This is a genomic window from Verrucomicrobiota bacterium, assembly GCA_027622555.1.
Taxonomy (GTDB): Bacteria; Verrucomicrobiota; Verrucomicrobiia; order Opitutales; family UBA2995; genus UBA2995.
The window spans coordinates 1-96,229 of the sequence record JAQBYJ010000008.1; the positions used below are offsets into that span (position 1 = coordinate 1).

General features: G+C 47.1%; 86 protein-coding genes, 2 tRNA genes and 1 pseudogene. 34 read left to right on the top strand and 55 right to left on the bottom strand.

Translation table 11 applies throughout. The annotated features are described in order from the left end of the window. The first annotated feature begins 138 nt into the window (after nucleotides 1–138). A complete protein-coding gene (locus O3C43_03560; protein ID MDA1065560.1) occupies nucleotides 139–1,260 on the top strand; it encodes a mannonate dehydratase in 1,122 nt (373 codons plus the stop codon). Nucleotides 1,261–1,433: 173 nt separating this feature from the next. Here O3C43_03560 and O3C43_03565 read toward each other — a convergent pair whose 3' ends face one another. Together O3C43_03565 and O3C43_03570 are read right to left on the bottom strand one after the other, a co-directional pair. Continuing rightward, a complete protein-coding gene (locus tag O3C43_03565) occupies nucleotides 1,434–1,997 on the bottom strand; it encodes a thiamine pyrophosphate-dependent enzyme (GenBank protein ID MDA1065561.1) in 564 nt (187 codons plus the stop codon). A gap of 2 nt (nucleotides 1,998–1,999) precedes the next feature. Continuing rightward, a complete protein-coding gene (locus O3C43_03570; GenBank protein MDA1065562.1) occupies nucleotides 2,000–2,494 on the bottom strand; it encodes a thiamine pyrophosphate-binding protein in 495 nt (164 codons plus the stop codon). 135 nt (nucleotides 2,495–2,629) lie between these two features. On the opposite strand from O3C43_03570, the gene O3C43_03575 reads away from it, so the two are divergent. Next, on the top strand, nucleotides 2,630–3,565 hold the full coding sequence (locus tag O3C43_03575; GenBank protein ID MDA1065563.1) for a hypothetical protein: 936 nt from the start codon (nucleotides 2,630–2,632) through the stop codon (nucleotides 3,563–3,565). A gap of 87 nt (nucleotides 3,566–3,652) precedes the next feature. Here O3C43_03575 and O3C43_03580 read toward each other — a convergent pair whose 3' ends face one another. The 4 genes from O3C43_03580 to O3C43_03595 form a co-directional block, all read right to left on the bottom strand. Continuing rightward, on the bottom strand, nucleotides 3,653–4,543 hold the full coding sequence (locus O3C43_03580; GenBank protein MDA1065564.1) for a sulfatase-like hydrolase/transferase: 891 nt from the start codon (nucleotides 4,541–4,543) through the stop codon (nucleotides 3,653–3,655). Then, entirely contained in the window at nucleotides 4,530–4,910 is a 381-nt protein-coding gene (locus tag O3C43_03585) for a sulfatase-like hydrolase/transferase (GenBank protein MDA1065565.1), read from the bottom strand. Before O3C43_03585 ends, O3C43_03580 begins: the two co-directional genes overlap by 14 nt. 134 nt (nucleotides 4,911–5,044) lie before the next feature. Then, nucleotides 5,045–5,779, bottom strand: a complete 735-nt coding sequence (araD, locus tag O3C43_03590; GenBank protein MDA1065566.1) for an L-ribulose-5-phosphate 4-epimerase AraD — start codon at nucleotides 5,777–5,779, stop codon at nucleotides 5,045–5,047. 558 nt (nucleotides 5,780–6,337) lie between these two features. Next, entirely contained in the window at nucleotides 6,338–8,017 is a 1,680-nt protein-coding gene (locus tag O3C43_03595; GenBank protein ID MDA1065567.1) for a ribulokinase, read from the bottom strand. Between the two features lie 200 nt (nucleotides 8,018–8,217). On the opposite strand from O3C43_03595, the gene O3C43_03600 reads away from it, so the two are divergent. Both O3C43_03600 and O3C43_03605 read left to right on the top strand, forming a co-directional pair. Beyond that, nucleotides 8,218–9,570 carry a sulfatase-like hydrolase/transferase gene (locus tag O3C43_03600; GenBank protein ID MDA1065568.1) on the top strand — a complete coding sequence of 451 codons (1,353 nt, stop codon included), beginning with the start codon at nucleotides 8,218–8,220 and terminating at the stop codon, nucleotides 9,568–9,570. A gap of 60 nt (nucleotides 9,571–9,630) precedes the next feature. Next, nucleotides 9,631–10,551, top strand: coding sequence for a GRP family sugar transporter (locus O3C43_03605; GenBank protein MDA1065569.1), 921 nt, complete (start codon nucleotides 9,631–9,633; stop codon nucleotides 10,549–10,551). A 305-nt stretch (nucleotides 10,552–10,856) separates the two neighbouring features. Here the strand turns inward: O3C43_03605 and O3C43_03610 are convergent, their stop codons facing one another. The 5 genes and pseudogenes from O3C43_03610 to O3C43_03630 form a co-directional block, all read right to left on the bottom strand. Next, nucleotides 10,857–12,230 (bottom strand): sulfatase-like hydrolase/transferase, encoded by a 1,374-nt coding sequence (locus tag O3C43_03610; GenBank protein MDA1065570.1) that lies wholly within the window; start codon nucleotides 12,228–12,230, stop codon nucleotides 10,857–10,859. A gap of 7 nt (nucleotides 12,231–12,237) precedes the next feature. Further along, nucleotides 12,238–13,803 (bottom strand): sulfatase, encoded by a 1,566-nt coding sequence (locus tag O3C43_03615; GenBank protein ID MDA1065571.1) that lies wholly within the window; start codon nucleotides 13,801–13,803, stop codon nucleotides 12,238–12,240. 32 nt (nucleotides 13,804–13,835) lie between these two features. Further along, complete coding sequence (locus O3C43_03620; GenBank protein MDA1065572.1) at nucleotides 13,836–15,290, bottom strand: sulfatase; 1,455 nt, start codon at nucleotides 15,288–15,290, stop codon at nucleotides 13,836–13,838. 99 nt (nucleotides 15,291–15,389) lie between these two features. Then, nucleotides 15,390–15,548: pseudogene (locus tag O3C43_03625) on the bottom strand (GxxExxY protein). An 86-nt stretch (nucleotides 15,549–15,634) separates the two neighbouring features. Continuing rightward, nucleotides 15,635–16,837, bottom strand: coding sequence for a redoxin domain-containing protein (locus tag O3C43_03630; protein ID MDA1065573.1), 1,203 nt, complete (start codon nucleotides 16,835–16,837; stop codon nucleotides 15,635–15,637). Between the two features lie 323 nt (nucleotides 16,838–17,160). Here O3C43_03630 and O3C43_03635 point away from each other — a divergent pair, with 323 nt between their 5' ends. From O3C43_03635 to O3C43_03655, 5 genes are all read left to right on the top strand, one after another. Continuing rightward, nucleotides 17,161–17,814 carry an energy transducer TonB gene (locus O3C43_03635; GenBank protein ID MDA1065574.1) on the top strand — a complete coding sequence of 218 codons (654 nt, stop codon included), beginning with the start codon at nucleotides 17,161–17,163 and terminating at the stop codon, nucleotides 17,812–17,814. A gap of 197 nt (nucleotides 17,815–18,011) precedes the next feature. Beyond that, nucleotides 18,012–18,935, top strand: a complete 924-nt coding sequence (locus O3C43_03640; protein ID MDA1065575.1) for an alpha/beta hydrolase-fold protein — start codon at nucleotides 18,012–18,014, stop codon at nucleotides 18,933–18,935. A gap of 268 nt (nucleotides 18,936–19,203) precedes the next feature. After that, nucleotides 19,204–20,112, top strand: coding sequence for an aldo/keto reductase (locus tag O3C43_03645; protein MDA1065576.1), 909 nt, complete (start codon nucleotides 19,204–19,206; stop codon nucleotides 20,110–20,112). A 47-nt stretch (nucleotides 20,113–20,159) separates the two neighbouring features. Continuing rightward, the gene (locus tag O3C43_03650; GenBank protein MDA1065577.1) at nucleotides 20,160–21,704 is read left to right on the top strand and encodes a sodium/solute symporter; all 1,545 of its coding nucleotides are present in this window, start codon (nucleotides 20,160–20,162) and stop codon (nucleotides 21,702–21,704) included. Nucleotides 21,705–21,728: 24 nt separating this feature from the next. Continuing rightward, nucleotides 21,729–22,946: a Gfo/Idh/MocA family oxidoreductase gene (locus O3C43_03655; GenBank protein ID MDA1065578.1), complete on the top strand. Its 1,218-nt coding sequence runs from the start codon at nucleotides 21,729–21,731 to the stop codon at nucleotides 22,944–22,946. A 151-nt stretch (nucleotides 22,947–23,097) separates the two neighbouring features. Here the strand turns inward: O3C43_03655 and O3C43_03660 are convergent, their stop codons facing one another. From O3C43_03660 to O3C43_03670, 3 genes are all read right to left on the bottom strand, one after another. Further along, nucleotides 23,098–24,183, bottom strand: coding sequence for an amidohydrolase family protein (locus O3C43_03660; GenBank protein ID MDA1065579.1), 1,086 nt, complete (start codon nucleotides 24,181–24,183; stop codon nucleotides 23,098–23,100). 312 nt (nucleotides 24,184–24,495) lie between these two features. Next, nucleotides 24,496–24,882, bottom strand: a complete 387-nt coding sequence (locus O3C43_03665; protein MDA1065580.1) for a Dabb family protein — start codon at nucleotides 24,880–24,882, stop codon at nucleotides 24,496–24,498. Between the two features lie 422 nt (nucleotides 24,883–25,304). Then, nucleotides 25,305–26,789 carry a PQQ-dependent sugar dehydrogenase gene (locus O3C43_03670; protein MDA1065581.1) on the bottom strand — a complete coding sequence of 495 codons (1,485 nt, stop codon included), beginning with the start codon at nucleotides 26,787–26,789 and terminating at the stop codon, nucleotides 25,305–25,307. Nucleotides 26,790–27,051: 262 nt separating this feature from the next. Between O3C43_03670 and O3C43_03675 the strand changes: the two genes are divergently transcribed. Continuing rightward, a complete protein-coding gene (locus O3C43_03675; GenBank protein MDA1065582.1) occupies nucleotides 27,052–28,119 on the top strand; it encodes an MBL fold metallo-hydrolase in 1,068 nt (355 codons plus the stop codon). A gap of 101 nt (nucleotides 28,120–28,220) precedes the next feature. Here the strand turns inward: O3C43_03675 and O3C43_03680 are convergent, their stop codons facing one another. The 3 genes from O3C43_03680 to O3C43_03690 form a co-directional block, all read right to left on the bottom strand. Beyond that, a complete protein-coding gene (locus tag O3C43_03680; GenBank protein ID MDA1065583.1) occupies nucleotides 28,221–28,823 on the bottom strand; it encodes a YceI family protein in 603 nt (200 codons plus the stop codon). 149 nt (nucleotides 28,824–28,972) lie between these two features. Beyond that, nucleotides 28,973–29,206: a hypothetical protein gene (locus O3C43_03685; GenBank protein MDA1065584.1), complete on the bottom strand. Its 234-nt coding sequence runs from the start codon at nucleotides 29,204–29,206 to the stop codon at nucleotides 28,973–28,975. A gap of 15 nt (nucleotides 29,207–29,221) precedes the next feature. Further along, nucleotides 29,222–30,202 (bottom strand): transposase, encoded by a 981-nt coding sequence (locus O3C43_03690; GenBank protein MDA1065585.1) that lies wholly within the window; start codon nucleotides 30,200–30,202, stop codon nucleotides 29,222–29,224. A 218-nt stretch (nucleotides 30,203–30,420) separates the two neighbouring features. Between O3C43_03690 and O3C43_03695 the strand changes: the two genes are divergently transcribed. Continuing rightward, nucleotides 30,421–31,992 carry an alkaline phosphatase D family protein gene (locus O3C43_03695; GenBank protein ID MDA1065586.1) on the top strand — a complete coding sequence of 524 codons (1,572 nt, stop codon included), beginning with the start codon at nucleotides 30,421–30,423 and terminating at the stop codon, nucleotides 31,990–31,992. Nucleotides 31,993–32,364: 372 nt separating this feature from the next. On the opposite strand, the gene O3C43_03700 is transcribed toward O3C43_03695, so the two are convergent. From O3C43_03700 to O3C43_03740, 9 genes are all read right to left on the bottom strand, one after another. Beyond that, the gene (locus O3C43_03700) at nucleotides 32,365–33,237 is read right to left on the bottom strand and encodes an SMP-30/gluconolactonase/LRE family protein (GenBank protein MDA1065587.1); all 873 of its coding nucleotides are present in this window, start codon (nucleotides 33,235–33,237) and stop codon (nucleotides 32,365–32,367) included. 6 nt (nucleotides 33,238–33,243) lie between these two features. Next, nucleotides 33,244–34,398, bottom strand: coding sequence for a hybrid sensor histidine kinase/response regulator (locus O3C43_03705; protein ID MDA1065588.1), 1,155 nt, complete (start codon nucleotides 34,396–34,398; stop codon nucleotides 33,244–33,246). Between the two features lie 161 nt (nucleotides 34,399–34,559). Further along, nucleotides 34,560–35,321 (bottom strand): succinate dehydrogenase/fumarate reductase iron-sulfur subunit, encoded by a 762-nt coding sequence (locus tag O3C43_03710; GenBank protein ID MDA1065589.1) that lies wholly within the window; start codon nucleotides 35,319–35,321, stop codon nucleotides 34,560–34,562. Nucleotides 35,322–35,336: 15 nt separating this feature from the next. Beyond that, entirely contained in the window at nucleotides 35,337–37,271 is a 1,935-nt protein-coding gene (locus O3C43_03715) for a fumarate reductase/succinate dehydrogenase flavoprotein subunit (protein MDA1065590.1), read from the bottom strand. Between the two features lie 25 nt (nucleotides 37,272–37,296). Continuing rightward, complete coding sequence (locus O3C43_03720) at nucleotides 37,297–38,055, bottom strand: succinate dehydrogenase cytochrome b subunit (protein ID MDA1065591.1); 759 nt, start codon at nucleotides 38,053–38,055, stop codon at nucleotides 37,297–37,299. 139 nt (nucleotides 38,056–38,194) lie between these two features. Next, entirely contained in the window at nucleotides 38,195–39,232 is a 1,038-nt protein-coding gene (locus O3C43_03725) for a hypothetical protein (protein ID MDA1065592.1), read from the bottom strand. A 279-nt stretch (nucleotides 39,233–39,511) separates the two neighbouring features. Continuing rightward, entirely contained in the window at nucleotides 39,512–40,078 is a 567-nt protein-coding gene (locus tag O3C43_03730; protein MDA1065593.1) for a LysM peptidoglycan-binding domain-containing protein, read from the bottom strand. A gap of 184 nt (nucleotides 40,079–40,262) precedes the next feature. After that, nucleotides 40,263–40,340, bottom strand: a tRNA-Pro gene (locus tag O3C43_03735). Between the two features lie 87 nt (nucleotides 40,341–40,427). After that, entirely contained in the window at nucleotides 40,428–40,979 is a 552-nt protein-coding gene (locus O3C43_03740) for a pyridoxamine 5'-phosphate oxidase family protein (protein MDA1065594.1), read from the bottom strand. Nucleotides 40,980–41,073: 94 nt separating this feature from the next. Between O3C43_03740 and O3C43_03745 the strand changes: the two genes are divergently transcribed. From O3C43_03745 to O3C43_03755, 3 genes are read left to right on the top strand one after another with little or no spacing between them, the layout of a single operon-like run. Beyond that, on the top strand, nucleotides 41,074–43,947 hold the full coding sequence (locus tag O3C43_03745; protein MDA1065595.1) for a tetratricopeptide repeat protein: 2,874 nt from the start codon (nucleotides 41,074–41,076) through the stop codon (nucleotides 43,945–43,947). After that, nucleotides 43,940–44,929 carry a hypothetical protein gene (locus O3C43_03750; protein ID MDA1065596.1) on the top strand — a complete coding sequence of 330 codons (990 nt, stop codon included), beginning with the start codon at nucleotides 43,940–43,942 and terminating at the stop codon, nucleotides 44,927–44,929. Before O3C43_03745 ends, O3C43_03750 begins: the two co-directional genes overlap by 8 nt. Then, nucleotides 44,926–45,669, top strand: a complete 744-nt coding sequence (locus O3C43_03755) for a MotA/TolQ/ExbB proton channel family protein (GenBank protein ID MDA1065597.1) — start codon at nucleotides 44,926–44,928, stop codon at nucleotides 45,667–45,669. The genes O3C43_03750 and O3C43_03755 overlap by 4 nt, the downstream gene beginning before the upstream one ends. A gap of 7 nt (nucleotides 45,670–45,676) precedes the next feature. Here O3C43_03755 and O3C43_03760 read toward each other — a convergent pair whose 3' ends face one another. From O3C43_03760 to O3C43_03780, 5 genes are all read right to left on the bottom strand, one after another. Then, a complete protein-coding gene (locus tag O3C43_03760) occupies nucleotides 45,677–46,339 on the bottom strand; it encodes a hypothetical protein (protein MDA1065598.1) in 663 nt (220 codons plus the stop codon). 140 nt (nucleotides 46,340–46,479) lie between these two features. Beyond that, nucleotides 46,480–47,343 carry a formyltetrahydrofolate deformylase gene (purU, locus tag O3C43_03765; protein ID MDA1065599.1) on the bottom strand — a complete coding sequence of 288 codons (864 nt, stop codon included), beginning with the start codon at nucleotides 47,341–47,343 and terminating at the stop codon, nucleotides 46,480–46,482. 9 nt (nucleotides 47,344–47,352) lie between these two features. After that, nucleotides 47,353–50,586, bottom strand: coding sequence for a carbamoyl-phosphate synthase large subunit (gene carB, locus O3C43_03770; GenBank protein MDA1065600.1), 3,234 nt, complete (start codon nucleotides 50,584–50,586; stop codon nucleotides 47,353–47,355). Nucleotides 50,587–50,704: 118 nt separating this feature from the next. After that, nucleotides 50,705–51,829 carry a response regulator gene (locus tag O3C43_03775; GenBank protein MDA1065601.1) on the bottom strand — a complete coding sequence of 375 codons (1,125 nt, stop codon included), beginning with the start codon at nucleotides 51,827–51,829 and terminating at the stop codon, nucleotides 50,705–50,707. A 71-nt stretch (nucleotides 51,830–51,900) separates the two neighbouring features. Further along, nucleotides 51,901–53,070: a type II secretion system F family protein gene (locus O3C43_03780; protein MDA1065602.1), complete on the bottom strand. Its 1,170-nt coding sequence runs from the start codon at nucleotides 53,068–53,070 to the stop codon at nucleotides 51,901–51,903. Between the two features lie 147 nt (nucleotides 53,071–53,217). Between O3C43_03780 and O3C43_03785 the strand changes: the two genes are divergently transcribed. The 4 genes from O3C43_03785 to O3C43_03800 all read left to right on the top strand — a co-directional run bounded on the left by O3C43_03785 (nucleotide 53,218) and on the right by O3C43_03800 (nucleotide 55,179). Beyond that, nucleotides 53,218–53,291 (top strand) — tRNA-Gly (locus tag O3C43_03785). 157 nt (nucleotides 53,292–53,448) lie between these two features. Continuing rightward, nucleotides 53,449–53,718 carry a metal-sensitive transcriptional regulator gene (locus tag O3C43_03790; GenBank protein MDA1065603.1) on the top strand — a complete coding sequence of 90 codons (270 nt, stop codon included), beginning with the start codon at nucleotides 53,449–53,451 and terminating at the stop codon, nucleotides 53,716–53,718. 15 nt (nucleotides 53,719–53,733) lie between these two features. After that, nucleotides 53,734–54,453, top strand: coding sequence for a permease (locus tag O3C43_03795; protein MDA1065604.1), 720 nt, complete (start codon nucleotides 53,734–53,736; stop codon nucleotides 54,451–54,453). Nucleotides 54,454–54,465: 12 nt separating this feature from the next. After that, nucleotides 54,466–55,179 (top strand): RsmE family RNA methyltransferase, encoded by a 714-nt coding sequence (locus tag O3C43_03800; GenBank protein ID MDA1065605.1) that lies wholly within the window; start codon nucleotides 54,466–54,468, stop codon nucleotides 55,177–55,179. Here the strand turns inward: O3C43_03800 and O3C43_03805 are convergent. Then, complete coding sequence (locus O3C43_03805; GenBank protein MDA1065606.1) at nucleotides 55,150–55,737, bottom strand: RsmD family RNA methyltransferase; 588 nt, start codon at nucleotides 55,735–55,737, stop codon at nucleotides 55,150–55,152. The genes O3C43_03800 and O3C43_03805 overlap by 30 nt on opposite strands. A gap of 348 nt (nucleotides 55,738–56,085) precedes the next feature. Between O3C43_03805 and O3C43_03810 the strand changes: the two genes are divergently transcribed. Beyond that, complete coding sequence (locus tag O3C43_03810; GenBank protein MDA1065607.1) at nucleotides 56,086–56,796, top strand: RsmE family RNA methyltransferase; 711 nt, start codon at nucleotides 56,086–56,088, stop codon at nucleotides 56,794–56,796. A gap of 15 nt (nucleotides 56,797–56,811) precedes the next feature. Here O3C43_03810 and O3C43_03815 read toward each other — a convergent pair whose 3' ends face one another. The 4 genes from O3C43_03815 to O3C43_03830 all read right to left on the bottom strand — a co-directional run bounded on the left by O3C43_03815 (nucleotide 56,812) and on the right by O3C43_03830 (nucleotide 61,993). After that, nucleotides 56,812–57,870 (bottom strand): hypothetical protein, encoded by a 1,059-nt coding sequence (locus tag O3C43_03815; GenBank protein ID MDA1065608.1) that lies wholly within the window; start codon nucleotides 57,868–57,870, stop codon nucleotides 56,812–56,814. Between the two features lie 114 nt (nucleotides 57,871–57,984). Continuing rightward, on the bottom strand, nucleotides 57,985–59,562 hold the full coding sequence (locus tag O3C43_03820) for a beta-ketoacyl-ACP synthase 3 (protein MDA1065609.1): 1,578 nt from the start codon (nucleotides 59,560–59,562) through the stop codon (nucleotides 57,985–57,987). Between the two features lie 22 nt (nucleotides 59,563–59,584). Further along, the gene (gene kdsA / locus O3C43_03825; GenBank protein MDA1065610.1) at nucleotides 59,585–60,391 is read right to left on the bottom strand and encodes a 3-deoxy-8-phosphooctulonate synthase; all 807 of its coding nucleotides are present in this window, start codon (nucleotides 60,389–60,391) and stop codon (nucleotides 59,585–59,587) included. After that, on the bottom strand, nucleotides 60,392–61,993 hold the full coding sequence (locus tag O3C43_03830; protein ID MDA1065611.1) for a CTP synthase: 1,602 nt from the start codon (nucleotides 61,991–61,993) through the stop codon (nucleotides 60,392–60,394). 349 nt (nucleotides 61,994–62,342) lie between these two features. On the opposite strand from O3C43_03830, the gene O3C43_03835 reads away from it, so the two are divergent. Then, a complete protein-coding gene (locus O3C43_03835; GenBank protein ID MDA1065612.1) occupies nucleotides 62,343–63,350 on the top strand; it encodes an adenosine kinase in 1,008 nt (335 codons plus the stop codon). A 41-nt stretch (nucleotides 63,351–63,391) separates the two neighbouring features. Here O3C43_03835 and O3C43_03840 read toward each other — a convergent pair whose 3' ends face one another. The 4 genes from O3C43_03840 to O3C43_03855 all read right to left on the bottom strand — a co-directional run bounded on the left by O3C43_03840 (nucleotide 63,392) and on the right by O3C43_03855 (nucleotide 66,713). Continuing rightward, a complete protein-coding gene (locus tag O3C43_03840) occupies nucleotides 63,392–64,030 on the bottom strand; it encodes a hypothetical protein (protein ID MDA1065613.1) in 639 nt (212 codons plus the stop codon). Continuing rightward, nucleotides 64,023–65,531: a glycosyltransferase family 39 protein gene (locus tag O3C43_03845; protein ID MDA1065614.1), complete on the bottom strand. Its 1,509-nt coding sequence runs from the start codon at nucleotides 65,529–65,531 to the stop codon at nucleotides 64,023–64,025. The genes O3C43_03840 and O3C43_03845 overlap by 8 nt, the downstream gene beginning before the upstream one ends. A 120-nt stretch (nucleotides 65,532–65,651) precedes the next feature. Continuing rightward, on the bottom strand, nucleotides 65,652–66,131 hold the full coding sequence (locus tag O3C43_03850) for a prepilin-type N-terminal cleavage/methylation domain-containing protein (GenBank protein MDA1065615.1): 480 nt from the start codon (nucleotides 66,129–66,131) through the stop codon (nucleotides 65,652–65,654). 126 nt (nucleotides 66,132–66,257) lie between these two features. Continuing rightward, nucleotides 66,258–66,713, bottom strand: coding sequence for a prepilin-type N-terminal cleavage/methylation domain-containing protein (locus O3C43_03855; protein MDA1065616.1), 456 nt, complete (start codon nucleotides 66,711–66,713; stop codon nucleotides 66,258–66,260). Between the two features lie 127 nt (nucleotides 66,714–66,840). Here O3C43_03855 and O3C43_03860 point away from each other — a divergent pair, with 127 nt between their 5' ends. The 5 genes from O3C43_03860 to O3C43_03880 all read left to right on the top strand — a co-directional run bounded on the left by O3C43_03860 (nucleotide 66,841) and on the right by O3C43_03880 (nucleotide 71,406). Continuing rightward, nucleotides 66,841–67,308 carry a YhcH/YjgK/YiaL family protein gene (locus tag O3C43_03860; protein MDA1065617.1) on the top strand — a complete coding sequence of 156 codons (468 nt, stop codon included), beginning with the start codon at nucleotides 66,841–66,843 and terminating at the stop codon, nucleotides 67,306–67,308. 306 nt (nucleotides 67,309–67,614) lie between these two features. Further along, complete coding sequence (locus O3C43_03865; GenBank protein ID MDA1065618.1) at nucleotides 67,615–68,859, top strand: glycosyltransferase; 1,245 nt, start codon at nucleotides 67,615–67,617, stop codon at nucleotides 68,857–68,859. Then, the gene (locus tag O3C43_03870) at nucleotides 68,825–69,505 is read left to right on the top strand and encodes a GNAT family acetyltransferase (GenBank protein MDA1065619.1); all 681 of its coding nucleotides are present in this window, start codon (nucleotides 68,825–68,827) and stop codon (nucleotides 69,503–69,505) included. Before O3C43_03865 ends, O3C43_03870 begins: the two co-directional genes overlap by 35 nt. After that, entirely contained in the window at nucleotides 69,502–70,275 is a 774-nt protein-coding gene (locus tag O3C43_03875; protein MDA1065620.1) for a polysaccharide deacetylase family protein, read from the top strand. Before O3C43_03870 ends, O3C43_03875 begins: the two co-directional genes overlap by 4 nt. A gap of 6 nt (nucleotides 70,276–70,281) precedes the next feature. After that, nucleotides 70,282–71,406, top strand: coding sequence for a lysylphosphatidylglycerol synthase transmembrane domain-containing protein (locus O3C43_03880; GenBank protein MDA1065621.1), 1,125 nt, complete (start codon nucleotides 70,282–70,284; stop codon nucleotides 71,404–71,406). On the opposite strand, the gene O3C43_03885 is transcribed toward O3C43_03880, so the two are convergent. After that, complete coding sequence (locus tag O3C43_03885; GenBank protein MDA1065622.1) at nucleotides 71,403–72,962, bottom strand: SulP family inorganic anion transporter; 1,560 nt, start codon at nucleotides 72,960–72,962, stop codon at nucleotides 71,403–71,405. The genes O3C43_03880 and O3C43_03885 overlap by 4 nt on opposite strands. Nucleotides 72,963–73,684: 722 nt before the next feature. On the opposite strand from O3C43_03885, the gene O3C43_03890 reads away from it, so the two are divergent. The 9 genes from O3C43_03890 to O3C43_03930 all read left to right on the top strand — a co-directional run bounded on the left by O3C43_03890 (nucleotide 73,685) and on the right by O3C43_03930 (nucleotide 82,855). Beyond that, nucleotides 73,685–75,367: a fasciclin domain-containing protein gene (locus O3C43_03890; GenBank protein ID MDA1065623.1), complete on the top strand. Its 1,683-nt coding sequence runs from the start codon at nucleotides 73,685–73,687 to the stop codon at nucleotides 75,365–75,367. A gap of 72 nt (nucleotides 75,368–75,439) precedes the next feature. Continuing rightward, a complete protein-coding gene (locus O3C43_03895) occupies nucleotides 75,440–76,855 on the top strand; it encodes an SDR family oxidoreductase (GenBank protein MDA1065624.1) in 1,416 nt (471 codons plus the stop codon). A gap of 12 nt (nucleotides 76,856–76,867) precedes the next feature. After that, entirely contained in the window at nucleotides 76,868–77,326 is a 459-nt protein-coding gene (locus O3C43_03900) for a tryptophan-rich sensory protein (protein ID MDA1065625.1), read from the top strand. Between the two features lie 4 nt (nucleotides 77,327–77,330). Continuing rightward, entirely contained in the window at nucleotides 77,331–78,626 is a 1,296-nt protein-coding gene (locus tag O3C43_03905; protein ID MDA1065626.1) for a deoxyribodipyrimidine photo-lyase, read from the top strand. 366 nt (nucleotides 78,627–78,992) lie between these two features. After that, nucleotides 78,993–79,301, top strand: a complete 309-nt coding sequence (locus O3C43_03910) for a hypothetical protein (GenBank protein MDA1065627.1) — start codon at nucleotides 78,993–78,995, stop codon at nucleotides 79,299–79,301. Nucleotides 79,302–79,471: 170 nt separating this feature from the next. Further along, nucleotides 79,472–80,470: an FAD-dependent oxidoreductase gene (locus O3C43_03915; GenBank protein MDA1065628.1), complete on the top strand. Its 999-nt coding sequence runs from the start codon at nucleotides 79,472–79,474 to the stop codon at nucleotides 80,468–80,470. 37 nt (nucleotides 80,471–80,507) lie between these two features. Beyond that, nucleotides 80,508–81,065, top strand: a complete 558-nt coding sequence (locus O3C43_03920; GenBank protein ID MDA1065629.1) for a heme-binding protein — start codon at nucleotides 80,508–80,510, stop codon at nucleotides 81,063–81,065. A 20-nt stretch (nucleotides 81,066–81,085) separates the two neighbouring features. Continuing rightward, a complete protein-coding gene (locus O3C43_03925) occupies nucleotides 81,086–82,090 on the top strand; it encodes an ADP-ribosylglycohydrolase family protein (protein ID MDA1065630.1) in 1,005 nt (334 codons plus the stop codon). A 45-nt stretch (nucleotides 82,091–82,135) separates the two neighbouring features. Continuing rightward, entirely contained in the window at nucleotides 82,136–82,855 is a 720-nt protein-coding gene (locus O3C43_03930) for a DUF2071 domain-containing protein (GenBank protein ID MDA1065631.1), read from the top strand. 18 nt (nucleotides 82,856–82,873) lie between these two features. Here O3C43_03930 and O3C43_03935 read toward each other — a convergent pair whose 3' ends face one another. From O3C43_03935 to O3C43_04000, 14 genes are all read right to left on the bottom strand, one after another. Further along, nucleotides 82,874–83,422 (bottom strand): lipocalin family protein, encoded by a 549-nt coding sequence (locus tag O3C43_03935; protein MDA1065632.1) that lies wholly within the window; start codon nucleotides 83,420–83,422, stop codon nucleotides 82,874–82,876. Beyond that, on the bottom strand, nucleotides 83,419–84,777 hold the full coding sequence (locus tag O3C43_03940) for an MFS transporter (protein MDA1065633.1): 1,359 nt from the start codon (nucleotides 84,775–84,777) through the stop codon (nucleotides 83,419–83,421). The genes O3C43_03935 and O3C43_03940 overlap by 4 nt, the downstream gene beginning before the upstream one ends. Nucleotides 84,778–84,900: 123 nt before the next feature. Next, nucleotides 84,901–85,452 carry a chalcone isomerase family protein gene (locus O3C43_03945; protein ID MDA1065634.1) on the bottom strand — a complete coding sequence of 184 codons (552 nt, stop codon included), beginning with the start codon at nucleotides 85,450–85,452 and terminating at the stop codon, nucleotides 84,901–84,903. A gap of 4 nt (nucleotides 85,453–85,456) precedes the next feature. Beyond that, the gene (locus tag O3C43_03950) at nucleotides 85,457–86,194 is read right to left on the bottom strand and encodes a fatty acid desaturase (protein MDA1065635.1); all 738 of its coding nucleotides are present in this window, start codon (nucleotides 86,192–86,194) and stop codon (nucleotides 85,457–85,459) included. 19 nt (nucleotides 86,195–86,213) lie between these two features. After that, a complete protein-coding gene (locus O3C43_03955) occupies nucleotides 86,214–87,242 on the bottom strand; it encodes a cyclopropane-fatty-acyl-phospholipid synthase (GenBank protein MDA1065636.1) in 1,029 nt (342 codons plus the stop codon). Between the two features lies 1 nt (nucleotide 87,243). Continuing rightward, nucleotides 87,244–88,044: a DUF1295 domain-containing protein gene (locus O3C43_03960; protein MDA1065637.1), complete on the bottom strand. Its 801-nt coding sequence runs from the start codon at nucleotides 88,042–88,044 to the stop codon at nucleotides 87,244–87,246. Then, nucleotides 88,044–89,318, bottom strand: coding sequence for a cyclopropane-fatty-acyl-phospholipid synthase (locus tag O3C43_03965; GenBank protein MDA1065638.1), 1,275 nt, complete (start codon nucleotides 89,316–89,318; stop codon nucleotides 88,044–88,046). Before O3C43_03965 ends, O3C43_03960 begins: the two co-directional genes overlap by 1 nt. 22 nt (nucleotides 89,319–89,340) lie before the next feature. Then, nucleotides 89,341–90,117, bottom strand: a complete 777-nt coding sequence (locus O3C43_03970) for a DUF1365 domain-containing protein (GenBank protein MDA1065639.1) — start codon at nucleotides 90,115–90,117, stop codon at nucleotides 89,341–89,343. After that, on the bottom strand, nucleotides 90,098–91,384 hold the full coding sequence (locus O3C43_03975; GenBank protein MDA1065640.1) for an FAD-dependent oxidoreductase: 1,287 nt from the start codon (nucleotides 91,382–91,384) through the stop codon (nucleotides 90,098–90,100). Before O3C43_03975 ends, O3C43_03970 begins: the two co-directional genes overlap by 20 nt. A gap of 3 nt (nucleotides 91,385–91,387) precedes the next feature. Then, entirely contained in the window at nucleotides 91,388–92,368 is a 981-nt protein-coding gene (locus O3C43_03980; GenBank protein MDA1065641.1) for a MerR family transcriptional regulator, read from the bottom strand. A 468-nt stretch (nucleotides 92,369–92,836) separates the two neighbouring features. Then, nucleotides 92,837–94,060, bottom strand: coding sequence for an ISAzo13 family transposase (locus O3C43_03985; protein MDA1065642.1), 1,224 nt, complete (start codon nucleotides 94,058–94,060; stop codon nucleotides 92,837–92,839). A 29-nt stretch (nucleotides 94,061–94,089) separates the two neighbouring features. After that, complete coding sequence (locus tag O3C43_03990) at nucleotides 94,090–94,704, bottom strand: hypothetical protein (GenBank protein ID MDA1065643.1); 615 nt, start codon at nucleotides 94,702–94,704, stop codon at nucleotides 94,090–94,092. A gap of 17 nt (nucleotides 94,705–94,721) precedes the next feature. Next, nucleotides 94,722–95,147 (bottom strand): hypothetical protein, encoded by a 426-nt coding sequence (locus tag O3C43_03995; protein ID MDA1065644.1) that lies wholly within the window; start codon nucleotides 95,145–95,147, stop codon nucleotides 94,722–94,724. A 731-nt stretch (nucleotides 95,148–95,878) separates the two neighbouring features. Next, on the bottom strand, nucleotides 95,879–96,229 hold a 351-nt coding region (locus O3C43_04000; protein MDA1065645.1), incomplete at its 5' end, for a hypothetical protein.

Consider the following 96,229-nt stretch of genomic DNA (forward strand, 5'->3'; position numbering starts at 1 on the left):
TGCACTCGGGGGGTAGACTACTTTACAGTCAATGGTAGCGCCACGGTGGAGCTACCTGAGTAGTTACGATTCATTTAGAGAGGGATTGCACTTCCGAATAACTCTGATTACATCGAATCAAAACCCTTAATACCCCATATGAAACGAAGAACATTCGCTAAACTATTATCAGCAGGCGCAGCAGCGGCCATCTCGGGTTCATCCGTAGCCTGTTCGAAGAAATCCGAAACCAAGGCCATAAAACCGGCTCTTATGCATGTCGGTTGCCAGAGAGGATCGGTGACAAAAAAGGAGCTGGAGTTTAAAGCCCGGCATGGAGTGTTTCACATTGACGGAAATTCACCTGCGCTGATCGAAGGCGTAGGCTGGGATCTACAAGACGCCCTGAGACAAAAACAGATGGCCGCCGACTACGGTATTTCGATCGAAGCCTACCACCTGCCACTCAGCTCAGCAGGAATCGACAGGGTCACTGTCCCTAATATCATGTTGGGGAACAGTCCCGAACGGGATCGGGAGATTGAAATGATTCAACAAATGATTTCGGTAACAGGTCAGGCGGGTGTTCGAGCGGTCCTTTATAACACAACTATTCTACCTGTGGTTCGTACCGAACGCACACCCGGTCGCGGAGGCGTCACCTACTCGAGCTGGGACGCTTCAGTGGGAATGAAGGAAAGCAAAATCCTGACGCGGGCAGGGCTGGTCGATTCCGACACGATTTTCGAACGCATTGAATACTTCCTGAGTAAAGTGCTTCCCGTGGCAGAGGAGTATCACGTGCAGCTGGGCAATCACATTGCCGATCCACCACTCCCGGTCGGGTTCAAGGGCATCACACGCTGGAACAGCCCCAACATCCTGGAAGGCATCAAGCGGTTTGCCAACTTGTCGAAAAGCCCCTCGCATGGATTTAACTTATGCCTGGGATCCTGCGCGGAAGGGATGGAGAATCCTGACAAGGAAATCCATGAACTCATTCGCTACGCAGGAGATCGCAACCAGATCTTTAACATCCACATGCGAAACATCAAGGGAGGATGGGGCAACTTCCAGGAAGTGTACCCAGATAATGGCGACATGGATTTCTTAAAAGTCATGCGCTCATTAAGAGACGTTCAATACAAATACATGATTATGCCCGATCACGTCCCGAATCACCCGGATGATCCGGACGGCAGCCAAGGCTTTGCATTTTGCTATGGTTACCTCGGGGCGCTTATCAAGGCAGTAAACGCAGAAGCCGAAGCGAGCAGCTAGTGTAGCCCGCCATAAAAAGCAAAACATTCGACGTCGGGGTCATTCCTTGGAATCTTGACGTAGCTTGCGGAGTCAACTGATGGCTTCGCGTGTCGACTTCGTCTCGAAACAAGGTTTGACCCCCTCCTTGATGGTCGGCGAAATATAAGTTACAAGACGTTTGGCGACCCACACTAGGAATTAAGCGCTTTTCGCAGACGGTCCGTCCGCTCAGCCAAGGTTTTGTCAAACTTGGGAACACCTTCTTCCGCAGGTTCTACCTTAAGGACGCAAACCAATGGACCGGGCTCTTCAAACAGCTTCGGTAAGATTTCTTCGAAAGCTTCCTCGTTATCGATCGTGTATACCTTTTCCAATCCGGCTCCACGAGCCATCGCTTCAAAATCCATGATACCAACACCGGGCACTTTCTGATTCCCCGTCACCTCATAAGTGCCATTTTCAACAATGATCATGGCATAATTTTCACAAGGCCGCTGCGCCAAAGTGATAAAGGTTCCAAGACACATTACCATACTCCCATCACCATTCAGAGTGATTACCCGTAGCTCTGGTTTTGCAATGGCGATACCAAGGGCAAAGTCCGCGGCATGACTCATGGCACTATCGACAGAAGCAAAGTCGAGATCGGTATCGGACAATTTTTCCCACGGCTTTGCTGTTCCCATGCAGGTGATAAAAAGCTCTTTCTTCCGACGAGCCGCCAACTTTTCCAGACAAGTATATTTGTTCAGCATATTCAGACGGTGGTTTCAGCAATTAAAATGGCGGTGGGCATCGAGGTTGATTCGGCGATCTTGAACGCACGACCAATCATCGTCACGTCTTCATCATCCAACATAATCTTATACGGAATTCGCCAGGCATTCAAAGTAGGTTCGGTGAACTCCGCCACCGAATCCCTATTCTCAACACCTGGAGCCAAGGTCTTAAATCCACGATATCCTATTAGCATCACCTGAGGAATCCGCATGTTCCAGGAGCACCCACGAAATGCATCCCCTGCTTCCAATAGACCGGTGTTTTGAATAAGCACCAACGGCTTCTTTCCTCCAAGCTGAAGACCTGCGGCAATCGCAAAAGCCTCCCCTTCCCGACTTACATGGACTATCTCAATCTCATCGTCGGCTTGTATCTTTTGAAAAAGCACGCGACAAAGGTTGTCGGACAATCCAACCACGTGAGTGACACCCTGATCCTTCAATGCTCGATGAATTTTGGAAGAACTTATCATTAAATCTTAGCTATGCATAAAACAAGATACAGGTCCAGATAAGTGATCACATAAGAATCACTGAGATGAGTTGACGGTATTATTTTGCGCAATCATACATTCAACAACAACCTGTTATAACCCTAAAGAATTACCATGGCCCTTAAGAACCGTCCCCGAACTTTCGTATTTTTCATCTCGATTCTGGCTACCATCCTTCTGGGAGGTTTGACCGGCTGCGATCAAAGCCAACCACAGATAAAGGAAACTCCAACCGGCGCTCCGGATCTGACCTTTGCCGTAATGGGTGATGTGCCCTACGGACTCACACCGGATGAAATTCGCGCAGAAGAAATCATCCTGAAACAACAAATTGCTGATTTGAACCAGAACGATTCGTTGTCCTTTGTGATGCACGTGGGAGACATTAAAAAAGGAATTCCACCTTGTGAACCAGGCGTCTACAAAACGGTAGCCGGCATTCTACGCACGAACAAACATCCTACTTTCATCATTCCAGGAGACAACGAATGGAACGATTGCCAGAATCCAGAGGAGGCCTGGAAACTTTGGGAGGCTAACTTCACTCGCTTCGACGAACATTGGCCAAACGAACTGGGCGTGGTTCGACAATCGAATCGGCAAGAAAATTTTTCGTTCGTTATCCAAGGAACACTATTTATCGGCATCAATATGGTAGGCGGAAAAGTGCACGATTGGAAGGAATGGGAAAGCAGAATAGAAGACGACCGACAATGGATTGAGACCCAGTTTAAACGTCATTCACGAGATTGCAATGCTGCCGTCATATTTACCCACGCTAATCCGGGGGCAAAAGTCGGAGGAACGTTTGAACTAAAGATTCACGCCTTCGGACCTGTGATTGAGTATCTCGACAAAGAGACAGACTTTGCCAAGCCGATACTTTTGATTCACGGTGACGGTCACAAGTGGATCGAGGATCACCCGTTCCCGACGGCGGGTGATAGAATCACACGAGTTCAAGTAACCGCCGGTGGATTGGAAGCACCACTTCAAGTAGAAGTCAGAAAGGACGCTTCAAACCCTTTTCACCTCATAAGGAGTTTCTAGTGAACAGAAAATAGCCGCGGAAATATCCTCTATTCAGAGTTATCCAACTATTTCAGCTTTCTACCCTTAGCTTTCAGCCTTCCCTCTTCAGGTTCCCTGAACCTCTATTGGATCTTCGATACTTTCCTGCCAGGATTCCAACTCGCGGGTCATGCTTGAAACCCGGGAAGCATAATCGCGCTGCGAATACACATTCTGAGTTTCACCGGGATCTTTATTTAGATCATAAAGCTGGGATTTATCCTTGTCGCTTAAGCACAACTTGTAGCCTTCCGGGCTAACGACGGCCCGGGTATTTACGTTGACAGCTTTTTCCGCTTCCTCAGCCGTTATGATTCCTTCTTTCATCAAAGTGTTATAGCGTCCCGAAGGATGAGCATGCCATTGGAGAAATACGGGTTCGGGTTTCGAGCTACCTTCCAAGTAACGTGTGTAGCTTTTTCCCGGCAACGGTTCAGCATGATCCGCCTTGCCAGCCAAATCCAAAACAGTCGGAGTCAGGTCGATGTGGCTTACCGGATTCGAAATCCTTCGCTTGGAGAAACCTCGATTTGGGTACCGGATGAGACAGGGCACCCTGGCAGCTTCCTCATACATGACACTTTTATAGTATAATCCATGACTGCCCATCATCTCACCATGATCGCTCGTGTAAACGACGATGGTATTTTCATCCAATCCGTTTCTTTCCAGCTCCGACAAGATTCCACCCACCGCGACATCAACCATGGTTACCAATCCCCAATAACGGGACGTTTCCCGACGAATGTCGGCTTGGGTGATACCACGATCCAAGGAGGCGAACAATCGAAGAAAGTGATAACGGAGCGGTTCACTGGCGTCTGGATAGTCATTCCAGTTTTTTGGTAGATTTACTTCATCTTCCGGATAATATCCGTTCAAAGGCCCGAAGTTCGGATCGTGCGGCTCCAGAAAATTTACATGGAGCATGAAGGGCTCATCTTTAATCTGAATCATCCAACAGCTTCGGCTGGGTAGCGATCGATTCGGATAACGGGATATTATTATCAATACAGCCGGTTTGGGTGGGCCACAATCCCGTCAAAACTGAGCTGCGCGACGGCGTGCATATTGGTTGAGTTACATAGGATCTTTCAAACACCGTACTCTCACTCGCCAGGCGATTCAGATGGGGTGCATGGATCCGATGATTTCCATAGGCCGCCAAGGTATCGAAACGCTGTTGGTCCGTCCAAATAAAGAGGATGTTGGGCTTATCGGTTCGTCCACCACGCTTTGCGATTTGAGGAAAAGCCTTTTGCGTCAAAGCCAAAGCACCGAGCGAAGCGGTTGAAGTAATAAAATGTCGACGCGATACGGACATGAACAACGCATACCTTTACAAACCGGTACGGAGTCTGTCAATTCACCTGGAAAGTGAACCTGATAAAGTTCTCACAAAAAGCTGACCCGGAGAGCCAGCTTTTTGTGAATGATCAGAGCGTATCTACTCCAAAATTACTTCTGCCCATAGTAAGCACCTTTGCCGTGCTTGCGGAGGTAGTGCTTGTCGAGCTGGTGTTCGGACAGGGAATTGGACTCCGGATTAAGCAAGAGATTTTTGAAGGTCATCTCTGCAATAACTTCCAGGGCAAAGGCGGTTTCCACTGCTTTGGCACCTGAGGTTCCCCAGACAAACGGTGCATGGCCGTTGAGGAGCACCGCGTTGATCTGCTCGGGATTGAGGTCCTCGAAAGTTTCGACAATTAGGTTTCCCGTTTCCCACTCATAGTGACGACTGACTTCATCTGGAGTCATGCGACGCGTTACCGGAACATCACCGTAAAAATAGTCAGCATGAGTGGTACCCATACATGGGATACTTCTGCCCGCCTGGGCAAAGGCCGTTGCGTTTCGCGAATGCGTGTGCACGACCGCGCGAACATGAGGAAAGGCCTGGAACAGCCTGAGGTGAGTCGGCGTGTCCGAGCTGGGCCTAAGTGAACCGTAAAGCTTTGCCACTTCCAGATCTAATACAAAATGGTCATCGGGCTTGGCGTTGAAATCCATCACACAGATATCATCGGGCGTCAGCGATTCATAAGGAACACCACTCGGCTTAATTGCCACAGCACCCTGCTCAGGATCCCCGACGCTTACATTGCCGAAGGTAAGATCTACAATGCCCAGTTTGGGAAGTTGTTTATTGGCTTCGCAGCATTCTTCACGAAGCGCTAAAAAATTATCGTTCATAAATAAAGATAGTAAAAATGAGTTTGTTGGAACCACAGAAAGCGCAAAAGGCGCAAAACCCACCGAGATTTTGCCTCAGTACCCTTCCGATATTAGATCTATCCTCTTCCTTTTGTGTATCCTGTGCTTTTTGTGGTTACTTTAATTAGTATAAAATCTGAGTAATCTATCATCAACCTGTGCGAATCCGTGAGAAGCATGGTGATAAACCTCATTGAAGCGAATCTCTTTTTTAAAGGCTCGAATCGAGGTTGAGTCATCAATAAGGAAAAACTCGATACCAGCAATCTCGGCAAGATCTTCGAGTTTGAACCCACCTTAGCCAGAGCATCCGGGCCGTAGAGGTGCTGACTTCCAGTTACGAAGCAGATATTCTGATGACTAAAGTCGAGTAAACTCATGGATGCCCTAAAGTTTAAATATTCGCTGTTTAATAGTCTAGGTGTAATATTTTCGAAAATATGATTCTGTAATCATGATTTTGTTAACAATGATTTTCGAAAAGGTCATAAAATAAAGAAATCAATTGCTTTTTAGAAATCGATCCACACATCAAAATTATCCCTTTCGGGCTGTTTCCTTTATCTCGAGCAAACGCTTCATCACACCACCAAGATCAACGCCACTCACACCACCAAAGGCGTCATGCAATTTTTTATACTCCGCATACAACTCATTGTACACAACTTGCGACGCGGAATTCGGTTTGTAAGATACGTCCTTGAGACGGGTCATGGCCGCCTGGGCAGATTGAAAATCGTCGTATCCGCCCTTGGCAGAACCGGCGACGACCGCTGCACTCACGGCTGATCCCAAGGCACAGGTCTGAGAAGAACCGGAGATCAACATCTCACGCCCGGTAATGTCCGCATAGATTTGCATGAGCATCGGATTCTTTTCCGCAATTCCCCCAGCGCAAACTACGCGGTTCACGGGCACGCCATATTCATCCAGACGCTCAAGAATCGAACGGGCTCCAAAGGCAGTCGCCTCAATCAAAGCGCGATAAATCTCCGCCTGCGACGTGTGCAAGGTTTGACCGAGTAACAATCCGGAAAGTAGAGGATCGACGAGAATAGTGCGATTGCCATTATTCCAATCAAGTGCAAGCAGACCACTCTCACCTGGCTTTAAATGAGAAGCTTCTTCGGTTAGCCGTGTGTGGGTTTCGACTCCTCCCTTCAAAACGCGCTCCACGTACCAGGCAAAAATATCACCTACCGCGGACTGCCCTGCTTCTACTCCAAAATACCCAGGAAGGATCGCTCCCTTCACAATACCGCAGATGCCAGGGACGTCCGCAATTTCCTTGTCGGCTTTTACAACCCCACAATCACAGGTGGAAGTGCCGATGACTTTAACCAAAGTTCCTTCGTCCACACCTGCGCCGATCGCTCCGTAATGAACGTCAAATTCTCCAATGGCGATGGGTATACCGACAGTCAAACCCAGTTTGTCAGACCACTCTTCGCAAAGGTGACCAGCTACCTCGGAAGCATCGTATGCCTTTTCATAGAGTCGGTCTTTCAAGTCGGCCAACTTCGGATCGAGCATGTTCAAGAATTCTTTGTCCGGCAGTCCTCCCCAATCATCTGCATAAAAGGCTTTATGGCCAGCCGCGCAGACACCTCGCTTTACGGCGATTGGATCAGTCACTCCGGCCAAAATCGCAGGAATCCAATCGCACAATTCCACCCAACTGTAGGCGGCATCGAACAATTCCGGATCCACGTTCAGGCAATGCCAGATCTTCGACCAAAACCACTCGGACGAGTAAGTATTACCACACTTGGCGACATATTGAGGACGATGCTCGCGAGCCAGCCCTGTAATCGTCGCCGCCTCTTTTACACTCGTGTGATCTTTCCACAACCAGCACTGAGCATTCAGGTTTCCTTTCCAGGTGTCCTGCATCGCCAGGGCTCCGTTATATTCATCCACCGGAATCGGACTCGAACCCGTGGAATCAACGCCGAGGCCAATAACCTTGTCGGAAGAAAAATCCGGATCGGCCTGTTTAGCTAATGCAATGGCTTCAACAATACTGGACTCAATGCCGACCACATAATCTCCCGGATGTTGCCGTGCGAGGTTGTGGTCAGAGGGATCCAAAAGGATACCCAGCTCACCGCTTGGATAGTTAAATACTGAAGTACCAATTTCGGCACCATCAGCACAGCGAACAACGATACTACGAACCGAGTTGGTTCCATAATCAATTCCGATAGTATAGGCCATGGAGAATTTCTTGTGTTTTAAATAGGGTCAGGAAAATAAAAACCGGAGATTACTTAAGGGCAGTTGCCGATGGCAGCAAAAAAAGACGATTCCATGAAACGCGTAAAAAAATATGGTTTTAATCTTTGTAGGAAGTATTTTGAGTGATTGAATCTCTCCAGTCCGATAAACTTACATTCTGACTCTTTCTCTATAAATTTATGTCCAAACAACCGAACGTTATTGTATTTTTCACCGACCAGCAGCGCTGGGATACTACCGGTGCGCACGGGAATCCACTTAACCTGACTCCCAACTTTGACCGCATGGCAGACAACGGCACCCATATTGATGCCAGTATTACCTGCCAACCTGTGTGCGGCCCGGCCAGGTCTTGTTTACAAACCGGTCTCTACGCGACGCAAACCGGAAGCTGGCGAAATGGCATTCCTCTAAATCCTGAGTTAAAGACCCTCGCCGAATATTATAAGGAAGCCGGATACACCACTGGCTACATCGGAAAGTGGCACCTGGGGACCACTGAAGGCGCCGTGCCGAAGCACGAGCGCGGCGGTTATGAATACTGGCTGGCCGCGAACGTTCTTGAATTTGTTTCCGATGCCTACGACTGCGTTCTGTTTGACGAGGAGGATCAAAAGGTAAAATTACCCGGATACAGGGTGGATGCTCAAACCGATGCAGTTATACGCTACATCGACAAGAATAAGGACAACAAAAAACCCTTCTTTCTTTTTGTATCCTACCTGGAACCACACCACCAGAATCATGTGGATGACTACCCACCCCCGGATGGATACCGCGAACCCTACACAGGAAAATGGACGCCACCCGACCTTCAACAGCTGGGAGGAAGCACGGGGCAACACCTGGGTGGTTACCTTGGGATGATCAAGCGTCTGGATGAAGCGCTAGGACGCATGAACGATGCTCTAAAGAGCCTGGATCTCACCGATGACACTATCATCCTCTATACCTCGGATCACGGATGTCATTTTAAAACCCGGAATTCTGAATACAAACGTTCCGGTCATGAATCCTCGGTTCGCGTGCCCACCGCATTTTCCGGACCGGGTTTTGAGATGGGCGGACGTCGCCAGGAAGTAGTGAGTTTGATCGATCTGGTCCCCACCCTATTGGACGCCTCCGGAATAGAGCCTCCGGACCTAATGCCGGGTCGTTCCTTGATGCCGCGCTTAAGAGGATCTTCGGAAGATTGGGAGAATTGTGCTTTTATTCAAATCAGTGAATCGCAAATCGGTCGTGCCATCCGGACCAAACGATGGAAATACGGAATTGTCGCTTTGGATAAAAATGGCGAAACCGAATCCTGTGCCGATACTTACACGGAAAATTATTTATACGATTTAAAATCCGACCCATACGAACTACAGAACCTGATAGCCTTTCAATCTCACGGCCCCCTCTGCGATCACCTCAGAAAAAAGCTACTCGCTGAAATGCAGAAAGCCGGAGAAGAGGAACCAACCATTATCGAAAATGATCGAACCCTCACCGGCCAACGAAAACTGTTCGAAAAAGAGATAGAAGAGTAACTCAGGCACTGGTATCAGATTGATTTGTAACCTTCCACCCTCCTATCAACATTCCCCCAAATGACCTCCTTGGGCCTTCTCTATGCAATCATCACCGTTATAACCTGGGGACTTTGGATAACGCCTTCTGAAAAGGTAGAACTTCCAAACCCTCAGACCCGGTCTTTTTATGTGGCGGTTGGAAATTTGTTTCTCGCAACTATTGCATTGCTATTGGTCGGACCGAACAAACTCACTTTCGACTTATTTATTTTACCTTTCTTAGGCGGAGTTATCTGGGCGGTGGCTGGCATGTGCGCGTTCGTTGCCTTGGCCAATATCGGAATGGCCAAGGCGATTGGCACCTGGGCTCCTCTAAACATACTGGTCGGAATCGCCTGGGGAATGATCCTGTTCGGTGAATTTTTAAAATCCGGACCTCTGGAGATTCTACTTTCTGTCACATCCATCCTAATGATTATTGCCGGGATCTTGCTCATCGTTTTTTCCGGCAAATCCAATGAGAACTCAAAACCCTCCAGGAAGATAAAGTCGGGATTTGCAGGAGCTGTCGCAGCAGGTGTACTTTGGGGCACCTATTTCATACCAACGACTTACCTTGCCCGGCAAAACGCAGAAGCAAATGACTGGGTAACCGCATTTCCCATGGCAGTTGGCATGTTTGTCGGTAGTACGGTTTTAGTTCTCTGGGGGCGCAAACGTCCACGTTGCAAAAGCCGTACAGACTATGGACTCGTTCTACTTACAGGTATCCTCTGGTCCATCGGAAATTTCTCCATGCTGCTCATGGTACAGGAAATTGGTTTGGGTAAAGGATTCACCATTGCTCAGCTCTGCGTAGCCGTCGCCGTCCTCATCGGCATTTTCTATTTTCGAGAGCCCGCTCCCGGAACCAAAGCGGCGAAATGGACACTCATAGGAGTTGCCGTGGCCACAACCGGCGGGGTGATTCTTGGGAATCTCAAGAAAGGGATAGGTTAAACACAGTGCTTTTTTTTGAATAGCTTTTATTTTGTAGGAGCAATTTTAATCGCGACTCGAAGATACTATCGGTATTTGCTTCCAGTAATGCCGTCAAAAAGTAATACAATCATCGGTGCAGCGAGTCTTTCTCCGTCGCGCCGTTGTTGACAATCCGATTTCGGCATCGCGAGGACGCGATAGCCCTACCTCACTCACCTCGGCCCCTGCCAGGGCACACTTCCCCGTTGTTGGAAATTTAGAGCCAATATCGTCCGTCGGGGTCATACCTTGCAATCTTGACGCAGCTTGCCGAGTCAATCGATTCAAGGTTTGACCCCTTCCCGAGGTCCCTGCCACGGCACACGTCCGCGCTGCTGGAAATGTAAGGCCAATCTGGATCGCAATTCAGTGAAGTGCGGAACTTTCGAATACTCATTCTGAGACTTTCCTTCGAGAAGGTTGTTCTTTTCGTAAGGATCTTTGGCGATATTGTACATCTCGTAGGGTTCGTAGGGAGAATTGTGGACAAGTTTGAAGTCACCAATGCGAATCGCCTCGATGGTTTTCCCGTTGTAAGCTAGTCCACCTTCTCTTCGCGAAAAAATCATGGCACGTTCAGAAACGTCGACCGCACCGCCAGTCAGAACAGGGGCAAAGCTGACTCCATCGAGGGGGCCATCCCATTCAATTCCGCACACGTCCATGATGGTTGGAAAAATATCCATCGTCATCGCGGTGTGATTACTTACCGATCCTGACTGTATCGTTTTATTCCAAACCACGGCCGCCGGGACTCGCAGACCCCCTTCGTAAACCGTTCCCTTCTGATCGCGTAACGGACCGTTATCCGATCCGAAGCGAAGAGATCCTCCATTGTCACTGGTGAAGAAAATGATCGTATCGTCATAGACGCCATTGTCTTTAAGCGACTGAACAACCAGCCCAATTCCATAATCCATGTGCTCCGTCAGTGCGACAAACCTGGCACGCAGGTCCGCAATACCTGGTTCACGTTTTTTGACTTTCTCAACCCACTCTTCCGGAGGCTGAATCGGACTGTGTGGCGCGTTGTAAGCAAGGTAGAGAAAAAACGGATCCTCGTTTTTGGAGGCTTCGTCGATGTAATCCACCGCCCACTGAGAAAACAGATCTGTAGCATGACCCTCCGGATCGATCTCAACAAAGTTTCTCCGCATGAAATTATGGTCGTTACGACGGTGGTGATAATAATCATCCATCATGTCTCCAATAAAACCTTTGAAGAATTTGAATCCTCGATCGTTCGGAAGATTCGGCGATTCCAATCCCAGGTGCCATTTTCCAACCAAAGCTGTGTCGTATCCATTTTTTGAAAGAACGGTAGCGATCGAAGTCGAATTCGGATCCCAATACCCCCAAGAGTTTTCAACTCTATCCCGAATCACGCCTGGCACCCCCACCAAATCCTGCTGACGTCCCGTCAACAACGCCGCCCGTGAAGGCGAACACACCGGGCAGTTCGCATAGAAATTATCAAACCGCATACCCGCCTCCGCCAACGCATCGATCGCCGGAGTCTCGATATCCTTCTTTTCGTTGTAATAGGACACATCGTAAAACCCCTGATCGTCGGTGAAGATGATCAGGATGTTAGGCCTCTCAGCCCGTAAAAACGAACCAAAGAGGCAGGCAACAATCAGGACAGTTAGAATCCGCATCCTGGGATTAATTTCTACGACGTTCAACAACCGGGTCCTCATCCGTGACTTGATATTGCTTCCGCAGTTGGTTCAGCTGGGTTAATTTCTGCCCTTGAATCTGGGCGTACTCAGGAGTTCCATACACGGAGTTCATTTCCTCGGGATCTTTTTCCAGGTCGAAGAGTTCCCAGTCGTCGATATCCTCTCCTTCAAGCTGATAATAGTGAATGAGTTTGTAACGGCCATCGGTCACGCCATAGTGACGAGCCACGTTGTGACCGCCGGGATTTTCATAGTAGTGGTAGTAAAATGCATCTCGCCAGTCTTTGACTTTATCTCCGCGGAAGAGCGGCTCAAGGCTGCTGCCCTGCATATCTTTCGGAATCTTTACGCCTGCAATGGAGAGGAATGTTTCAGCATAGTCCAAATTGGAAACGATCTCATCGCGAACCGTGCCCGCTTTAACCACACCTGGCCAGCGAACCAGAAGTGGCGTTTTAAGAGATTCTTCGTACATCCATCGTTTGTCGAACCATCCGTGCTCACCCAGGAACCAGCCTTGATCGGATGAATAAATAACCACGGTGTTTTCGGTTAGGCCGTTTTCATCGAGGTAGTCTAAAACACGACCAATTCCATCATCCACGGATTTTACGCAGCGCAGGTAATCTTTCACATAGCGCTGATACTTCCACTGAATGATTTCCTTTTCCGTCATATTGGGAAGCGCTGCCAGGTAGGCGTCGTTCTTTTTCTTGTACGCGGCATTCCAAACCTTCCATTGCTCATCATTCAGATTACCCCGGGCTTCCAGTTTGAGGTCGCGCTCATTCATATGCGTTTTGATTTCCATCGCCTGACGGGCAGCCGATTGGGTGCGACCGGAATAATCGTCAAAGAGCGTTTCCGGCTCAGGGATCGTGACATCATCCAACCAGTTCAGATATTTGGGTCCTGGCTTCCAATCGCGGTGTGGTGCTTTGTGCTGATACATCAGCATGAAAGGCTTGTCACGCTTGCGATCCTTCTCCAGCCAGTCCAATGTTTTGTCAGTGATGACGTCCGTCGTGTAACCGGTATTTTCCCTGGTTACGGGTTCGCCATTTACATCCTTGGTGATCATGGGCGGATTGTAGTAAGGCCCCTGCCCGACCAACACGTCGTAGTGATCGTAACCCTGAGGTGTGGAACCCAAGTGCCACTTGCCCACCACCGCAGTCTGATAGCCTGCCTTCTGCAGGAGCTTGGGGAAGGTCTGCTGGTCTCCGTTAAAGGTAATACCATTGCGGAAAAATCCGTTTAGGTGATTATACTTTCCGGTTTGAATAACTGCCCGGCTGGGGCCGCAAATAGCATTGGTCACATAGCAACGTGTAAAGCGCATGCCTTCGTTGGCCAAACGGTCCATGTGGGGAGTTGAAATGCGGGTAGGATCGTAGGCGCTGAGAGCCTGCTCACAGTGATCGTCGGTAAAAATAAATACGATGTTTGGGTTCGACGGGCTCACCACAGGTGGTTGATCCTGGGCTTGAAGGCCGAGGTGGAGGCTCACCAAGGCAACCATTCCAAGTAATAATTTCTGTAGTCTCATAGTTTTTAGGGTATAATTTTAGGGTGTAGTGCTTATTCTAAATTAAAATAGGGTTCGTCGATCAATCGCTGTTTAATGCCGTCCCATTTCTTACCGGGATCTTTTACCGGATCAAACTGTGTATTTATGGTAGGGATGCCTGCTTTAATGGAAGCAAGATATTGATCAAGCAATTGGCTCATCTTCACCGTGCGGTTGGATTGGACCTTGGCAAGGTTTTCGCTTTCATCGAGATCCTTGCTCAAATCGTACAGATGGTAATCTCCCGTCTCCCAGAATTTAATGAGCTTATAATTTCCTTGGTGCAGCGACGTCGATGGCTGCCCTCCTTTTTGCAACTGGTAATGTGGGAAGTGAAATACAAGGAAATCGTTGGGACGAACCACGTCCGCATGGGGATCACTTGATACCAGCTTTGCTAGACTCCCACCTTCTATGCCTTCTGGCAATGACTTGATACGCAACCAATCGCAAATCGTTGGAAACAAGTCGTAGCCGACGGCCATATCCTTTTTTCGATCATGCTTAATTCCTGGACCGGCGATGATAAGAGGAACCCGAATTGCCCCTTCCCAGGTAGTCGCTTTCCAGCCATGCAAAGGTCCATTCACATTTCCGGGGCTAATAACCGGATACGTTCCGTTGTCCGCGATGTAGATCACATAAGTATTATCTTCGATCCCAAGCTCCTTGATCTTTGCCAAGGTCATTCCTACGCCGGTATCCAGGTCCTCGGCCATGGCCGCATGCAGGGCGTTATTGTGACGTTCTCCAGGTTTTCTGGCTTTGGCTTTATCCAACGTCGATTCGCGGGACTGGTAGGACAAATGAGTTGCATAGTGCGAGAGTTGCATGAAAAAGGGCTTCTTCGCAGCCACTTGTTTCTCCATCCATTCGTTACCCGTTTTGGTGATTGAAAAAATACGTTTCGGATTGGGATCCTTCGTTTCCCCTTCACGGTTTGATGTTTCGCCTGTGCTAGCATCATACCCGTGTTTCTCAGGACCCCCGCCATTGATGTGCCACTTGCCAAAGTGGGCTGTGGCATAATTCGGGCGATGCTTTTTGATCCATTCGGCGATCGTGATTTCTTCATCGGCGATATCATTCACGTGAGGAGGAGGTATCATTCGGTTTCCTTCAAAAAAGGGTCCACTATGACGACCAACAATGTCGCTCATTTGCAACAATGCCGGGCTCTTTCCCGTTTGGATGGAATAACGGGTGGGCGAACAATTGGGGTGCGGCGCATAGGCCTGCGAAAAAATCACACCTCGATCCGCGAGCTTCTCCAAATGGGGTGTCTTTATAAAATCGCTCTTCGATGCAGGAACATCCTTGTCCATCAAAACCGAAGTTGCCCCCCAACCCTGATCATCCGTCAGAATCAGAACAATGTTCGGCGATCTTGATTTTTGAGCTTCAAGTCCCGCTACACCAAGGAGACAGAAAATGGACATTACCCATAGTGGAATAAATTTACGCATAGTAATCATTTGAGTTGTTTTAGAGGAGAATTAGTTAACCACCAGTCTTCGCCAAGGCTACGCCGCGGCACGGCGGAGGACACTGAGACACGGAGTCTCTTACAATACGATTCTTTTGATTCCATCTTTCAATACTCTTACATTATAATTTATCAACAATCCAACTCTGCATTTCGTCAATTTCAGATAGGTCAGTAGTTGTGCTTCGTGAACTGGCAGCAATTCTTTCACATGTTTATTTTCTTCCAACATTTTTTTCTTCTCCCCATCTCCGCGCTCTCCAGCGTAGCGGGTGGTTCAATACCTTTTTTCCCGACTAAAATTAAATCAATGATTTCCGAGACTCATCCCCCTTCTGGAATGTAGTGACGTGTAAGTGTATCTAAAATCTCGGCACGGACTATGTCGGGATCGATCTTCCCGAGTTTTCGGTAAAGCACATTCCCCGCCTGATCAACAAGCACGGAATAAGGAATCGGACCAGGCCAATCAGGATCGAGGGCCTCTGCCAACGCATCGATGCCGGATCCGGTATAAATATAATTGTTGGTGGAACGTCCCTCGGCTTCGACCGATTTGCGCAACTTGTCGCTCATAATCGCGCGATGCTTTCCAAGAAATTCTTCTGCTTTCTCTTTTTGGTTTGGTTGATCCAGGCTTATGGTTACCAACTCAAATTCCCGGCGACTAAATTTGCGGGCAATAGCAGTGAGGTCGGGAAACTCTTCTACGCAAGGAGCACACCAGGTAGCCCAGACATTGATCAATCGCACTTTTTCGGAACCATTCTTTCGTAAGGCCGCCACAGCAGCGGCATCAATCTCCTCAATAATTGCCGGAATCGATTGCCACTGTTGTTCTTCTTCGACGACGTGGGCGTTGCGCTCTTTCCACTTGGTTGAGCAGCCATGAGGGCGCGTCGTTTCAACAGGCACGGGTTTACCCATCAGGAGGGCTTCAACCGCATTCCTCGCATCCGGATGTTTGACGGTTTCCGGTTCGGGGTACCGTGAGTCGTCGAAGCGGCCATTGTAGCGGAGCTTTCGGTCCTTATCAAAAATCAAAACATGGGGAGTCGCCAGGCAACCGTAGGCCCGAGCGGTAAGTTGCTTATCGCCATCAAATAAAAACGGAAACGTCCAGCCATAGTCCTCCGCGTAACGCCTGGAGTCTTCAAAGGTTTCGTCATAGTCGGTGTGACCAAATTCATCGGGCCGCAAACCGGACGAATGATTGGGGTTAATCGCGACAAAGGAAAAACTCTCATCCTTGTAGTCATCCACAAATTGCAACATCCGTCCCATCACTCCATGAGATGTCGGACAATGCGTTCCAGTAAAGTAGACGACTAAAATATCCGTGCCGCCGAAGTCGGCCAAACTATACTGTTTTCCATCCGTACCAGGCAATGAAAACCCAGGTGCCTGGTCGCCAATATTCAAGGTGGTAAACCCATCCGGCAAATCATTGGAGCTAACAGCAAAGAGCATACTGGCGCTGGCAATTAAAACCAGAAAACCAAAGAAGTGTGTTTTTGGGGTATTCATTATTATTAAGAAGATTTTGAATGGTAGGTGGCTTCATTCAGGATTCAACCCCATAAAGAGACCCATACAAGCATCGTAAGATCCCGGGTTTATACAGCTCCTATCCAGCTTGCCTGTCTATTTTCATTCAGAGGGTCGGGTTAGAGCAGCGGTATTAAGCAATTATGGGAACCAACTACCTCTTTTTAGGAAATCCGAGACCTTTTGTGACGATTAGGAAACATTTCCGCAACATTGCTGGTATAACTCACGGATGGCCCAGTATCTGCTAATTCATGCCCCGGTTACCCCATGGTCAATTTGAACTTATTGAACGTGGAACTATGAATATAAATAAAGAAAACCCCACCATCATCCAAAGTGCGATTCCCTACCTGGGGTCGTTCGGTGTCACTGCAGCCCTCTTTTTAACCCTGCCGTTAATGCAATGGGCGAGTGAACGGGATGTGGTCCTTGAACAGCCGGATCTGATCAGATATTCTATTTCAGCTCCCCCTACTCCACCACCGCCAGAGGAAATTGAGAAAGAAAAGGAGGAAGATGAGGAGATCGAATTGGAAAAGGAGATGGTCAAATTGTCTCTATACCAAATCAATATGGCACTAAACGCAGGTTCCGGTGGCATGGGTGGCACTACTTTAAACGTCGGTTCCTTTTTGCCTGACGACGGTTTCGGGGACGATTTAATTTTTGATGTCGCCGACCTGGATGATAAGCCTGTTCCAATTTACCGAATTGTGCCCAAATATCCTGCTCATTTAAAAAGGGCAGCGATCCAGGGACGCGTGTTTCTCATCTTTATAGTCGATGAAAAAGGCAATGTCGGCAGTGCACGCGTTGCGGAATCCCCGCATCCTGATTTTTCGGAATCCGCATTGGAGGCCATTCGAACCTGGAAATTTCAACCCGGCAAAAAAGATGGCAAACCAGTCAGGACCCGGGTGCGCATTCCACTGACATTCGCCATACGAAGATAATCGTTTCGTAAAGTTAAAAAGGAAGAACCATCAGCTCTGCCTTGACCGCGGAAGTCGAAGGAAGGACGGGAGAATCAAACACTCAAAAATTGAGTGACGAATGGATAGTCTCCATTCACTAAAAGAAGACTCGGCAAGGAAACTCAAAATAGGTAATTCTTTTCCAGAATCAAATACTCACCCTAGATACTTCTTCAATGAGACTTCCCCACCTAAACACTCTCCTGGTCATCCTAAGCTTTCAGCTACTTTCTGTTGCTTCAAACGCACAGGACAAAACTTCGTTTTCCTGGATTAATCCGCTGACTCAAATGGAGTTGAATGCAGCACCTGGCCTCAGCCATCATACTTATAAAAGTAAGGTCATTGGCAAGGAAGTCGGCTACTGCGTGTTCGTACCTCCAGGCTACGACCAACCTGAAAACCGGAATCACCGCTATCCGGTTATTTACATGCTCCACGGCGGAAGACCGGGAGATGAATCCAGGTTTGCGAACAGGATGCCATATATTCTTGAAGCCATTAACGATGGGAATCTCATTCCTACAATTGTGGTTTTGAATAATGGGGGTCCAGTAAGCCATTACAACGTACCAGGACGGGCTGAGGCCGTGGGCAAAGATTTGTTCGTTAATGAATTGATCCCCTTAATTGATCAAACATTCCGAACCATCGCAGACAGGAAGGGCCGTGCCCTGCAGGGGTATTCCCAGGGAGGTCGTGCAACCGCGCGAATCGGATTTGGACATCCGGAGCTATTTTCACAGCTTGTTATGGGAAGTTCAGGTGCGGCCGCCGAGAAACGCATACAAGACACTGGAGGAACGGAGAGTGAAAATCTGGTGTTCTCTCGCGGTGATGACATGTGGACCTATGCAGAAACCTATGCGAAGCATTTTAAGGAAACGTATCCGGTCGAACTCTATCTCCATGTCGGTGATGCTTTGGACTCAAACTACGAAGGGAATGTGGCTTACGACGCATTCCTAACCCGCATCGGACTCGCCCACGACTTTGTTGTCTTATCCAATCAAAAGCACGGTGGGACAGCCTACGTGCGACTACATTCCGGTATTATTGCTTTTCAGAACTACTCTTTCGAAAAAAGTTTAAAACAATAGCAAAACCCAAACAGGATAAGCGGTTGCGTAAAAAAATTCCATTCGCACTAACCCAAAACGCTAGTCGGATTCGGCTGATTGTAGGCGAGAGTTTTTATCGGAAAGCAAAATAAGTTGCCGAAATGGGAGTAGGTGATTTTTTGTTAATCACCTGTTTCTAGCGTTTGACAAACATTAAGTATGTGTAGACCAAGGATTGATACCAGAACCAGCAAAGAATATTTTTTTTGGAATTTGCCGGAAAACTCCTAGTCGAAAACGATCAACCATGAATACAATCAACAATTCTCTTCGCTACGATGCCGGGAATTTTGCCTACGGAACCTGGCGAATCCTGGACCAAAAAATACCGGCCACCATTGAGGATCTGGCTCAGCGTCTTCATGCCTGTCTCGAACAAGGTGTTACAACGCTCGATACAGCTGAGATTTATGGTGGATATCTGGTTGAGAAAGCAGTGGGTAAGGTTCTCAAAAGTCATCAAAAGCTGCGGGAAGGACTTAAAGTGGTGACCAAAGCGGGGATCGACGTTCCCTCTGCGGAAAAGCCACACGCCAACCTGCCCCAATATAACGCCACAGGTAAAAACCTTATCCATTGTGCGGAAAAATCGCTACGATTACTCGGCATTGATGCCATTGATCTATTCCTCGTTCATCGACCCGACTGGCTGACTGATCCTGAGGATACTGCGACCGGGCTCCAACAACTGCTCGACGACGGAAAAGTAAAAAATGTTGGTGTATCCAATTATACAATTCATCAGTTCGAAACGCTCGACCTTCTCCTTGGAGGCCAGCTCGCGACAAACCAGGTAGAATTTAGTCCGCTTAAAATGGCACCGCTCTACGACGGAATTTTTTCCCAGTGTCAGCAGAAGAAAATAAGACCCATGGTCTGGTCACCCCTGGGAGGTGGAACCTTGTTTCGTGATCAGGAAGGCCCGGCGAAACGACTTCGGGATAAGGTCGTGGAGTTGTCTCCCAAATACAACAATGCCACCATCGACGCACTGATTTATGCCTGGATCCTGGCGGTTCCATCTCGTCCCACAGTCATTTTGGGAACGAACAAGCTTGATCGAATTCTCAACGGAGCCAAAGGTGCAACTATTGATCTGGAGCGGGAGGATTGGTACGCCATGTGGGAAGCCGCGAAGGGCCAATCTGTTCCCTAAGCTCAAACACATATTTTTCTAAATCAGTATACTTAGTCTAATACTCCATGATCGACTTCTTAATTGTTTGCCTCTACTTTGTCATCGTTTTTGCGGTCGCGATCCGGGGCAAAACCTCCAAAGATGTCACAGTCGAAGAATACTATTTAAATTCCAGAAAATTGGGCTGGTTTTCGATCGCTTTCTCGACGATTGCCACGAATGTCCAGGGACTTCAGTGGATAGGGTACATTGGATCAGCCTACCTCTACGGACTCGCTCAAGCCAATTTCGAGATCAATGCGATACAGGGCCTGTTCCTGGCGGCCTTTATTTTTGTCCCGATGTACTTCCGGGAGCGGGTCATTACGATTACCCAGTTTATAAAAACCCGGCTTGGCAACACAGTTGCGCTGATCTATTCCCTCACCAATATATCTCTTTTTTCAACCTTAAGCCTGGGGGTTAGTCTGTTCTGGGGAGGTTATGCTGCCGACCTGGTATTTGCCGACTACCTGTCATTTATCCACGAAGACCGTTTCACGCGCATTTCTATTTTAATCTTTGGGTTGGGATTGTTGTCAGCGATTTATACTTATCTGGGTGGTTTGGGTGCCGTGGTAAGGACTGATATTGTTCAATTTTCCATCTTACTTTCGGGTGGAATAATTTTAATGCTTATTACCATTCATGAATTGGGAGGCTGGTCGCAACTCTACGTGAAGACTGGAGATAAAATGCACCTGCATTTACCTGCGGATCATAAGACGCTTCCCTGGATACATGTTTTTGGAGCCTTTCTTTTAAATATTAACTATTGGTGTGCGAACCAACGGATCGTGCAACGCTCCCTTGCTGCCAGAAGCCTAAAGGACATTCAAATAGGTTTGATGGTGGGCGGGGTCATGAAGTATTTCATGGCCGCAGTTGTCATCATTCCAGGAATCGCGTTGATCGGAATTTTGGGAGAAAACGCCCTGGAAGATCCTGATTCAGGCTTTCCCTATTTGGTAAACACCTACCTTCCGATTGGATTAAAAGGTCTTATATTGTGTGCCCTCTTCGCTTCCATGATGAGTACCGTGGATTCAACCTTCAACTCCCTGGCTACGCTTTGGTCCATCGACATTTATAAACCCTATATCAACAAGTCAGCTACCGATTACCAAGTCGTTCAGGCCGGAAAAAATGCCATTTTGATTTCTTTCATCACCGGATCTTTTATGGGGATAATCCTCCTCTACATCAAACTCAACGACACGGGTGCCGCATTCACACATACCCTTAACGAGCTTCGTTATTATATAAATACAGGGATTGTAGTTCTGATTTGTGCGGCCGTATTCCTGGTTGCACCTAAACCTCGCCTAACCCTGTTTGCTTTTTTTGCAACCGTTCCTCTTAATTTGATCTTCAAAGCCGTTTGGCCGGACATGAATTATTTTGTCCGACCCATGTGGCTCATCCTGATTGGATTTACTGTCATTTACCTGGGCTCCAAGGGAGGTTTTACCAGGGACAAACTCACCTACGAACCTGCGACACCGTTGATAGGAAAATTCGGAATAGGCATGTTGTTTTCGCTCGCTGCGGTTCACATCATTTTTCATTAATCAGACAACATCTAAATCAATATTATGAGCGAAAGTTACAAACCCAGACTGCGTCACTTTGAAACAAATGGAACCCAACAACACGTGGGAGAGGCTGATCAATATTTGTATAACCAGCAGACCCCGACCCACCGATTCGCTATCATCGGCGTCGGCACCATAGGCAAGGAACACATGCGAGTAACCACGTTGTTGGGTCGGGCCAGAATTCACGGAATCTATGATCCACAGAAAAGAAGCCTGGATGTGGCGGAAACGGAATTTGCTAAAATCTCTTCCGACAAACTCATCCGCTACGCCGACCTGGATTCCGCCTGTAGTGACCCGGATGTAGACGCGTATTTCATCTGTACCCCCAACTACACTCATTACGAGGTGCTTTGTACGGTGATTAAAACCGGCAAGCCCATTTTTGTTGAAAAACCAATGGCGACCACCGTGGACCACGCTGCCAAAATGGTGAAGATGGTAAACGAATACAGCAGCTTCATTCAAATCGGCTTACAATATCGTTATAAGCGCCAATACGTGGAAGCGTATCATGAAGCATTGGAGCGAAAATCGTTGGGCGAAATCAAAACGATCAGTATGAGCGAGTATCGCCCACCCTTCCTCGACAAGGTCGGACAATGGAACAAATTCAGCGAGTTCTCGGGTGGAACATTGGTCGAGAAGTGCTGCCACTATTTTGACCTGATCAACCTGATGGCTCAATCGGAAGCCAAACGTGTCTTCGCCAGCGGTGGACAGGCGGTGACCTTTAAGGATTTTAAAAAAGACGGCCGAGCTTCGGATATCGATGATCACGCCTACGCCATTATTGAATATGAAAATGGCATCCGGGCTAATTTCACACTGAACATGTTCTGCCCCGAATTCGAAGAAGAGATGATTGTCGTCGGAGACAGAGGCCGCCTGATTGCGCGCGAAAAGTTCTACTACCATCGACAACAGCCATCCAAGGGTACCATCGAACTAGAATTGGGAGAAGAAGGTCCTTCTAAAATATCAGAAGTCACCTATCCAAATCTAATCGAAGAAAGCGGGCACCACGGTGCGACCTTTTATGAGCACCAAGCCTTCGTGGATCAGTTGGAAGGAAAGGACGTCGACTGTGCCACCGCCGAGCAAGGCCTGTGGGCCGTAATTGTAGCCAGTGCCGCTCAGGAATCCATCGCAACCGGCCAGCCCGTTCTTATCGACGAATTCTTAAAGAAAAATAACATCACCGATATTCTTTAGGGTAAAAACGTCAAGATACCGGTTGTCACGTTAGCTTTATCGGTTCAATGGGTAGGGCTCGATCGCAAAGCGAACCGTTGTCGAAACGGCGGTTTTGGCAAAACCGCCCTAGCAGAATCAGTGATTGTTGTTCAATAAAACCGCCCTTTGCTTATTCCGGAAAAAGAGACGAATCCAAACCCGGAATAATCCGTAACGCATTTTTGTAATAGACTTTTTTTAGAATTTCATCCGGAAGATTCAATCCATACATCCGCCAAAATGCGTGGTAGCGTTTGTAGTAAGGGAAGTATTCGTCATTCGATTCCAAAACACGAAAGTAGGTAGGGAATTCATCTACATTGTAGGAATCTTTTCCGAAAAGGATTCGGTCCTGATATTTCTCAAAAAAACGATTCGCCATGCGCGGTTGTCGACCAAGCTCGGCGATGACAGCAGCAATACCCACGTTCATGTTCGGAGTCTCGTCGAGTACTTCCCCAAGCCTTCCCAGGTCATTTCCCAGCCAACCCAGGTGGGCCGCAATGAATTGCGTCTTCGGGTGTTTTTTGAACATATGATGTTGCTCGGCGATAATTTGCTCCCAGGGAGCGGGATTATTCGGGCCGCGCTTCCTTCCGGGATGTGTTTTAAGCTCCAACCAACGTTCGTTTTGATTGTCCTGTGATTCCCAAAATGGTTTTGGATCGGCGGAGTGAATGAGGACAGGGATACCAAGCTCACCGCATTTCGCCCATACGACATCCAACCTCGGATCATCGACAGCCACACGGTTTCCCATTGAGTCCTTATTGGATAAACCCAGGCTCTTGTAAACTTTGAGTCCCTTTGCACCGTTTTGAACATCGGTCACAAGTTGTTTAACCGATCTGGTACCCCAGTCAGGTTGGTCAACATTGTTGAAGTCGAGGTTGGTAAAGACAACAAAGCGTGACGGATGATACTGCTGAATACTACTGGTCATCTCCTTGAGCCTTTCACCCCCACGCCCACTGAGATTAACCATGATTCCCATATTCATTGCGTCCATTTCCTCTGCCAGACGATTAAGCTCCTGTTCACCCATGCGGTTTTGATGACTGTGCACATCGATAAAAGGAAACTTCGCTCGCGCGACAGGATTCTCAGGAACAACCAGGGTCGATGGAGGATCGTAAGCCTCCCAGTCCAACTGCTGCCCGGAACAAACGCTGGTTCCTATTCCAAGAAGCGTGAATACAAATAGTTTCTTTTTCATAATAGGGTAAAAGTACGACTTGGAAGTTCAACAAACCATCCCAAGAATTGCGAGCTGAGAAAGCGAGTTATTACTGCAAAGTCCGATTCTTTCCAGGCGGTGGTATTCATCGAGAACTTTTCCGCGGATCAAAAATCCTACCCCATGATTTTGTTAATAATGATTCTGTCTCTTTTTTTAACAGAATAATGGGTACAGAATCATAGGTGTTTTGATTAATTTGAAAGAGTAACAGCCATTTGATAGATATTAAAAAGCCCCGGAGCGCATGCACTCCGGGGCTTAATAGTAATTATTGAGAAAGCAGGATACTTAGTTCGTAATATCGAAGGTGGTGCTGGCTTCGCGAACGGCGAGGTAGGATTTATACCATTTCTTTTGAGCATCGCTGTCGGCGTAATCCTTCAAAGCCTTTTCGCTTTTGAATTCCATAACAAACGCGTGAGTGCGATCACCTTGAGCCTTGATGGAGCGCGTCCATACACGAGTGATTCCGTCGTACTCATGGGCAAGGGTGACCACCGCATCGAGCGCCGCCTGAATTTGCTTTTCCGTGGCATCAGCCTTCCAGGAAACGGTGACCACATGAATCACCGAACTAGGTACTGCCGGATCACTTTCATGATGATTGGCTGAAGCGGTTGAAATTGCGAGCACCAGAAGGGCTGCACTAATTAGGGTAATGATTACTTTTTTCATAATGTTTAGATTTGAAACGATGTGTTGAGGAATATTCTCAACGAATATTACAGATTTCTCTGCTATAAGAACAGGTAAGGCCAGCCTAATCAGAAACTCTAAGGAGGCCCAAGACCATGCTTTGACATTCGAATGCTACCCATTCATACCGAAACCTATAATTAGCAAAGAAATGCGCTCAAAAAGAAAATCTTCGAACAAGGCCACCTCCAGAAAACCTGCTAAAAGGACGGTTGCCAAAAAATTTGCCAAGTGGCCTCCCGAAAGAAAACTCAAGAAGTCGCCAACCAATAAACTTACATCAAAAAATCCGGCCAAAAAGTTGACCAAACGAGCTTCCAAGCACAGCGGCGGCATTTCGATAGGTGCGCCAAAAAAGGCCGAGCAAGTAAATCTGGTAAGTTCTTGCAAAAAGATTAGATTTATTTCGCAGAATTCACCGGAACCAACTTGCGAACCCAACCATCTCCTTTGGTAAGAACATACAACTCACCGCCCTCGTCGACGCCGAGACGAAGGTCGGCACGTGGGCCTGACGCGTAGGTATTTGGATATCCAACCACATTAATCAAGTCCTGCTCTTTTCCATTAACAATTAATCTCAACTCCTTTATCTCGGATAGCTTTCCGGGTATGAGGTTCGTGGTTTCGATGTAAAACACGCGTCCTCTCACAATATCAGCGAAGACGAATTTACCAATCAATTCCTTGAGCAGCGTTCCTTCGTAAACAAAACCACTAGCGTTAGCTTTTCCCTCATCGTGATCGTATTGAGCAACCGGATCGGTAAATATTTGAGGGTCCTCGGGCGATAAATCGTAAACCGGACCGACACCTAATCCAGCAATACCTGAACCTGTGGAAAAGGTACCTTCTCTGCGACGCCAACCATAATTCGCACCAGCGCGGCCGATATTCACTTCCTCAACCTGATTCTGTCCGATATCCATAATAAACATACGCCCGGTCTTGTCCCAGGAAAAGTGTTGAGGATGCCTTAGACCCCAAGCCCAAATTTCAGGTGCGGCATTTGGAGTCGCGACAAAAGGATTATCCTCAGGTATCGAATAGGGGGCACCACTGGTTGTTTCCAAAGGGTTAATTCTGAGAATGGCTCCCTGCGGACTCTCCAATGACTGACCATAGTCCTTGGGGTCGAAAGCCGCACCTCCGTCACCCAGGCAGAAATATAAATTCCCATAATCGGAAGTTCCTGGTTTTGCGGCAGGGTTGAACGCGAGAGTGCCGACATTATGGTTCGGCGCAAATTGGCCGATGCGAAAGACCTCCCGGTGAGTGCCTTGAAATGGTACTGCTTCAGGATTCGCTGTCGTCCATTCCACAATCACGCTTTCGTGACTGGAGGCATCGTCCTTCAAATAGGTCGCTTCGCCAGATCCGGACGTTGCACTGAATGCAGTATACAGCTTCCCATATCCAGGCTGTCCTTGTTTCGAAAATTCCGGATGAAATGCAAAGCCGGCCAATCCCGTTTCGTTCGGCATCATCGAGTCATCAAACGATAGGTCGTAGCCACGATGATCAAGATACGATTGCAAGGGTCCACTCGTCTGATCTGCAACATAGAGCACACCACGAAGATCACATATGGCGATGCGACCCGAACCATCGCCAATGGGATTGAGGTATTGCACCCGCGCATAGGCATTCGTGGTGGAACCACCGGTACTGGAATCCTTCAGCTGCGGCAGACGAAAGCGGTCGATAGTTGCAACGACGATGTCACCCTTTTTTATCTTTTCCGGAATCGGATCCGTAAGAGGAACGGGTGCCTTCTTAACTTCGCTAGATTCGTGGCGGGCCGCAAATGAAACGCAGGCGCAAATTAAAAATGCTGATATGCAGAGCCAGAGCGAATGGTAAAAACCGAATTTTTGTAATTTCATATTTAGATCGATAACAAGATTTCTGTGCCAAGTTTGGGTCCCTTACAATACCTTCAATCGGCAAATTGCTTAACCAATAATTTTCTATTTAGAGAAACGTTTATCAAGTCTGCCCAAAAGAACAACCATCATGTCTTGTAGGCGATTCAAAATTTTCTTTTAGTTTGTAACGTAACCACAACGATTGAATAATTGAAGGTATATCAATCCAACCTCCAAGAATTTTTCTCACGCTTCTGAAATCATACTGAGGATCCGTATTATGCAAAACCGAAACTTTAATCTGTTCCTTTTGAGCTCAATTTTCGGCGTTCTAATTTTAATCCCGGAGTTGATCATGGCTCAAGGGAATGTCTTTGAATCCGATACCCATCGATTCGAAGAGGTGACCGAAGGTGTTTGGTTTGTATACGGAACTGGCTCCATTCGAACCGCGAGTAATTCGATGGTCTTAGTCGGAGACAACGACACCTTGGTAGTCGATTCGCATATCACACCGGCCGCAGCCAAGGCTTTGCTCAAGTCACTTTCAGTTATCAGCGATAAACCGGTCCGTTATTTGATAAATACGCATTATCACTTTGACCACGCTCACGGAAATCAATCGTTCCCGGATGGGGTCGAGATCATTGGTCATGAATTCACACGGACGAAATTGAACGGTGAAACTGGGGACGTTCTAAAGGAGTCTACCTTTGTCAGTTTTACTGAAAGTTTGCCGACCAAAGTTGCCGATTTGGAGCGCCAGGCATTTGAAGAAACTGACCCAAATCGAAAAGCGGAATTGACTGAAAGCCATCGGGTGGAACGCGATTATATGGACGCGACCAAGCAAGTCGTACCCACTCCTCCAAACATCACCTTGGAACGTAAGATGACTTTATTTCAGAAGACGGATGATGGCAGTCGCGAAATTCAGTTACTGCATTTTGGCAGAGCCCACACAGGAGGGGATGTGGTTGTATTTCTTCCAGAAGAGAAAGTTGTTTTTACCGGAGACATGATGCTGCCGGGTCTCGCCTACATGGGCGATGGACATGTCAATGAGTGGCCTAAGGCATTGGACGGACTCAAAGCTTTGGATTTTGATATCTGGTTACCTGGCCATGGCTCGATTATGAGAAGCAGAGAATTCATGGATTATTTTCAGGCTTATCTAAAAGACCTGTGGAGGAAAACTTCTCAGATGCATGGAAAGGGAGTAAGTGCAGACCAAGCAGCCCAGGAGATTGATATGACCAATCACAGCGCAAACATTCCACAAATCAAAGAACCGGGTGTGGACCCAAGGGCAATTCGCAGGATTTACGAATTACTCGATAACCAATAATGCCCGAATAAATCCGCTTGATCCATCGATCGAGAATACAGAAAAATCTTCTTTGTATTTCCTGGTTATTCAGCTGAATCGGCGATCAGCCCTACCCCTACTCAAGCTCCTGCGGTCGCTTTTATGTCCAGCTTGATGACGACTTCATCGCGAACCAGATCGTCAGCTTTTCCCTTGTAAACAATCCCGAAATCGAAACGCATGATGTCGAATTCGGCTTTCAAAGAAACTTCTGAATCTGAGACGGTTACTTGTGAATTGAAGGTGATACTTTTCGTGACTCCATGAAGCGTGAGGTTACCGGTAATTTCGGAACCATTCGACGTTTCTTTTATCGAAGTGAAAGCAAACTCAGCGGTAGGGATAGCAGCCGTATCGAAAAAGTCGGGGCTCTTGAGGTGGCCAGTGAGGCGCCCGTTATCTGCCCAAAGTGAATCCGTCTGAATGGTCACTTTACTTGGCGGGACAATCTTGCCACCCGCTACTGCGATGGTTCCGTTAAATGCCTTGAATCCCCCCTCATGGCTACCGGTTACCTTTGAGCCAATAAATGAAATAGTCGATTCTGGGCTGATAGTATAATTGGTAGCACTAGCCACTGCCTCAACAGCCTGGACCGCTTCGGATACTTTTGCGGATTCTGTGTCGTCAGCAGGATTGGAACAACCCGCGACAAAAAGTCCAACGGCTGCAAGGGAAGTCAAAAAAAAGTATCTATGGTTCGTCATCATACGAATAGGTTGATTTGGACTTGGCTCTAGAGTCAATGATGGACTGATAGGAGTTTTCCCAATCAGAGCTTTATCCGCACACCATTTTTTGAAGCCCCAGAATCATGGATAACGCTATAAATCTAACTACGCAACTCGACATCCGATTCCCTGCGAAACCCATTTACCATCAAATCTCCATTAGCCCGAATTTCCAGAATGGCATAGCTGTTGTTTTCGGGACCGCTGTGGTCTACGACTGATTTTAAGGTGTAGTAGTGGATGCCGTTGATTGGGTGGTAACCACCTTCGTGTTGGTGACCTTGAAAGACTGCCAGTACTTTATTTGATTCTTCCACGGAGAGATATAGGGTCAACGGAGAGATATAGGGTCAATAGTCAATTATCAAGTTCCCAAGTGCTTTGGCCTGCGGACAGGATGATTCTTTTTCACGCTGGTAGACGCCACAAATCGCACTCACAGACCGGGTGGCGCCCATTTCTAGATGTTTGGTCAACCAGGCATTGGTAACTGCTGTTTCCCTTTTCAACTTCGAGGCTATCGCCAATTTCCAATCAACAGACCGTTTTTCCTTCTGCGCGTCCTTCGTTGTTTTTCTTAGATGAGATAAACATTGTGTCAAGCTCGCCTCCCACAATGTTTCGTTAAGCAGGGCAAGGTCTATCCGATCAAGACGCAGCACCGCAGGCGTTATTTTTAGTTCCGCGGCCACCGCCTTTCCAAACTTTTTTGAACCCAGGCTCCAACCACGGCACATTTGACGGTCCAGTTCTTCTACCTCTTTCGGATCTTCACTTACTTCGAGTCTAAGGTGATTGATGTAACGCACCCAACCACCCTTGCTGTCGTCAAAATCGCTAAAATAATCCATCCACTCGCAATCAAGAAATCCTGGACGACTGGATCGCTTGGGGAAATAGAACAGGCTGGTCCAAGGATACCTTCCTATACTTTCCAGATCGACTAAGCCGACTTGCACAGGATTTAGATGGATGTAGTCCACCAGCTTCAACCAATGCTCGCCTGGTTCTACCGCTATCGATTTGAATCGACCTTGAAACAAGTGGCCACGTTCCTTTCGGTACTTATTGAATCGGGCGGCAAAGGTGGACTGCAACCACCGCATACCGTTAGACAAGTTACCACGTGGAGTGCCGATGCAAAGGTGATAGTGGTTAGTCATTAAACAAAACCCTGAAAGCTTCCAGGAGAATCTCTCACAAGCTTCGAAAAGGGTTTTGACGAATGAAACTTTGGCTCCTTCTGATTCGAAAATATCACTCCGGTAGTTTCCACGATTAAGAACATGGTAGAGCCCTGTATTACTTTCAACCCGAAATTTGCGCACCATACTACAAATACAAAACGAGTCAGCTGGTTAAGTCAACTTGACAATTGACTATTGACCCTTTCGGCTCCTCCCCACCCTTTCGGCTCCTCCCCTTTCGGCTCCTCCTACCCTTTCGGCTCCTCCATTTCTTGAACCACTTGGGTAAACTGAAACAGGTTCGTTACATTTATTATGAATCTTTAGTTGAGTGGTGCGGTTGAACCTTACAGGTTGGTTGAATGGAACAGCGATTGAGTCCTCCGGTACTGCGGATGCATTTGACTAAATGGTTAGCCGTATTCGCGGTTAGCCAATGTAGCTTGGGAGCGCTTTTCGGGAACGACACTTATGAGAAACTGAAGTCCGGTCCTATGATTGGCCATGCGACTATGGCGGAAGTTTTGATATGGGTTCAAACCACGGGTCCCTCCGAAGTAGAGATAAAGTACTGGGACAAAAAGGATCCTGGAACCAAGCGAACAACAACCGCCATTCAAACCGAAAAAGAATCCGGGTTCGTTGCAAAGTGTATCGCCGATGAAGTTCAGGCAAACACCTCCTACGATTACGAAGTCTGGATCGATGGGGAAAAAGTAACTCCGCGATTTCGAGAGGAATATGGAAATGGTGACGCCATTCCGCTGGAATTTTCCTCCGCCAAGAACTGGCGATTCCGCGAAGAAGGTCACCAGATCTTCGACTTCACAATCGGGTTTGGAAGCTGCGCCTATATAAATCAAGAAGGTGGATACGATCGGCTTGGAGGGAAGCCCTATGGCGGAGATTATGAAATATTTGAAAGCATATACGAAAAAGACCCGGACCTCTTCATTTGGCTAGGCGACAGTATCTATTTAAACGAGACGGACTGGACTTCCTGGACGGGCATTTTACAGCGATGGACACATTCCCGGTCACTGCCTCACATGCGCGGTATGCTCGCCAGCACTCCGAACTATTTCATTTGGGATGATCATGACTACGGCCCCAATAATTCCGGTTGGGACTTTTGGAATAAAGAACAAACCACCAATGCCTTTAAGTTGTTTACGGGAAACCCGTCGGCAGGACTTCCTACCCTTCCAGGGACCTTCACTTTTTTTAATTATGGGGACGCCAATTTATACCTGATGGACAACCGGTATTACCGAGATGGTCCAGAGCATCTCAAGCCTTTCGACCGCAATCGGTCGGCGCTCGGTAAAAAACAGGTGGACTGGTTGATCAGCTCGATGAAATACAGACAAGGCCAATCAACTGATGGGTATATGCCCAGCTATCCTTCGAATTTTAACATCATATGCATAGGTAATCCCGTTCTGGCCGAGGTTGCCAACGAAGACAGCTACCGGATGTTCGATGAGGAGTGGCAGTATTTGATGGACCGTATTGTGGAAGAAGGAATCGACGGAGTCGTTTTTCTAAGTGGAGATGTGCATTTTGGAGAAGCGAACATGCTGGAAATTACCGGCGGTGGGAATCCTGGAAAAGCTGGAAAAGCCGGTCTCAAGGGAAAAACCTATCGACTCATCGAATTTGTAAGCAGCCCACTGACCTCGGGATCCTGGGCAGGAGATGCAAAAAATAAGTACCGCTACGATATTTTTCCAGGTGAGACGGACCGAGTCGGAGAACGACACTTCTCCACTCTCAGGTTCGAAGGACCTTTGGACGATCGATACATGACCATACGCTACTTTAACACTCAGGGTGAGCTGTTGAATCAGAAAGAAGGCACTGAGAAAGGAACCGTAACCGATGCCTCTGTGATATCAGCGAACTGGTTGAGGGCTCCGCAGAGGAGGAAGTAAGGGTAAGAAAAAGGTGTCTGGTGTCCGGAGGCAGGCGTCAGTGTTCAGATTCTTAACGGCACTGCGGGGACGCAGTGGCCCTGCCTGAGAGAAGGAAGTGAAGGGGTTGTGAATAGCAGGTTTCGGGTGTCATGGTTAGAGAGTTTTTTCTATAATTAATCGCTGATCCAGGTAGGGCGGTTTCGCTGTAAACCGCAGATTCCAAGTCGGCTCGCTCGGCGATCGAGCCCTACCTATTTCAGGGAAATTGCGACCGCCAATAGTTAACATGGTTAAAAATGTGATTCGCGTCGTGAACCTACGCTAACAAAAATCGCGACCAAGGTCGCTCCTACATTCTTAAGAATTCCTGACACCCAACACCTTTATAAACTAACCCTCGAAGGGAGCGGCTGGAAGACCTTTAACGCCGGGACGACAGCGGAACAAAGCACCGGCATTGGGCTGTTCTTTCAATTGTTCTTCTGTTTCGTCGACAGAGGCGCAAGTGATATAGAGGTCGCCGAGATCATCGCCGCCAAACCAGCAGGCGGTGACTTTGCGGACCGGGACATCAATCTTCTCAAGGATCTCACCAGAAATCGGGTCGATACATTGGACACAGCTTCCTGCCCAGCGGGCCACCCAAAGACGGCCTTCGGTATCGATGGTCATGCCGTCGAAGACAGGCAATCCTTCATCCCTTGGTTCTTCGCGAATGATGCGGAGGTTTTCGATTTCCCCCTTATCGGCGTCAAAGTCGTAGGCTTCGATTCGGTTCTTGAAACTATCTATATAATAAAACGTGGATTGATCCTTGCTCCAAGCGAGACCGTTTGAACAACCGATGTTGTCTTGAATGATCTCACATTGGAAATCGGCATCCAGGCGGTAAAGGCTGCCGATCGCAACACCGTCCCTACTGGCCATCGTGCCGGCCCAAAGGCGTCCTTGAGGATCGCACTTCCCGTCATTGAACCTGCCGGCCAAGGTTTCCGCTGGCGGATTCGGAAGCGGGGTCAATCGCTCAGTAGTTGGATTGAACAAGGCAAACCCGTTCTCCATGGCCAAAACCACTCCACCGGATTTACGAGGCACCACCGTGCCGACTTTCCCGGGAAGCTGGAAGGTCTCTTTTTTGTCGTCCTTCGGGTGATAGATATGGAGACGTTTTTCCTCAATATCTACCCAGTATAACCGCTTGTCGTACCAGATGGGTCCTTCACCCAGGGTGGCTCCTGCTTTCCAAACAACTTCTAATTCCATAAGGAACTAGCAAACCGCAGTTTTTTGCAGTTGGACAGAAAATTGAGCACCTTTTTCAGGAAGATTCTCGGCATAGATGTCTCCACCATGAGCAGCCATTACTTTTTTGCAGATATTCAGACCAAGGCCAGTACTGCTTTCGCCACCCGTTGGCTGAACGGAAGTCTTTGAAAAACTTCCGAAGAGCTTGTCAAACTCATCCTCTGGAACACCTGGGCCTTCATCAGCCACCCGGAAAAATACCCAATTATTGTCGCTTTCCAGGATAACCCGGATAGTCGTCCCAGGCTGAGAAAATTTAATAGCGTTGCTCAACAGGTTATCCATAACCCTACGCACTTGACGCTTATCACAGTTAACCAGTTTTGGAATTTCTTTTTCGATAAACTCAATTGAGATGTCTTTTTTCTCGGCTGTCACACGGTAGAGATTGATCGAGGTCTTTACGACCTGGTAGAGGTCCACCTCGGCGATTTCGACATTGAGTTGCCCGGTTTCTATCAGAGCCACATCGAAGAGATCATTGACCAGGGCGAGCATCGATTCGGAAGCTTCGAAAATGCTTGAAGCCATTTCAGCTTGGGTAGCGCTAAGCGCGCCAAATTTCCCGGAAGCAAGAAAGTGTGAAAGCCCATTGATGGATACCAAGGGATTTCTCAAATCGTGCGAAGCAATACCAAGGAACTTCGACTTCTCGGAGTTGGCCTGGGTGAGGGCTTGAATAAAGGTGGTATGCTGCTGGAGGAGACTCCGCACTTTTAAATGGGTTTCAATCCGCGCCATCGCTTCCTTGATCCGGTAGGGCTTGGCGATGTAATCAGAAGCGCCTTCGGAGAAAGCTTGCAGAATCGAGTCAGGATCGGTTTTGCCTGTCATGAAGATGATAGCCACGTTCTGACAGTCGGGCATTTCCTTTAGGATCTGACAGGTTTCCAGCCCATCCATGCCTTCCATCATGATATCGAGCAGGATGAGATCCGGCTTAACCGACTCGATCATTGAAATACCTTCTTCTCCGCTGGCGGCGCTGAACACTTTGAAGCCATTGCGTTCAAGAACCTTTGATATGAGTTTTCGATCAAGGGGACTGTCGTCGATGACAAGGATCACCTTGTTGGAAATATCAATGGAATCGTCAGTAATCATAGAAAGAGCTGCCATCCAGAGTGAATAGCAGATAAGTTAGAGATCCGCTAATTTCCAAAAAATACTCCCCATATTCGCTCCAAAAGGTAGCGGACAGGCGAATTTTACACTCATTATACGCAGATCAGGGCCAACTCAGGCTTCATGGCCTTTCATCTGCCTCAAAATTCAGGCGATTAACCTACGGTTCCAAATATCTTTTTAACGGACGCAACCGCGTAGTCACGGTTCATTTGGGCAATAAAATCGAGGGTGATGCCTTTTGGACAAACCGCCTGACACTCGCCGTAATTGGTGCAACTTCCGAAGCCTGCCTCATCCATGGCAGTTACCATCCCAAGTACTCGACTATCTTTCTCCGCCTTACCCTGAGGTAGACTATTTAGCTGAGAGGACTTGGCCGCCGTGAAAAGCATGGCCGAGGCGTTTTTACAAGCGGCTACGCAAGCACCACAGCCAATACAAGCTGCAGCATCCATGGCGTATTCTGCCACCTCTTTTTGAATGGGGATCGCATTCCCATCAGGGGCGCTTCCGGTACGAACGGTTATAAAACCACCGGCTTGCTGGATCCTATCCATGAGCGAACGATCAACCACCAGATCGTGCAAAACTGGAAACGGTTTAGCCCGCCACGGTTCGACGGTGATGGTTTCTCCATCGTTGAAATGACGCATATGCAACTGGCATACCGTTGTCATTCGCTCGGGACCATGCGGAATGCCGTTAATGGTCAGGGAACACATTCCACAGATGCCTTCGCGACAGTCGTGGTCGAAAGCAACCGGCTCGTCACCCTTCTCTATAATATCCTCATTGAGCAGGTCGAGCATCTCCAAAAACGAAGAATCGGATGATACGTCGTCCATCTTGTAATCCACTAACTTGCCGGTGGCGTTTGCGCCGTCCTGTCTCCAAATGCGTAAAGTCAATTTCATGAAAATGATCTCCGATTACTTATAACTCCTTGTGGCCATTTTTACTGATTGATAAACCAGTTCTTCCTTGTGCTTAACCGGGGCGGTTTCGATACCCTTGTGCTCCCAGACAGAGGCGTGCGAAAAATTCCCGTCGTCACGTTTCGCTTCACCTTCCTCAGTCTGGTGTTCAACGCGGAAATGACCGCCACAGGATTCGTTGCGATCGAGGGCATCGTGACACATGAGCTCAGCGAACTCCAAGTGGTCAGCGACGCGGCCGGCACGTTCGAGTTCGATGTTCAATTTCTCACCGCTGCCAGGAATACGAACATTACTCCAAAATTCCTGCCGGAGTTCCGGAATTAATTGCAGTGCCTTTTTGAGGCCTTCTTCACAGCGAGCCATGCCACAATATTCCCACATGATACGTCCCAGCTCCATATGGATGGAACGAGCTGACCGCTTCCCTTGAATACCGAGCATTGTTTGAACTCGATCTTGAACGGCTGCTTTAGCTTCCCTGAAGGCGGGACCATCGGGGTCGGGAGCACCTGCGCCGACCTGGGCGAGGTAATTGCCAATCGTATAAGGCGCAACAAAGTATCCGTCGGCCAAACCTTGCATGAGGGCACTGGCGCCCAATCGGTTTGCGCCATGATCAGAGAAGTTTGCCTCACCGAGGACAAAGAGACCTTCGAGGTTACTCATCAAATTGTAGTCCACCCAGAGGCCGCCCATGGTATAGTGCGGGGCGGGATAAATCATCATGGGTGTTTCATAGCCACTGTCACCTGAGATACGCTGATACATATCAAACAGGTTCCCGTAACGCTCCGCGATGGCGGATTGGCCAAGGCGTTCAATCGCGTCTTCAAAATCCAAATACACTCCAAATCCCGTGTGGGAGATCCCCCTGCCCTCGTCGCAGGCTTCCTTAGCCGAGCGACTGGAAATATCGCGCGGAGCAAGGTTTCCAAAACTCGGGTATTTGCGTTCAAGGTAATAATCTCGATCCGCCTTAGCCACATCCCGTGGATGGATTTCTTTTTTGCGAAGCCGTTCAGCAACCTTGGGGTCTTTCGGTACCCATACCCGACCGTCGTTACGAAGAGACTCGGACATCAAAGTCAGTTTCGACTGATGATCTCCTTCCTGCGGAATACAGGTCGGGTGAATTTGAGTGTAGCAAGGATTGGCGAACCCGGCCCCTTTTTTGTATGAACGGTATGCACCCGTGACGTTTACTCCGGCGGCGCAGGTCGAAAGAAAGAAAACGGTGCTGTATCCACCAGTGGCGAGCACAACGGCATCCGCGCTCCAGGACTCGATCTCACCGTTAACAAGATTGCGCGTAATAATGCCCTTTGCATGACCGTCCACAAGAACAGGCTCCAACATTTCGTGGCGGTTATACATTTGTACCTGACCGCGAGCGATCTGAGCATTCAAGGCGGAATAGGCACCGAGCAATAGCTGCTGACCTGTTTGACCCCGAGCATAGAAAGTACGTGAAACCTGAGCTCCGCCAAACGAGCGGTTGGCTAATAAGCCACCGTATTCGCGGGCAAACGGCACTCCCTGGGCAACACATTGGTCTATGATATTTCCACTGACTTCGGCCAAGCGGTATACATTAGCTTCCCGGGACCGGAAATCGCCCCCCTTGATTGTGTCATAAAACAGACGATACACGCTGTCACCGTCGTTCTGGTAATTCTTGGAGGCGTTAATACCTCCCTGGGCGGCAATCGAGTGCGCCCTGCGTGGACTGTCCTGATAACAGAAACATTTTACGTTGTAACCAAGCTCACCGAGAGTCGCCGACAGTGAACCACCGGCCAATCCGGAACCCACAACGATAATATTGTATTTTCTTTTGTTTGCTGGATTTACCAGCTTGCTGCTGAACTTGTGGTTCCGCCACTTATCTTCGAGAGGACCTTCTGGGATTTTCGCGTTTAAATTCATGACCTAAATAGTTCTCGGTTACAGGTTATACGGATGCTTGGACGAACCCGAACCAAATGCACAAGGGGATGGAAGCGTATCCCAGAAAGGTTACCAAGCCATACGCTTTGGCGAACTTGTCCAAGCGGTACCGCCAGACCTCGTTGCGCAAACCAAGGGATTGGAACATACTACTGACACCGTGTGAAAGGTGCATGCAAAGAAGGAAGGTGCCAATAAGGTAGAATATCGAAATCAACGGGTATGAGAACCCGGCAACCATCATATCGTGCAGATTGTGAACCATTAGTGGTTTACCAAACGCATCAATGACCGTTTGCCCGTTTTTAATCAATAGTACCTCGGCCGGATATTCGGTGCCATCACTGGTAAGAATCGAATGATAGTATTCATGACCTGGCACCGCCCTGACGGTGTAGTGCAGTAAATGAAAAATCAGAAAGACCAGTATGATCAATCCCGACAGGATCATCGTACGCGATGCGAGGGAGGCTTGGACCGTTGCGTTTACTTCATAATCCTGAGGACGCGCTTTTTTGTTCTGAATTTTTAGCGTAATGGCGGCCCAAATATGTGCGGCAACGCAAAACAGAAGAAAAAGCCTGACAACCCAAAGCAACCCATAGGGTAAATGCTGGAGTTTATACCCATAGGCGTTGATGAGGTAAGGGTCTCCAAAAACCTGGAGGTTTCCAAGCATGTGTCCCAAAACAAACAGGGAAAGCACCAGCCCGGATAATGCCATGATATATTTCTTACCTAATGAAGAAGCAAGTAAGCCCATAAAAAAAGAAACTTTAGAATTTGTTGGCCAGAAGCTGTCAGAGCCTTTCGGAAAGTAAAGTCCCGCGCGGTAAGTCGGGATTTAAGAGCGGTATTATTAGCAACGCTTTAGGTCACTATAAAATTACGAGCCTTACTTCTTATCCTTGTTCGGGCGAAGTAATGACTGGTTCCCAGATATCGGGCGATGGATCCCTGCCCGTTTCCTGCTTGAGGAAATTCCAAAAGAATTCCTCTTCAGACTGCCCCCGTTGATGCAAAGTTGTAAGAATCTTTTCTTCCTGTCTTGGAAGAAGCTGAAGTAAATTCATTTTCCAGACACCCTGATCGCGCGAAAACTCGAGTCGCTCGTCCGGGATGATACTGTTCACGATGATATCTGCAATGGCTTCATTCCCCCCCGGGAGTAAATCTATGTAATCGATTCGCACTTCTGGCTTATCACCCACAAAAAACCATCCCTGAAGAACCGCCTGCTTAAATAAACTCATTTCGGTCATTTCAGTGAGCTGTTCACGATCTTTGATATGCCGTAAAGCCAGGACCTGAAAACGGTCGATAGGCTTGAGCTTTTCGATAACTTCACGATCAGCCGTCAATGCGAGGTTTTTTAGATCAGTAAAATAGTTCCAGGTATTTTCATCGGCCAGTGCCAGGACGGTTTCAAAGTCGTATTTTTTGAGGGCATTCAATACGCCGTAGAATGTTTTCTCTACGAGTATTTCGGGGCCGAGAACTTCTGGATCTTCCTTTACTTTCTCTCTGGTTGGCAGTGGAACGGGCCTGGTGGGGTTGGTTTCCTTTCGATCCACAATCTCGGTCGGTACCCTAGGCAATGCTCTGAGTGGAGCGGCATCAATATATTCATAGAGAAAGGCAACGTTTTGGCGGAATCCTCTGGGCGCATTTTTGAAAGCGGATAGCCAAAAAACCGTGACAAGTAGGGTCGAAAAACAGAACGCCAAAGTAGCGATCCAGGCCCGCCTCTCCAATTGCAACCACACAACGAGTGAAACGACCCAGGCAAAAATTAAATCAATGAGGACCCTGACAAAAAAGGGCTTCGCATAAGCCCACCCAGCTTCTTCAAAATAGGATAGACCCAACCATACCTTTGGAATGGCGAGAACTCCAAAGAGAACTGAACCAATGAAGAAAGGTATTATTAAGCATTTCATCAATCGACTATTAAATACTAAGACTGAGAAGTTGTGCAAACATTCAATATTAGAAGCGGATAAATAGAAAAGCCTTCCTCTAGTTGAGAGTTGCTATATTTTTTCAGAACGCAGCGGGTTAAAGCCTGGATGCTTAACCCATCAAAAGGACTTGCTATCTTGGATCGCCAAAGAGGCATTCTGCGAGGTCTGGTCCACTACCCGGACATACGTTTACTCCAAGGAATTAATATTCAACCACAGGGTTTGTGATTCAGCCCGGTGTTCTAAATTAGAAAACTACTCAGGGATTACGATTTTTTGCCCGACCTTTAGGTAGCGTGGCTGCACGCTTGGATTGGCAGATTGCAGCTTGCTTAAGCTAATCCCAAATTGAGCTGCTACCTTCCCAAGAGTATCGCCAGACTGAATGACATATTCAGTTCCTCCTGGTGGGACTGAAGAGGGGGTTTGAGGAGTTGAGCTTGAAACAGAGGATGAATTCGAAACGGGAGCTGACTTGATTGGGACCCCACTTTTTAGCCTATCTTCAAGCTCAGCGATCTTTATGGTATCTGCACGGCTTTGGGTACGAACTTTCGTGAGCTGTTCCGCAATTTGGGTGAAAGCGCCTTGAGTGGAAGTCGCAAAATCGTCAACGTACGCTTTTGCGACATATTTCTTGGAAAGTCCTGACATTTCTTCCTGCAATCCAGCGACGCTTTCGCTGATTACTGAATTCGCATCCTTCATTATGGCAATTTCATCTATCTGAGATGTCTTTTGAAAAGCCACAAATCCAAGAATCAAACCTGCGATTCCAAATACCAAGGCCGCGATCGCAATGAACGGGGTTGCTTTAGCCATATTTTCCATTTCGCAACTAAAGAGGGATTTGTTGCGAAATTCAAGCAGCGAGTGTGGGCATTCTTCATCAAAATCAAGTGGCCAGTGTGAATCGGGGAAAACGTGCCAAAAAGACCTTTAAGTCCGCCCAAGAAAAAGCCTCCGCCCATAGTGGAGGCACTTTCAAATCCTGGATTTCTTAAAATGGTCGGGGTGGACGGATTCGAACCGCCGACTTCCTGCTCCCAAAGCAGGCGCTCTAGCCAGACTGAACTACACCCCGATACAAAAGAGGGCGTAATCACACGGCTTTTGTCGTTATTGTCAAACGGTTATTTATACCAAATCAGAAGCCCATTTTCGCCACCGCTTAGGTCAATTGGCCGTAGCCTGGAAGTCCATCAATGCTCGTATGATTCTTCTCTTCTCGGTAGGCAGCGACTCCTTCGGGACCCTTATTCGTTGCCCATTTATCAAGCAGGTCGCGATGTCCGACAAATTCAAAGAAGGGGACAGAATATCCACAAGACACAGAAGCTCTTTGAATGTTTACATGAATGATAGAGCGAAGGCCCGGATTTGCCGGTAGTTGGTTTGAATACTTTTCGAAATCCGCATGACCAGGAAGTATGACCGTGCCACGACCATGAAGCCGCATAATACGAGGAGGACCTTCGAAGGAGCAAAGCATGATGAGGATCCGTCCATTTTCATGGAGATGGGCAATTGTTTCATTCCCACTACCGGTATAATCAGCGTATACAAATGTGTCCTGATCGAGGAAAGTAAAACAATCACCACCTTTGGGTGAACAATTGATGTGGCCACTTATACCTGATGGAGCAGTGGACACAAAAAACAGTTTTTGAGCCAATGCCCATTCAATGTGCTTGTCGGTCAATGTTTCAAGTAGATCTCCCATAAAGAAATGGCATAGCCCAAGTTATATTCAAAGAAAAGCACAACATTGGATTGCCTTGGTTGGAGTTAAATTTTATGGATTTTCTTTCTCTCAGATGTCTTCCGTTCATCTTAATCAATTGGTCCATCGCAGCCTCAGCTTATTAATAGGCCTGTGGATAGCTCAAGTTGAAGCCAGGGCACAACAGTCATTGGAGGGCCTGACATTTCAGAATGCATTGAATGTTTGTATTGAGGCGGTGAGCTCAGGGGATCTTGAGATAGCAGCGGCGGCATTTCAAAGTTTGGAGGAAACCTTCGGGAACGAGGACGAGTACCTGCAAGATGCGGCTCAAAAAAAGATACTTCCGCTCAAAGGGTTAGCAGAACTTGGCGCCGGTCAATTCGTAGAGGCGTCACAAACCCTGGAAAGACTCCGAACTTCACACTCTCAAGTTCTCCAAAGTAACGCTTCCCTACTCTATGGATTGGCTCAAGCACATCGTGGGGCTGGAGACCTTGGAAAAGCCAGAGAAGTACTCCTGCTTTATGTATCCCAATTCTCAGGAACCTTTGAAGCATCTCTCGCCTTTCTGGAACGCGCGGATCTGTTCTTTTTAGAAAACAGCGTAGAAGAGGGCCTAGAAGCTATCGACCTATTCGTCGCTTCAAATGCGCCGGAATCCCTAAAAATGCAGGGTACCCTTAAAGCTGTTCAGGCCTGCCTGACAGACAACCGGATAGCCGAAGCTACTGAGAGAATGCTAAAGGCAAACTGGTCGATAACTACAATGCCCGAACTGGCGCACTTGGCATTCTTAGCTCTTCGCTGTGGGGAACATGCTATGGCGACCGGGAATTATCCCGCCGCTCTTAAGCTCTTCCAACTGGTTCCACCGAAATCACAACTCCTTCGCATGCAAACGGAAAAGTTAGCCGACCTTTCCAAACGCCTGGCAAGCCGGTCAGGCAGATCGCTTACAGCAAGAAATCGGCATCAGCAAACTTATCTACTGGGATTACATAGACAACTGTCCCAACAACTGGAAGCCTTGGAAAGCTCGGAAGATTACACTCCATCTTTCTACCTTCATTACGGACAATCTCTATTATTCGATGCTCAGTTTTACAAAGCGTGGTTGGTGTTTGAGTACATCGCGCTAAAAGAAGCGTATCCACCACAAGTAAGAGAGGAGGCACATTACCGCTGGGTGGTTTGCGCCCATCAACTGGAAGAGTGGGAAGAAGCGTTAACTATCGCCCGAAACTTCGTGGACCGATACCCAGAATCCTCATTAGCTCCGCAGGCGCTTTACCTCATTGCCAAGGCTCACCTGGAGCAGCGAAGATATCCGGAAAGCATAGAAGTACTGAGCGATTTAATTGAGCGATTTCCCGACAACCCGCTTCATGGTCGCTGGTTGTTTACCCGAGGATTTAATCAAGTCGTTCTGGAAGATTACGTAGCAGCCCGAGAAGATTTCAGATCTTATTCAACAAAGCATCCCCAAGGTCCCCTTCTCATAAACGCGAACCTGTGGACCGCGCTCACTCATTTCTTTGAGAAGAATTATTCTGTATGTATTGAGCAGCTGACCATCCTGTTGGAAATGGATAAACGGCAGCCTTTGTATCCGGAAGTTTTGTACAGACTGGCTTCGGCGCAGTATTCCGCGAGGGAATATGATTCGGCACTGCTTGCTATTGACGACTACCTTTCGAATTTCGAAAGACATCAGCGTGTAAATGAAGCCAGAGTTTTGAAGGGAGATATTTCCATGGGTAATGGAGTGCTCGATGCCGCAATTGGGTCGTTCAACCTGGTAACTCCAGATTCACCGGACCTTTTTCTATATAGCGTTTTTCAAATTGGAAAAATTCTGCGTGCTCAGGAGGAATACGAACAACTGGTCAGTCACTTCGATGTCTTTCTCAATAATACGAATGCCCCCCGCATACGCGTAAGTGAAGCCCTTTACTGGCTCGGTTGGGCCTACCAGCAACAAGGCAAGGTTGACAAAGCCTTCCCCGTTTTTGAAGAGGCATTAAATACCTACGGGGATGATCCTAATGCAGGAGAAACCCAATCGATACTCAAGGCTTTGGAGCAGTTGAAAAACAGACAAGGCGCACCGATTAATCAGACCCATAGCCAACTGGCGAAATCTACTGATTTTAAAACGTGGTTAGCAAATGAGATCGCCTCAGCAAAATCAAAGAATGCCCCGACCTATCTTTCCCGACTTGTTTTATACTATAACAATCGTTACTCGAACGATACTCCGCAGCCTTATCCTCTGCTAGAGCTGGCGGACCTGGCACCTAAAGAGAAACTTGACCCGGAAGTCCTCGGAAAAATCGGATTAGAATTCATAAACCATAACGATACAAGAGGCGGAATTTATTGTAATTATTTGATTGAAGCCTTCCCGACATCGAACGCTCGGGCCATGGGATATCTGGGCTTGGCACGCATCGCATCAACAGAAGGCGAGTATGACCAAGCCAGGATTTGGCTTAACAAGTCAGAGGCTCAAGTTCCAGTTCACCCGCATATGAATGAGTCCAAACTCCTGCTGGGGAGTATTCTTACCTCGCTTCGAGAATACGATTTGTCCATCGATACCTACGAAACCCTTCTCCGATTAAAATCGGCTCGAGGTCGACCCCATGCGGTGGCTCTCAACGGAATCGCCCGGGTTCACCAAAACTTGGGTGAATCCGACAAAGCAGTGGCTTACTACCAACGGATTTATAACATGTATCGGGCCTATCCGGACCTGGTTGCTTCGGCTTACTGGGCGAGTGCCACTTTATTTGAATCGATGGATCGCATTCCTGAAGCCGTGAAAACACTTCAGGAAATGCTGAATCAGGATCAACTGTCGCCATTCCCTGAATGGGAGAACGCGCAACAAAAATTGCCCGAGCTCATCCCATTATTACCGGTTGGGGTGAAAGCATCGGAAGAAGGGAGTCCTAATGAATAGGCATAAAAGCGTATTGTCTCTTATCCTTATAAGCATGGGCATCCTGGGTTCTATGCAACTGGGATACGGAGTTGAGGGCATTATTACAAATACGGATGGTCGCACCTTTGAGGGAGAAATTAAAGCGATGCCAAATGGAAGCATTGAACTGCAGTTATCTGCGGACTCGGGATCTGTATCTTACAATTTTCTCAAGGAAAATTTGGCGGGCATTGAATTCCTCGATGCTGAAAATCTGGAAGACGGATTAGAGGCATATGGAAATGGGCAATACCAAGTGGCGATAACATTTCTTGAATCGATTCACCGGAGCCGTAGCCCTTTCCTAAAGATTTATCCCAAGGAGGAATTCGCTGACCCCAGTTTAGTGCTAGGAAGTGCTTATTTAAAAATTGAACGGTTTGCTGAGGCAGCTGGTCTTGCGGGTACTTTATTAAACTTAAAATTCGAAGACCCTGGTATTCATGACCAGGCAAACGAACTCTTACTCATGGCCTACTTTGGATTAAGGCGCTGGGACGAAACAGAAATTCTAGCCAAGCGGTGGTGCGAGAATCACGATCCTGCTGATGAAACTGCCTTGGGTTGGTGGATACTGAGCGAAGTTCATTTAGCTCGTGAGGAATTGGAGAAAGCCCGCTGGATTAGCCTGCAACCCATTACTTTCAGCAGCCAGTATCCTAAGGCTTATTTGCAAGAATGTTTCCATGTTGCAATTGCCGCTTGGATTGAAACATCACCCGAACAAGCCCTTCAATTGTATCGGCAATACCAGGATCGTGGGTACGTTTGGCCCGAGGGAAAACAACGTGAGATCCAATTAAAATTAACAGGTCTGGGCTTGCGCGTGGAAGATGAACCGACCCAGGAAGAATCGAAGTCTTTGGAAATTGAGGAAGGCCAGCCGGAAAAAGATTTAAATTTGCCTCTTGAGACAGTAAGAAAACTAACAACAAAGACAGAATCAGGTAACGCTCCATGAACCGACTCATTTTTATATTCCTTTCGATGTCTCTACTTCTGCCCCAAATACTCTTTGGTCAACCCGAAGCGCCGGTGGGAGATTCGTTAAGCCTTTGGGGAATGATAAAACAAGGCGGCTGGGCCATGTATCCGCTTGGTCTTTGTTCCCTAACCATGTTTTTTCTCATACTTCATTGTTGGCGCGAAACTCAGAGATCGAAATTCATTCCATCTAGCGGGATCGAGCAAGTGGCAGAATCTCTATCTAATGGAATTATCGAAGAAGCCATTGGAAAACTAAGGCAAATTCCGACCGTTCTTTCACGGGCAATGAGCGAAAGCTTGAGTCGAGCAAAAACACCCATGTCGGACAGAAACAAAGAAAAGGTCGAGGCAAGCTTGGTTGAATCCTTAGAGGGTGAAGAAAATAACATCAGCCAATGGATCAATTACCTGAATGTTATTGCGGCCATCGCGCCGATGATCGGATTGCTGGGAACAGTGAGTGGCATGATCGGCGCGTTCCAGACTATTTCCAGTCAAGGCATGGGCAATCCCGATAAATTCGCAGGAAATATAGGCGAGGCTTTAATTACCACCGCCACTGGCTTGGTGATCGGTATTCCTTCGATGGTATTTTATTTTGTTATGCGAAACCGCTTGAACAACGCAATGTTGGCTACCATTCAGTCAGCGAATTCCTTGCTGGATTTCCTGGGAGGCGATCTTGAACCTAAGAGTGGCGACGAAAAGCCTTAAGAAAATTTCAATTCTCTATGGCGAGTCCCTCGGAAGCCTTTGCTTCTGCGAGCTTCTTCAACTCAGGTACGCTTGCTTGTAACTGTAAGGCTTTTCCTAGCCAATTTCCAGCACTTGATAGCTTTTCTATTTCCCCATGACGGGCCAACATGGCTTCAAATGCGCCGCCTTGCCAGTCGAGGATCGAAAGGTGGTAAAGCGCTTCAGCTCGTGCGGCATCCGGATAATCAACATTGCGGGAAATACCTTCAAGGTCTGCTTTCGCATTAGATTCATCTCCAGAAAGAACACGTGACAGCGCCAGCCCGATGTGTGCCCGTTGCTTAAACTCTACTCGTTCAAACGCTTTAAAAGCCCTCTCATAATTGGGAATCGCCGCAGCATAATCCTTATCAGAATAAGACTTGTCTGCTAGTTCCATGAAGGCCACGCCTCCTAATTCTGAACTAGAAAACTTTTCAGCAAAGGCGGCTTTTTTAGAATCGTCGTTAGCTTCAGCATAGGCCTTTGCCCGACCAGATACGGCTTTTTCGCTCCACAACTTGGCAATCTGAATTCCAAGAATCAACACCACAGCAACCGCCAGGCCAAGGAGAACCTGGGTTTTGTGACGGTTCCAGTAGACGAGGAGCTGATCCTCTAAGCTGGATTCAGCATAGGCCTCGTCCAATTTTTGGAAGGTATCTTGCTTATCTTTAGGTGGAGATTGCTCTTTGCGATTCGAAGCCATGGAAAATTTGAAATCGTCTGTAATTTAGAGAAACGAGACTTTAGTCAACCTCATAACAGGAGCTGGAAGCTGGAAGAATTCTAATCAAAGACAACCGTCTTCCGTCCATAAACCAAGACTCGGTTTTCCAAGTGCCAACGCACCGCCTGCGCAAGAACGTGTCTTTCGAGCATGCGTCCGCGAACAACGAGATCCTGAACAGTATGCCTGTGAGATACACGATCGACGTCCTGTTGAATGATCGGACCGTCATCAAGGATGGCAGTCGCGTAGTGGGCGGTAGCTCCGATGAGTTTTACACCACGCTGATGCGCTTGCTGGTAAGGTTTCCCGCCCGCGAACGCTGGCAAGAAAGAATGATGAATGTTAATCACCGGTTTGGCAAAAGCGCTAAGAAACTCCGGACTGAGAATTTGCATGTATCGAGCCATGACAACCAGATCTACCTTATGGTCGCGAAGAATCTGCAATTGCGTTTCTTCTGATTCTGCTTTCGAAGCCTTTGTTACAGGGACATGGAAAAACGGCACACCATAACCAGCGGTCACATTGCTCATATCCGGGTGATTTGAAATCACACAGGCAATTTCACAATTCAACTCGTTTGAACGCTGCCCCAACAGAAGCTCATGATAGCAGTGATCGTACTTTGAGACAAAAATCGCAACGCGACTCCGATCCGAAGATAATTTGCACTCAACTTCCATATTGAGACTAGAAGCGAACGCCTTAAATGTGGCCTTCTCCGCTTGGTAATCGCTTGTGTCTTCCGAAGGGGTCCATTCGATCCGTTGGAAAAAGATCTCAGCCTCCATATCGCGGTGCTGATCTGCGTGAATGATGTTACCACCTCTCTCAAAAATCCAACCGGACATCTTTGCTACAAGACCTGATTGATCTGGACCGGATAGAAGTGCGGTTAGGGTTTCTCGAGAATCATTCACTATCTTAAGTTATATTCTTTCTGCGTAATACTCCTGCAGAGACTTTACTTCGACAGGCTTCGTCCTAAGTGCTTCGATTGCCAGAACCGAAGACTCAGCAGCCATAATCGTGGTGGTAATGCACACACTCATTTTGATTGCTTCAGTCCGAATAATATTTTCGTCGCGACGAGGAATCATCCCCGAAGAAGGCGTATTAACAATAAGCTGAATTCCGCCATTCTTAATCATATCGACCACATGCGGACGTCCTTCGTCGATCTTGAAAAGTTTTTCAACAGCCACACCATTTTCTATTAAAAACCGGGCGGTGCCTGACGTTGAGTAGATTTTGAAGCCTAGTTTTACCAGGCGACTTGCGATGTCGATCACCTTGTTTTTGTCGCCATCCTTTACGCTGATGAATACATTCCCGGAAGTCGGAAGAGCCGGTTGAACAGCCATTTGCGTTTTAGCAAAGGCAATCCCGTAATCCATATCCATACCCATGACCTCGCCGGTACTCCGCATTTCCGGAGTTAACGCTATCTTCGATCCAGGGAAGCGTTTGAATGGAAACACTGATTCTTTGATACACCAATGCTTTGGAGTTACTTCTTCGGTAAATCCTAATTCTTTAAGAGTCGCACCCGCCATGACTCGAGCGGCAAGCTTTGCTAATTGAACTCCAATCGCCTTGGAAACAAAAGGAACAGTCCTGGATGCGCGTGGATTTACTTCAATAATGAATAGCTCATTGTCTTTAATAACAAACTGCACGTTCATCAATCCAATCACATTGAGCTCCTTGGCTAAGCTATAGGTGGCTTCCTTGATCTGGTTGATCATATCCTCAGACAAGGTGTGTGGCGGCATAACCATGCCAGCATCACCACTATGTACGCCGGCGAATTCAATATGTTCCAAAATACCGCCCACAAGAATAGTTTCGCCGTCAGATATACAATCGACATCCACCTCAATGGCATCTTCCAGGAATCGGTCGATGAGTACTGGTTTGTCGGGAACCACTTCAAAAGTCTCTTTGACGACCTTCTCCATTTCTTTAATAGAAGAAACAACGAACATTCCACGACCGCCGAGGACAAATGAGGGTCGAAGCAATATGGGAAACCCAACCTCCTCAGCCATGAGGTAAGCCTCTGCTGCATTCATGGCAATTCGGTTGGCGGGTTGCCTGAGTCCGACTCGATTCAGAATATCGGCGAACAACTTCCTGTCTTCTGCTGCATCAATGTTCTCAGGACTCGTTCCAATAATATTTACACCATTGGCCTTTAACTCCGTGGCAAGATTAAGGGGTGTTTGCCCACCAAATTGAACAATGGCTCCTTGGCATTTCTCCTGCTCATAAACAGCGAGAACATCTTCCAGAGTAAGTGGCTCAAAATAAAGCCGGTCCGATGTATCGTAGTCCGTGGAAACAGTTTCCGGATTGGAATTAACCATGACTGTTTCGAAACCAGCTTCCTGGAGAGCATAGGACGCATGCACACAACAATAATCAAATTCGATGCCTTGCCCAATTCGATTGGGGCCACCGCCGAGAATCATTATCTTGGGTTTGTCCGACGGTACTACCTCATTTTCATCTCCATAGGATGAGTAGTAATACGGCGTGAATGCTTCAAATTCGGCGGCACAGGTATCAACAAGGCGAAAAATTGTTTTTAACCCGATAGATTCACGCTTGGATTTTACAGCCTCCCTTGGCGCATCGAGCAAGTAGCTCAATTGAGCATCTGAAAACCCGGCTTCTTTAGCCTCCCTGAGTAATTCGTTATCGATTGACTGCAGGGTCTGTTTGGCAAGTTCTTTCTCAATGGCTACGATCCCGGCGATTTGATTAACAAACCAGGGATCAATGGAGGTAAGCTCAAACACTTCTTCCTCAGACATGCCGTTTAGCAACGCATAACGAATATAGAAAATACGCTCGGCGTTTGGAATCGAAAGACGACTCCGAATCACAGAGTCCTCGCAATCCGGATCAGCCCCATACTTTCCACCTCCACCCAAGCCACGAGATCCAACTTCGAGCGAACGTAGCGCTTTTTGAAAAGACTCTTTAAAAGTGCGGCCTATGGCCATTGCTTCACCAACACTCTTCATGGATGAGGTAAGTGTCGTGTCCGCGCCTTCAAATTTCTCAAAAGTGAAGCGAGGAATTTTTGTTACGACGTAATCGATCGAAGGCTCGAAACTTGCCGGTGTCTCGCGGGTAATGTCATTTTGGATTTCATCCAGGCTGTACCCGACTGCCAGTTTCGCAGCAAACTTCGCGATAGGAAACCCAGTCGCTTTTGAAGCGAGGGCAGAGCTTCGGGAAACCCGAGGATTCATTTCAATGACCACCAAACGGCCATCTACAGGATTAACCGAGAACTGTATGTTACTTCCTCCTGTCTCAACCCCAATTTCACGAATACAGGCAAAGGACGCATCACGCATGAGCTGATACTCTTTGTCGGTCAAAGTCATTGCTGGAGCAATCGTGATCGAATCCCCCGTATGCACTCCCATCGGGTCAAAATTTTCGATAGAACAAACGATGACACATTGATCCTTATAATCGCGCATCACCTCCATTTCGTACTCTTTCCAACCTAACAAGCACTCCTCGACCAACACTTCTGTGACAGGTGAAATCTCGAGACCATTGGCAACGATAGTATCAAATTCTTCCTTATTATAGGCAATTCCTCCACCGGCTCCACCCATGGTGAACCCTGGACGAATTATTAATGGGAAAGGTCCAATTTTTTCTGCGGCGTTACGCGCTTCTTCTAAAGAATAAACAACCCTGGACTTGGCCACATCAAGGCCGATTTTAATCATAGCCTTTTTGAACAAGAGCCGGTCTTCACCTTTTTTGATGGCATCAGGTTTTGCTCCAATCATTTCCACATTGAATTTTTTCAATATCCCGGCGGCGTCTAAATCGAGCGCTAAGTTCAAGGCCGTCTGACCTCCCAAGGTTGGAAGCAGAGCGTCGGGTCGTTCCTTTTCAATGATCTTTGTGACAATCTCCACGGTCAGTGGCTCGATGTAAGTTACATCGGCAAACTCGGGGTCGGTCATTATCGTGGCTGGATTACTGTTAACTAGGATCACTCGGTAGCCTTCTTCCCGAAGAGCTTTACAAGCCTGAGTCCCACTGTAATCGAACTCACAAGCTTGGCCGATAATAATAGGGCCGGATCCGATGATCAGGATTGATTCTAGGTCGGTACGTTTAGGCATAAAAGGCGAATTCGGACTTCATGCGACCGGAAGCGATCGCAAAATTCGCACTAACTTGGAGAATACCTTCTGGCTTGAAAAGTAAAAAGCGGAGTATTTCGTAATCCAATGAAACTGCCTAATTTTGAAGCATTTCTGGAGTTATTATTCTATCTTCCGTGTTTGTCACGGCATTGGTCACCTTCTGAACAAGATAGTCCAAATTCTTGCTCCACTTTTGCTCAATCAGGTAATCAAAGGCTTCCTCCGATAATTCAATTTTTCGACTATCAAACTTAAAGTTCGAAGAGTTATCCATAATGGAGCGAACAATGTCTTCCATATCATTCTTGCGTTCACCAATTCCCGGTAAGTGGATGATGGACAAAGCGATTCGGTAAAACAAATCGTGGGAGAACTTCCCGTCATCCATGGCATCTTCAAGGTCAACTTCAGTTGAGCAAATTAGTCGAAATTCATGTCCTACTGCTTTCAACAATTTGGCGAAGGAATTTTGAACCTTCAAATCCATGGCTTGAATCGACTGCAAGTAAAGGGATCCCCCAGTCGCCCGTTCCAACAACGGACCACCCAATCCATCCTGACCCAACAATTGATTCTTCAATTCATCTTGATCAGCTACTGAACAATCCAGCCCAACCAATTCGCCTTCGTTGAAGCCACTTGAGTGGTGAATTGTAAGAGCTACCATTTTCTTGCCCGTGCCAGCAGGACCTTGAATTAAAACCGGCGTGCTCACTTTTACTAAACGATCTACTTGTTTCTGAGCCTTTACGATCCGCTTGTCCTTGCCCATAAGAGCATAACAATTTTCCGAGGCTTGAAAAGGTGGAATCGTCCGTTGTGAAGATTGAGAAATGGGCCTGGAAACCAATCCCCGGGATTTTGCGTCCAGTCCCTTTTTCAAGGCAGCGACAAACTCCTTAATCTTTAAAGGTTTCTGGATATAATCAAATGCTCCACTCTTTAAAGCGCGAACAGCAGTTTCCATGCTGCCATAACCTGTCATCAGAATAACTATAGCATTGGGATCAATATCTCTAATCTCATTTAGAAGCGTTATCCCGTCCATGGGCTCCATGGATATATCGGACAATACTACATCGTAAGAATTGTTTTTGAATAAATCCAAAGCTTCCTGGCCATCAAAAGCAAATTCTGCGGAGCAGCCTAAGGGTTGGACAACAACCCTCAGGATATCGTGAAGTTCCTTCTGGTCATCAACTATTAGGACCGATGACATGATTTAAAGTAGAAATAAGTTTTTTGGAGGTTCAAGAATCAGGATAACGGTAAAGATTCACCTTCTTGAGATTAGCCACCGACAACATTGGCCATATTGAAGATTGGCAAGAACATAGCCATAACAATTCCACCAATGACGATACCAAGAAAGCAGATAAGAATCGGTTCCATAAGGGAGGTAAGACCCGCGACCGTGGTTTCAATTTCCGAATCATAAAAATCTGAAATCTTGTCGAACATGTCGTCCATTTTACCGGTTTGTTCACCCGCTTTCGCCATGTGTTTCACCATCGGAGGAAAATAGGGTTTTTCTGCGAGAACCTCAGAAACCTGGCCGCCTTGATTGATAACACGGCTTACCTCTTTACAGGCAACCTCGATGTAGGTGTTGCCACTTGCGCGGGAAACAATGTCCAAAGCTTTTAGAATGGGAACACCACTTCGGAGGAGAATCGCAAAGGTTCGGCAAAAACGCGAAACAGCAATTTTTTGACTTAGTCCTCCTACAATAGGCAAACGGAACAACACCTTGTCTTTGAAAACCCGACCACGGGGTGTTGCCAGGAATTTTGCCAAAACCTTCCAAAATATAATACCTCCGATTATAACAAAAAGAATGTTACCCTTCAACCAGTCAGATACATCGATTAGCATCTGAGTTGGCATCGGTAGCTTAGCGCCCATGTCAGTGAACATTTCTTTAAATGTCGGAATAACAAATATCAACAGAACGTTCACCAACCCGACCGCAAGTAGGATAACGGCGATCGGATACATCAATGCGCTCTTTACCTTCTTGGTTAACTTCACCGAGTCTTCAAAATAAATAGCTACCTTCGCAAGGATCTCTGAAAGCTGTCCACTCGCTTCACCTGCTTCGACCATTGAGGTGAAGAGGTTATTAAATGCGCGTGGAAATTTCTTAACAGAATCGGAAAACGAGGTTCCGCTAGCGATGTCATTCTTAACATCACGAATGATAACCATAAATGTTTGGTCGTCTGTTTGTTCCTGAAGGGCATCCAAGCAGGAAACAAGCGGCAAACCAGCATCCAGCATTGAACCGAGCTGTTGGGTAAAAATCGTGAGGTCGGCAAGCTTGACCTTGTGCTTGGGCGCACGCTTTTCGTAAGACCTTTGTTTAGCCAAACGTTGAGACTCTGCGAAACTGATCTTCTTCTTTGTATTATGTGAAGTCCTTTTCGAACCGATATTAGCAGACGATGACGTGATAGGCATGATGTTTATAACCATGTGAACTGGAATGCCTTAGGCAATACAGAACATGGTTAAGAAAGTGTAAAATTTCACCTCAAAATTCCTCCAAAAAACTCAAAAAAGTGCTTGATCAATAAGACATTATTCCACGGAATAGCCGACTTTTCCGCGGGTGTAGTTCAGTGGTAGAACTCCAGCCTTCCAAGCTGGCTACGTCGGTTCGATTCCGTCCACCCGCACCACTTTTAAACGCCTCTATCCCGCGGGATGGAAGGCGTTTTTAGTGTACACTTAAAGTGTAGGCCATTTCAACCAAGCCGTTTCATCATAAAAACCTTCTGGCATTGTTAACTTTGACCTACCACTTGACACTATACCCCCCGGGGGTACCTTGATCACATGATTCTTCCAGAATATAAAAACACGGCACTACGACGACTGAAGATTATTCAAGGGCAGGTAGGCGGTGTAAGCAAACTCGTTGATGAAGAGCGTTACTGTTTGGACATCCTTACCCAGATTGCGGCGATACAGGAAGCGCTAAGAGGTGTATCCAGGCAAGTTGTACGAAATCATCTTGAAACCTGTGTAACCGATTCTATTAAAAAAGGAAACGGAGAAGAGCACTACAAGGAACTGACAGATATCATGTTTAAACTTAGCAAGTGAGGCCCGAATGAACCATTGGCTGAAAACGTTTTGGACCGAAACCTGGAGCATCCTTTTAGAAATGTCTCCCTACCTGAAGATCTGGGAGCAGCATACCTTAGCAATCCGTGGCTAACTTATGTGGCAGTTACCATGGTCGCAATTCCGCTCTATGTTTGCTCTACGGGTTCCATTCCAATCGCTTTTGCGTTTATGGCAGCCGGAGTAAGTCCGGGAGCAGCTCTCGTTTTTTTAATAGCCGGACCCGCTACAAATGTCGCTACGATCACAACGCTGGTAAAAATACTGGGGCGACGGACCATTGCGATTTACCTCACATCCATTGTGCTCATTTCATGGTTTAGTGGTTTCTTGTTGGACGCATACGGAAGTAGCTTCGTTGGAAATTCAATAATGCTCCACACAGATCACAGCAATCAATCCATCCTTCACTTCCTATCCGGCGTTGGATTAATTGCCATGCTGGGTTGGACATTCCTGTATCCAAAAATTAAAAAGCCTGCCCGAAATTCGTCGCTTGAGGGTTTAAGAACTTCAATTTTGAGAGTTGAAGGGATGACCTGTAGTCACTGCGCGAGTAGTGTCTCTCAAGCCGTATTAAGCATTCAAGGTGTTCAATCAGCTGAAGCAGACCACACACAGAACCTGATTTGGGCACACGGATACAACTACGATTTAACCGCCATTGGCAAAGCCGTCGTTGATGCCGGTTTTGAGTATAAAGGCCTGGCTTAACCCTGTGGGACATTGAACCTGATTCTTTTTAGTCCAACCGAGCTCGCGAGCCCTCTTTTATTAACCGATCCAAGGGCAAAACATATTCTCAATGTCCTCAACACGCAACAGGATGAATCCTTTGACGTTGGACAAATCAACGGCCCCCGAGGAAAAGCCAGGTTGATTAAGATAGAAAAGAATTCACTGCTACTGTCGTTCCAATGGGAAAAGGACACTCCGGAACTATACCCCATCGATCTTTGGGTGAGCTATTGTAGACCTCAAACTTGCAGAAAGATCCTTCAAGAATGTACTTCATTGGGTGTACGAAGTTTTACGTTTTTCGAAAGTGAAAAATCTGAACCGGGCTATAAAATGAGTCGCCTGTGGACTTCGGGAGAATCTGAGCGACTGATGCTCCAGGGAGCAGGACAAGCGTTTTGTACCAGGATTCCAAAGCTCACGCTTGTCTCTTCGTTGGAGGATGCGCTTCCCCACGCCTCAGTCGAGGGCAGCCGATTAGCAATGGACAACTATGAATCGACAAAAGAGTTGACCTCCATGGTTAAGAAAACCCTGCCTCTTACCGTGGCTCTGGGAGGGGAAAGAGGATGGAGTCAAAGTGAAAGAAACCTGCTTAGGGCCAATAACTTCATATTGACCGGTATGGGAACTCGAGTGTTGAGAACGGAAACAGCCTGTATCGCGGCAATTTCAATCCTTAGAAGTAATATGAAGCTGTGAATCAGGTTTAAATATCGCCAAAGACGGTCCATCTCCCCGCGCCTTACCAAGCTGTTTGATTAACATCCAACCTTCCGAAGCCATAGTAACGCTAGCGGGTTTCTCGATCACTAGGGTTCCATCGGGACAAAGCAAGTCTCTGCCGATCCGAAACAGTTCAGCGATAATATTTGGGTAAAGCCGATAAGGCGGATCAGCAAAAACGATGTCAAAGCTCTTGGGATGAAACGAACTCCATTTAAAAACATCGGATCGAATAAACGAAACAGATGATGGGCTAACTCCCGCACTTTTCGCAACACGCGCAATATTTTCGGTCATACATCGAGCACAATGACGGTCGGATTCAACAAAGACTCCTTCTGCAGCTCCTCGACTCCAGGCTTCCAAGCCATAAGCACCTGTTCCGGCAAAAAGATCAGCAAAGCGTACCCCCTTCACTTCGTTTCCGAGAGATGAAAACAAGGCTTCTCGAAGTACATCTGCGGCCGGTCTCGTTTTTTGGCCGGTAGGTGACACCAGTTGGATCCCTCGGGCTTTCCCTCCTGTAATTCTCATTTAATGTGATTTCCTCTTGGATCTGCAATTTTATGGTAGGAATGTGAAAACTTAAAATGTTTACGCTCAGCGACTTAGAAAAATTGAAAATTTTCCAGGAAAAAAAGAGGAAAATTTTGAACGAAATCGAACAATTCTACGTCTTACTCTACATAGCTAATGAGCATTATTAGAGTATAGTTCATAGTTTCAGTCTAGTTTGTAGTTTGTAGTTTGTAGTTTGTAGTTTGTAGTTTGTTAAGCAAAAGAAGCTCCGTGAAGACGGAGCTTCTTTATGTACGCGATAATTAAAGAAAAGTTCATCGCTCGATCTGGACATTAATTGATAATGTGTAGGATCATGCGGCCATGTCAGATTTTCGCAGCTATGCCAAAAACTTGGACTCTGAGGAGAACCGGATCAAGCTTTCGCCTTTTGAGTCACATCATCTGGTAAACACCAATCGGGCACGCAAAGGAGATTTAGTGGTAGTGTTTAACGGAATGGGAATTGAATGGAACTGTACTCTTGATGAAGCGGATAAGCGATGCGCAAGTCTTCAAAAATTAACCATTAAGCAATATCCCCACAACTTAGTTTGCATAACCCTGGCAATAGGAATCGTCAAAGGAAAGACCTTCGATATTATCTTAAGGCAGGCGACAGAACTCGGAGTCACCAGAATCCAGCCTCTACTTACTGAACGTACCATAGTTAACTTGAAAGATGTTTCTTCAAAGTGCGAAAAATGGCAGAGCCATCTCATTGAAGGTTGCAAACAGAGCGGCAATCCCTGGCTTCCTGAATTGGCAACCCCGGTTGCTTTAAAAACATTCATAGCCCATCATCCCTTAGAGTCGGCGGTTGTGGCCAGTTTGGAGAGTACTGCGAGGCCCTGGAGCGAAATTAATCCTTTGAAATCTACCACGCTATTTATCGGACCGGAAGGCGATTTTTCAGAGGACGAGTACCGCGAGTTTGAATCCAGAGGAGTTGTCCCGGTTTCATTGGGTCCCCATGTTTTGAGATCCGAAACGGCTGCCGTAACGGCGATTGCTCAATTGATGGCTAAATTTTAATGCCGTTTAAAAAGGCTATTCTTCGCTTTCCAACTGCGCCAACAGGAAAGTTGAAGGAGGAAAATTGAAACTATACAAAATGCGATGCAGCATATCTTTGTTATTAGACAATTGCATATAGGATCCGTTGAGCTCGATCGTAAAACTTCCCAACATGCTGGAATGGGTCAACATAAGAATCTGATCTCCAGGATCATTGATAAATTGGAGCCTTGCCCACTGTTTCCCGTCGAGCAAGACAACTTCCTGTTTCATAATTTGGTAGCCAGAATACTTACCTATCGCACGATTCACCTCTGAGCGTAAATAGGTTTTGTTATCCGAATACTCTTTGCTCGAATGACAGTTAAAGTAGATGTGGTCCTCAGTTCCTATGGAAACCACTTGGGAATTTTGCCTTACAAGCCATCCTTCAGGAACAAACACTTCGAAAGGAATTTCCTGCCCCCTGATAATTGAATCAGAAATCAGCGGTTCTGAATTCCAGGTGGATTCGTCTTCATTAGCGGTGACCAACACAACGGATTCCGTTGACTCAGCGACTTCAATAGTAAGCTCCTCTGTCAAGTCGTTTTCGATCATTTGGTCGGCAGGTGCCTGATTGGCGATTTCCATTATCTCGGAGATTCCAAGTAATTCCGTACCGTCAACCTCTACCTGTTCCCCATCTTCGCCCAGATAGTAGATGCTACCACTTTCAGAATAGTACTGTTTCCCGCCCTCACCTTCGTAAACGGGTACTTGGCTCAAAGATGTTGTTTCTTTGGGATCAGAAAAATCCATCACAACGGCCACTACGAAAATCATCATAATTAAACCTGACCCTTTGCCAACAATTAGAATTAAAGCACTGTCTGGAAATATATCCAACCGTGCCATTTTCCACAAAAAGAAGAGTACCACAAAAATCGAAAGAGAAGTGCCAACAAAAGGTACTTGGCTGGCCAGAGCTCCAGCAAAAGCAGTGATTGCAAGAGGTTTGAAATACAGCTGAGCCTTCATGATGGATTTCCCAATCCACAGGAATGCGATTAGAATGATAGTTTCAATTAGGACCTCGAGAAGTACTTGCATGGCGGGAGTCGACTAACCTACCAGCCTTAAACAGCCTTATATACGAAACGAGAGACAGCCTTTGAGGTGCCTGATTTTGATAATATTTTTAAAGACCCAAGCCGAGATGGGAATTTACCATTCAAGCAATCCACCAGCATAAGTGAGACCAGCTCCCACCGAGCAGAAAATAATCTTATCGCCTGATTCAAAAATGCCTTCTTCAGCGGCCCATCCAAGCGCCATTGAGACCGAGGCGGCAGAGGTATTCGCGTATTTACCAATCGTCACAACAAAGCGATCGTATGGAATTCCAACCCGTTTACTAACCGCCTTAAGAATACGTTCGTTTGCCTGGTGAGGAACCACCCAATCGACATCATCCACAGTCAGGTTTTCTCTATGGAGAGAATCCTCTATGATATCGGAGAACGCCACCACTGCATATTTAAACACAGCGGGCCCATTCATGGTTAGGTAAAATTTGGAAAGATCACTTCCGGGTTGGGCGATTGGAATCTTGGCACCCCCACCCGCTCGCTGAATGGCCTCGTATTGATTAGCATCACCGGTTAGGCGCAATCGATGTAATTGAGGACCCTCAGTAGCATCCGTTAACACGGCCGCTCCGGCACCATCTCCAAAAAGAAATGCGGTGCTGTAATCTTCAAAGTTTGTAATCCGGGACAACAATTCCGCCGTCACGACCAATAATTTTGTGGCTGTGCCGGATCTAATAAACGCGCGGCCGGTTTCAAGAGCATATAACCAACCAGAGCAAGCTGCGTTCAAATCGAAGGCCAACGCGTGAGGAATTCCAAGATGTTTCGCGAGAGCACTGGCAGCACTGGGAACAGGTTGGTCCGGTATGATGGTCGCCAAAATGATCCCATCGATCTCGGATACATCGACCCCGGCCATGGCTAACGCTCGTTTGCTGGCCTTGGCGGCGTAGGTAGTAACATCTTCATCTGGCTCAGCAACTCGCCGTTGAGAAATGCCAGTGGTTTTAACAATTTCTTCCTCTGTTTTACCTGGAAATTTTTCGAGCAGCTCTTTGTTGGTTCGCACTTTATCTGGCACAGCAAACCCAATCCCGGCAACACAGACCGTTTCACGCGCAGGGGAAGCTGATGGGGCGGTTTCCAAAGAAGTAATGGACTCCGGTTGCGTTGCGATGTAGGCTTGAATATCATCTCCAGATACCCGGCCTCCCGGCCCAGTTGAAGAAATTTCGCTAATAGTGGCTGGGTCAAATCCGGCCTCTTTGGCAATTCTAATTGCTTTGGGCGTCCACCTCAAATTCCCCGTATCGGACACCGCATGAAGCGATGCTCTAGCAACTTGTTTTGGTATTGGAACCGGTGACCCTTTTACTGCCTGCGTTGCCCGACTCACTTTTACGGCTGGTTCTTCAATTGTATCGGCTGCTGCATCGTTCACTTCAAGATGCTTTAAAGATACATCGTCCGTCTCAATCAGGAGGAATGGTGAATTCGCGTCCACAATGTCTCCAGCTCTGACTAATACCTTTTTGACAGTACCTGTGCAGGGCGCTTCAAAGTCGAATGCCGATTTATCACTTTCCAACTCAGCACACTTCTGGCCCTTTTCAATCAAGTCGCCTGCCTCTATTTCGAGGTCTATCACAGTTAATTCGTTAACGGTAGCCCCCATGGAAGGGATCGGGATTTGAGCAACGAAAGTTTTCATCTTGGAAATATAAAATAGGTTTTCAACCGGGAGCCAAGGATTTCATAAGCTTCCAGATTTGCAACAACTCCTCAACCATTTGAGATAATTCAGCCAGCGGAACCATATTCGGCCCGTCTGAAATAGCTTCATCGGGATTTGGATGCGTCTCCATAAAAATGCCATTCGCCCCAGCAGCTAAAGCAGCTCGGGCAAGCGGAAGAACAAATTCTCTTTGTCCATCGCTCTTCCCATCCCCGCCACTTGGCAATTGGACGCTATGCGTAGCGTCAAATATAGTAGGGTGCCCATTTTCCTTCATCAGGTCAAAACTCCGCATATCGACAACAAGGTTACGATATCCAAAAGTAGTTCCTCGTTCCGTCAGCCACATCTCAGCGGCACCAGCATTCTCCAGCTTCGCGACCACATGTTTCATGTCTTGCGGAGCAAGAAACTGGCCTTTCTTAACATTAACCACACGGCCTGTTTCAGCTGCTGCAACCAAAAGGTCGGTCTGGCGACATAAGAAAGCAGGAATTTGAATCACATCCACTACATCGGCCACTACTGATATCTGGGAAATTCCATGCACGTCGGTTACGACTGGAAACTGATAGCGACTCTTGATTTCAGCCAATATTTCGAGCCCAGCTTTTAGACCAGTGCCACGAGCTCCTTCCATAGAGGTACGGTTAGCTTTGTCGAAAGATCCTTTGAAAACGATGTTTAGAGCCGGATTATTTTCCCTCAATTCGGCCAAACATTCCGCCACAGGTCTGCAGATTTCCAAGGACTCCAAAGAACAGGGCCCTGCCAGTAGTAAAAGTTTGTTGGGATCAAATAGCATTTAGACATTTGCCTTCTTCATCATCGCTGCGGCAATAAACGATGCAAACAAAGGATGGGCTTTGAACGGTTTGGATTTAAATTCCGGATGAAACTGGACTCCTACAAACCAAGGATGATCCGCAATTTCTACGATTTCTACAAGATCACGTTTTGAGTTAATTCCGGTCACCTTTAGCCCTTTAGCAACAAGATCAGCGCGGTAGGCATTGTTGAATTCATAACGATGGCGATGGCGCTCACTTACGGAGTCTTCACCATAAGCTTTTTTCGAAATCGATTCGTCGACTAAATCACATTTGTAAGCACCCAGGCGCATCGAAGCACCTTTTTTGGTCACAGCTTTTTGATCTTCCATCAAATGAATAACGGGGTGAGGAGTATTTTCATCAAACTCAAGACTGTTTGCATCCGCCAAACCCAGAACATTGCGGGAGAATTCAATAACAGCGATTTGCATCCCGAGGCACAATCCGAAATAAGGCAGACCATTTTCACGAGCGTAACGTGCCGCCCAAATTTTTCCCTCCGTGCCGCGATCGCCAAACCCGCCAGGAACGAGAACCCCATCGAGGGTCTTTAAAATCTCCCGACCTTCTTCAGTAGTAAGATCTTCAGCATCAATTCGCTTAACAATGACTTTGGCGTCATTCGCAATACCACCGTGTGTAAGAGATTCATACACGGATTTGTAGGCATCTTGAAGCTCGATGTATTTACCAACGACCCCAACCGTAACTTTATGGGCGGGGTATTTTAAGCGACGGACAACATCATTCCATTTGTCCATAGGCTGCGCGGGAGCGTTCAGGTGGAGATACTCAACTACCAGATCATCGACATTTTCTCGTTGCAGCATCAATGGCAATTCGTAGATCGAGGTTTCAACGTCGCACTCTTCAATCACAGCTTCGAACGGAACATTACAGAACATTGCCAGCTTCTGTCGGACTTCGTCACCCAAACTTTCCTCTGATCGGCAAACTAAAATATCTGGAACAATCCCAATTTCCCGCAGTTTCGCCACACTCTGCTGGCTCGGCTTGGTCTTTAATTCACCAGCGGCTGCAAGATAGGGAACCAGGGTAACGTGGATGAAAAGCACATCCCCCCGAGGTTGTTCAGTGCTAAATTGTCGTATTCCCTCAACAAAGGGCAGACCTTCGATATCTCCGATGGTACCGCCAATTTCGGTGATAAGAATATCCACTCCTTCACCTGATTTATAAATCCGGCTTTTGATCTCATTGGTTAAATGAGGTATAACCTGCACGGTTTTTCCAAGGTAATCACCCCGACGCTCCTTCTTGATAACTGTTTCGTATACCTGGCCCGACGTCAGATTGTTGAGCTTTGAAAGGGCTCCTGAGGTAAACCGCTCATAATGACCCAAATCCAGGTCTGTTTCAGCTCCATCATCCAACACATAGACTTCTCCATGTTGGAATGGACTCATCGTTCCTGGATCCACATTTAAGTATGGATCAAATTTTTGAATTCGGACAGTTAATCCTCGGAGTTCGAGCAATGCCCCAATAGCAGCGGCGGTGAGGCCTTTTCCTAAAGAGGAAACGACACCACCAGTAATAAATATATACTTCATGGTTAAGTATGGGTTTCAACATGAGTGCGGAAATAATTTCCAAAGCACAAACCAAAACCTGTGCCGGGAGGATTTTGTTTTGGATCAGGGGGGACGGTACGCCAAACAATCAAGGCCAGAACTATTGAGAACTTACATCCGGGATGAACAATCCGATTGACCATTAAATGAAACGCCCATTGCCCTGCCTGCCATTTGAGCAAGCAGCCCTTATTGTCAGATCAACACCCTAAGAAAATATCCTAACACCTTTAGAAATTGGAAATTGCATTCAAATTGGTTCCGCTTCCTCTTTCTATATCAAATGCTGATTCTTTAATGGGCTAATCAGGGGATTTTACTAAATACTATGAATAAAGATACATTTCAAAATAAGGTCATCGGGATGGGTTCTCCGGTGGTGGATCTGTTAGCTCATGTGAGTGATGAGTTCGTTCTCTCGGTCGCAGGTGAAAAAGGTGGCATGGTGCTGGTGGATACTCTGACGATGGATGATTTATTGGCCAAACTACCAGTCAAACCTGTTCTCGCTCCAGGTGGTTCGACCGGGAATACCGTTTTGGGACTCGCCGAACTTGGAAATCCCGCAGCTATGTTGGGCAAAATTGGAAACTGTGAAATTGGCACTTTTTACAGAAATGGGCTAATGGGTCGTGGCGGAGACGGAAGCCGTTTCAAGGTAGGAACTATTGCGAATGGCCGTTGCCTGTCCTTGGTAACTCCGGATTCGGAGCGAACGATGCGCACGGATTTGGGAGCCGCAATGACCTTGGATCCCGAGGAAATTTCAGTGCACGATTTTCAAGGCTACCATCATGCCCACATCGAAGGCTACATATTGTTCAACCGGGATTTGATGTATAAGGCCCTCGATTCAGCAAAAGCGGCAGGGTGCACAATTAGTTTGGATTTGGCTTCTTTTGAAGTGGTTCATGCCACAAAGGACATCATGGCGGATATCATAAAAAACTACGTGGATGTCATCTTTTCAAACGAAGAAGAAGCCGCCGCGTTCACTGGCCTGGGACAGGATTATACAGCCATGGTTAGGTACTTAGCTCAATTAGCTGAGATTGCTGTGGTAAAGCTTGGAAAGAATGGGTCACTCATCGCACAAGGAAATGAAGTTTTTTCAGTGGCTGCTTGTCCTGTAGCCCGAGCGGTAGACACAACAGGCGCAGGCGACCTATGGGCTTGCGGCTTTCTTTACGGATGGTTGAACGGCCGGGACTTAAAGCGGTCGGGAGAATATGGATCAATACTTGGAGCAGAGGCGGTTCAAGTCATGGGTGCCTCCATACCAGAATCCCGCTGGCAGGTTATCCGTGAGCAATTCTTGCCGAAGAATAAAAGTTGATCGAGATTTCGACCACAACTTCAAAGGAACCATTAACAAGCTTAAGCGTTTCTCATTCCTGCCCAGGAAAGAGCGATCAGTCCCGCGAAAGGTAGCAACCAAAGCAGGGCTATCAGTCGGTTTGGAAAGCTCAGGCTTAGTTTATCTCCACCATCAACGATTTTAAACCAGTCCACTGACAAATAGAGAGGGTCTTCGCTTGACAGTCCCTGCAGTTCCGCCCCTTCCCCTTTTTCAATGCCTAAAACACCGGGTGCCAACTCCGTATTGCCCGCCATTCCTTTAATGGTCATAACAGCTAATCCCTCAGAAAAACCATCAAAGTTAAATCGTTTTCTCAGGGTTGGGTATGGCGCAAGACCTACCGCGACGTGCGCCTGTGAATGGGCTGCCTGAGTTAAAGATATCTCAACGGATCCGATACTGGCTTCTTCCTTACTTCCAAAGAAGATAGCGGTCTGAAACCGTTCGCCGGCGAGTCCCTCGGGTATTATCAATTCCTGAGTTAAAACGCTCTCCTCAATTAAAGGTGCGCTGATGATATCTTCTGCCCAGAGATGTTCTTTGAACGGTTGAATTGAATCCTCCTGCAGAATAAGGATAGTCAAAACGCTGACTATGGCGAGTCCTGCAAACCCTCCCATGCGAACCGAACATAAACATGTGAATACCCTATCCATAGACACTGAAAAATGGAATAGCTTCGTGAAGCCAGATATAAAGTTCCACACAACTATAAAGTATCCCGAATCCAAGTACTAGTTGTGCGGCCCAAGGACATTTCCTAAGCCCAAAAGCAAAAAATCCTACGATGGCAAAACCTAACACAGGTAGATAATACCGTCCAAACGTACCCTGCAGTGCTCCGGACGAAACGGTAAACGAATAAACTTTTAAGATGTGAACAATCAGGAAGAAAAAGAATATGACAAGCGCACCCATTTCGATACCCCCTTCCCTATCTTTCTCATTATTTACGTATCCAAAAAAATGGTCTGAAATCCTCCAACTAAGAGCAATGGTGCCAATAACAATGAGAATCCAGTATTGGGTGTACTCCTGATCGAGCCAATCCGAAACAAAGAGCAGCACCACCGCGATTAGCGTCCTATCGACTCCCCAAAGTAAGCGCTTCCAGCTACCGATTCCATTCTTTACGGTATAAAACAGCGAGAGAAGAAAAAGGCCGATTAAAGGATAGGTAAAGGCCTCTTGGTAAATAGTATAAATCTGAAGCCAACGCACCTTGATGACCCCGTCGCCCATCCATCCGAGAAGACCCCAAAACGATTGCATAAGGATCGAAAATATAGGGAAAGCCCTGCCGAATTCCAGGAGCGATATGTTCAACGGTTCATCCGACACAAAACCGGTCATATCAATGGGCAGCATTTGACCATAAACAAATAAGTTTCGCATTATCCAAAACCCAATCGGGAGAGTAGATAATAAAAGAATCCTGATAGAGTGTTTCCAGGCATCAGATCCATTTCTCCAAATGGTTATTAAGGAAAGAGCCAGAATGGGCGGAAAAAGAACAAGGAAGGTGTATTTCACAACTCCGCCTATGCCTAGAGCGATTCCGAGCTTGGTTAAATCAGACAATTCACCTTTTAAGCTATATCGTATCCAGAACAACAACACCAGGCATCCGAATAAAAACACCAATGCATCATGATTTACACCACCAGCCAGGTAGGTGTGGTTGGGAATACTACCGACCATAATACCAACGCCCAAAGCAGCACCCGGATTCAGGCCAACCTCCCGGAGCACCTTCATTAATACAAAAAGACCCAGCCCAAAAAATACGGAGGTAACTGCTCGAATTAAAAAAAACGGCCCCCAAACAGGTGACCCAAACATGGCCCCCAACCAGTAAACCGGTACCATGAGAAAATGGTATAAGGGTGGATGCTGAGCGATCCAATTGGTACCAGGTGAGGGTGGGTGGTCAGGGGCAAACATTTTCCATACCTCTACATCAAGAAGTGTTTCATGAAGCACCGCCAATCCCTTTCCGGTAGCCAAATCCTTAATATAAGAATAATGCCCAACTTCATCGGGAATATCCCAGGGTCGAACGATCCAGATACTTGTTATTATTGCTTTAAGGACAAAAAAAACGACCACTGCCCATGGGGCAATTTGGCGGAAACTAAAGGACCGGAAGAAGCTCATTTAACACACGATGGCACTCCGCGGAAGATTCTGTAATCCTAACCGTCTGTCAACGACGAGATAGCAAAAAGCCTACGCTACAAAGGCCGAGGCTGATTTGGTAGACAACAAAAAGAAATGTTACCCTTCGATGATGTAAAGCAATCCGCCTGACCGCGAGCGAATGTTACCGCTACCTAAGTTCCCATCGTCGAGAATCTCATCGATCTTCAAAATGATTCCTGGCCCAACCGTAACTCCCATAACTGAGACAGCAGCAGTAATTCCGAATACACCTTTATCCCAGTCGTATGACCCGCCAGCAGGTGTCGTCGAAGTAAATAGGCTGGTGTTTAAATATTCTTCCATTCCGCTCGGAACGGTGGCAGGACCCACGTCCGCAGGATAATCGCCCATTTCCAAAGAGTAGGCTTGAAAGGCGTCAGCGAAAACCCGAAGATCGTTTCCAATCCTTGTGGCAATAGCCCGTTCTCTCGTGTGCTTGAATGCGACGCCGGCCATTGCAGCAAGAATACCGATGATCATCACGACTATCATGATCTCAACAAGAGTAAACCCCCGTTTACTCTGATAGGGTGGATTTTGAGGATTCGTGTTCATGTTTGATCCTTTTGAGATAAATGTGGGTTGGACTGTCCCTCAATAAGCACAAGCCCACAATGATCTGAATCTATTTTACACGGCCTTTACTTCACCCATATTTTCTGTGCAGTCAAGGAGCAGGAATTACTCGATAATATATATCACCGATCCACCCGATTTCTGGATAATGCCGGTACTGAGTCCAGCGTCATCCATTATTTCATCCAGCTTTCTTACCGGATCATCACCAGCCGTGTAACCGGTGATTGCAATGGCTGCCACCGGGGTCCCGCTAAATCCATTGAACACCCAGTCGTAACTGCCACCGATAGGTGACCTCTCGGACCAATTTTCAATTTTTATGTAGTTTTCCATCCCTGGAGGCAGGGCTCCGGGGGATGAATCAGGCGGATAAGTCCCATTATCCAAAGCATAGGTTTCAAATAAACCGGCGTAGGTGCGAAAGTCGCTGGCAACTCGGGAAGCCATTGAATGCGTTTTCACCTTCTGAAATGCAGGGTGAGCCATAACCGCAAGTATCCCGATAATCACGACGACGATCATGATTTCCACCAAGGTAAAGCCTTTCTTATTTTTCATATGAAGCTGCACCGCGCTATACGGACTTTACATAAGATCTTAGGGCAAGTTGTCGCAGTCAAAATAGGGACATTTCGAGGTAGCTATTTACACGCATTTTACCATCTTGTAGAAAAGTGCCCAGAATATGATAACAGACACACTAAAAAACGCCGGCCAATATCCTTTGGGTCCGGCATGGACCAAAGCAATTGAGTTCGTTAAATCCCTGGGTAGCGATACGCCGGATGGAGAATACCCACTCAACGGCGAAGCGATGTTCGCCAGGGTAATGAGTTATGAGACCAAATCTCCTGCAAAAGCTAAATTCGAGGCTCATAAAAAATATGCGGATATTCAGGCCACTCTGGATGGTGCTGAAGGAATTGCTGTGGTTGATATAAACAAGTTGGAAGAAAGTGTTCCTTACAACGAAACAACCGACGTTACTTTTTTCGAAACACCAGAATCAGTGCCAACCCTTGTCGATGTCTACCCGGGTTCCTTTGCATTTCTATTACCGCAAGACGTACACATGCCACAATTGGAAGTGGGAGAAGCCCGTTTGATTAAAAAGGTGGTCGTAAAAATCGCGCTTTCAGAATTGGGACTCTAGGACTATTTGCGAAAACAAACGATCTGCCTGCCGTTGCTTGTTGGTCCAGAATTCGTTGATAAAAACGGGAATACGCAATCCATCTGGCAGCGGGAGTTCAGAATGTTCTGTCTCTCAGCTCAAATAATAATTCGCCAAGTCATTCAGAAAGGCGACGGGGTCATCCACAGACCGCACGTCCATAAAAGAGCCTCAATCAACAAGAACCCTACATCATAACCAGCAAAATCAGCTTCCGATCGAAGGAAGAAAAATCAGTTGCCAGTCTCAACCCCGGGAGGAAGACTTGTTTGCTTCTCATTCACCATGACGCCAAAGCCCTTAATAATCTGCGACATTGTGCAGTTTTATAGCACCATGAGCGGTGGAGTGCGCCGGTACATTCATGAAAAGATAGCTTACCTGTTAGCGCATACGGATCACTCGCACGTTCTCATTATCCCCTCGTATAGAGACGCTATTACCAGAGAAGGCCGAACGGCCGTCTATGAGATTAAAAGTCCAAAATTAATAGGTTCGAACAGCTACCGAATGCTCATAAGTAAGAAGAAAATCCTTTCCGTAATAGCCGGGGAGAATCCGGATATCATCGAAGTGGGCGATCCTTACCGCGCAGCATGGATTGGCTTGGAAGCCGCTCGGATTCACGATATCCCGATTGTCGCTTTTTACCATTCTGACTACCCAAGAGCACTTGACCGAACTTTAAGAAAGTACGCCGGCACCAGAATCGAGTCCTTGGTTTCGCCATGGATTAAGAAGTACCTTATCAAACTTTATAACCGGATGTCCGCAACCGTCGTTTCGAGTAAACACTGCGAGGAGCTATTAACAAATGTTGGCATTAAAAGGCTCAAACGAATTGCACTTGGGACAAACCTGGAAACCTTCACACCTCGCGAAAGCCGGAATCGAATTTTTAAAGAACTTGGCCTGACTGAAAATACCCGACTGTTATTGTTTGTTGGCCGCCTGGCGCGTGAGAAAAATATTCGAAGCCTGTTCGATATGATGGAGACACTCAAGGAACACGCCGAACCACATCATCTATTACTCATCGGCGACGGTGAGTCGCGTAACGAAATTCGGCAAAAATCAAACGAAGAAAAAAACATCTCCTGGGTGCATTTCTGCGAATCCCCGGAACGCTTGGCGGATTTTTACTCTGCGGCCGATTTATTCGTGCACGCAGGAGACTGTGAAACCTTCGGCCTGGTTTCACTTGAGGCGCAAGCCTGCGGTACCCGGGTCCTTGCAGTGAAAGGTGGAGGCCTTGACGAAGGCCTTCAATACGAAGAACCGCTCATCATGGCTCACAACACTTCCGGGAAAGCCTTGGCCAAAGCGGTTTCTCAAATCTGGCGATTGGATGAATCCGAAATCGACCGCGGCTTAAGAAGACAAAAAATGGAAGAACACTTTTCCTGGGAAGTCACCTTTTCGAAACTGACATCCTTATACTCGGAACTCGCCAGCAAGGATTTACCTTCGCCGGACAAAGCACAGCCATTCACGAATGAGTCTGAAGATTCGGCCCTACTTACCCAGTGACCGTCAGGCGGTTCGCGACATTTGTTGCGAAACAGGATTTATGGGAAATCCCATTGACCCGGTCTATATCGACAGAGATGCCTTCGCCGATTTTTTCACTCGCTACTATACCGATGTTGAACCCGAAAGTGCCTTGGTTGCCGTTGATGAGGATCGCGTAGTCGGGTACCTCCTCGGATGTTTCAAATATAATTCGGTCAATCGACAAACTTTGTGGATCATTTTGACAAGGACGGTTCCAAAAATAGTAGGACGCGTTCTAACGTTTCGTTACAACCGTGCTTCATTTAAGTTTCTCAGTTGGTTCCTTTTTAAAGCTTTCGCGGAAACGCCAAAAAGCGTTCCGGATGCGGCCCACTTTCATATTAACATGTATAAAGAATACCGAACAGGAATCGCGGGCAGGCGTCTTATTTTTCCGTTCGTTAACAGCGTTGCCAAAAAGGGACTCAAGGGGGTTTTTGGTCAGATGCAAGTCTACGAAGATCGCCGATCAGAAAAAATATTCGAACGCTACGGTTTCAAATTCATTGATCGAAAAGAGATCACCAAATATAAAGATTATCATGATCAACGTGTTTGGGTAGCGACCATTTACCGGGAATTTGATAAGGACGATGCGGTGCCAATTCCGGAGGTGACATGAATAGAACCCGGAAACAATTGATCATTTCCTTTCACGATCTCCATCCTGGATCCTGGGAGACCTGTCGGCGATTTATTGAAAAGAGTAAACAACTCGGCGCACGAAATATGACCTTGCTGGTTATTCCTCAGTACCACGGGCAAGCTCCGTTCACGGAGACCCCTGAATTCGTGGAATGGTTAAAAGGGTTGGATCAGGCGGATTTTGATCTTTGTCTGCACGGTTACTATCACCGAGCGGAGGCCGTTCGAGGTAATTGGTACCAGCGACTCATGGGCAATGTCTACACCACAGGCGAGGGAGAGTTTTACCAACTGTCCCAAACCCAGGCGGAAGAAAAGTTGGCCGCGGGAATCAGTTTGTTTACACGCAATCATCTTCCCGTTTATGGATTTACTGCTCCGGCCTGGCTCGTGAGCGCGGAAGCCAAAGCGGCGATCAAAGAGGCGGGGTTTCTATATAATACCCTTTGGGACGGAGTCGATTTGCCCTCCTTAAACACCTTTGTCAAAGCACCGACACTCGTATACAGTTCACGCAACGCTTGGAGGCGTGTCGTATCCAAGTTGTGGATCAATCTATTTCACCAATGGAACAGAAATACCCACATCCTCAGACTGGCGATTCATCCGATTGATTTCGACTACCCCGATATTGAAGCCCACCTTTATGGAGTTTTAGAAAAAGCACTTCGCTCAAGAACAACCAGCACCTACCGCGATCTTATTCCAGAGGATTTGCGAAAACCGGTCTCTATGGCAGTGAGCTAAAGTTGTATGTCAGATAACCAATCAAACTCTCCCCATAAATTTGGCAAATACCTCCGCTACGGCTTACAAGGCGTAATCCTGGGCATAATCGCTACAGCTATCATTCTATTTTTTACTACTGAGGAGGCAACCTGGGACTATATCGCTCAATTTAATTGGTGGTACGCTCCAGTCATTCTTTCAGCAATTGTAGTTGCCTGGTTTTGTAATGGTGGCCGTATCTGGATAAATTCACGTGCCCTTGGTCACCAGCTCCAATACCGTCAGGCCATTTCAGTATCCATGTCTACAGAGTTCGGCATAGCCGCCTCTCCCGCAGGGATGGGCGGAACAGCGCTTCGATTGTTTTTACTGAAAAAAGCGCATGTCCCGTTAACCACAAGCGCGTCCATGCTGGCGGCAGATGTAATGGTAGATCTTACCTTTTTCGGCCTGCTTACTCCCATCGCGATTTTTTTTATAGTCCAGGACAAAAACTGGACGGAGATGTTCTCCCAATTGCCTGGCTGGCAAATCGTCCTGGCAGGGGGTCTTGTCCTGGGCGGGATCATTTGTATGGCCCTCTTTTTTCAAACAGGGCTCTGGGCCAAAGTCATTCACAGTATGGCTAACGCATCGCCTCTCGGTCGTCGCCAAAGGTGGCCGGGAAAATTTCGTCATTTTCGTTGGGAATTGAAACGTAGCATGCGTCGCACCTGGCTAATCACACGATTCCTTTTCCGCAAACGACGTAGTGCCCTTCTCATTAATTTCTGTTTGGCGTCGATTCAATGGGTCTGCCGGTATGGGGCTCTTCCCTTGATTTTGTTGGCATTTGGAAGTTTAAAAAATCCTTTCCCACTCCTGTTCATCCAAGGCTTTTTGTTCCTGTTTGCTATGCTGGTATTTCTGCCAGGTGGTGGCGGAGGAGTAGAGGTTGCAACGGCGTTTATTCTCGGGCACTTCGTCCCGGTGCCCATGGTGGGCCTGGTCCTTATCCTTTGGCGCTTTAGCACCTACCACCTTTATTTACTAGGAGGCGGCGCTGTCTTTTTTTATGTCAGCGCCCACATGGATAAACTCTTTCCTCCCAGGATCCTGGAAACGATTGCACCAATCGGAGTGGAAACAGAAAGAAACAAGGCCTCCTAAATCCTGGCAACGGTGTAATGAGGATCGTCTTCGGCAACTTCGACTTCGATGAGTGATCCTGCCGTGTGAAGCAGCTGTTGGCATTCAGGACTCAAGTGACGTATGCGAACCCGTTTACCGGCGTTCTTATAACGCTCAGTCAAAGCATTGAGTGTTTCCAAGCTGGAGTAATCGCAGACGCGGGCATGCAGAAAGTCGATGATTACCTCGTCCGGATCATTTGCCGGAGACAAGCACTCCGTAAACTCACGAACCGAGCCGAAAAATAAAAGCCCCTGTAACCCATAGACTCTTGAACCGTCGGGGAGGTCCTGAGGATTCAACCGAACGTGTTTGGCGCTTTCCCAAGCAAAGACCAGGGCCGAAAGAATCACACCGGCGAATACCGCCAGCGCAAGATTGTGGAGAAATACGGTGATCAAGGTGACCGCAACTATAACGAAGATCTCCGAAACCGGCACACGGCCAAACGTTTGAAAGGTTGACCACTCGAACGTTCCAATAACCACCATGAACATAACGCCCACCAGTGCAGCGATCGGGATCTGGCCAATGACGGGCCCACCCACCATGATAAAAATGGCCAAGGCAAGTGCGGCAACTACGCCGGAGGTACGCCCCCGACCACCTGATTTAATATTAATCAAACTTTGCCCGATCATGGCGCAACCACCCATACCTCCGAAAAGGCCGGACAAAAAATTCGCTCCGCCTTGGGCAATACATTCCCGGTTTCCTGCTCCTCTGGTTTCGGTCAGGTCATCAATCAACTGAAGTGTCATCAAGGACTCAATGATCCCCACCATCGCAACGGTAAGTGCTGTCCCGCCTATTACTTTCAAGCTCTCCCAGTTCCAAACGATGTATCCGGTTGGAATAGTCGGCAGCGGAAACGCACCGCTAAGGATACTGCTACCCGTCCCTTCGAATAGAACGTCAGCAACTGTTTTGGATCCGGTCCAGAAATAGCTGATTAATCCCACCCCAACAATAGCAACCAAAGTGGATGGCACTGCCTTGGTCAGTTTTGGGAAAAACTGGATGATGAGCATGGTCAGGACGATTAAAGCACCAATAACCATCAACTGGGATGGGGCAATCCAGGACCCATCGGGCGTTTTAAATGAAGCAAATTGCGCCATCAAAATCACGATGGCCAGGCCATTGACAAAGCCCATCATAACCGGATGCGGCACCAGGCGGATGAATCGCCCTAATCTCAAAAGCCCGAAGATTATTTGGATCACTCCGGCTAGCATAATAACCGTAAACAGGTATTGCAGACCCAGGCCTTCACCTTGGGCATCTCCATACTGAACTGCTTTACCAACCACCACGGCAATAGCGCCGGTGGCGCCGGAAATCATACCTGGCCGACCTCCAAATGAGGCCGTAATGAAGCCCATGAACACAGCAGCCCATAGCCCTACGAGTGGGTCCACACCTGCTGCAAAAGAAAAGGCAATCGCCTCAGGCACAAGTGCGAGCGCAACGGTCAACCCGGAAAGGATATCGTCCTTCCAGTTGCCGCGAGATTTCGTAAAGAGATCAAACATTATTTCAGTAGCTTAGTCGTAAGGGTCCGTTTCTTGGGAATGAAACTATCCGACCCTTAAACACAAAAGGTCGGGGGTCATGACGACCCAAACAAGCTAAGGCAACCTATTTCCTAAGAGGAAATTCTCCCAACCCTTCGTGATGCAAAGGAACATCCACTTTCATTTGCATCCTCTCCCCGGGTAACGGCTCCCCCAACTATTTTGCTGAACGATTGTATCTCCGCACTTTGAAAAAGGACAACCACGATACCAACTCCCATCGGAAGCACTCAAATAATCAAAGCATTCGAAATCGCTCCCCGAGTAGAAAGTAACCCACTACAACTCCAAAGATGATTTTTAGAACAAAGAAAATATGAAATATGAACATCGACCCTTTTTTTCTTTTCTGAAATATGAACATCGACCCTTTTTTTCTTTTCCGGGGAATCATTTGAAATGGTCGAGTGAGTTGAATCGCCTATCTGTATATTCGGCAGTGAATACAATCCGGATGACTCCGACATTTAGTAGCTTCCATGAGCCACATAGGCTTTGAACGGCTTATTTTGGATCATTTTTGTTTGCTCTCATAAATTGAACAATAAATGAACAGCTATTTAAGCCTGTTATGGGTTATAATTGATTGAAGACTGTTATTGAACCATGAATGAACTGTATTAAACACGCTAGTTTTAGCTTAAAAATAATTCAAAACTGTTTAATTCAATCCAAGAATCATGAGAACGAAATCAAAAATCTTATTAATGATGGCAGTCCTGTTTACTGGGGCAGTCTCAAATGCAGCTGAGGTAATCAACTTATCCGCCAGAGCCAAAGTGGGTTCAGAAGAGGAAACTTTCATCATCGGATTTATCGTTAAGGGTGAAGCCGGAGAAAAAGTTCCAATATACATGAAGGGAACCGGCCCGACTGACAATGTAAGTAATCCCATTGCTGATCCGAATATCTCTCTATTTAAGCATATGACCGACGGTCCCAATGAAGTTATCATTGCCAATGACGATTGGAAAACTGGGGGGCAAATGTTTGCCATTAGTGCCACCCAAATTCCGCCCGCCAGTGATGCAGGCGCGGCTCTCATAGCAACCGTAGATCCCGGTGAGTATTCATTTCACCTTGCGGATGGTGTCGGAGCGGGAGGCATTGGAATGGCAGAGGTCTACGATATGACTTACAATAATATTCCAGGCAATCTGGTGAGTGCTGATGATTTCACTACCTTGCTGGCTGCAATTAGCGCGGCTCAACCAAGTACAGATATCGCTGGAATTCTCTCAGGCGAGGGACCTTTTACGCTGTTTGCTCCTACTGATGCGGCTTTCGCCAAGATCCCTGCCGAAACATTGAATGGGCTACTGGCTGACCCTGAACTGCTTGCCGACATTCTTCTTTACCACGCCGTAGTGGGTGCAGTACCCGCATCATCGGTCGGTAACGGTCAGGTTAAAATGGCAAATGGCGAAAAAGCGGTCGTTCAGGTGACTGACGCTGGAGGCGTAATTATCCAGGGGGCCAATATCATCGAAACTGATTTCATGGCCTCCAATGGCATTATTCATGTGATTGATTCAGTGATCCTGCCGCCATCCGGAAATGAAAATATCGTGGAAGCGATCACTGCCGCAGGTAACTTCAGTATTCTTCTCCAGGCTGCCGTCGATACAGGTGCGGCCGAAACTCTTATTGGAGATGGCCCCTTCACTCTCTTCGCCCCTTCCGACGAGGCATTTGCCGCATTGCCTGAAGGAGTTCTTGAGAGTCTGACAAATGAAGAGCTGTTAAATATACTGCTCTATCATGTAGTAACTTCAGAAGTTCCTTCATCAGCAGTATCCAACGCTAAGGTAACTGTGGCCAATGGCGCTGAGGCTATTATCCAGGTCACAGCAGATGGTGGTGTAATTATCCAGGGCGCCAATGTCACGCAAACCGACATCGATGGAACAAATGGGATAGTTCACTTCATCGACAAGGTCATTCTCCCGCCCTCACCTGATGGAACGATTGTTGACACTCTCAGTGGTGCTGGTAACTTTTCCACTTTGCTATCAGCCGCTGTTGCAACCGGTGCTGCGGATACACTGGTGACTGAGGGGCCATTTACCTTATTCGCGCCTACGGATGCTGCCTTTGCAGATCTTCCGGAAGGCACGCTGGAAAGTCTTACCAACGAAGCTCTCCTGGATATCCTCCTTTATCACGTCGTTGTCGGCACGCAGGTCAATGCAGCAGATGTAACCGCTGGAGATGTCACGATGGGCAATGGAGATATGGCGACTCTGGCCCTTGGTGACGGAGTAACCATCAATGAAAGTAATGTTATTTTAACCGACTTATTAGGAGCAAATGGAGTTGTTCACGTCATTGATAAAAGTATTGTTACCTCCGATGTAACATAAACTTATCAAGTTGACTAATAAAACAGGGGCGCATGGGGTGCGTCCCTGTTGTGTTGTATTACACCTTGATCTATGAAAATCTTACTAACTGGGGCTACAGGATATGTGGGGAAACGACTTCTCCCAGTTCTTGTGAAAAGTGGACATAAGGTCGTCTGCTGCGCAAGGGATGTAGGCAGGTTTCATCCTTCAGAATCGCTGGAGGAAAGTATATCGATTATAGAAATAGATCTCCTGGACCGACCATCCCTTGCAAAAATACCAAAAGATATAGACGCTGCTTACTACTTAGTCCACTCCATGTCTTCCTCATCCGATTACGAAGATATGGAACGTCGGTCGGCAATGAATTTTAGAGAGGCGGTAAGTAAAACCAATGCACGCCAGGTCATTTATCTTGGTGGAATTGCAAATGAAAAAACGTTATCCAAGCATTTGGGATCTCGAAAGCGTGTGGAGGACGAACTATCCCTGGGAGAGTATCATTTTACAGCGCTTCGAGCAGGTATTATTGTTGGGGCGGGCAGCGCATCGTTTGAAATCATAAGAGATCTTGTCGAAAAGCTACCTATCATGGTTGCGCCGAAATGGCTACGGACTCTATGCCAGCCCATAGCCATTGCGGACGTAGTAATAATTCTTGAAAAGACACTTGGTAATAAAAAAGCTTTTGATGATAACTTCGACATCGGAGGTGAGGATATTCTCTCGTATAGGGACATGTTGCTCCTTTTCGCGAAGGTGCGAGGATTGAAGAGACGAATCTTTATTCTGCCGGTAATGTCGCCCAGGCTTTCGTCCTATTGGTTATACTTTATTACTGCTATCTCCTATAAGCTAGCCAACGCACTCGTGGAAAGCATGAAGATGGAGGTATTGTGCAGAGATGATCGCATCAACCACCTTCTCAATATCCGGCCAATTGGCTATGAGGAAGCCCTGGTCAGCATTTTTGAGGAGGTGGAGCATTCGCAGATAATATCGAGCTGGAAAGATTCACTGGTAAGCGCAGATGGAAGTTATAAATTGTCAGATTTTATTCAGGTTCCGGGCCATGGTTGTTTTAGTGACCAACGCAGTAAGTCGGTTAAGGACAAAGCGGTTATCCTCAATAGGATTTGGAGTATTGGGGGAAAAGGCGGTTGGTATTATGCAAATTGGCTTTGGCGCATAAGGGGGTTTCTCGACAAAATTGCAGGAGGTGTAGGTCTAAGAAGAGGCCGTACTAATGAGCATGAAATTGCTGCAGGAGATGCCATAGATTTTTGGCGCGTACTCTACGCCAATAAGAATGAAGGTCGCTTGTTGTTGTTCGCAGAAATGAAGTTGCCGGGTGAAGCCTGGTTAGAATTCAAGTTAGAAGGCAGTAAACTTCGTCAAACAGCTACCTTTAGGCCAAGGGGATTATTGGGTAGATTATATTGGTTCTCTGTTTATCCTCTCCATGGTATATTATTTACAGGGATGTTGAACAAGCTAACCGAATAGAATGATAGCGTCATGGTACTCAGACTAGTCACTTTCCTGCTTATCAATTTTGCGGCCTTGGGCATTGGAAGTCTTTTGATGGACAATGGACCTGCTTCTGATTGGTACTTTCAGTTGAACAAAGCGCCTTGGACTCCCCCGGGGTGGTTGTTTGGTTTAGCGTGGACTCTGATCGTGATTTGTTTCGCTTTTTACATGTCCTATGCTTGGGAGGTCCTGAGTGACAAGATCTCTCTGATGGTGTTATTCGCAGTTCAATGGTTCCTGAACACATCCTGGAATCTTGTATTCTTTCGTTATCACCAAAGTTTTCTCGGCCTGGTTATTATAGCCCTTCTCGGTATTTTGGTAGCCTGCTTATTATTTGCTTACCTCTCCCGATTAAAAGTGAAGACCCTATTTATCTTGCCCTATTTTCTGTGGCTGTTGGTTGCCACTTCTCTTAACCTTTACATAGTTGTAAGGAATTAAAAGGATGCTTGCTGTTCACTGGTTCAGGAGGGATTTGCGCCTCGAAGATAACAGGTCGCTCCAAAGTGCATTAAGCGGCGATTTATCCGTGCTTCCGATCTTTATTTTCGACCAAAATATTCTCACAGATCTGCCAATAGACGACGCTCGACTGTCGTTCATCTATAAGGAATTAACACAAATCCAACAGCATCTCAAGAAGTGCGGAAGCGGAATACTTGCCATTCGAGGTGATCCACATGCCGTTTGGTCGTCGCTGCTTACTCGATTCGAGATCAGGGCGGTTCACTGGAATAAGGATTATGAGCCTTATGCTCGTGACAGGGACAAGGCGATTCGTAAATTGCTCGAAGCAAATGGAGTGGAAGTGAATGAGTATAAGGACCAGGTGATTTTTGAAGAAGGTGAAATCGTAAAGAAGGACGGTAAGCCCTATACCGTGTTTACACCCTATAAGAAAAAGTGGCTGGCAAAGCTAGAAGCGCAAAATGTGACGGCATGCGCCAACGAAACCAAGCATGGGTTTTTCCAACACCAGGCAAAATTTCCCACACTAAAAGAAATTGGATTTCTAAAGTCCAACTTGCCAACACCGAAATATGATATCAGTCGGATAGAAATGTATGGAGCAGAGCGGAATCTTCCGGCTGCAAATAGCACTTCTCGTTTGGGTCCACACCTCCGGTTCGGAACTGTAAGCATTCGTCAAGTCCTTGGCGACATCTACCCCCGATCGGAGCTGTTTCTATCGGAACTTATCTGGAGGGAGTTCTTCATGCAAATACTGTTCCATTTCCCTGGAGTGGTAAGCAGGAATTTTCGAAGTAAATACGACGGCATCCGTTGGAGAAACAATGAAACGGAGTTTGAAGCCTGGTGCCGTGGCGAAACGGGTTATCCGCTCGTGGACGCGGGTATGCGCCAATTAAACCAAACAGGTTTTATGCATAACCGGGTCAGAATGGTGGTCGCCAGCTTTCTCTGCAAGCACCTCCTTATAGACTGGTGTTGGGGAGAGGCATACTTTGCGGAAAAATTATTGGACTACGAACTTTCCTCGAACAATGGCAATTGGCAATGGGCGGCTGGAACCGGTTGTGATGCCGCTCCTTATTTTCGAGTTTTTAACCCTGCGACCCAACAAGAAAAGTTTGATCCTCAATATGAATACATAAAACGATGGTTGCTTGAGTATGGAACTGATGAATACTCTGAACCGATGGTAGATCATAAGTTTGCCAGAGAACGCGCGATTGCTACCTACAAGAAGGGAATTGATGGCTTCATCCCTTGCGATTAAAGTTTTACCAGCAATACTTAGCGGCCTTCCGTTCAAAGCAAAGTCCGCAGGTATTTAATAGGCATTGCCCTAGCGAACTATCAGACTCGCGATTTTTCCTGCAGGAGTGCGCTTACTTAATTCAAGGCAACGAGAATGAATCGTTATTGAATGCACTGTTGGGCCATATATATAGTATATAGGATTATTGAACAGTATATGAATCGCTTATTGGCGCACTAACTATTCAATGTGGTTGTTCTGAATTATTTTGTAGCTCTTATGTAAGTTATGTTATCAAGCAACTGTGATAGCATCCCACTAAACTAACCTAAAAGATTCACCAAACAGCTAATTCTTTAATCAATAAATAAAATGAAAATGAAAATGAAATCCAAACTAACTCTCGGAGTTCTAATTGCAGTACTATCCTGTGCCTCTTTATCAGGAAATATGATATCTTTGAAATCTGATAGGGTCATGGAACTCTCCGTGTTTAATGTATATGCACCAGACTCAAAAGAAACGAAAAACAATTCTTTTCTGATGAATTCGAATTGGAAGTTCCAGAAATCACTGGATTTTAACTCAGAGCCTGATTTTATCACAGTCGTTGGTCCTGGTGAGGAGAGCCATAGTATTCCAACTCCCAGTATAAAAACCACCCTGGTCAATACAAGTATTGAAAACAGCTAACTTCCTCAATTGAGTCCAGGCGTGCAGGGGGAGGTTAAGCCCTGCACGCTTTTCCATGTAAAACTATTTAGAACATTGCATAATAAAATACTCGGTTAGGCCAAAGTGAATCAGTACGGAACAATTACTAATAGTTCAATTATTCTTCACTTATTAAATGACATCCAATCATGAACCACAACACGCGAAGAACCGAGATTGTAGTAATTGGAGCGGGTATGTCCGGTCTCGCTGCAGCAACTGAACTTAAACGATCCGGGATGCAGGTTCTTGTTCTTGATAAAGCACGCGGCGTGGGAGGGCGACTGGCCAATCGACGAATTGATGGTGCCGTTTTTGACCATGGAGCTCAATTTGTGACAGCTCGCGATGATCGTTTCGTCGCGCTTTTGGCGGACTGGCACAAGCAAGGTATCGTTAAAGAATGGTATCGAAACAATCTAAACGATGGTGGCGGTCATCCACGTTTTTGTGGGAGTCCCACCATGTCGGCCATCGGCAAAGAACTGGCCCGGAACCTGGATCTTCTATTGCAGGGTTCTGTCACAGCCATTCAGCTTGACGGTGATAAATGGTCAGTACACTTACGGGAAGGAGAGCGCATCCAGGCCAAAGCCGTGGTAATGACTCCTCCCGTCCCTCAGTCGCTGGCTATTTTGGATGCCGGAAACGTTGCAATCTCTGGGACGACCAGAAGTCGTCTGGAAAAAATTAAGTATGAAAAGTGCTTTGCTATAATGGCTATTCTGGACGGGCCTTCGCTTATCCCCGCCCCAGGATCTTTAAAACCTGAGACAGGACCAATAGCATGGATAGCGGATAACCAGACCAAGGGCATCTCGGAGTTAACTGCCGTGACCATCCACGCCACAGGCGAATACAGTGAGGCAAACTGGGAGGGCGACCGGGATAAGGTTGCCCAGGAACTCTTATTTGCTTCACAGCAATGGCTCGGTGCATCTGTAGTCAAATATCAGGTACATGGATGGCGGTATAGCAAACCGGTTACCACGGACGAAGATCGTTGTTCAGTCATCAACCAACATCCGCCCCTGATTATTGCCGGTGATGCCTTTGGCGGTCCTCGTGTGGAAGGCGCGGCGCTCTCGGGATGGGCTGCGGCCGAAACACTATTACAGCTATGTCTAAGGGAACAAAAATCAGGATAACTGCTAACTATTTTAACTAAACTAACCCATCAGAATCATGTTACGATATCTAATTCCACTCATACTCATTATACAGTCACCTTTTATTATGGCCTACGAAAAAGCCTTCGAACCTACCGAGCCGGGCATCACCGAGCTTAAAGAACTTCCCTCTGGACGTCTGCTTGAGGCCAGAGGAGACGGTTCCTATTTTGACAGTTCGAACAGTCTCTTTAGACCACTCTTTCAATATATACAAAAAAACGATATCGCCATGACCACTCCCGTTGAGGCGCGAATGGATCCGGGCGCCATGTATTTCTGGGTGTCCTCCGCGCAGGAGGAAAAGGCGTCGAGTGACGCTGCCAATGTTCGGGTGATAGATGTGCCCAAGCGCACAGTAGTGGCTCATGGGTCCCGCGGTTCTTACTCACAAAACAATTTCGAAAAAGCCAAAGTCATTCTATTGGAGTGGGTGGATAGCCAAGAGGAGATGGAAGCCGTTGGTGAACCATTTGCCGTATATTGGGATGGTCCTTTTACGCCATGGTTTTTAAAAACCTTTGAAGTCCAGGTGGAGGTCCGGCCTAAGAATAGTGAGGCAGCTTCCTCTTAACCGCATTAAGGGTGGCGGCAATGAAAGAATCCTTTTACCAGGCCTTCCTCGGCTCTCTGGTAGCTGATGCGGCAGCCATGCCGGTCCACTGGTATTACAACGTCCAGTCTCTTGACTGCGACTATCCTGAACTGGCTGTATATACAGCTCCGAAAAATCCTCATCCTGACAGCATTCTCTGGCGATCTTCCTACAAACCGCGCAACAGCAAAGCGGATATCCTGCACGACCAAGCAAGCTATTGGGGAAAACGAGGAGTTCATTACCATCAGTTCCTGGAAGCCGGAGAAAACACTTTAAATTACCGTCTGGCTGTAGAGCTCTATAACAGTATTCTTCAAAACCGTAGTTACCATCCGACTCGCTGGCTGCAAACCTACGTAGAACTCATGAGGAGACCTGGCTGGCACAAGGACACTTATGTGGAGGAATACCATCGGGCGTTTTTCGACCGTCTGGCTTCGGGCATTACTCCCGAGAAATGCGGAATTGATGATCTTCACATTGGAGCACTTGCCACAGTGCCCGCGCTCCTTGCCGGTTTGAGCCAAGTAGAAGCACTCGATTACGATCGCTGGATACAAACCGTTTTACAGCATGTGGCCCTGACGCACCGAAACGCTCACGCCTTGAAAGCGGCCGAAGCATTGGCGCTGATACTTATGGATCTGGCACATGACGAAGAACTGGATTCAGTATTGAAAAAAAGAGTCAGTCCATTGAACTCCCCCGAACAATTTAAAGGATGGTCTGATTTTGAGGATCGAACCATTGTTGGCCGTCACCTGACTCCTGCCTGTTATTTACCTGATTCCTTTTCGGCCTCTCTTTTTCTTGCCTGGAAATATAGAGATGATTTCAAGGCTGGCATACTTGCTAACGCACGATGCGGAGGTGACAATTGTCACCGCGGTGCGGTAGTCGGTTCGATACTTGGCAGCATAAATAACATTCCTAAAGACTGGCTAAAGGATCTGAAGTCAATCGGACGAGTAACGAAACAGGAAAAGCCCTCCTCCGTCTAAATCCTAACTCATTAATGATTAAGTGTTCACTTTTTCCCAGTCCGGATGCATCCAGCCTTTAATCAAACGGATCATCGCCCATGGCCCCTGCCTGAAGGAAGTTGGTTGCTATCCCAGCGATGGCTGAACCTGGCTTTCATACATTGGGAAATCGACCCAGCTCAGTTGAGATCTAAAATTCCCGCTCAGCTGGAGATCGATCTATTCGAAGGTAAGGCATGGATCGGAATTGTGCCATTCGATATGAAAGGGGTTACTTTCCGTGGTCTTCCACCGGTGTCTGCATTCAGTGACTTCCCGGAAATCAATGTCAGGACTTATGTCGAATGTGAAGGGAAAAAGGGGGTTTGGTTTTTTAGCCTTGATGTGCCCAAACAATTTGCGGTCTGGACCGCGCGTACGTTTTTTCATCTGCCTTATCGCCGAGCGAAAGTGGAAGTAATTGAACAGGGTCAATCGGTTTACTACTCCCATCATATGAAACATTGTGCATTCGAAGCCACTTACAAGCCTACCCAAACCCATCAGTGGGATAAAAACTCTTTCGAAACATGGGCTACAGAACGCTACTGCCTTTACTGTCAGAGTAAACGAGGGCAACTGTATCGCACGGAAGTACACCATCCCCAATGGCCACTTGAAAAAGCAGAAATCTCATTTCAAAAAAACACCTTGCTCGACGATTTCGAGATTGGCAACCAGCATCCTTCAGTCCTCTTTTCCAGGAGCATTGATGTCATTGCCTATCCACCAACAGCTTTGTGACTTGAAGTTCTGGACGCCTTACCGAGGTTCATCCCACCGCTGGGGCACTTGAACAAAGTCCGTTAGATTGAAATTTCTATCTTTGAGTTCCTGAACCAGCTCGGCGTAGCGAGTCTCTGATATTTCCGGAGAGCGAGACATGAGCCACGCCATCTTCAGGTTCGGATGACCGACCAGTGTCTCGGAGTAGTCGGAATCCACATACAAGACAAGATAAGGAGCAGAAATCACGGTGAAAAACCTCATTTTCCACTCTGCATTCGTTTCTGAATCCACTACTTTACCTACGGGATGATAGGTTTTTATCGGACCATCAAAACCTCCTTTTCGAAACCGGTAAGTGGTCAGAATTCGGCTGTTATCATCAAGTTCATAGCTTTCCGTGGCATTATAGGCATTCCTATCAAGCATGGTGGGCGTGTAACCGTGGACATACCAGGTTCCCATAAAACGGTTGATGTCTACGTTGGCCGCCATCTCGGGCAGGTTTTCGTAAGTCTTACATCCTGTCAGGATCGCGGTGATACTCATAGCTAAGGTAATTATAATAGTTTTTAGCTTATTCATGTTTTTAAAGTGTTGGTTGATTCCCGAGCGTGTGGATTTGACCGGTAGATAAACCAGGCACCCAGTCCGAAGGAAAGAGCCACACCAGGACCAAAGGCCCAGGCGATTCCTCGCTGAACGGCTACGGGTTGCTCAATCGAGCCTTCCACAAATCCGATCCAGGACAGTAGTAAGCCAGTGGCCACCAGACCCAAAGCGCGGGAGATTTTGGTAGCCATTTTCCAAAGCCCATAGTACGCACCCGATAAGGGTACGCGGTGAGAGTTTTCATCCTCTTCCACTATGTCAGAAAAGAGGGATTCCAGAAGAGCTACACAAGCAACCAGACTACCTCCCATTGCGGCCACGGCCAATACTGGCCAAAGTTGTCCAGGAGCGAAAAGCGGGTAAGCAACTGCCGTTACCAAAGTCAGCAACAATATACCCCATAAGCAGAGTAATCGCTTTTCGTACAGTCGGGATAATTTTAACCAAACCGGAACAGAGGCCATAATAACAAGGGTTAACACCAGAAGCAACGTGCCTATCTGCTGCTCGGAAAATCCGAGACGAACCTTGTAATACAATAATGCGAGACTGGAATTGAATGCACGGCCAAGTGCGATAAATACAAACCCAGTTGTCACCAAAATAAAAGCGCGAGACTTGAAGGCCAAGGCTAGATGTTGCAACGAAAACCGATTGGTTTCCACCTCCAACTCCGCACTCCGTACGGTTCCCAAGGGCTTCAGGACTGCAAATCCAGTGATCACCGAAAGCATGGTGGCGGTAGCTCCTATTACGAGGCCGGCCATCCGCCGGTTATCCATAAGCAGAGACTGAGATACTTCCAGTTCTTCCTGGAGGAGGGTGGAGGCGATGGCCAGGGGAGCAGACAATCCGAGAAGCAGTCCCAAAGCGCCACACATTAAGCGCCAGCTGAAAAGATCCGCTCGCTCCTCTTTGGATCCAGAAAGATCATTGACCATGGCGAGGTGTGGGACACCGACCAGTGTCAGCGATGTATTGAGAAGCAAATACATACCCAACAGATAAAGAAAAAGCGACCATTGGCCGGTGGAAGCAGGCGGGTTAAATAGACAAGCAAAGGCAATTCCCATGAGGACGGTTCCTGCAAAAAAATAGGGCAGCCGCTTTCCCGCAGCGGTTTTCGCTTTCGTCTGGTCCGAAATTACACCCATGAGTGGATCGCTCACCGCGTCCCAGGCTACAGCAAGGGCCAGAGCCAGTCCCGCAAAAAGCGGATTCAATCCCGCCACCACATACAATTCGAGCAAATAGATCTGCAGCATGAGTTCCACGGCGCTGAGACCGATCTCCGCCAGTCCGAAGCCTGATTTAGTTCGCCAGGTCATTGGCCTACCTCTCTCCGAAAAGGTACAGAAGACTATCAGGCGGAGGTATAAATTTAGCTTGATTCAGAGAATCCTGAATGGTCAGAAACTTTAACAAAAGCAGAGCAGCGTTTTGAATCATAGTTACGATTGCCTGAGCAATTCCCGGCTAAGCTTTCGCGATTTAGGATGATCCCCCAACCAGATTGAGAAGTAAATTTGTGCAAAACGTTCCCCTGGGATGGTCACTTCTTCTTGTCCATTGAAAAGAAGCGAAGTGCCTCGAGAGGGTTGATGGACAAGGGTATACTCATCACCTTTTTTTACATCGAGGTAAGCGGAGTTTATTTTTCTAAGATGCTCTTCAATTTCATCTAGCTCTTCCTTGGAATAAAGATCGCCAAGGACCTCATCTGCACTGCCGATTAGGTGTTCCTTTTTAAAATTTCGATCATAGCGCAAACGGAGAGCCAAAGGAATAGTATCAGGATAGTCATCTACTTCATAACCTTCCCCTACGTAGAGACACGCAGTAAGTAGTTTGATAAATCCTAAAGCCTTAACGGAGGTGGAGCTCACCTTTACATAATTCGATTCATCGTAGACCAATGTATTTGGAGATATCGGCTCTGCCGCCACCTGAGTTAATGTAACAATACTGAGTCCCAAAATGAGATATTGGATTCTTTTTATCATAATTCTAGACGGCTTTTGGCTTGAGTTGAATGACGCTTATTTTATCGAGTAACCAGATTAAGGGATAGAGCATGTCATACTCGAACCAGCGCGTGGCAAAGTTGGCCCGGTTCGGGTATTGGTGGTGATTGTTCTGAAAGGTCTCTCCCATGAACAACATATCCCAGGGGAAGGAGTTCTTGGAGTTATCCCCTGTATTGTGGTTGGTGTAGCCATATTTGTGTCCACACCAGTTAACAAATGCCCCATGAAAAGGACCAATGACTATTTGTATCGGCAGTAACAGATAAAACCACGCAGAGGGAGCAAATGCGACATAGACGGATGTGTAGGCAGCAACAAAAAGCAGGCGCACAAACATGCTGTTGCCCAAACGATCGATGAAATCCCACTCAGGCATACCGGCTATGAAAGAATCGGGAGCCCGGCGAACACCACGTTGGTATTCCATGTAGATCGTTTTTGTCTGCCACATCATGGAGAAGACATCTCTGAAGAAGAGCGGCGAGTGCGGATCCTCCTCGGTATCGCTGTGCATGTGATGGGCCAGGTGCAGTTGCGCGTACGATTTAGGGTGGAGAAAGGACGCACCTTGCGAAAGAAAGGTGAGCAGGTAGAAAAAGCGTTCCCAGAATAAGTTCATTTTAAACATTTTGTGGGAGACGTATCTGTGCAGAAAAAAGCTCTGGCAGAATGCACTCAGATACCAGTGTATGAAAAAAAATGAAAGAAGTACTGTCATTGAATTGAAAACGGTCGGGTCAGGTTTGAACTTGTTTTCTGAATACGTAGTGTGACACGCCCCATTCGCTGCCTTTCTTATAGCCGAACAATTCCGAACAGGCCAGGAAGAACAAGCGCCAGCGCCACATCCATGTTTTTGAGTTATTCTTTCCGTAACACTCGTCGAAAATCTGACGAATATGGTCTTCATTTTGGTCGAATTTTTCCAACCAGGCATCAAGGGTCTTTTGGTAATGTTCACCACTAATGCGCCATGAGTCGGTCACCCGCAGGTGCCTGTCAAACTGAGTGAGGAGTTTATGCGATGGCATGACGCCTCCCGTAAAAAAGTATTGTGCCATCCACTCGGATTGGTCTTCGGCATTGTAGGTGTATGCGTAGTCCTTGTGTGTGAAAATATGGACAAACATGAGACCATCCTTTTCCAGCCAGGAGGAAATTCGTTCAAGCAGGTGATCGTAGTTGCGCATGTGCTCGAACATTTCCACCGAGACGATGCGATCGAAGGTGCCTTCCGGTTCGAAGTTGTTCATGTCGGCGGTGTGGACACGGAGGTTGGTGATGCCTGCCTCCTCCATTCTGCCGCGGATAAAATCTCCCTGAGGTTTTGAGTTGGATACACAGACAAACTGAGACTCCGGAAAGCGTTTCGCGGCCCAGAGAGAAAAAGATCCCCAGCCACAACCCAGATCGAGAATTCTCTGGTTGTTGGACAATTGGGCCCGCTGAGCCAACAGCTCCAGTGCGTCTCTTTCTGACTGGTCGAGAGAATCACACTTTGGGGTCCAAATTGCGCTGCTGTATTTAAGGTGGCTTCCTAGAACAGTTTTAAAAAATTCGGGAGGAAGCTCGTAGTGCTGCTCGTTGGCTTTGTCGGTATCCTCAGCAATTGGCTTTGCTGAAAGAAGCTTCACGATAGACTCCTGTTTTTGTTGAGCAGAGGCGGATTCGTAGCTTAGCTTGCCAGCAAGCCGTTTTCGGATGCCAAACCGGATAAGCCAGTAAGGAAGGAGGCCATTTTCGGCCCATTTAATTGGATTAATCATCTTAGCGAATATGTGTTGTTCGTTTCTTGGGAAACCACGGGAAAAATGAACTGGTTTCCTTTTGGTATCGGCGATAATCGTCGCCGCGTGAAATGAGAGATTGTTTTTCGGTGGGTGGTATGCCGGTGACTTTTACGAGGATGTAGAACATGGCTGCCGGACTGATCCACCCGAGCCATCCAAATGGATGTCCGACTGCGAAAAAGGGCAGCGAGCACCAGAACATCCATTCGAAAAAATAGTTTGGATGCCGTGAATATCGCCACAGGCCACGACGGCAGGTTTTACCATTATTGGTCGGATCCTGCCTGAATTGTTTGAGCTGCCAGTCGGAGAGTCCTTCGCCAGCGACCGCAAGCCCTGCGATCAGAATTCCGATCAGGTCCCATGCGTTGAGGAAGTGAGCTGAGTTTGCTATTGCCAGCAATATGGCAATACTGAGAACCACATTGGCAGCGCCTTGAAACTGGAAAAACCAGAACATTTTTAGTGAAGCCTGATCTCCCCAAGATTTAATGATTTCAAGGTAGCGTTTGTCGTCTTTTTCTTTAGAGACCCGGATCAGCAGGTGGGTGCCAAGGCGCAAGGACCAGAGGGTAACGATGATTGCAGTAAGCCATTTTCTATTGGAATCACCGGTGCTCAACAAAATGGTGTATAAGACAGCGAGTAAACCTATACTGTAAGCCCAAACCACATCCACAATGGCTGCTTTGCCGATATACTCGGAAAGGCACCAGGTGGCAATCATCAGAATGATGAGCGCCAGCCAACCGATAAGTAATGTAGATATTAAATCCATCAGGAAGCGGCTTGAACCTGTAGCTTTTGTGATTCTTGTTGAGCAAAAAAGTTCTCGAACTTGTAGGAAGTAATATCCGGTTTACCGAAAACGAGTTGTACTACATTGACATGTCTCTCCAAAAATCCTGCCTCGCAGTAGGAAAGATAAAAATTCCATCTTCGGATAAACGAATCGCATAAATTTTCTAGTGTGGATGCAGTGAGATTGTTATTAAATTGTTCCCGCCAACAGGCCAGTGTCTTGGCGTAGTGCAAGCCAAACGACTCCATATGGTAGAGATCCCAACCTACATTTTCTTTAGCGATCGAATCCGTGATACTGTCTATGGAAGGCAGGTGTCCGCCTGTGAAAATATACTTTCTGATCCAATCCACTTTATGGGTGTAGGCGTCGTAAAGTGAATTGGGGCAAGTGATTACTTGGTAGGCCGCCAGCCCATCGGGTGAGAGCAATTTGTTACACTGACTGAAGTAGTTGCCCAGATAACGATGCCCAACGGCCTCGAGCATTTCGATGGACACTATACGATCATAGATACCTGTCAGAGTTCGGTAGTCCTGGAACCTTATATCGATGTGGTTTTCAAGTTCGAGAGCTCTCACTCGCTCAAGCGCTAATTGGTATTGTTCTTTTGAAATGGTAGTGGTTGTGATCTTGCAGCCATATTCCCGTGCAGCGTGAATAGCGAAACCTCCCCAACCGGTACCAATTTCCAGCAAATGGTGGTGGCTCTGCAGATTTATCTTCCTGCAGATGCGATCATATTTTTCTCTTTGCGCATCTGATAAATCCTGATCTTTGTGAGTAAAAAATGCTGAAGAATAAGTCATACTCGAATCCAGAAAGCTTTGGTAAAAGAAGTTACCCAGATCATAGTGAAAACTGATGTTCTCGCGGCTTTGATCAATCGAGTTCCTGTTTCGGAAATGCCTCACACGCTCGAAAAAAAGCAACGCTGACTGGGCCAGTTTTGAAAATACAGGATGGGCGGCACTTTTGAAGAATGTCTGGTTGATCAAGAGCCAACGAATCAACCCAGCTAGATCTTCGGTATCCCATTTCTTGTGTTCATAGCTTTCACCCAGGCCGATATCATTCTTAAGGACAAGGTCCTGAAACAGACTTTCGTCATAGACATGCCATTGGGCGATATTGCCTGAGTTTGGTGAGCCAAAAACTCGGGTCTCTCCGCGGGGAAGCTTCATTTCGAGGCACCCGGTTTGAGCTTTATCGAATGTTTTAAATATGAGGTTTTTGTAGAATTCTTTCATGTCGGTATAGAAATAAGTCGAATCAGTGCTTCAGGTAGGGTCTAACGCCAGTTTGCAACTCCGGATGATTGGCCTTGGCTCGCACTGGGATTTTTTTGAGATATAACTTCAAAGCCTCCCAATGGATGCTCAGAACTATACCTAAAGTAATGAATGGAAAGAAGAGGGTGTATTTTAATAGATTAAGATTGCTCAGCTCTTTCTTCTTTCCTGCAAGGGAACTGAAAAAATAGGTCCCTTCGGAGTCGGACTCGTTGATGGATATTGAGAGGTTTTGATCCGGAGTTCTTACATTAAAATGCAACCGTGTATCCAGATCACTGAACGGAGAAATGTAGAAGTGTTTGTTCTGAGAATCCTTGTATGCCCCGACCTCCAGTTTATCGCTTTTTAGCAGATACAATTTTTGTTCATTGAAGGTGTTGGCAACCTCTGAAATGAGGCACAAAGGATTGTTTTCCTCATCTGCCACAAAATAAAATGACACCGGGTTGAAGGTATGGCCCCAGGTGCGCAAGTGCGTAAGCAGGGAAATGCGACCGACGGGTCCGGTGATGCCATTGGCACGAAGGAAAATCTCAACATTTTCTCGCGGGGTAGTACCCCCCTGCGTAAAATAATCCGAGTCGCGGTAGCTGTAAATATTGGATCGATTATGGCTGAGAAAGAGTAATTTTCCCGGTAGCGATTCCAGTTCATCCAAATCCACCATAAACATAAATACACGATAGGAAAAACTGTGTTTTTTAGGCCGCTTCCGCGAATGCCCTACCTTACAGCTATACAAACAGGAGTTCATGCTTGGTGTCCTTGATTTTTATGGAGTTTACGGCGTCAATCGCTGAGGAAAGAGCGTCTTCGTGGAACCCGTTTTTAAAGTAGCTGCCAGCGAAATGGATATTACCTTCCCGGTTTAATTTAAACAGGTCATGTTGTGCCTGAATCGCAGCAACATCGAAGACCGGATGCGTGTATTCGGATTCCCAATGAAGGAGTGAAGGATTTATTGCGCCTTTGTAATCGACACTCACGAAATAGTTCCGATTGTTTGAGATTTTCTGCAGATTGTTCATCCAATAATGAGTGGACGAACAATCGCCGGAATCGGATTTACGTGCCGTACGGAAATTCCAGGATGCCCAGGCCTTTTTGCTTTTTGGCATGACCGTCTCGTCGCTATGGAGGGCAACCTTGTTTCTTGTGTAGCTGAAGGCGGAGAGTAGACGTTGTTGCAGCGGCGAAGGCTTTTCCAGAATGCGAAGTGCCTGGTCAGCATGAGTTGCAATCAAAACGTAATCGTATTCTTCTGTTTCTCCTGACGCGTCAGTGACTGATACTTTATGATTTGAAAGGGCAGTAATTTTTACCGCCGATCTATTTAGGTGTACTTGCCCAGGGATGGCCTCGAGGATTTTATGCTTATATTGATCACTTCCACCGACAACCGTGCGCCACATCAATTGAATGCCTATGCCCAATAGTCGGTGGTTATTCAGGAACCGAAGAAGAGACAGAGCCGGGTAATCGAGCATTTTCCCTGGCGGCGTGGACCAGATCGCGGCGGTCATCGGCAGGAGGTAATCCTGTGCCAGAGATTCATCGAGTGAGTATAGATCGAGGAATTGACCCAGGGTAACGCTCATGTCAGCCGACGTGCTCAAGAAGTCCTTGGCAGAGCTGAAAAACGCTTTGATTTGATTTAATAAACGCCAGTGCGCTGGATCGAAGAGTCTTTTTGTTTGAGCAAAATAAGAGTTAAACCCCGTGCATGAATATTCCAGATCTCTAGCCAAATTCTGAACACTGAAGGACATGGATGTCTCCACCGTTTCCACCTTCAGTTCGCGGAAGAGTTTCACGAGGTTGGGATAGGTGTACTCGTTATAAACCATGAAGCCCGTGTCTACCGGAACTCGACCGGATGATTCATTAATGTAAACCGTATTGGTGTGGCCTCCCGCGTAATCGGATTTTTCATACAGCGTAAGGTCAAACCGGTCCCTGAGGTACCAGGCACTTCCCATCCCGGCGATGCCGGATCCAATAATGGCCACACGTTTATTCATACGTTATACAACGGTCTCCCGTGGAGGAATAGGCAGGCCATCGGCCTCAAAAAGATACATGAGAGCTTCTTCAACACGTCGACGTGCAACAGAAACTTCGTAGCCGAGGTGTTTATGCAATCGTTCGTCAGCGGGTGAATCGACTTCACAATTGTGGCAGTAATCTTCAAACATCATTAAACTGGAAACTAACGCCGCCATGTGGTTGGGGCATTCGCATTTAAGCTTAGGAGAAGAATTAGCTAGAGCTATTAGCTGGCTCTTTGAAAAGAGACGCTCGGCATCTTTTTTGTGTTCGGGATTTTGAAGAATAATATCCTTTGGAACCCGTTTTTCACCCGCCGCCTTGAATAGGTACTGCTCCAGCTGTTCATTGGGAATGGGAAGCCGAATGAGGAAAAACCCTTCATTGCCTAGCCTTCTCAATTGTTCGCGAGATAGGAAATCGTAAAACAGAACGATCGGTATATCTGGCCATTTTCCAGAAACCATTTCCACAATACGATTAAGTCCATCAATAGAAGGGGGTGCTTCCATTGCAACCAGGTCAGGTCGATCAGAATCATTGATATCTTCGATTGAGTTGAGATCTAAGAGCATTTTGCTAACCCGCGATGACATGCGATCAAGACGCATGAAGGTTCTTTTTTCGATTGCGTACAGTTTCAGGATTTTGGCTGGATTGAATATATCTGCTGCCAAATTCGGATGGTCGTAATCGGTAATGCGAACGCGAAGCTCTTGAATGCTAAGGTTGGAAATCGCACTGATTGAGTCCCCTTCTGCTGTGAGTTTGCTAAGGAGAATCAGCCGCTCCAGTTGCTGTTTGCTATATTGACGCCTGCCAGTTGCTGATCGGCGTTCGGCTTGTAGGAACCCACGCCTTTCCCAGGTGCGAATTGTGTGAGGCGAAATCCCTGAAATTTTTGCTACTGCGCCAACTTCGTAATAAACATTTTCGGGCTTGGATGGATCTTGAATCATTTTTCTGTTTGTTTAGGGTTTTATAACTTATATGTAATGATTATGAATCAATTAATGCGAGAATAATGCATTATAAATGATTCATAAATGGTTCAATGTAATGATTGTGGTTTAATTTCCGCATTAAATCAGGGCATCCTGTTATAGAAGAAATGCTTCACCCAAAATACTCTAACCTGCGGTGATTATCCCAAAAATCCTGGAGAAGTAGCGGTGTTTTGAACTGATTCAGAATCAATTATGAAACAAACCTTGTCGGTTGATTCTTTGAGTTGTTGTTAGGATTTAGCTGCTATGCCCAAGCGATGGTGCACCCTGGATTGAGATATCAGCACAAAGCTCGCTTGAACGTTTCGGTATGAATGCCGACCAGAATCCGTCGTCTGATCCAAGCCAGACTGATGGTCCTTTGATATTGCTTTGATCTGTCAATGGCAGGCTTACTTAGGGCCCGTCACAAAATAACTTTTAAGAAAACAGCATGTTTTGCGGGTTGATTGTGTAGTTCCACTCGCCGTGGAAATCGTTTCGACTGATGTCGATCATGCGCAATTGGGCGTCACTGACTTTGATGCCTTTGGGGTATGGATTCAGATCAATATCCGCGTTTACTTTCAGTCCCGTTTTCGTGGTCGTCGAGGAGATGAGATTAAGGATGGTCTCAAAACTGGTAAGCGGTTTGCCTTTCCAATTCATACTGATGAAGCTGAAAAGCCGGTGTTCGATCTTGTTCCATTTGCTCGTGCCGGGAGGGAAATGGGACACCACAATGGGGATTTGAATTTCATTACAAAACCCTTGGAGTTGGGTTTTCCACAGACGTGACCGGCTGGCGTTGCTCCCACCTCCATCAGCGGTAATCATCAACCGGGTGGCGTCGGGATAATTAACCCGGCCCATTTCATTCCACCACCGGCGAATGGATTCCACCGCAAAAGCCGCGGTGTCCTTGTCGATACCGACATTCACCCAACCCTCGTTTCTCGCGATGTCGTAGACGCCGTAGGGTGTGGCGCGCCCTTCGGCCTGGCTTAGAAAATCGTAAACGTTAACCTCCCGGGGATTGCCCTTGGGACGCCACTGCCGCCCGGCATTCTTGAAGTTGCCGACCAGTTCTTTCTTCTTGGCGTCCACGGAGATGACCGGGTTGCCTCTCCCGAGGTTGTCCTCAGCCAGGAGGTTGATAAACTCGAATTGCTCGTTTCGATCGGGGTGCTGCTTTCCTTCGGATGTCTTGCGATTGGCTTGAAGGCTGTAGCCCATTTCGCGCAAAAGTTCACTCACCATGCGATGACTGACTTTGAGACCTTGGGCGCTTAACTCAACAGCGAGTGTCCGTAAGCTTTTGCATGTCCAGCGCAGAGGAGACTCCGGATCACCCCGGGTGACTGGTTCAACCAAAGCTTCCAGGGCAGTTCTTATTTCCGGATTGGTATCCGCGGTTTTCTTACGTCCGCCGCCGGAGTTGCGAGTCCTCCCGGCGCTGTTTTTCAACGCCTCGGGATCGCCCAGTTCTTCGATTCCGCGTTTAATGGTGTTAACCGAAATTCCGGTGGCTCGATTGACCTCCATCACGCCGTTCGGACCTGCGGACAGGGCTTCGGCAGCAGCCCACAATCGCCGACTCTTTTCATCAAAGGTGACATTTAAACTCTCAAATCGGGCGGTGATTGATGTCTCTAAAGAAGCCATAAAAAACTCTAGCAAACAGACTCAGGATATCAAGTTGTTTTGTGACGGTTCCTAAGCGTGGTGTAGTCCAGGTCCTGAGGCGTAAATAACAGGCCAGATATCTCGTCTTCCCGAATGTTTATTGAACCAGCAGTCTCGCCGTTCTTTAGAACTCCCATCCCTAACTTCCAAAGCGGTCGGTCGGCAGCAATCGAGGTAGACACACCAAAACCAGGATTCTCACTAGCGGTGAGTGGCAAGTAAGTGTCTGAAGAGCCCCCTTGCGTTACATCCGCGACCTTTGGCCGAAGAATTAAATCTAAGGTTTCCGCATCCGAAATATATGCTGCATAACCAATAGGAACGGTTACTGACAAATCATATGTATCTGGCGAATATAACCCTGAAACAACGAGGCGATACTTTTTGTAAGGCTCAATTTGTTGGGACCGAGGTGTAGTCTCAACGGTATATCCAGCTTGGTTCCAAGAATCCGTAGATTCACCGTAAAACGTAAAATACATTCTATCATAATCAGTTGAGAAGAATTTCGCTTCTATTGTAATATTCTCTGTTGCAAGCTCTATTGCTGATACATCTTGAGTAGACGCGAGAGCGATCGCAGATAGAGCAACGAAGATTGAGAAAATAGATTTGTGTTTCATTGTACGTGCCTACGATTTCACCGTTTCTGTTGGTCGCTCTTTGCTTTCGCCAGGCTATTGGCTTCATCAATTCGAACCTGCACATTCGCCTGCCGAATTGCTTCAAAGTTGGCGTTTCGCGCTAACTGAAGATCGTCAGGGTTTAATTCCGATGCAACACGAAGCGCCTCGGCGTAGGACGGAGTCGTCCCTTCGGTTTCTCTCAACACTTTGGCTGCCGTTTCCCACGCTCTGGCCAGGTCAAGTTTGGCATATCCCTCAATTGGTGTTGCCCGTTTTCTCAATTCCTCCAAAGAAGATTTTATAGATTCCTTATTTCCGAAGTCCTTGTTTCGAACTTGTTCGAGGTGTGATTCAAAAGTGTCGGCAAGTTGTCCGTGGCTTAACTGCGATTTTGAGTTGTCGATACCTTTTTCCTGACCGTTGAGGAGGGAAAAGGACATAGCTATCGCTAGAGTGGTTAGGTTTATCCATTTCATAATTGAGCCTGCTTTTGAGGTTTAAGTTCTATGAGGCTAAAGGCGCAAGCGCCAGTTGTTTCTATACTGAAATGTTTGGTTCTCAGTCAATGAAAACTTACTGGTTTCGCCTTGAGACAGAGGTGTCAGAATATTTCCACCTTAGGGCGAACTCCTCATTTTCCGTACTTAGGAGAAATCCTTAACGCAGCCATTAAGTTGTTGCGTATATATACTTTAAGAAGGATGGCCTAGAGGAAGGTATTTGTAATAGGAGGTATTTTAACGACATCCAAAAACACTCAAAAAGATTTTCTATACCATCAAAATAGTGGAATCTCAGCTTATTGATTAGTGTTTTCACTTTCAATAACCTGGTTCGTATCTTTCAAGACCGAAGTTTCCTTGGAATATTGATTCTTAAATAAAAAGGTAAGCTCTGAAAAAATCCCTCCTTATCAGGAAGATCATAAAGCTTGAGGGGCAAACTGGCTTAGGGTTTAACCTCAAGCTGTGAATAAAGAGGAGCGTGTTCAGAAGTTCTTACATCGGGTTCAGTTTGGGGATTTTTCTCCTTCGTATCTGGAGGATTTAATCCAAATGGCCCGTGACGAGGATCTGCAGGGTAAGGGCTTGAGGGTCCAACCCGATATGGGGGGACGTCACTTCTCCTGTACTAAATAGAGAGGGAGTCGGTAGAATTGAAAATTTTGGCTCTATTTTACAAGCGGCTTCACCCAAGCGGCAAGGTCCTTGGACATCGTTTCGCAACAGCGCCCTAACACAGAGCATGCGCCTTTGTAGCCTCCGAATGCTCCACCCATCGAGGAACGAACAAAGACTTTCGAAGTCTCTTCAACTCCGTCATTGAATAGTGTCGCCTTCATGCTTACTGACTTGCTATGGCCCGTGAAAGCGTTACCAGCGGAAATCGCGCTAGTCAATTCCAGCTTGAGAAACTGGCCAGTCTCGGGTGCAGGACAAATTTTTTCCTTAGATGCCTCATGCGGCGTTTTTCTGGTCCCAGTAGGAATCGAAGCGGTTACTGTGCAGGGCGGTGCGGATGG

What these genes read in the sequence shown, in the direction of transcription:
- O3C43_03560 (MDA1065560.1), top strand. Translation starts at nt 139, where the DNA reads ATGAAACGAAGAACATTCGCTAAACTATTATCAGCAGGCGCAGCAGCG.
- O3C43_03565 (MDA1065561.1), bottom strand. Translation starts at nt 1,997, where the DNA reads ATGCTGAACAAATATACTTGTCTGGAAAAGTTGGCGGCTCGTCGGAAG.
- O3C43_03570 (MDA1065562.1), bottom strand. Translation starts at nt 2,494, where the DNA reads ATGATAAGTTCTTCCAAAATTCATCGAGCATTGAAGGATCAGGGTGTC.
- O3C43_03575 (MDA1065563.1), top strand. Translation starts at nt 2,630, where the DNA reads ATGGCCCTTAAGAACCGTCCCCGAACTTTCGTATTTTTCATCTCGATT.
- O3C43_03580 (MDA1065564.1), bottom strand. Translation starts at nt 4,543, where the DNA reads ATGATTCAGATTAAAGATGAGCCCTTCATGCTCCATGTAAATTTTCTG.
- O3C43_03585 (MDA1065565.1), bottom strand. Translation starts at nt 4,910, where the DNA reads ATGTCCGTATCGCGTCGACATTTTATTACTTCAACCGCTTCGCTCGGT.
- araD (MDA1065566.1), bottom strand. Translation starts at nt 5,779, where the DNA reads ATGAACGATAATTTTTTAGCGCTTCGTGAAGAATGCTGCGAAGCCAAT.
- O3C43_03595 (MDA1065567.1), bottom strand. Translation starts at nt 8,017, where the DNA reads ATGGCCTATACTATCGGAATTGATTATGGAACCAACTCGGTTCGTAGT.
- O3C43_03600 (MDA1065568.1), top strand. Translation starts at nt 8,218, where the DNA reads ATGTCCAAACAACCGAACGTTATTGTATTTTTCACCGACCAGCAGCGC.
- O3C43_03605 (MDA1065569.1), top strand. Translation starts at nt 9,631, where the DNA reads ATGACCTCCTTGGGCCTTCTCTATGCAATCATCACCGTTATAACCTGG.
- O3C43_03610 (MDA1065570.1), bottom strand. Translation starts at nt 12,230, where the DNA reads ATGCGGATTCTAACTGTCCTGATTGTTGCCTGCCTCTTTGGTTCGTTT.
- O3C43_03615 (MDA1065571.1), bottom strand. Translation starts at nt 13,803, where the DNA reads ATGAGACTACAGAAATTATTACTTGGAATGGTTGCCTTGGTGAGCCTC.
- O3C43_03620 (MDA1065572.1), bottom strand. Translation starts at nt 15,290, where the DNA reads ATGCGTAAATTTATTCCACTATGGGTAATGTCCATTTTCTGTCTCCTT.
- O3C43_03630 (MDA1065573.1), bottom strand. Translation starts at nt 16,837, where the DNA reads ATGAATACCCCAAAAACACACTTCTTTGGTTTTCTGGTTTTAATTGCC.
- O3C43_03635 (MDA1065574.1), top strand. Translation starts at nt 17,161, where the DNA reads ATGAATATAAATAAAGAAAACCCCACCATCATCCAAAGTGCGATTCCC.
- O3C43_03640 (MDA1065575.1), top strand. Translation starts at nt 18,012, where the DNA reads ATGAGACTTCCCCACCTAAACACTCTCCTGGTCATCCTAAGCTTTCAG.
- O3C43_03645 (MDA1065576.1), top strand. Translation starts at nt 19,204, where the DNA reads ATGAATACAATCAACAATTCTCTTCGCTACGATGCCGGGAATTTTGCC.
- O3C43_03650 (MDA1065577.1), top strand. Translation starts at nt 20,160, where the DNA reads ATGATCGACTTCTTAATTGTTTGCCTCTACTTTGTCATCGTTTTTGCG.
- O3C43_03655 (MDA1065578.1), top strand. Translation starts at nt 21,729, where the DNA reads ATGAGCGAAAGTTACAAACCCAGACTGCGTCACTTTGAAACAAATGGA.
- O3C43_03660 (MDA1065579.1), bottom strand. Translation starts at nt 24,183, where the DNA reads ATGAAAAAGAAACTATTTGTATTCACGCTTCTTGGAATAGGAACCAGC.
- O3C43_03665 (MDA1065580.1), bottom strand. Translation starts at nt 24,882, where the DNA reads ATGAAAAAAGTAATCATTACCCTAATTAGTGCAGCCCTTCTGGTGCTC.
- O3C43_03670 (MDA1065581.1), bottom strand. Translation starts at nt 26,789, where the DNA reads ATGAAATTACAAAAATTCGGTTTTTACCATTCGCTCTGGCTCTGCATA.
- O3C43_03675 (MDA1065582.1), top strand. Translation starts at nt 27,052, where the DNA reads ATGCAAAACCGAAACTTTAATCTGTTCCTTTTGAGCTCAATTTTCGGC.
- O3C43_03690 (MDA1065585.1), bottom strand. Translation starts at nt 30,202, where the DNA reads ATGGTGCGCAAATTTCGGGTTGAAAGTAATACAGGGCTCTACCATGTT.
- O3C43_03695 (MDA1065586.1), top strand. Translation starts at nt 30,421, where the DNA reads ATGGAACAGCGATTGAGTCCTCCGGTACTGCGGATGCATTTGACTAAA.
- O3C43_03700 (MDA1065587.1), bottom strand. Translation starts at nt 33,237, where the DNA reads ATGGAATTAGAAGTTGTTTGGAAAGCAGGAGCCACCCTGGGTGAAGGA.
- O3C43_03705 (MDA1065588.1), bottom strand. Translation starts at nt 34,398, where the DNA reads ATGGCAGCTCTTTCTATGATTACTGACGATTCCATTGATATTTCCAAC.
- O3C43_03710 (MDA1065589.1), bottom strand. Translation starts at nt 35,321, where the DNA reads ATGAAATTGACTTTACGCATTTGGAGACAGGACGGCGCAAACGCCACC.
- O3C43_03715 (MDA1065590.1), bottom strand. Translation starts at nt 37,271, where the DNA reads ATGAATTTAAACGCGAAAATCCCAGAAGGTCCTCTCGAAGATAAGTGG.
- O3C43_03720 (MDA1065591.1), bottom strand. Translation starts at nt 38,055, where the DNA reads ATGGGCTTACTTGCTTCTTCATTAGGTAAGAAATATATCATGGCATTA.
- O3C43_03725 (MDA1065592.1), bottom strand. Translation starts at nt 39,232, where the DNA reads ATGAAATGCTTAATAATACCTTTCTTCATTGGTTCAGTTCTCTTTGGA.
- O3C43_03730 (MDA1065593.1), bottom strand. Translation starts at nt 40,078, where the DNA reads ATGGCTAAAGCAACCCCGTTCATTGCGATCGCGGCCTTGGTATTTGGA.
- O3C43_03740 (MDA1065594.1), bottom strand. Translation starts at nt 40,979, where the DNA reads ATGGGAGATCTACTTGAAACATTGACCGACAAGCACATTGAATGGGCA.
- O3C43_03745 (MDA1065595.1), top strand. Translation starts at nt 41,074, where the DNA reads ATGTCTTCCGTTCATCTTAATCAATTGGTCCATCGCAGCCTCAGCTTA.
- O3C43_03750 (MDA1065596.1), top strand. Translation starts at nt 43,940, where the DNA reads ATGAATAGGCATAAAAGCGTATTGTCTCTTATCCTTATAAGCATGGGC.
- O3C43_03755 (MDA1065597.1), top strand. Translation starts at nt 44,926, where the DNA reads ATGAACCGACTCATTTTTATATTCCTTTCGATGTCTCTACTTCTGCCC.
- carB (MDA1065600.1), bottom strand. Translation starts at nt 50,586, where the DNA reads ATGCCTAAACGTACCGACCTAGAATCAATCCTGATCATCGGATCCGGC.
- O3C43_03775 (MDA1065601.1), bottom strand. Translation starts at nt 51,829, where the DNA reads ATGTCATCGGTCCTAATAGTTGATGACCAGAAGGAACTTCACGATATC.
- O3C43_03780 (MDA1065602.1), bottom strand. Translation starts at nt 53,070, where the DNA reads ATGCCTATCACGTCATCGTCTGCTAATATCGGTTCGAAAAGGACTTCA.
- O3C43_03790 (MDA1065603.1), top strand. Translation starts at nt 53,449, where the DNA reads ATGATTCTTCCAGAATATAAAAACACGGCACTACGACGACTGAAGATT.
- O3C43_03805 (MDA1065606.1), bottom strand. Translation starts at nt 55,737, where the DNA reads ATGAGAATTACAGGAGGGAAAGCCCGAGGGATCCAACTGGTGTCACCT.
- O3C43_03810 (MDA1065607.1), top strand. Translation starts at nt 56,086, where the DNA reads ATGTCAGATTTTCGCAGCTATGCCAAAAACTTGGACTCTGAGGAGAAC.
- O3C43_03815 (MDA1065608.1), bottom strand. Translation starts at nt 57,870, where the DNA reads ATGCAAGTACTTCTCGAGGTCCTAATTGAAACTATCATTCTAATCGCA.
- O3C43_03820 (MDA1065609.1), bottom strand. Translation starts at nt 59,562, where the DNA reads ATGAAAACTTTCGTTGCTCAAATCCCGATCCCTTCCATGGGGGCTACC.
- kdsA (MDA1065610.1), bottom strand. Translation starts at nt 60,391, where the DNA reads ATGCTATTTGATCCCAACAAACTTTTACTACTGGCAGGGCCCTGTTCT.
- O3C43_03830 (MDA1065611.1), bottom strand. Translation starts at nt 61,993, where the DNA reads ATGAAGTATATATTTATTACTGGTGGTGTCGTTTCCTCTTTAGGAAAA.
- O3C43_03835 (MDA1065612.1), top strand. Translation starts at nt 62,343, where the DNA reads ATGAATAAAGATACATTTCAAAATAAGGTCATCGGGATGGGTTCTCCG.
- O3C43_03840 (MDA1065613.1), bottom strand. Translation starts at nt 64,030, where the DNA reads ATGGATAGGGTATTCACATGTTTATGTTCGGTTCGCATGGGAGGGTTT.
- O3C43_03845 (MDA1065614.1), bottom strand. Translation starts at nt 65,531, where the DNA reads ATGAGCTTCTTCCGGTCCTTTAGTTTCCGCCAAATTGCCCCATGGGCA.
- O3C43_03850 (MDA1065615.1), bottom strand. Translation starts at nt 66,131, where the DNA reads ATGAACACGAATCCTCAAAATCCACCCTATCAGAGTAAACGGGGGTTT.
- O3C43_03855 (MDA1065616.1), bottom strand. Translation starts at nt 66,713, where the DNA reads ATGAAAAATAAGAAAGGCTTTACCTTGGTGGAAATCATGATCGTCGTC.
- O3C43_03860 (MDA1065617.1), top strand. Translation starts at nt 66,841, where the DNA reads ATGATAACAGACACACTAAAAAACGCCGGCCAATATCCTTTGGGTCCG.
- O3C43_03865 (MDA1065618.1), top strand. Translation starts at nt 67,615, where the DNA reads ATGACGCCAAAGCCCTTAATAATCTGCGACATTGTGCAGTTTTATAGC.
- O3C43_03870 (MDA1065619.1), top strand. Translation starts at nt 68,825, where the DNA reads ATGAGTCTGAAGATTCGGCCCTACTTACCCAGTGACCGTCAGGCGGTT.
- O3C43_03875 (MDA1065620.1), top strand. Translation starts at nt 69,502, where the DNA reads ATGAATAGAACCCGGAAACAATTGATCATTTCCTTTCACGATCTCCAT.
- O3C43_03880 (MDA1065621.1), top strand. Translation starts at nt 70,282, where the DNA reads ATGTCAGATAACCAATCAAACTCTCCCCATAAATTTGGCAAATACCTC.
- O3C43_03885 (MDA1065622.1), bottom strand. Translation starts at nt 72,962, where the DNA reads ATGTTTGATCTCTTTACGAAATCTCGCGGCAACTGGAAGGACGATATC.
- O3C43_03890 (MDA1065623.1), top strand. Translation starts at nt 73,685, where the DNA reads ATGAGAACGAAATCAAAAATCTTATTAATGATGGCAGTCCTGTTTACT.
- O3C43_03895 (MDA1065624.1), top strand. Translation starts at nt 75,440, where the DNA reads ATGAAAATCTTACTAACTGGGGCTACAGGATATGTGGGGAAACGACTT.
- O3C43_03900 (MDA1065625.1), top strand. Translation starts at nt 76,868, where the DNA reads ATGGTACTCAGACTAGTCACTTTCCTGCTTATCAATTTTGCGGCCTTG.
- O3C43_03905 (MDA1065626.1), top strand. Translation starts at nt 77,331, where the DNA reads ATGCTTGCTGTTCACTGGTTCAGGAGGGATTTGCGCCTCGAAGATAAC.
- O3C43_03910 (MDA1065627.1), top strand. Translation starts at nt 78,993, where the DNA reads ATGAAATCCAAACTAACTCTCGGAGTTCTAATTGCAGTACTATCCTGT.
- O3C43_03915 (MDA1065628.1), top strand. Translation starts at nt 79,472, where the DNA reads ATGAACCACAACACGCGAAGAACCGAGATTGTAGTAATTGGAGCGGGT.
- O3C43_03920 (MDA1065629.1), top strand. Translation starts at nt 80,508, where the DNA reads ATGTTACGATATCTAATTCCACTCATACTCATTATACAGTCACCTTTT.
- O3C43_03925 (MDA1065630.1), top strand. Translation starts at nt 81,086, where the DNA reads ATGAAAGAATCCTTTTACCAGGCCTTCCTCGGCTCTCTGGTAGCTGAT.
- O3C43_03930 (MDA1065631.1), top strand. Translation starts at nt 82,136, where the DNA reads ATGCATCCAGCCTTTAATCAAACGGATCATCGCCCATGGCCCCTGCCT.
- O3C43_03935 (MDA1065632.1), bottom strand. Translation starts at nt 83,422, where the DNA reads ATGAATAAGCTAAAAACTATTATAATTACCTTAGCTATGAGTATCACC.
- O3C43_03940 (MDA1065633.1), bottom strand. Translation starts at nt 84,777, where the DNA reads ATGACCTGGCGAACTAAATCAGGCTTCGGACTGGCGGAGATCGGTCTC.
- O3C43_03945 (MDA1065634.1), bottom strand. Translation starts at nt 85,452, where the DNA reads ATGATAAAAAGAATCCAATATCTCATTTTGGGACTCAGTATTGTTACA.
- O3C43_03950 (MDA1065635.1), bottom strand. Translation starts at nt 86,194, where the DNA reads ATGACAGTACTTCTTTCATTTTTTTTCATACACTGGTATCTGAGTGCA.
- O3C43_03955 (MDA1065636.1), bottom strand. Translation starts at nt 87,242, where the DNA reads ATGATTAATCCAATTAAATGGGCCGAAAATGGCCTCCTTCCTTACTGG.
- O3C43_03960 (MDA1065637.1), bottom strand. Translation starts at nt 88,044, where the DNA reads ATGGATTTAATATCTACATTACTTATCGGTTGGCTGGCGCTCATCATT.
- O3C43_03965 (MDA1065638.1), bottom strand. Translation starts at nt 89,318, where the DNA reads ATGAAAGAATTCTACAAAAACCTCATATTTAAAACATTCGATAAAGCT.
- O3C43_03970 (MDA1065639.1), bottom strand. Translation starts at nt 90,117, where the DNA reads ATGAACTCCTGTTTGTATAGCTGTAAGGTAGGGCATTCGCGGAAGCGG.
- O3C43_03975 (MDA1065640.1), bottom strand. Translation starts at nt 91,384, where the DNA reads ATGAATAAACGTGTGGCCATTATTGGATCCGGCATCGCCGGGATGGGA.
- O3C43_03980 (MDA1065641.1), bottom strand. Translation starts at nt 92,368, where the DNA reads ATGATTCAAGATCCATCCAAGCCCGAAAATGTTTATTACGAAGTTGGC.
- O3C43_03985 (MDA1065642.1), bottom strand. Translation starts at nt 94,060, where the DNA reads ATGGCTTCTTTAGAGACATCAATCACCGCCCGATTTGAGAGTTTAAAT.
- O3C43_03990 (MDA1065643.1), bottom strand. Translation starts at nt 94,704, where the DNA reads ATGAAACACAAATCTATTTTCTCAATCTTCGTTGCTCTATCTGCGATC.
- O3C43_03995 (MDA1065644.1), bottom strand. Translation starts at nt 95,147, where the DNA reads ATGTCCTTTTCCCTCCTCAACGGTCAGGAAAAAGGTATCGACAACTCA.